This window comes from Thalassospira sp. HF15 (assembly GCF_011806525.1).
Taxonomy (GTDB): domain Bacteria; phylum Pseudomonadota; class Alphaproteobacteria; order Rhodospirillales; family Thalassospiraceae; genus Thalassospira.
Map to the genome: position 1 here is coordinate 461374 of NZ_JAAVKI010000001.1, position 115343 is coordinate 576716.

The 115343-nt window shown below is 53.4% G+C and carries 101 protein-coding genes, 4 tRNA genes, 2 pseudogenes and 1 riboswitch (2 of these 108 only partly in view); of the genes and pseudogenes, 45 read left to right on the top strand and 62 right to left on the bottom strand.

The window, feature by feature from the left end; translation table 11 throughout:
• From HED22_RS02115 to HED22_RS02135, 5 genes are all read right to left on the bottom strand, one after another.
• Nucleotides 1–1709: the 5' portion of a valine--tRNA ligase gene (locus HED22_RS02115; protein ID WP_167718383.1), read on the bottom strand. 958 nt of this gene lie to the left of the window's left edge; only the first 1709 of its 2667 coding nucleotides appear in the window; it begins with the start codon at nt 1707–1709; its stop codon lies beyond the left edge, outside the window.
• A gap of 90 nt (nt 1710–1799) precedes the next feature.
• A complete protein-coding gene (locus HED22_RS02120; RefSeq protein WP_167718385.1) occupies nt 1800–2426 on the bottom strand; it encodes a DUF2497 domain-containing protein in 627 nt (208 codons plus the stop codon).
• A 118-nt stretch (nt 2427–2544) separates the two neighbouring features.
• Nucleotides 2545–3897, bottom strand: a complete 1353-nt coding sequence (locus HED22_RS02125) for a TolC family outer membrane protein (protein ID WP_167718387.1) — start codon at nt 3895–3897, stop codon at nt 2545–2547.
• A 144-nt stretch (nt 3898–4041) separates the two neighbouring features.
• A complete protein-coding gene (locus HED22_RS02130; protein WP_167718389.1) occupies nt 4042–4365 on the bottom strand; it encodes a rhodanese-like domain-containing protein in 324 nt (107 codons plus the stop codon).
• A 39-nt stretch (nt 4366–4404) separates the two neighbouring features.
• The gene (locus HED22_RS02135) at nt 4405–5058 is read right to left on the bottom strand and encodes a protein-L-isoaspartate O-methyltransferase (RefSeq protein WP_167718391.1); all 654 of its coding nucleotides are present in this window, start codon (nt 5056–5058) and stop codon (nt 4405–4407) included.
• Nucleotides 5059–5444: 386 nt separating this feature from the next.
• Here HED22_RS02135 and HED22_RS02140 point away from each other — a divergent pair, with 386 nt between their 5' ends.
• From HED22_RS02140 to HED22_RS02165, 6 genes are all read left to right on the top strand, one after another.
• Complete coding sequence (locus HED22_RS02140) at nt 5445–7886, top strand: methyl-accepting chemotaxis protein (protein ID WP_167718393.1); 2442 nt, start codon at nt 5445–5447, stop codon at nt 7884–7886.
• A gap of 176 nt (nt 7887–8062) precedes the next feature.
• Nucleotides 8063–8136: transfer RNA gene (locus HED22_RS02145), tRNA-Cys, on the top strand.
• Nucleotides 8137–8140: 4 nt separating this feature from the next.
• A tRNA-Asn gene (locus tag HED22_RS02150) sits at nt 8141–8216 on the top strand.
• Between the two features lie 279 nt (nt 8217–8495).
• Nucleotides 8496–8571: transfer RNA gene (locus HED22_RS02155), tRNA-Asn, on the top strand.
• 72 nt (nt 8572–8643) lie between these two features.
• Nucleotides 8644–8961 (top strand): hypothetical protein, encoded by a 318-nt coding sequence (locus tag HED22_RS02160; RefSeq protein WP_167718395.1) that lies wholly within the window; start codon nt 8644–8646, stop codon nt 8959–8961.
• A 232-nt stretch (nt 8962–9193) separates the two neighbouring features.
• On the top strand, nt 9194–11884 hold the full coding sequence (locus HED22_RS02165; RefSeq protein WP_167718397.1) for a bifunctional acetate--CoA ligase family protein/GNAT family N-acetyltransferase: 2691 nt from the start codon (nt 9194–9196) through the stop codon (nt 11882–11884).
• A gap of 77 nt (nt 11885–11961) precedes the next feature.
• On the opposite strand, the gene HED22_RS02170 is transcribed toward HED22_RS02165, so the two are convergent.
• The 8 genes from HED22_RS02170 to HED22_RS02205 all read right to left on the bottom strand — a co-directional run bounded on the left by HED22_RS02170 (nt 11962) and on the right by HED22_RS02205 (nt 19213).
• The gene (locus HED22_RS02170; protein WP_167718399.1) at nt 11962–12399 is read right to left on the bottom strand and encodes a MerR family DNA-binding transcriptional regulator; all 438 of its coding nucleotides are present in this window, start codon (nt 12397–12399) and stop codon (nt 11962–11964) included.
• Between the two features lie 120 nt (nt 12400–12519).
• The gene (locus HED22_RS02175; protein ID WP_167718401.1) at nt 12520–14013 is read right to left on the bottom strand and encodes a hypothetical protein; all 1494 of its coding nucleotides are present in this window, start codon (nt 14011–14013) and stop codon (nt 12520–12522) included.
• Nucleotides 14014–14196: 183 nt separating this feature from the next.
• On the bottom strand, nt 14197–15612 hold the full coding sequence (locus HED22_RS02180) for an MFS transporter (protein WP_167718403.1): 1416 nt from the start codon (nt 15610–15612) through the stop codon (nt 14197–14199).
• 36 nt (nt 15613–15648) lie between these two features.
• Complete coding sequence (locus HED22_RS02185) at nt 15649–16356, bottom strand: energy-coupling factor ABC transporter ATP-binding protein (RefSeq protein WP_167718405.1); 708 nt, start codon at nt 16354–16356, stop codon at nt 15649–15651.
• The gene (gene cbiQ / locus HED22_RS02190) at nt 16340–17137 is read right to left on the bottom strand and encodes a cobalt ECF transporter T component CbiQ (RefSeq protein ID WP_167718407.1); all 798 of its coding nucleotides are present in this window, start codon (nt 17135–17137) and stop codon (nt 16340–16342) included. Before cbiQ ends, HED22_RS02185 begins: the two co-directional genes overlap by 17 nt.
• Nucleotides 17134–17733, bottom strand: coding sequence for a cobalt ABC transporter permease (locus HED22_RS02195; RefSeq protein ID WP_254869666.1), 600 nt, complete (start codon nt 17731–17733; stop codon nt 17134–17136). Before HED22_RS02195 ends, cbiQ begins: the two co-directional genes overlap by 4 nt.
• A complete protein-coding gene (gene cbiM, locus HED22_RS02200; RefSeq protein WP_167718409.1) occupies nt 17726–18400 on the bottom strand; it encodes a cobalt transporter CbiM in 675 nt (224 codons plus the stop codon). The genes HED22_RS02195 and cbiM overlap by 8 nt, the downstream gene beginning before the upstream one ends.
• Nucleotides 18401–18415: 15 nt before the next feature.
• A complete protein-coding gene (locus HED22_RS02205; RefSeq protein WP_167718411.1) occupies nt 18416–19213 on the bottom strand; it encodes a DUF4198 domain-containing protein in 798 nt (265 codons plus the stop codon).
• A gap of 167 nt (nt 19214–19380) precedes the next feature.
• Nucleotides 19381–19578, bottom strand: a riboswitch (cobalamin riboswitch).
• A gap of 151 nt (nt 19579–19729) precedes the next feature.
• Here HED22_RS02205 and HED22_RS02210 point away from each other — a divergent pair.
• Nucleotides 19730–20272 (top strand): DUF924 family protein, encoded by a 543-nt coding sequence (locus HED22_RS02210; protein ID WP_167718415.1) that lies wholly within the window; start codon nt 19730–19732, stop codon nt 20270–20272.
• A 58-nt stretch (nt 20273–20330) separates the two neighbouring features.
• Here HED22_RS02210 and HED22_RS02215 read toward each other — a convergent pair whose 3' ends face one another.
• Together HED22_RS02215 and yaaA are read right to left on the bottom strand one after the other, a co-directional pair.
• Nucleotides 20331–21395, bottom strand: coding sequence for a glycosyl transferase family protein (locus HED22_RS02215; RefSeq protein ID WP_167718417.1), 1065 nt, complete (start codon nt 21393–21395; stop codon nt 20331–20333).
• A 23-nt stretch (nt 21396–21418) separates the two neighbouring features.
• Complete coding sequence (gene yaaA / locus HED22_RS02220) at nt 21419–22195, bottom strand: peroxide stress protein YaaA (protein ID WP_167718419.1); 777 nt, start codon at nt 22193–22195, stop codon at nt 21419–21421.
• A 191-nt stretch (nt 22196–22386) separates the two neighbouring features.
• Here yaaA and HED22_RS02225 point away from each other — a divergent pair.
• Nucleotides 22387–22710, top strand: a pseudogene (locus tag HED22_RS02225) (peptidylprolyl isomerase); the annotation flags it as partial.
• A 76-nt stretch (nt 22711–22786) separates the two neighbouring features.
• Here HED22_RS02225 and HED22_RS02230 read toward each other — a convergent pair.
• The 3 genes from HED22_RS02230 to HED22_RS02240 all read right to left on the bottom strand — a co-directional run bounded on the left by HED22_RS02230 (nt 22787) and on the right by HED22_RS02240 (nt 24503).
• Complete coding sequence (locus tag HED22_RS02230) at nt 22787–23137, bottom strand: DUF1491 family protein (RefSeq protein WP_167718423.1); 351 nt, start codon at nt 23135–23137, stop codon at nt 22787–22789.
• Nucleotides 23138–23923 carry a peptidoglycan DD-metalloendopeptidase family protein gene (locus HED22_RS02235; RefSeq protein WP_175581108.1) on the bottom strand — a complete coding sequence of 262 codons (786 nt, stop codon included), beginning with the start codon at nt 23921–23923 and terminating at the stop codon, nt 23138–23140.
• Nucleotides 23924–24017: 94 nt separating this feature from the next.
• The gene (locus HED22_RS02240) at nt 24018–24503 is read right to left on the bottom strand and encodes a hypothetical protein (protein ID WP_167718427.1); all 486 of its coding nucleotides are present in this window, start codon (nt 24501–24503) and stop codon (nt 24018–24020) included.
• Nucleotides 24504–24687: 184 nt separating this feature from the next.
• Between HED22_RS02240 and HED22_RS02245 the strand changes: the two genes are divergently transcribed.
• A complete protein-coding gene (locus HED22_RS02245) occupies nt 24688–25377 on the top strand; it encodes a DUF599 domain-containing protein (RefSeq protein ID WP_167718429.1) in 690 nt (229 codons plus the stop codon).
• Between the two features lie 66 nt (nt 25378–25443).
• Here the strand turns inward: HED22_RS02245 and HED22_RS02250 are convergent, their stop codons facing one another.
• Nucleotides 25444–26631, bottom strand: coding sequence for an MFS transporter (locus tag HED22_RS02250; RefSeq protein WP_167718431.1), 1188 nt, complete (start codon nt 26629–26631; stop codon nt 25444–25446).
• A gap of 354 nt (nt 26632–26985) precedes the next feature.
• On the opposite strand from HED22_RS02250, the gene thrS reads away from it, so the two are divergent.
• Complete coding sequence (thrS, locus tag HED22_RS02255; protein WP_167718433.1) at nt 26986–28923, top strand: threonine--tRNA ligase; 1938 nt, start codon at nt 26986–26988, stop codon at nt 28921–28923.
• A 74-nt stretch (nt 28924–28997) separates the two neighbouring features.
• On the opposite strand, the gene HED22_RS02260 is transcribed toward thrS, so the two are convergent.
• On the bottom strand, nt 28998–29723 hold the full coding sequence (locus HED22_RS02260; RefSeq protein ID WP_167718436.1) for a DUF4126 domain-containing protein: 726 nt from the start codon (nt 29721–29723) through the stop codon (nt 28998–29000).
• 133 nt (nt 29724–29856) lie between these two features.
• On the opposite strand from HED22_RS02260, the gene HED22_RS02265 reads away from it, so the two are divergent.
• From HED22_RS02265 to HED22_RS02275, 3 genes are all read left to right on the top strand, one after another.
• Nucleotides 29857–30324 carry a lipopolysaccharide assembly protein LapB gene (locus tag HED22_RS02265; RefSeq protein ID WP_167718438.1) on the top strand — a complete coding sequence of 156 codons (468 nt, stop codon included), beginning with the start codon at nt 29857–29859 and terminating at the stop codon, nt 30322–30324.
• Nucleotides 30325–30432: 108 nt separating this feature from the next.
• Nucleotides 30433–30816 carry a hypothetical protein gene (locus HED22_RS02270; protein ID WP_167718440.1) on the top strand — a complete coding sequence of 128 codons (384 nt, stop codon included), beginning with the start codon at nt 30433–30435 and terminating at the stop codon, nt 30814–30816.
• Between the two features lie 249 nt (nt 30817–31065).
• Nucleotides 31066–32325: an SPOR domain-containing protein gene (locus tag HED22_RS02275; RefSeq protein ID WP_167718442.1), complete on the top strand. Its 1260-nt coding sequence runs from the start codon at nt 31066–31068 to the stop codon at nt 32323–32325.
• On the opposite strand, the gene HED22_RS02280 is transcribed toward HED22_RS02275, so the two are convergent.
• On the bottom strand, nt 32315–32617 hold the full coding sequence (locus tag HED22_RS02280; protein WP_368484465.1) for a hypothetical protein: 303 nt from the start codon (nt 32615–32617) through the stop codon (nt 32315–32317). The genes HED22_RS02275 and HED22_RS02280 overlap by 11 nt on opposite strands.
• Before the next feature lie 205 nt (nt 32618–32822).
• Between HED22_RS02280 and msrA the strand changes: the two genes are divergently transcribed.
• Nucleotides 32823–33467 (top strand): peptide-methionine (S)-S-oxide reductase MsrA, encoded by a 645-nt coding sequence (msrA, locus tag HED22_RS02285; protein ID WP_167718446.1) that lies wholly within the window; start codon nt 32823–32825, stop codon nt 33465–33467.
• Between the two features lie 12 nt (nt 33468–33479).
• On the opposite strand, the gene HED22_RS02290 is transcribed toward msrA, so the two are convergent.
• The 5 genes from HED22_RS02290 to moaB form a co-directional block, all read right to left on the bottom strand.
• Nucleotides 33480–34241, bottom strand: coding sequence for an IclR family transcriptional regulator (locus tag HED22_RS02290; protein WP_167718447.1), 762 nt, complete (start codon nt 34239–34241; stop codon nt 33480–33482).
• Nucleotides 34242–34313: 72 nt separating this feature from the next.
• Entirely contained in the window at nt 34314–35126 is an 813-nt protein-coding gene (locus tag HED22_RS02295; RefSeq protein ID WP_167718450.1) for a hypothetical protein, read from the bottom strand.
• A gap of 167 nt (nt 35127–35293) precedes the next feature.
• Nucleotides 35294–36322: a methyl-accepting chemotaxis protein gene (locus tag HED22_RS19735; RefSeq protein ID WP_167718452.1), complete on the bottom strand. Its 1029-nt coding sequence runs from the start codon at nt 36320–36322 to the stop codon at nt 35294–35296.
• A 228-nt stretch (nt 36323–36550) separates the two neighbouring features.
• Nucleotides 36551–37318 (bottom strand): sulfite exporter TauE/SafE family protein, encoded by a 768-nt coding sequence (locus tag HED22_RS02305; RefSeq protein WP_167718454.1) that lies wholly within the window; start codon nt 37316–37318, stop codon nt 36551–36553.
• A gap of 64 nt (nt 37319–37382) precedes the next feature.
• Nucleotides 37383–37913 carry a molybdenum cofactor biosynthesis protein B gene (moaB, locus tag HED22_RS02310; protein ID WP_167718456.1) on the bottom strand — a complete coding sequence of 177 codons (531 nt, stop codon included), beginning with the start codon at nt 37911–37913 and terminating at the stop codon, nt 37383–37385.
• A gap of 422 nt (nt 37914–38335) precedes the next feature.
• On the opposite strand from moaB, the gene HED22_RS02315 reads away from it, so the two are divergent.
• The 6 genes from HED22_RS02315 to HED22_RS02340 all read left to right on the top strand — a co-directional run bounded on the left by HED22_RS02315 (nt 38336) and on the right by HED22_RS02340 (nt 45982).
• Nucleotides 38336–40288, top strand: a complete 1953-nt coding sequence (locus HED22_RS02315; protein WP_167718458.1) for an acetoacetate--CoA ligase — start codon at nt 38336–38338, stop codon at nt 40286–40288.
• A 494-nt stretch (nt 40289–40782) separates the two neighbouring features.
• A complete protein-coding gene (locus HED22_RS02320; RefSeq protein WP_167718460.1) occupies nt 40783–41805 on the top strand; it encodes an amino acid ABC transporter substrate-binding protein in 1023 nt (340 codons plus the stop codon).
• Between the two features lie 117 nt (nt 41806–41922).
• Entirely contained in the window at nt 41923–43119 is a 1197-nt protein-coding gene (locus HED22_RS02325; protein ID WP_167718462.1) for an amino acid ABC transporter permease, read from the top strand.
• Between the two features lies 1 nt (nt 43120).
• A complete protein-coding gene (locus tag HED22_RS02330) occupies nt 43121–44224 on the top strand; it encodes an amino acid ABC transporter permease (RefSeq protein WP_167718464.1) in 1104 nt (367 codons plus the stop codon).
• 17 nt (nt 44225–44241) lie between these two features.
• Nucleotides 44242–45027, top strand: a complete 786-nt coding sequence (locus HED22_RS02335; protein WP_167718466.1) for an amino acid ABC transporter ATP-binding protein — start codon at nt 44242–44244, stop codon at nt 45025–45027.
• Between the two features lie 136 nt (nt 45028–45163).
• Nucleotides 45164–45982 (top strand): ABC transporter ATP-binding protein, encoded by an 819-nt coding sequence (locus tag HED22_RS02340; RefSeq protein ID WP_167718468.1) that lies wholly within the window; start codon nt 45164–45166, stop codon nt 45980–45982.
• A gap of 28 nt (nt 45983–46010) precedes the next feature.
• Here the strand turns inward: HED22_RS02340 and HED22_RS02345 are convergent, their stop codons facing one another.
• The 8 genes from HED22_RS02345 to HED22_RS02380 all read right to left on the bottom strand — a co-directional run bounded on the left by HED22_RS02345 (nt 46011) and on the right by HED22_RS02380 (nt 54456).
• Complete coding sequence (locus tag HED22_RS02345; protein WP_167718470.1) at nt 46011–46775, bottom strand: DeoR/GlpR family DNA-binding transcription regulator; 765 nt, start codon at nt 46773–46775, stop codon at nt 46011–46013.
• A 245-nt stretch (nt 46776–47020) separates the two neighbouring features.
• Complete coding sequence (gene deoA, locus HED22_RS02350) at nt 47021–48361, bottom strand: thymidine phosphorylase (RefSeq protein ID WP_167718472.1); 1341 nt, start codon at nt 48359–48361, stop codon at nt 47021–47023.
• A 59-nt stretch (nt 48362–48420) separates the two neighbouring features.
• Nucleotides 48421–49227: a purine-nucleoside phosphorylase gene (locus HED22_RS02355; protein ID WP_167718475.1), complete on the bottom strand. Its 807-nt coding sequence runs from the start codon at nt 49225–49227 to the stop codon at nt 48421–48423.
• The gene (locus HED22_RS02360; RefSeq protein WP_167718476.1) at nt 49224–49637 is read right to left on the bottom strand and encodes a cytidine deaminase; all 414 of its coding nucleotides are present in this window, start codon (nt 49635–49637) and stop codon (nt 49224–49226) included. The genes HED22_RS02355 and HED22_RS02360 overlap by 4 nt, the downstream gene beginning before the upstream one ends.
• Nucleotides 49638–49747: 110 nt before the next feature.
• A complete protein-coding gene (locus HED22_RS02365; protein ID WP_167718478.1) occupies nt 49748–50719 on the bottom strand; it encodes an ABC transporter permease in 972 nt (323 codons plus the stop codon).
• On the bottom strand, nt 50719–51837 hold the full coding sequence (locus tag HED22_RS02370) for an ABC transporter permease (RefSeq protein WP_167718480.1): 1119 nt from the start codon (nt 51835–51837) through the stop codon (nt 50719–50721). The genes HED22_RS02365 and HED22_RS02370 overlap by 1 nt, the downstream gene beginning before the upstream one ends.
• Entirely contained in the window at nt 51834–53417 is a 1584-nt protein-coding gene (locus HED22_RS02375) for an ABC transporter ATP-binding protein (protein WP_167719014.1), read from the bottom strand. Before HED22_RS02375 ends, HED22_RS02370 begins: the two co-directional genes overlap by 4 nt.
• Before the next feature lie 43 nt (nt 53418–53460).
• Nucleotides 53461–54456: a BMP family protein gene (locus tag HED22_RS02380; protein WP_167719017.1), complete on the bottom strand. Its 996-nt coding sequence runs from the start codon at nt 54454–54456 to the stop codon at nt 53461–53463.
• Nucleotides 54457–55077: 621 nt separating this feature from the next.
• Between HED22_RS02380 and HED22_RS02385 the strand changes: the two genes are divergently transcribed.
• The 3 genes from HED22_RS02385 to HED22_RS02395 all read left to right on the top strand — a co-directional run bounded on the left by HED22_RS02385 (nt 55078) and on the right by HED22_RS02395 (nt 58093).
• On the top strand, nt 55078–56670 hold the full coding sequence (locus HED22_RS02385) for a bifunctional UDP-sugar hydrolase/5'-nucleotidase (RefSeq protein ID WP_167718482.1): 1593 nt from the start codon (nt 55078–55080) through the stop codon (nt 56668–56670).
• 109 nt (nt 56671–56779) lie between these two features.
• Nucleotides 56780–57754 carry a PfkB family carbohydrate kinase gene (locus tag HED22_RS02390; RefSeq protein WP_254869674.1) on the top strand — a complete coding sequence of 325 codons (975 nt, stop codon included), beginning with the start codon at nt 56780–56782 and terminating at the stop codon, nt 57752–57754.
• A gap of 96 nt (nt 57755–57850) precedes the next feature.
• The gene (locus tag HED22_RS02395) at nt 57851–58093 is read left to right on the top strand and encodes an Lrp/AsnC ligand binding domain-containing protein (protein ID WP_167718484.1); all 243 of its coding nucleotides are present in this window, start codon (nt 57851–57853) and stop codon (nt 58091–58093) included.
• A gap of 88 nt (nt 58094–58181) precedes the next feature.
• Here HED22_RS02395 and HED22_RS02400 read toward each other — a convergent pair whose 3' ends face one another.
• Entirely contained in the window at nt 58182–58676 is a 495-nt protein-coding gene (locus HED22_RS02400) for a hypothetical protein (protein WP_167718486.1), read from the bottom strand.
• Between the two features lie 354 nt (nt 58677–59030).
• On the opposite strand from HED22_RS02400, the gene HED22_RS02405 reads away from it, so the two are divergent.
• Nucleotides 59031–59810, top strand: coding sequence for a GNAT family N-acetyltransferase (locus HED22_RS02405; protein ID WP_167718488.1), 780 nt, complete (start codon nt 59031–59033; stop codon nt 59808–59810).
• A 66-nt stretch (nt 59811–59876) separates the two neighbouring features.
• Complete coding sequence (locus tag HED22_RS02410) at nt 59877–60692, top strand: 1-acyl-sn-glycerol-3-phosphate acyltransferase (RefSeq protein WP_167718490.1); 816 nt, start codon at nt 59877–59879, stop codon at nt 60690–60692.
• A 12-nt stretch (nt 60693–60704) separates the two neighbouring features.
• On the opposite strand, the gene HED22_RS02415 is transcribed toward HED22_RS02410, so the two are convergent.
• Both HED22_RS02415 and HED22_RS02420 read right to left on the bottom strand, forming a co-directional pair.
• Nucleotides 60705–61565 (bottom strand): cupin-like domain-containing protein, encoded by an 861-nt coding sequence (locus HED22_RS02415; protein ID WP_167718492.1) that lies wholly within the window; start codon nt 61563–61565, stop codon nt 60705–60707.
• A 274-nt stretch (nt 61566–61839) separates the two neighbouring features.
• A tRNA-Ser gene (locus tag HED22_RS02420) sits at nt 61840–61932 on the bottom strand.
• 282 nt (nt 61933–62214) lie between these two features.
• Here HED22_RS02420 and HED22_RS02425 point away from each other — a divergent pair.
• Complete coding sequence (locus tag HED22_RS02425) at nt 62215–62436, top strand: hypothetical protein (protein WP_167718494.1); 222 nt, start codon at nt 62215–62217, stop codon at nt 62434–62436.
• A gap of 156 nt (nt 62437–62592) precedes the next feature.
• Here the strand turns inward: HED22_RS02425 and HED22_RS02430 are convergent, their stop codons facing one another.
• From HED22_RS02430 to HED22_RS02460, 7 genes are all read right to left on the bottom strand, one after another.
• Nucleotides 62593–63771, bottom strand: coding sequence for an MFS transporter (locus HED22_RS02430; protein ID WP_167718496.1), 1179 nt, complete (start codon nt 63769–63771; stop codon nt 62593–62595).
• Between the two features lie 50 nt (nt 63772–63821).
• Nucleotides 63822–64853, bottom strand: a complete 1032-nt coding sequence (locus tag HED22_RS02435) for a GlxA family transcriptional regulator (protein ID WP_167718498.1) — start codon at nt 64851–64853, stop codon at nt 63822–63824.
• A 132-nt stretch (nt 64854–64985) separates the two neighbouring features.
• Nucleotides 64986–66674, bottom strand: coding sequence for a hypothetical protein (locus tag HED22_RS02440; RefSeq protein WP_167718500.1), 1689 nt, complete (start codon nt 66672–66674; stop codon nt 64986–64988).
• A 257-nt stretch (nt 66675–66931) separates the two neighbouring features.
• The gene (locus HED22_RS02445; protein ID WP_167718502.1) at nt 66932–67525 is read right to left on the bottom strand and encodes a membrane integrity-associated transporter subunit PqiC; all 594 of its coding nucleotides are present in this window, start codon (nt 67523–67525) and stop codon (nt 66932–66934) included.
• Complete coding sequence (locus HED22_RS02450; RefSeq protein ID WP_167718504.1) at nt 67522–69201, bottom strand: intermembrane transport protein PqiB; 1680 nt, start codon at nt 69199–69201, stop codon at nt 67522–67524. Before HED22_RS02450 ends, HED22_RS02445 begins: the two co-directional genes overlap by 4 nt.
• The gene (locus tag HED22_RS02455; protein ID WP_167718506.1) at nt 69198–70517 is read right to left on the bottom strand and encodes a paraquat-inducible protein A; all 1320 of its coding nucleotides are present in this window, start codon (nt 70515–70517) and stop codon (nt 69198–69200) included. Before HED22_RS02455 ends, HED22_RS02450 begins: the two co-directional genes overlap by 4 nt.
• 126 nt (nt 70518–70643) lie before the next feature.
• Nucleotides 70644–71543: a LysR family transcriptional regulator ArgP gene (locus tag HED22_RS02460; protein ID WP_167718508.1), complete on the bottom strand. Its 900-nt coding sequence runs from the start codon at nt 71541–71543 to the stop codon at nt 70644–70646.
• 101 nt (nt 71544–71644) lie between these two features.
• Here HED22_RS02460 and HED22_RS02465 point away from each other — a divergent pair, with 101 nt between their 5' ends.
• On the top strand, nt 71645–72271 hold the full coding sequence (locus HED22_RS02465) for a LysE/ArgO family amino acid transporter (RefSeq protein WP_167718510.1): 627 nt from the start codon (nt 71645–71647) through the stop codon (nt 72269–72271).
• 24 nt (nt 72272–72295) lie between these two features.
• Here HED22_RS02465 and HED22_RS02470 read toward each other — a convergent pair whose 3' ends face one another.
• Nucleotides 72296–72874 (bottom strand): thymidine kinase, encoded by a 579-nt coding sequence (locus tag HED22_RS02470; protein WP_167718512.1) that lies wholly within the window; start codon nt 72872–72874, stop codon nt 72296–72298.
• A 167-nt stretch (nt 72875–73041) separates the two neighbouring features.
• Here HED22_RS02470 and HED22_RS02475 point away from each other — a divergent pair, with 167 nt between their 5' ends.
• The gene (locus tag HED22_RS02475) at nt 73042–73596 is read left to right on the top strand and encodes an NADPH-dependent FMN reductase (protein ID WP_167718514.1); all 555 of its coding nucleotides are present in this window, start codon (nt 73042–73044) and stop codon (nt 73594–73596) included.
• Between the two features lie 110 nt (nt 73597–73706).
• Here the strand turns inward: HED22_RS02475 and gatB are convergent, their stop codons facing one another.
• The 7 genes and pseudogenes from gatB to HED22_RS02510 form a co-directional block, all read right to left on the bottom strand.
• Nucleotides 73707–75161 (bottom strand): Asp-tRNA(Asn)/Glu-tRNA(Gln) amidotransferase subunit GatB, encoded by a 1455-nt coding sequence (gene gatB / locus HED22_RS02480; RefSeq protein WP_167718516.1) that lies wholly within the window; start codon nt 75159–75161, stop codon nt 73707–73709.
• 3 nt (nt 75162–75164) lie between these two features.
• Nucleotides 75165–76620, bottom strand: a pseudogene (gene gatA, locus HED22_RS02485) (Asp-tRNA(Asn)/Glu-tRNA(Gln) amidotransferase subunit GatA).
• The gene (gene gatC / locus HED22_RS02490) at nt 76620–76910 is read right to left on the bottom strand and encodes an Asp-tRNA(Asn)/Glu-tRNA(Gln) amidotransferase subunit GatC (RefSeq protein WP_008890773.1); all 291 of its coding nucleotides are present in this window, start codon (nt 76908–76910) and stop codon (nt 76620–76622) included. Before gatC ends, gatA begins: the two are co-directional and overlap by 1 nt.
• Nucleotides 76911–77202: 292 nt before the next feature.
• Nucleotides 77203–78384 carry an ABC transporter permease gene (locus tag HED22_RS02495; RefSeq protein WP_175581085.1) on the bottom strand — a complete coding sequence of 394 codons (1182 nt, stop codon included), beginning with the start codon at nt 78382–78384 and terminating at the stop codon, nt 77203–77205.
• Between the two features lie 43 nt (nt 78385–78427).
• Nucleotides 78428–80017: an ABC transporter permease gene (locus HED22_RS02500; RefSeq protein ID WP_217701845.1), complete on the bottom strand. Its 1590-nt coding sequence runs from the start codon at nt 80015–80017 to the stop codon at nt 78428–78430.
• A gap of 190 nt (nt 80018–80207) precedes the next feature.
• Nucleotides 80208–81323 (bottom strand): extracellular solute-binding protein, encoded by a 1116-nt coding sequence (locus tag HED22_RS02505; protein WP_167718522.1) that lies wholly within the window; start codon nt 81321–81323, stop codon nt 80208–80210.
• Between the two features lie 88 nt (nt 81324–81411).
• Nucleotides 81412–82515, bottom strand: a complete 1104-nt coding sequence (locus tag HED22_RS02510; protein WP_167718524.1) for an ABC transporter ATP-binding protein — start codon at nt 82513–82515, stop codon at nt 81412–81414.
• Nucleotides 82516–82961: 446 nt separating this feature from the next.
• Between HED22_RS02510 and ruvX the strand changes: the two genes are divergently transcribed.
• The gene (gene ruvX, locus HED22_RS02515) at nt 82962–83486 is read left to right on the top strand and encodes a Holliday junction resolvase RuvX (RefSeq protein WP_167718526.1); all 525 of its coding nucleotides are present in this window, start codon (nt 82962–82964) and stop codon (nt 83484–83486) included.
• Between the two features lie 59 nt (nt 83487–83545).
• On the opposite strand, the gene HED22_RS02520 is transcribed toward ruvX, so the two are convergent.
• Nucleotides 83546–84361 carry a VOC family protein gene (locus HED22_RS02520; protein WP_167718528.1) on the bottom strand — a complete coding sequence of 272 codons (816 nt, stop codon included), beginning with the start codon at nt 84359–84361 and terminating at the stop codon, nt 83546–83548.
• Nucleotides 84362–84611: 250 nt separating this feature from the next.
• Between HED22_RS02520 and HED22_RS02525 the strand changes: the two genes are divergently transcribed.
• From HED22_RS02525 to rnr, 7 genes are all read left to right on the top strand, one after another.
• Nucleotides 84612–85535 (top strand): AEC family transporter, encoded by a 924-nt coding sequence (locus HED22_RS02525; RefSeq protein ID WP_167719024.1) that lies wholly within the window; start codon nt 84612–84614, stop codon nt 85533–85535.
• Nucleotides 85536–85679: 144 nt separating this feature from the next.
• On the top strand, nt 85680–86639 hold the full coding sequence (locus HED22_RS02530) for an aspartate carbamoyltransferase catalytic subunit (protein ID WP_167719028.1): 960 nt from the start codon (nt 85680–85682) through the stop codon (nt 86637–86639).
• Nucleotides 86636–87958: a dihydroorotase family protein gene (locus tag HED22_RS02535; RefSeq protein ID WP_167718529.1), complete on the top strand. Its 1323-nt coding sequence runs from the start codon at nt 86636–86638 to the stop codon at nt 87956–87958. Before HED22_RS02530 ends, HED22_RS02535 begins: the two co-directional genes overlap by 4 nt.
• A gap of 1 nt (nt 87959) precedes the next feature.
• Nucleotides 87960–88610: a glycerol-3-phosphate 1-O-acyltransferase PlsY gene (plsY, locus tag HED22_RS02540; RefSeq protein WP_167718531.1), complete on the top strand. Its 651-nt coding sequence runs from the start codon at nt 87960–87962 to the stop codon at nt 88608–88610.
• A 63-nt stretch (nt 88611–88673) separates the two neighbouring features.
• The gene (dprA, locus tag HED22_RS02545) at nt 88674–89951 is read left to right on the top strand and encodes a DNA-processing protein DprA (protein ID WP_368484466.1); all 1278 of its coding nucleotides are present in this window, start codon (nt 88674–88676) and stop codon (nt 89949–89951) included.
• Between the two features lie 169 nt (nt 89952–90120).
• On the top strand, nt 90121–92766 hold the full coding sequence (topA, locus tag HED22_RS02550; RefSeq protein ID WP_167718535.1) for a type I DNA topoisomerase: 2646 nt from the start codon (nt 90121–90123) through the stop codon (nt 92764–92766).
• Nucleotides 92767–92815: 49 nt separating this feature from the next.
• Nucleotides 92816–95257, top strand: a complete 2442-nt coding sequence (gene rnr / locus HED22_RS02555) for a ribonuclease R (RefSeq protein ID WP_167718537.1) — start codon at nt 92816–92818, stop codon at nt 95255–95257.
• A gap of 81 nt (nt 95258–95338) precedes the next feature.
• Here rnr and HED22_RS02560 read toward each other — a convergent pair whose 3' ends face one another.
• Nucleotides 95339–96121, bottom strand: coding sequence for an Hpt domain-containing protein (locus tag HED22_RS02560; RefSeq protein ID WP_167718539.1), 783 nt, complete (start codon nt 96119–96121; stop codon nt 95339–95341).
• A 258-nt stretch (nt 96122–96379) separates the two neighbouring features.
• On the opposite strand from HED22_RS02560, the gene HED22_RS02565 reads away from it, so the two are divergent.
• The 3 genes from HED22_RS02565 to rpmG all read left to right on the top strand — a co-directional run bounded on the left by HED22_RS02565 (nt 96380) and on the right by rpmG (nt 98680).
• On the top strand, nt 96380–96715 hold the full coding sequence (locus HED22_RS02565) for a DUF983 domain-containing protein (RefSeq protein ID WP_254869682.1): 336 nt from the start codon (nt 96380–96382) through the stop codon (nt 96713–96715).
• Between the two features lie 158 nt (nt 96716–96873).
• Nucleotides 96874–98418: a S41 family peptidase gene (locus HED22_RS02570; RefSeq protein ID WP_167718543.1), complete on the top strand. Its 1545-nt coding sequence runs from the start codon at nt 96874–96876 to the stop codon at nt 98416–98418.
• A gap of 94 nt (nt 98419–98512) precedes the next feature.
• Entirely contained in the window at nt 98513–98680 is a 168-nt protein-coding gene (gene rpmG / locus HED22_RS02575) for a 50S ribosomal protein L33 (RefSeq protein ID WP_008890790.1), read from the top strand.
• A 114-nt stretch (nt 98681–98794) separates the two neighbouring features.
• On the opposite strand, the gene HED22_RS02580 is transcribed toward rpmG, so the two are convergent.
• Together HED22_RS02580 and HED22_RS02585 are read right to left on the bottom strand one after the other, a co-directional pair.
• Nucleotides 98795–99169 (bottom strand): DUF423 domain-containing protein, encoded by a 375-nt coding sequence (locus tag HED22_RS02580; protein WP_167718545.1) that lies wholly within the window; start codon nt 99167–99169, stop codon nt 98795–98797.
• A 238-nt stretch (nt 99170–99407) separates the two neighbouring features.
• Nucleotides 99408–100088 (bottom strand): Crp/Fnr family transcriptional regulator, encoded by a 681-nt coding sequence (locus tag HED22_RS02585; protein WP_167718547.1) that lies wholly within the window; start codon nt 100086–100088, stop codon nt 99408–99410.
• Between the two features lie 246 nt (nt 100089–100334).
• Here HED22_RS02585 and HED22_RS02590 point away from each other — a divergent pair, with 246 nt between their 5' ends.
• Nucleotides 100335–101171, top strand: coding sequence for an alpha/beta hydrolase (locus HED22_RS02590; protein ID WP_167718549.1), 837 nt, complete (start codon nt 100335–100337; stop codon nt 101169–101171).
• A gap of 284 nt (nt 101172–101455) precedes the next feature.
• Entirely contained in the window at nt 101456–103063 is a 1608-nt protein-coding gene (ggt, locus tag HED22_RS02595) for a gamma-glutamyltransferase (protein WP_254869683.1), read from the top strand.
• Nucleotides 103064–103143: 80 nt separating this feature from the next.
• Here the strand turns inward: ggt and HED22_RS02600 are convergent, their stop codons facing one another.
• Nucleotides 103144–103818, bottom strand: coding sequence for an HAD family phosphatase (locus tag HED22_RS02600; RefSeq protein WP_167718553.1), 675 nt, complete (start codon nt 103816–103818; stop codon nt 103144–103146).
• Nucleotides 103819–103829: 11 nt separating this feature from the next.
• The gene (locus HED22_RS02605; protein ID WP_167718555.1) at nt 103830–104183 is read right to left on the bottom strand and encodes an ArsC/Spx/MgsR family protein; all 354 of its coding nucleotides are present in this window, start codon (nt 104181–104183) and stop codon (nt 103830–103832) included.
• A gap of 143 nt (nt 104184–104326) precedes the next feature.
• Here HED22_RS02605 and dusA point away from each other — a divergent pair, with 143 nt between their 5' ends.
• The 4 genes from dusA to HED22_RS02625 all read left to right on the top strand — a co-directional run bounded on the left by dusA (nt 104327) and on the right by HED22_RS02625 (nt 109494).
• Nucleotides 104327–105322 carry a tRNA dihydrouridine(20/20a) synthase DusA gene (dusA, locus tag HED22_RS02610; RefSeq protein WP_167718557.1) on the top strand — a complete coding sequence of 332 codons (996 nt, stop codon included), beginning with the start codon at nt 104327–104329 and terminating at the stop codon, nt 105320–105322.
• Nucleotides 105319–107364: a bifunctional tRNA (5-methylaminomethyl-2-thiouridine)(34)-methyltransferase MnmD/FAD-dependent 5-carboxymethylaminomethyl-2-thiouridine(34) oxidoreductase MnmC gene (gene mnmC / locus HED22_RS02615; RefSeq protein WP_167718559.1), complete on the top strand. Its 2046-nt coding sequence runs from the start codon at nt 105319–105321 to the stop codon at nt 107362–107364. The genes dusA and mnmC overlap by 4 nt, the downstream gene beginning before the upstream one ends.
• Nucleotides 107361–108578, top strand: coding sequence for a 3-phenylpropionate MFS transporter (locus HED22_RS02620; RefSeq protein WP_167718561.1), 1218 nt, complete (start codon nt 107361–107363; stop codon nt 108576–108578). Before mnmC ends, HED22_RS02620 begins: the two co-directional genes overlap by 4 nt.
• 67 nt (nt 108579–108645) lie before the next feature.
• A complete protein-coding gene (locus HED22_RS02625; protein WP_254869684.1) occupies nt 108646–109494 on the top strand; it encodes a class I SAM-dependent methyltransferase in 849 nt (282 codons plus the stop codon).
• Nucleotides 109495–109561: 67 nt separating this feature from the next.
• Here the strand turns inward: HED22_RS02625 and HED22_RS02630 are convergent, their stop codons facing one another.
• The 4 genes from HED22_RS02630 to HED22_RS02645 all read right to left on the bottom strand — a co-directional run.
• Nucleotides 109562–110731, bottom strand: a complete 1170-nt coding sequence (locus tag HED22_RS02630; protein ID WP_167718564.1) for an ABC transporter permease — start codon at nt 110729–110731, stop codon at nt 109562–109564.
• Nucleotides 110728–111726: an ABC transporter permease gene (locus tag HED22_RS02635; RefSeq protein ID WP_167718566.1), complete on the bottom strand. Its 999-nt coding sequence runs from the start codon at nt 111724–111726 to the stop codon at nt 110728–110730. The genes HED22_RS02630 and HED22_RS02635 overlap by 4 nt, the downstream gene beginning before the upstream one ends.
• 76 nt (nt 111727–111802) lie before the next feature.
• Complete coding sequence (locus HED22_RS02640; RefSeq protein ID WP_167718568.1) at nt 111803–113734, bottom strand: ABC transporter substrate-binding protein; 1932 nt, start codon at nt 113732–113734, stop codon at nt 111803–111805.
• Nucleotides 113731–115343: the 3' portion of an ABC transporter ATP-binding protein gene (locus tag HED22_RS02645; protein WP_167718571.1), read on the bottom strand. 316 nt of this gene lie beyond the right edge of the window; the window shows 1613 of its 1929 coding nt (coding positions 317–1929); the start codon falls outside the window, past its right edge; it ends in the stop codon at nt 113731–113733. The genes HED22_RS02640 and HED22_RS02645 overlap by 4 nt, the downstream gene beginning before the upstream one ends.

The window sequence follows — 115343 nt, forward strand, 5'->3', positions numbered from 1 at the left end:
GCAGCAAGTTTGATGTCACGTCCCTGCGCAGCAAGAGCCGTCAGGGTGAAACGCAGGGCATCACAGCCATATACGTCAATGATTTCGAGCGGGTCGATCACGTTGCCCTTGGACTTGGACATTTTCTGACCGTGCTCGTCACGGACGAGTGCGTGAATATAGACATCCTTGAACGGTACTTTTCCGTCCATGAAATACATGCTCATCATGATCATCCGGGCAACCCAGAAGAAGATGATGTCAAAACCGGTGACGAGAACATCGCCCGGATAGTATTTGGCAAGCTCAGGCGTTTTGTCCGGCCAACCGAGCGTTGAATACGGCCAAAGACCAGACGAGAACCAGGTATCGAGCACATCGGTTTCCTGGGTCAGTTCGACGTCCTTGCCATAGTGGGCCTTGGCAGCTGCCATGGCCTCTTCTTCGGTTTCCTCAACGAAGAACTCGCCATCAGGTCCGAACCATGCCGGAATACGATGCCCCCACCAGAGCTGACGGGAAATACACCAGGGCTGGATGTTACGCATCCACTCAAAATAGGTATTTTCCCAGTTCTTCGGAACGAACTGGATACGGCCATCTTCGACCGCCTCGGTCGCAGGCTTGGCCAGAACTTCCGCGTTCACAAACCACTGGTCGGTCAGATATGGCTCGATGACCACGTTCGAACGGTCGCCATAAGGTACCATGTGAACGGTATCTTCGATTTTCTCAAGCAGGCCGAGCTCATCCATCTTGGCGACGATTTGCTTGCGGGCTTCAAAGCGATCCAGACCACGATATTCCTCGGGCGCCTCGTCATTGATACGCGCGTGGTCATCCATGATGTTGATTTTTTCAAGTCCGGCGCGCTTGCCGACCTCAAAGTCATTGAAATCATGGGCCGGGGTGATTTTCACAGCGCCCGAGCCCTTTTCCGGGTCGGCATATTCGTCCGCAACAATTTTAATGCGGCGCCCGACAATTGGCAGGATGCAATATTTGCCAACCAGATCCTTGTAACGTTCGTCTTCCGGATGAACGGCAATGCCCGTATCGCCCAGCATCGTCTCCGGGCGCGTGGTCGCAACCGTTACAAACTCGCCGTCGCGACCTTCAATCGGGTATTTGAAATGCCAATAGTGGCCTTTGACTTCTTTCTGAACGACCTCAAGGTCGGAAATCGCTGTCAGCAGCTTCGGGTCCCAGTTCACCAGACGCTTGTCGCGATAAATCAGGCCATCCTTGTGCAGCTTTACGAACACCTTGCGGACAGCTGCTGACAGCCCGTCATCCATGGTAAAGCGTTCGCGCGGCCAATCCGGCGACGCGCCAAGACGGCGCAACTGGTTGGTGATGGTCCCGCCGGACTTTTCTTTCCATTCCCAGACTTTTTCGACGAACTTTTCACGGCCAAGGTCATGGCGCGTGACGTTCTGTTCGCCAAGCTGGCGTTCGACCACCATCTGGGTCGCAATACCAGCATGGTCGGTACCGGGCTGCCAAAGAGTATCCTTGCCCTTCATCCGGTTATAACGGATCAGGATATCCTGAAGCGTAAATGTCAGTGCATGCCCCATGTGGAGACTGCCGGTCACGTTGGGCGGCGGCATCATGATGACATAGGGATCGGCGCTTGAGGCCACATCACAGGCAAAGGCACCTGCTTTTTCCCATTTATCGTAAAGTCTGCCTTCAACATCGGCCGGGTTGTAGGTCTTCTCCAACATGGTCTTTTGATCCGCTGCGGGTTTCATCATTTATACAAAGAAAAAGCGGCGCACCGTTGGCGCGCCGCTCAAATGTCAAAATCGGCTCGCCTACAGGTCTTCGGCGCGGTTTACAATCCGCTCGATTTCCTTTTTCACAAGGCGTTCGATCATATAGGGAAGGTTTTCGTCAAGCCATTCCTTAAGCAACGGGCGCAGCATATCGCGCACCAGATCCTCAAGGGTGGCATGCCCTGCATTAACGCCAAGAGCAACTGCGCGTTTCTTTGCAACAGCTTGCGCCAATTCAGAGATGGTTCCGGTCGCTGTCGATTCCGTCATATTGGAAATCAGCGGCTCGTCATCTTCTTCATCGTAAAGCGCTGGCATTGCCGGTTCGGGCTCTGGTTCCGGTTCCGGCTCTTCAAATTCTTCGTCCAGCGGGGTCTCATCGAAATCGAGCATATCGTCGAGTTCGAGTTCTTCGGCTTCTTCCGGTTCGTCGAGCTCTAGTTCTTCGGGTTCCTCGTCGAATTCAAGCTCTTCGGGCTCTTCATCAAGAACGAGTTCATCGATTTCTTCTTCAGGCTCGGGTTCTGGTTCCGGCTCGGGCTCGGGCTCAGGTTCCGGCTCGGGCTCAGGTTCCGGCGTCGGTTCAGGTTCAGGAGCAGCTTCCTGTTTTTCTTCATCCCCCTCATCGGCAAGAATCTTGCGGATGGACTGGAGGATATCCTCCATGGAAGGTTCTTGTTGCCCGTCACTCATAATTAAACTTCCGCACTAGTGTCATTTAACCAGACCGATCCGACCCAAGTCCTAAGGCAGGGTGTATCACCCTGCCCCGACCATCAACAAATCAATCCGTTCCCCACCACTGGTCCTTGACCTTATTATAGTTGGACTCAGTGTCATAAACTTCGACCGGCAGACCAAGGACCTGCGCATTCAGCGCCCCCATGGCGGCCTTTACCTGGAATTCTGCAACTGCGGCATCACGTCGCGAACCGACAAGGTCCACACGCGCTTGCAGCAGCTCCTGTTCCTGATCCAGAACATCAAGAACAGTACGTGATCCAACCGATGCTTCACGCTGAACGCCATCAAGCGCCACTTCGGCTGATGAAACCTGTGCTTGCTGCGATTCGATACTTGCACGTGCCGTCACAAGCGTTTCCCATGCGCTGGTCGCATTTTCGATGACCGCACGGCGTGCTTCATCGATCTGAATGCGCGCCTGCCCGGCAGTCTGCTTGGCTGAACGCACGTTCGAGAAAACCGCACCCTGCTGATACAACGGGATCGACACCGATGCGATGATATCGGCGGTATCGGATGTCAAATCCTCGGTCTGGGCTTCATGCGTACGTTCAACACCGGCAGAAAGACTGACCTCCGGATACAGCGAACCCTCGCTCAGACGAATATCAGACTGTGCTGCTTCTTCGGTATAAACCGCCTGAAGTACATCAGGGTGCTGCCCCTGTGCAATCGACAGAACGTCTGAAATGCTGGTCGGAAGTCCTGCCAGCGGATTGGGGATTTCAAGATTGCTCGGCGGATTGCCGACAAGGCGCTCATACTGGGCACCTGTATTGGCGAGGGCGCCTTGTGCTGAAATCAGATCCGCTTTTGCACCGGCAAGGCGGGCTTCGGCCTGCGAAACGTCGGTACGGGTCACTTCGCCAACTTCAAAACGATCACGCGTAGCTTCAAGCTGACGCTCAAGAACGCGAACGTTGTTCTGGTTAAGCTCAACCACAGCAGTGTCGCGCAAAACGTTGAAATAGGCCGTTGCGACCTGCAGCATCACATCCTGCTCGGTCGAGCGCAGAGACGCGCGCGCAGCCTTAATGCGGGACTCTGCACGATCAGTTTCTGCTGTGGTACGCCCACCACGATACAGCGGCTGGGTAACATCGAGACCAACCGTATAAGGTCTCAGGCTGTTATCGGTGGTGCTACCGTTCACTTCGGTTTCGTTGTCACGAACACCTGCACTGCCAGAAAGGCTTACACTCGGCCGCCAGTTGGACAGAGCCGAGGAAATTTCTTCGTCGGTCGAACGCAAAGACGCACGGCCAGCTTCGAGTGTCGGGTTGCTCTGGTACGCCTTGATAAGCGCGTCTTCCAGGCTTTCTGCAGAAGCACCGCCAGCCACAAGGCCGCCAGTCGCCAAAATACTGCAGGTCAGCAAGAACCGTTTGATCATTTATCTACCCTTGTAAAATCCTACACCAAGTCCCGACCCCGGCGCAGTTTCACGTATGGTAACGACGGAAGAAAAAATTTCCAAGAAAAGAGGCATTTGCATCAAAAAAAAGTAATGTGCCCCGTTTCTCCGTCATTGCCATTCTCAATCGTAGCGGCTCATATCACGCTCTATATCAAGCGCCCATGCATCTATACCGCCGCGAACATTAAAAACCTCTTTAAATCCACGGTCCTCAAGGAACCGGCCCGCATGACGACTGCGAACGCCATGATGACAAATGATCGCAAGCGGTTTCTCAGGCGCCAGTTCTCCCACCCTGCCCGACAGTTCGGAAAGTGGAATATGGTGCGCCTGACTGATCGCGCAGATTTCAAGTTCCCAGTCTTCCCGAACATCAAGCAAATCAAGCGGATGATCGCCTTCAAGCCTTATCGCAAGTTCAGAACAACTGATGTCTAGCACCATCAAATCCCTACCCGGCCGTAATCAGGCCGAAAAGCCAAATCAGAAGACAAAGCTTTCCGCAGGCTCAAACCCCGGCAGGTATGGGATGTTCGCATCAAACAGATCACGATGACCAATCACACCGTTTTCACGCTCATAAAGGCGCGCAACACCAACCTTGCCCGGTTGACGAACAACGGCAAGCAAACGCCCACCCTCAGAAACCTGTTCCAGAATACCGGCTGGCACTTCAGCAACAGCACCGTCGAAGACGATGACGTTGTATGGTGCCTGCTTGGCATATCCCGATGCAAGATCACCTTCGACAACAATGACATTGTCATAATTTTGCTTTTGGAAAGTGGCCTCGGCCGATGCCGCCATATCCTTGTCGCTTTCAACGGATACGACGGTTTCTGCCACGCGCGAAATAAGCGCGCTGGAATACCCGTAACCAGCACCAATCACCAACGCAACATCGGTTTCGGCGATTTGCGCGCTTTGCATGAGGCGTGCGATGACCATCGGCTCCATGGCGAACCGCCCACCTCCCACTGCGATATCTTCGTCAATATAGGCGACGCCACGCTTTCCTTCCGGCAGGAACAGTTCGCGCGGAACCCCTTCCATCGCTGCGATGACCAGCGGATCGGTAACCTTGTTGGTCCGAACTTGATTTTCCACCATGTTGTGGCGCGCGATTTGGTAATCCATGATTATCTGACCTGAAAATTCTCGCGAGAAACGGACCGCAGTCCCCTTTGTTGTCCCCAAAGACGGCCACGGCAATTGCCCTGTTTATAGTTGGCACTTAAGCAACTGACAACCACGGATCAAGCGCAACCACTTCTTTGGGCATGCATTTTCTACTCTTTTACCAACTTCCCTCATTTAATTTTCGCCCATTTGCAGCAGATCGACCATCAGGCTGAGCTCCCGGGACAAAAAAAATAGTGAAAGTACGCTAACCATCCCTATATGGGGATAATATACGCAAGTATATATTTATAATCTAACTGCAAGCATCACTTGCATAAAACAATGTCGTCAAACCTCTGCGCCACGATCTTGCAGCGGTTTATTCAAGGGGAACACCAACTATGCGTGATAATGGGCCGGTCACCAATCGCGAAATCGAAATGAAAGACGAGGAAATCCTCGTGTCCAAAACGGATACCGGAGGACGTATCCAGTTTTGCAACCAGGCTTTCATTGATATTAGCGGCTTTACAGATGACGAACTTGTGGGCTCTCCGCATAATCTGGTGCGCCATCCGGATATGCCCAAGGAGGCTTTTGCCAACCTTTGGCAAACCATCAAAAGTGGCTTTCCCTGGCAAGGTCTGGTTAAGAACCGAGCAAAGAACGGCGACCATTACTGGGTACGCGCCAACGTAACCCCTACGGTCGAGAATGGTGAGGTGACCGGATATGTCTCAATCCGTACAAAGCCGACCGAAGCAGAAAAGAAAAACGCAGAAGGTGTTTACGCAGACATTCGCAACGGTGACGCAAAAGACGTCGGGCTTGAATTTGGCGAAATCATAAACACAAGCCCGGCATCAAAGGCCAAGAGCTTCTTTTCGAGCATAAGGGGCGCTCTGCTCCTTGCGTTCGGAACAATGCTTCTGCTGATGCTTGTGATCGGTGGCTATGCAATATACAGCGAGTACCAAACCGAAAAACGCCTGGAAAGTGTATACGAGGACCGGGTCAAGCCCCTTAACCTGCTGAAGCAAGTATCTGATGATTATGCGGTGTTTGTCGTTGACGCGTCCCATAAGGTCCGGAACGGCAACTTTAGCTGGCAGGAAGGTATCGAAAGCATTGATCTTGCTGAAAAACGGATCAAGGAAAACCTCGATATCTACTTTGCGCGCAGTATTGATCCGGACGAAGCCCAGATCATTGCGCAGGTAAAAGACCTCATTCCGGCAGCAGACGAGTTGATCGGACGCCTTCGGACAATCTTTGAGCAGCAGGACACTGCCGCCCTGGATGCCTTGGTTAAAGATGATCTTTATCAAGTAATCGATCCGCTGACCGAGCAGATCGGCAATCTTTCGGTGGTTCAAAATGAAATCGTTGGGAGCCAGGTAGAAGACGCGCGTTCTGCCTTTACCATCGCTGTCATTGTAACACTTGGGTTGCTCGTGGTCGCAGCTGTGCTGACCTTCATCTATGCGGCGGCTTTGACTCGCATGTTCCGTCGTCCGCTTGAGGAAATGGGGCGCCACTTTGAAGCAATTGCGCGCAATGATTCTGCATATCTGATCCCGCTACCCAAAATGCCGGATTTCAAACCTGTCATCCAGCAGCTTCGCGCGTTGCATGCGAAACTGGCCTATAGCCGCCTGGAACGCGAGGAAAATGAAGCAAAGGCCAACACTCAACGTGTAGGCGCATTGCGTGGGCTGGCCGAAACGGTCGAGCAAGAATTGCACACTGTTGTTCAGTCGATCATCGACCAGACGCAGCGACTTAATTCTGCTGCTGGTGACATGGCCGGCTCCTCAGAGCGGGTTTCCCAGAACTCTGAAAGTGTCGCCGCTGCCGCCCATGAGGCACTGGCAAACGCGGAAACTGTGTCCGGTGCGTCCGAAGAACTTGCGGCTTCGATCCGGGAAATTACCCGCCAGATCGAAGAGGCTACGTCCCTTACTGCTGACGCCAATCAGGCGGGACAAAGTGCAGAAAGCACTGTGACATCCCTAAAAGATAGTGTTGATCGCATTGGAGAAGTTGCGGAGCTTATTGGTGATATTGCAGCCCAGACCAACCTTCTGGCTTTGAACGCCACCATCGAAGCCGCCCGTGCGGGTGATGCGGGCAAAGGCTTTGCCGTTGTCGCACAAGAAGTCAAAAACCTTGCCAACCAGACCGCCAAGTCGACGGAAGAAATCACGCGTCAGATCGGTGAGATTCAGAATGTGACTGGTTCAGTGGTTTCCACGGTGCAGCAGATGACCTCAAGCATCCGTCGTGTCGATGAAGTCGCCTCAAACGTCGCGACAAGCGTTCGCCAACAAGATGACGCGACCCAAGAGATTGCGCGCAATGTCGTGCAGACCGCGGAAGCATCGAACGAAGTGACCGAAAAAATCGGACACGTTGCCTCCGAAGCGCAGGACAACCTCACCCGCGCTGCTGATATGAACAAAATCGCAGAAGACGTCGATGCAAGCATCGCCGAGCTGCGCAACAGCCTTGTTCGAATCGTTCGTACCGCAACCCCGGAAGTAAACCGCCGAAAAGACCCGCGCTTTGAAGTAGAGCTCCCCATCACGCTGACAATTGGCGGCAAATCAATCTCTGGACAAACCATTGATATATCAACCGGTGGCACCAAGGTTTCGCTAAACGAAGAGATTGCACAGGGAGCGAAAGGCGAAATCACAATCAAGGGACCAGATACGACCATTCCTTTCGAGGTCGAGAATGCGGTTGATACCGTCGCCAACCTTGATTTTGCACCCAGCAAGGTCCGTGAAGAACGCCTCAAGCCATGGCTTGAAAAGCGGTTCGGCAAAGCGAATGGATAAGGTGATGCCTGCATTCACGTCAGACGCATAAACAATCTGTGAAAACCGCCCGAGATTAATTACGGGCGGTTTTTCTGATTTCACGAGGTTATTCATCATGTCTGCCGAAAAATGTAAAATTGGGTGCTTGACGGGTTGCGTTTGTTGAGGCTATACACCGCTCCAGCCAACGCGAAGGCGCGATGGCGGAGTGGTTACGCAGAGGACTGCAAATCCTTGCACGCCGGTTCGATTCCGGCTCGCGCCTCCACTGATCCGGCATAGCTCAGTTGGTAGAGCAAATGACTGTTAATCATTGGGTCGCAGGTTCGAGTCCTGCTGCCGGAGCCATAAACCCCTGGAACTCTGTTCCGGGGGTTTTTGTTTTCCAGGTCAATTTTTCCGGATCGTTTCAGGTGCTATGAGCGCCGGAATAGCGCGTATAACAACAGGCCATTTTCAACTCTCTTTCACCCTGCCCGTTATCCCTGCACGTATGACCCATCGCAGGATTTGATCGCCTTGAAAAAAGACGTGATTTTGGCCCGATTTTATCAAAAAAGGTCTTGCGGGCCTCGGACTGTTTGATTATACACCTGCCACGCGCATTGAAAGACGCGCAACGCCTGATCCGGCATAGCTCAGTTGGTAGAGCAAATGACTGTTAATCATTGGGTCGCAGGTTCGAGTCCTGCTGCCGGAGCCAATTAAAAAGGGACCGAACAATTTGTTCGGTCCCTTTTGCTTTTGCCCAACAGACATGATGGATGATCCAGTAATGAAGACCGTCAAAATTGACCTGCGTGAAGTAGAGCTAGCGACCCTTTCCGGATCGACACGCGGTTGGTTGATCATTGGGGATAACGGTATCATTCACGGGATGGTGCACCCGATTGACGGAGATCTTTTCACCATCTCGTCGAGCACTGATCCTCGCATTCAGGCCTTTGGTTGGTGCCCGATGTTTGACAGCCTTGCTCATGTACAGTCCGATCTGGAAATCGCTCTTGCCATGTCCTCGCAGGAAGAAGTCGAAACATGGCTGGAAGACTCCGAGCGATTTGATGATGACGGCCATCACGGACACGTCCACTAACGCCCTGGCGGATACGTGTTCACAAACCTGCCCGTTTCCGCTGCAATGCACTGCCACAAAAACTTCGTCTGCGCAGTGCTTTATTGATGCACAGCAAATCAATATAATTGGTATGCCTCTAAAATACCGCACTGCATCATTGATGGCGTGCTGACAATCTGGCATGCGCATCACCATATAGGGCAAATTGGTCGAAACCCGGCCCGCCCCCAGGACAAGGCGCAATTTGGCGATGAGTACAATCAACCTCGATCATCTGTTCAAACCCAAATCGGTTGCCGTGATTGGCGCGTCGAACCGGCCGCACTCCGTCGGCAGTGTGTTGATGAAGAACCTGCTTGCCGGGGGATTTGACGGACCGATCATGCCGGTTAATCCGCGCAGCCAGTCAATTGGCGGTGTTCTGGCCTACCCGGATGTCAACAGCTTGCCGGTTGTGCCCGAGCTCGCCGTGATTTGTGTTCCGCCCAAGGGTGTTGTTCCGGTCATGGAATGTCTGGCGGAAAAAGGTTGTCTTGCGGCCATCGTCCTGACAGCGGGTCTGAGCGCTGAGCAGTATGACGAAAAGCGTAACGTCAAACAGGCCATGCTCGAAATCGCGGCATCCAAAAAGATCCGCCTGCTTGGCCCGAACTGTCTTGGTCTGATGGTGCCGGGCATTGGCCTGAATGCCAGTTTCAGCCATCAAAGTATTGGCAGTGGCAAAATCGCCTTTGTTTCCCAATCCGGTGCCTTGTGTACCGCCGTTCTCGACTGGGCCGCGGCCCGTGGAATCGGCTTTTCTCACTTTATTTCGCTGGGTGAGTGCGATGACGTCGATTTTGGCGATGTCATCGACTATCTCGGGTCAGATCCCGATACCCGCGCGATCATGCTTTATATTGAGTCGATCCATGAACGCCGGAGCTTTATTTCCGCTGCCCGTGCTGCGTCACGCAACAAACCGATCCTTTGCATCAAGTCCGGCCGTTTTGCCGAAGGTGCGGCTGCGGCGGCATCACATACCGGCGCGCTGGCCGGGGCAGATGATGTCTTTGACGCTGCAATCAAACGTGCAGGTGTGTTGCGCGTTTACACGGTCAGTGAAATGTTCTCGGCGGCTGAAACGCTGTCGCGCATGCGACCGTTCCGTGGCGACAAGCTTGGTATTGTCACCAATGGTGGCGGTATCGGTGTTCTTGCCGTTGATGCCCTGATTGAACGTCAGGGGCATCTGGCCCATCTCGAAGATGACACCATCAAGGCACTAGACGAAGTCCTTCCGCCGACATGGTCACACGCCAATCCGGTCGATATTATCGGCGATGCGCCGGGTGAACGGTATGCCAAGACCATTGATGTGGTGTTGAAAGACAAGAACATCGACAGTTTGCTGGTGATGCATGCCCCGACAGCCATTACCGACCCGGTCGAGGTGGCTCAGGGCGTGATTGACACGATCAAGGGCAGCAAGAAGAACATTCTGACCAACTGGGTCGGCGAAGCGACCGTGGCCGAGGCGCGCAACATGTTCTATGCGGCGGGCATTCCCACCTACCGCACACCGGAAAACGCGGTCGCCGCTTTCCAGCACATGGTCAATTTCCGCAAGCTGCAAGACCTTCTGATGGAAACACCGCCGTCAGTACCGCATGATTTCACACCGGATATCGACAAGGCGCGCAGCATCATTCATTCCGCGATCCATGCGGGCCGCCATATGCTGACGGAACCCGAAGCGAAGTCGGTACTGGAGTGCTTTGGTATCAACACCGTCAAGACGTTTGCCGCCCTTGATGTCGAGGATGCGGTGAGCAAGGCTGAAAAGATCGGCCGACCAGTCGCGCTTAAGATTCTTTCTGACGACATCAGCCACAAATCAGATGTCGGCGGTGTCATCCTGAACCTTGAAAACGGCGAGGAAGTCCGCGCCGCTGCCGAGAAGATGAACCGCATCATCCGCGAAAAATTCCCGGAAGCGCGTCTGCGTGGCTTTACCGTTCAGGAAATGGTCAAGCGTGCCGGCGCACGTGAACTGATCGTTGGCATGACCACCGATCCGATCTTTGGTCCGGTCATCCTGTTCGGTCATGGTGGTGTCGAGGTCGAAGTTGTCCGCGACCGCGCCATGGCGCTGCCACCACTTAACATGAAGCTTGCCCGCGAACTGGTCGAAGGCACGCGCATTCACAAGCTGCTCCAAGGATACCGCGATGTACCGGCGGTCAACCTTGAAGAGCTTTATATGACACTGGTGCGCCTGTCTCAGCTGGTTGTCCAGCTTGGGGAGGTTGTCGAGCTTGATATGAACCCGCTTCTGGCCGACCGTGAAGGTGTGATTGCTCTGGATGCCCGTATCAAGGTCACGCCAAAGGTTCTGAGCGATGAAAACCGCTTGGCCATTCATCCCTACCCGCGTCATCTGAAAGAAAAAGTGGTAATGGATGATGGCACGACCTATTTGTTGCGCCCGATCAAGCCTGAAGATGAGCCGGCTCACTACGAGTTCATGTCGCGCCTGACGCCGGAAGACATTCACTTCCGCTTCTTTGGCTCTGTGCGGGAATTGCCGCACTCGGAAATGGCACGCCAGACCCAGCTTGATTACGACCGCGATATGGCTTTCCTTGCGATTCTGCTTGATGGCGACGAGGAAGTCGAATTCCACGGCATTGTTCAGGTCGTCATTGATCCGAGTAACGAAAAGGCTGAATACGCCATCATGGTGCGTTCTGACATCAAGGGGCGCGGCCTTGGCCGCATCCTGATGGAAAAGATGATCGAATTCTGCCGTCACAAAGGGACAGAAACCTTCATTGGTCAGGTTCTGCCAAACAACCGTCGGATGCTGACACTTTGTGAAAGCCTGGGCTTCACCCGTAAATTCATCCCCGATGAGGATGTGTTTGAGGTAACCCTGCCGCTGCAACGCGACCCGGAATAATGCCTGACCACTTCGTCAAACAAGAAAGCCCGGTGAAAATCACCGGGCTTTTCTTATGGCGAAACGGGTACTGAACGTCAGGGGGTTTCGGCGATCAGCTTGGCCTTGATATCGGCAACTGCCTTTTCCGGGTCGATCCCCTTATCGCGCAGCGTATCAATGGCTTCGTTTTCGATTGTACGAAGTTCCTGCAAGGTCGTCTGAACATCTTCAAGCTGTTGTTCAAGCTCTTCGATCCGGCGACGCCCGACCAGCATCAGGTGCGCAAGTTGCTCCGTGCGGCTGCGGTCGGCATCATAAAGATCGATATATTCCTTGATATCCTCAAGCGAGAAGCCAAGACGTTTGCCGCGCAAGACAAGCATCAATCGCGCACGGTCACGATAGTTGTAAACACGCGTCGCCCCTGCCCGCTGCGGCGCAAGCAGGTTTTTGGTTTCGTAAAACCGGATCGCACGCGGGGTGATATCGAATTCTTCGGCCAGCTCGGTAATGCTATAAAGCTTGTCGTTCATGGTTTTTCTTGTTTGTTGAATGCGGTACGCCACCATCGCAACATTCCGACAGGCCAGTCAACTGATTTACGCATACGTAAGGCCAAAACACTCCGTGTGGGGTCTTACGATCACGTCGCTTCAATCGTTGCAAACTGGCAAGGAACGTACGTAATCAAGGTCAACCGGAATGTAGTCCGGGCCCGCAAACACACGCCCGTTCGTCACTGCACCTGGCCAAAACCCGCTGTCGCACGACCATGAACTGCCATCGGGCATGGGAACACTCAAGGCTTCGCAGTAAGCCTCTTGATGCTGGACACGAAGCTCAAACCGTGCAGCAAGCCCATCCTCAAACAATGGGGTATCTGACGCGCGTGGTGCCGTAAGCACATCGTGGTATGGATCAAATACGGTCGGATAAGTCGGATGGTTTGCAAGATCACCTGTAAACTGGACCGGCAAGGGCCCGGTCGCAGAAAGATCAAGTTTGCCGGCCGGACCAAAGAAGGATTGATCAAGCGGCATCATATCTTCGGGTAGTTTGGTCGGCTCGGCGTGCTCGATCGCGTTGCGCGCATTGATCAGGCCCCTGGTCGTTCCCTTCTTGATGTATTTCTGGCGCAGGAAAAAGCTGTTGTGCAGGCAAACCGACACGTAGTCGGGCTGAGGAACAGATCCGCCCTTGCCCAGCTTGAGGACAGCGCCGCCATTATACTCATCGCCCTCCGGGCCCGGGCGGCTGTCAAACCAGCAGATGTTGCCGAAGTAGTACCAGAACCCGCCGCGCACACCATCCTGCGAGAACAACTTGTGGCAGTTATAGAACCGGTTGCGACCGACCCACCATCCAACCGCAGTGGCTTCGGGTTCGACCGGGTTGTCGCGGATGTATCTAAAACGGTTGTCCAATATCCGCACGTCACGGTTAAAGCTGCCGACAGGTGCATCAAGATTATGTCGGGAGACATCCATCCGAACGCCATTATAGCAATCACAGATATCGTTTCGGATGATTTCGACATCGCCGATGATGTCATCCGCACCGAAAAACGCGCCGTTAAGATAGCGGTATTCGACCTTTATAACATTGCCATCCTCATCCTTGCCGTCATGGATTTCATCCCAGCGGATCTGGCGCCAGATATTTGGATCCTGCACCCAACGGCAATCAGAGATCGAGATGCCGCGTGTTTGTTCACCATTGGCATAAAAGGCATAGGTCCCCTCGGTAATATCGAGATCACGAAACGCCAGATCGTGACTGTTTTCGATATAGACCGCACTCGGCCAGGCCCGCTTGATGGTAAAAAGCTCGATCCGGATATGGGATACTTCAATCAGCTGGAATACTGCAAAGCCCGCCTGACCGGGATTGCTTGCCGATATTGACCGGTCCGGAAGTTTTGCCGCGTCAATGATAGCATCCGGTTCGCCGCGAACAATGATTGGGTGTTCTGCTGTTCCACTGCGCGGAAACCGCAAAGGTTCGTCAAAGCAATAGTCGCCTGCAATCATCCGGATCATTTGTCCGGGCTGGCTCTGGGCAATGGCGTGGTCAAGTGTCAGGGTTGGACGTAACTTTGCGTCAATCCAATGTTCCCCGCCATCGTTTGAAACGTAAACAACTTCCATAACCACCCCTCCCTGACATCGATTGCAAAACCATAGCGTGAAACAACCGAAGGCGAAATACGTTGTTGTCGGCGTGCTTTGAGAGCACCCAAGTTTATTTCAACATACTTTTTGAAGTTTCACAGGTTACCGACAAAACAAGAAAGTGAGGGTTACTCACATTCAAGCATCTGGCACGCATGCCTAAACGCGATCACCGCTTTCCATTGGCCATCTGGTGTGATGGCTGTCGATCACAAAGCGATGTTTGTGTGTGACCGGCGGATGATAGTGCTTATGCCGGTGTTTTTCATGTCCGCTTGCATGATCGTGCACATGTGCATGATGCGGGTCGTTATGGTCATGCGGATGCTCATGCCAGAAACCGGGATGGCTGTGGCGTATTTCCAGCTTGTCTGCCCTGGGCCAGACAAGCTCCGCGACGACAACCGCCACAAGGGCCAAGCCGCCCGATGCCAGAAAGGCGACTGAAAGATCGACCAAACTGCCGAGCCACCCGACGATCCCATAGGCAAACAACCAACCGCCATGGGACAAGGCAAAGTTGGCTGCAAAAAAAGCCGAACGGTCGCCATCCCCTGCGGAACGCTGCACCAAACGTCCCCCCGGTGTTTGGGCAAATGTCGTACCAGCCCCGGCAATCACCCAGAGGGTTGCAAAAACAGGGACAGATGTGCCACCTGACAACATCACGATACCACCCAGCAACATCGCAACGCTTGCCACCACAATCCCGGACAGCATCAAGGGACGCTCGCCCATCCGGTCGATCAGACGCGGGATCATAAACGCCGCACTCATGGACCCGGCACCTGCGCAAGCCAGAAAGCCTGTGGTCAGCAATTCGGTGCCACCTAAAACACCACGAGTCAGCACGACTGTATTGACGATGATCATCGCGCCGACCGATGACACGGCAAAATATACTGCCAGAAGCCCCCGCAAGCGTGGTGTTTTCAAATAAGCCACAATGCCAAACACCGTATTGGCATAAATCCCGCCTGCCCGGTCCGTGGGCGCGGCTTGCGGTATCCGGGCGGTTACGATCAGCAGTCCGGACAACAAAAATGTCAGGCTATTGGCCATAAAAAGACTGTCGAATGACCAGATCACCAATAGCCCCGCTGCCAAAACCGGGCTTGCCAGATTTTCAACATCATAGGCCAACCGGGCATAGGACAGCCCTTTGGTATATGCCTTCTCGTCAGGAAGGATTTCCGGGATGATCGCCTGAAATACCGGGGTGAAGCTGGCAGACGCGGCGTTAACAACGAACACCAGAACGAAAATCTGCCAGACCTGATCCACAAATGGCAGACACAGGACAATACCCGCTCGTAACACATCCATCCCGACCAGCCACAGCCGGCGTGGCAACAGATGTGCCATCCCGCCAGCAATCGGCGCGATCACAAGATAGGCCACCATTTTCAGAACAAGGATAGAACCAAGTACCCGCCCCGCATGATCCCCGGCAAGGTCGTAGGCCAGCAGTGAAAGGGCCACTGTCGTTAACCCTGTTCCGATCAGGGACGTAATCTGGGCCGCAAACAAATGGCGAAAGACCGGTTGGGAAAACGGGGATATGGATGAAGTCATCACCGCCCTTTCAGGGTCTTGTAGAGGATATGATCCTCAGGATGCGTCCTCTGCCTGCTTGGCGCGTTCACCGGCCGTGCATTTCTTTTTCGGCAATTGGAGCACTTTGCCTGTTCGCAATTCAATGATTCGGGTGGCAAGTTTACGCCGGAAGTGCGGATCATGCGATACAAGGATCATGGCTTGCGGAAGACCAAGCAGGATTTCCTCAAGCCGGTGCATGTTTTCTTCGTCAAGTGCATTGGTCGGCTCATCAAGCAGCAACACGTCTGGCTTCATCGCCAGAACAGCCGCAACAGAGACCAGCCGCTTTTCCCCGCCAGAAAGTTCATGAGTAATGCGTTCCCGCAAGTGTGTCAGGTGCAGTTGTTCAAGAACCTCATCGACGATTGCCAAGGCTTCCTCGCGGCTGGCCCCCAAATTAAGCGGGCCAAATGCGATGTCTTCGATGACAGTCGGACAAAAAAGCTGATCATCGGGGTCTTGAACGATGAAGCCGACCCGGCAGCGCAAATCGTGAAATTCGGTGTCGGTGAACCGTGGTGTTCCAAAGGCGCGGATTTCACCAGCATGCGGCTTGATCAAGCCGACTACAATCCGCAAAAGCGTGCTTTTCCCTGCCCCGTTCGGTCCGGCAAGAAACAGTCGTTCACCCGGATCAAGGGTCAGACTGACATTATTCAGAACATTCTGGCCTGCCCGATAGCCGTATGAAATATCGTTTAATTCAATAAGCGAAGACATAAATTCGATCCAAAACGACAAGAGCAGCGATCAGGGCGAGGAAGAAAACGGCAAACACACCATCACGGCGCCGAAAGGCCATATCATCAATCATCGGGAAATGGCCACTAAAGCCGCGGCACTTCATAGCGTCAAGCACACGTTCGGCGCGTTCAAGGGAACGTACGACCAACATGCCAAACAGATCCCCTCCTGACCGGTAGGTGTGCGCATTATTGCGTGCCTTGAACCCACGCAGTTTCATTGCCATCCGAAGACGATGATACTCATCATGCAACACCGAAATGTACCGCACGGTAAACATCATGAGATGCACCAGTGCAGGCGGACATTTCAATCGATAAAGCGTGTGTCCCAACGCCACAGGCGTCATACCCGAAAGCAAGCTTAGCATCATCAGGACAACCGCGTTCGCCCGAATGCCGATAAGGACGGCATGCATCAACCCTTCCTTGCTGGCTTCGGCTCCTAGGACGGAGAACATCGTTGTACCGGGTGTCGTGAAAGGCAACATCACCAACATTACAATAATGAAGCCGTCCATGGCCGCCATGCGTTTCAATGTCACGCGCAATGGCAAGTCGGTCAGGCTCATGGTGACTGCGGCAAGCGCCACGGCCCCCAGCGCAAATTCGATCTGTTGCAAGACTACCACGACAATCGCGAAAACACAGGCGGCAATGACACGGACCCTCGGATCGAACGTCCCGACCAATGACGGAGCATCCCCGCCACCTGTCTGAACCTTCAAGGGTTGGTCATGTCCGAAAAGATGGCTCATGCGTTGGGTGCTTTTGCTCTTATCCGTCGCGCTGCGATGTAATAAATAATCCCGAAGGCACCGAATATATAACCAATCCCACCCAGAATCGATTGAAGATCATTCTTTTCCTTATAGGCGGTGATTTCACGTCGTAACGGGCGCAATTCGTCGCGCACGATGGTCGCGATAATCTCTTCCTGTGCATGGGTAATTGTGGAGCGGGTATCTGTGTCCGCCGCATCGGATGCAGTCGCGGTTTGCGATGACGCTGTTTGGGCCGGGCCAGCAAAACCAGACAAGTCATTTATCGCAAATTTCGCCTCTGCAACGTGACCCGCACCCAGATCGGCGCGAAAGCGCAAGTCAACCTGACGGCTTGGTGTGTAGGTAAAAAAACCATCCGCATCGGTTGTGACTTCGTCGATCTTGTTTCCCTCGGGATCAAAAATCTCAACAAGTGTGTTGGCGGCCATAATACCGTTGGAAAAACCGATCTCGCCTTCGATGTTCTCCCCACTGGGAAACACTGACGCAATTACCTTGTGCGCATTCGCGGGGGCTGTGGTCAGCGCAACAAAGCCCAACATGAAAAGCGTCGTGAGAACCTTAACCATTGGGGGCTTCCCCCGCCTGCTTTGCACGCAAAACCGCAGCCTGCAGCTGGAAGTCCGCAGCGGCATCGGCAGGCTGCAACAAAGCGGGTTTCACCTTGGCAATAAGATATACTGCTGCCGCCGACACCAGACCTTCAACCACCATGATCGGAATATGGGCAAAGAAGACAAGTTTGGCCGCCGGGATAAAGGCATCCCCGCTTAGGGCCAGCGAAATCGCGACAAACAGCGTCGTCAGCGCGATTGAAAACGCACCAGCGACCCCACCCAGAACCGCCGCGGTGACCGGGCTACTGCGAGAGACCATGCCCCTGAACAACAAGCCAGCAAGCACAGCAGGCAAGGCGATATTGACGGTATTGACGCCAAGCACCGTCAAACCACCAAAGCCAAAGAAAATAGCTTGCAGCAAAAGGCCAACAAAAAGCGCAGGGAACGCGGTCCAGCCAAGCACCAGCCCGGCCAGACCGCTCATGATAAGATGTACACTCGATGGTCCGACGGGCACGTGAATAAGCGAGGCAACAAAGAATGTCGCTGACAAAACCCCGGTTGCGGGAATTTTATCGATTGGCAGTTTGCGCAAACCAAGGCCAAGCCCGGCAACCGCAAGGACACCGCCACCAATCAGAACTTCCGGTGCCAGCGCACCATCGACAATATGCATCTATTTATCCCCCGCCTATTTCACATCATAGGCGCGAACCCACAGGACTGCATCCTGTGAAAGTTCTTTGCCCTGAAATTCTTTTTCAGGACCGCTGCCAAGTGCTGCAAATCCCCAAAAGCCCGCTTTGGGAACGCCAAAAGTGAAATACCCGTTTTCATCCGAAATGGCGACCACGGATCCGCCTGGCATTGGCGATGCCGTCGGTGCCTTGGGGGCATTGCGCGCCATATCTGGCTCCGCTGCCATATACTCAATTTCGATCTCTGCACCTGCCACCGGGCTTCCTTCGTTCAAGACACGACCGGTAAACGTTGAGCCGGCGACGATATTGGTCGGGCGGTTAAGTGGCAAAATTTCCGTCTTGAGACCTTGCGGTTCCATCCAGTCCGTCGGGATTTCGTTGCGATTCACATAGGATTTCGTGATCTGCTGGATGTAAATATCTTCGCTTTCCTCGAAATACGGTTCTGGGACAACAACCATGACATAATCACCACTCCGCTTGAGTGGCAGCGTGGCGTCATATGCCTTTGCTTCATTTTCAGTGCCGTGGAAAGTGATTGGGGAAAGCGTTGATTTCAGATCAACCTTCTCGCCGCGATGAACCGCATAGAATTCAATTGGTTCGGCCATGTCCATGACATGACCGTTTTCAAACGGGTGCCAGAAAATCAGCTTTACCGGCTGATCTCCGGCCTTTGTCGCATTTACTTCCGGCGTATAAGCCAACTGAAAATGGGCGCTGGCCGGCATGGTAACCGACAACACGCAGGAGCTTGCAACTGCAAGCCTACTAAGATTCTTCAACATATAATCGTCTCTTTCTCAAACGATGCATGCGGCAACAGCCCGACATGCAGGGTCAGGACAAAGAACGATAGGATGGCTGGAAGCAAGATTGCGGATCTTCAATAGACCGTTTGTACCCCTGCAACCTGACGCTCACCCCGGCGTCCAACAGTTTCATACCAAGCGTCAAGTGCTTGGCAGTCAAAGGCAGGTCTCCTGGCTCACGGTTTGAAAAACACTGCGCCTTCCCGGTTTTCACCAGTGGCATATGCAGTGCCTTGACCGCTTACAGTTGCGGGGGCAGCCGTGGCTTTGTCGTGCGTGACGCACCACGTTCCCTTTTAAGTTGATCCATTCAGATCAACACCAAAGACAGTGTCATAATCCACACGGGACAGATTGCTGTCAACTCTTTGTCCGGTTGCACAATCATAATCTTTTAGACGATGGCTTGACCTCATATGAACGCCGCGCAAAGATCATCGACACCTTTACCAACAGGCTGTGAATGCGGTCATCATCAAGGGCGGAAACATCATGACACCTGAAACAGTTCTTGTTTTCTGGTTCAAGGAACTTGAAGAAAAACAGTGGTTTATCAAGGACACTTCCCTTGATCGCCATATCACAGAACGGTTTTCGGATTTTCATGCCGCTGCCTGCGCGGGTGAACTTTTTACCTGGCGTAATACGCCCCACGGACGCTTAGCCGAGATCATTGTGCTTGATCAGTTTTCACGCAATATGTATCGCGATCAGCCGCAATCCTTTGCTTCTGATCCAATGTCACTGGTTTTGGCACAGGAAGCTGTTTCACTGGGGTTAGACCGAAAACTGGTCACACCGCAGGAACAGGCATTTCTGTACATGCCTTACATGCATTCCGAGTCCGAGATCATTCATGAAGTCGCTGTTGATCTGTTTTCTCAGCCTGGCCTTGAACACAATTACGAGTTCGAGCTGAAGCACAAAAAGATCATTGACCGGTTTGGCCGCTATCCACATCGCAATGAGATCCTCGGCCGCCCATCCACGCCCGAGGAACTAGCCTTTCTCGAGGAACCCGGATCGTCCTTCTGAGCATAAAAAGGGACGGTAATCCGTCCCTTTCATTCGTTCCGACTTAAACCGCGAAAAATCAACCGACATCCCGGTCGCGATTATCCCACCAGTCTTGGACAAGGCTTTCTGCTTCATCCATGTAGTCAGCTTTGCCCGCAAGGAATGCCGCCATCGCCGCACTGCCTTTAATCTTGGCTTCAGCGGGCATGTCGTCGACGTCACCGCGCCAGACAGCCAAAAAGTGCTTCAGCGATATCGGACTTTGATCTTCGAGAGCTTTTTCTGATTTCGACAACAAGGCTGGCCAGCGGACATCATTCAGTTCGCCATTATCAAGCATGCGCAAATCGACATGCTTGTAAGGCGTTCTTTCAGCCTCGCCGCCGCCGCCCTTGATCACGCCAATCCTCGGTAGTTCGAGGAGCTTGCCGGTTTCACGGTGAACATCAAGAAATGCAGGATGAAACACGCCAAGAAAAGCAGACCGTGCCTGCAAAGGGTTCAACAGTCGAAGCAGCGTATTGACCGGGCTGCGCAAGCCGAGCAATGGACGCAAGCCAATCAGTTCCTGCAGCTTGGGATGCATATGGCGCAACGGCAGGTAAGCAAACCCCTTTGACGCAATGTCGGACCGGGCTTCTTCGGCAGACATCGCGATCGGCAACTTCAGTGCCTTGATGGCGGCTTCCGCGCCGATGCCGTTCACCAGATGCGAATTATAGCCATGCATCAAGATCGGAACACCGTTCTGCGATAACAACAGGGCTGAGAGCACGAACCAGGGCAAACCACGGGTGCGACCGGCGGCATAAGACGGCCAGTCCAGTGCCGGGCGTTCAAGATCCTCGTTTTCGCCCTCTTCATCCGGCTCAAGACGGGCGGCCTTCCGGACAGCCTCGATCATGCCGGCGAGTTCTTCGGGGGTTTCTGCCCGGTAACGCAGCATCAACAGAAATGCACCAAGCTGGATCGGTTCGATCTCATCACGGAGGATCATGGAGAACGCCTCAAACGCCTCCTCACGGGTCAGGCTGCGCGAACGGCCCGGCCCACGGAAAAACGTGCGCAGATAGCCCGAAAACGGGTGCGCTTCAGGTAAAACGTTCTCTTCCTCGAGCTGTTCAAGATGCTCGTCGGTCATAGGATTTCACCGGATCGTTGTCATTACTGGTCGTGGATACGTGTAAAGACCCACTCTGTCTCGGATGACAGGTCATCCTGATAGCTGTAGCCATCAACGTTGAATTTCTTGAGCTCTTGCGGGTCTTCGAGGCGATTGTCAATCATATAGCGCGCCATCATGCCACGTGCACGCTTCGCCGAGAAACCGACAACCTTGGCCGCGCCACCCTTTACCTCTTTGAAAACAGGGGTAATAACCGGGCCATCAAGCACTTTGGTCTTGATTGATTTAAAATACTCGTTCGACGCCAGATTGATCAGGCTGCGGTCCTTGTGACCTTTGGTGATTTCATTGATTTCATTGGAAAGCTTGTCATCCCAGAACGCATACAGGTCCTTGCCGCGCGGATTGGAGAGACGCGTGCCCATTTCAAGACGGTATGGCTGCATCAAATCACGTGGTTTGAGCAAACCATAAAGGCCTGAGAGCATGCGAAAGTGATCTTCCGCCCAATCAATGTCGTCAGCCTTCATCGTATCGGCATCAAGGCCGACATAGGTATCACCGCGAAAAGCGAAGATCGCCGGTTTTGCATTGGTTCGATCAAACGGTCGGGAAAAATGCTGAAAACGCTGATAGTTCAGATCGGCAAGGTTTTCACTGATCCCCATGAGCTTCATAAGGTCGCTGCGGCTTTTTTTGCGCGCGACATCAACAAGTTCTTCGGTGTCGTCCAGAAATGCGGGCTGTGAAACAGACATTTCAGGGGCGTCTGTTTCAAAATCAAGCTTCTTGGCCGGGGACACAACAGCAAGCATCAATCTGCCTCTTCTCTTTCATCTCGGTTCAATTTGTCGTAACAAGCCACAAGGCATGGGCAATGTCTAGGGTCCAACCACATGTACTGCAATATACGGCTGTTCATGTATCTGGACCCTTGGTGTTAACCATAAACTTCTAATTTTGCAGATAATCCGTCTGGTGCAAGCTCTGGCGGAAGAAAGGACCCAATATGAGTGAACAAGTTCGCGCGTCGCACATTCTTTTGATGTATGCCGGTTCGGCCCGTTCGACCGCCACCCGCACCAAGGACGAAGCCCTGACCGAAATCAACTCCCTTAAAGACCAGATCGCATCGGGTGCGGATTTCGCGGAACTCGCAAAAGCAAACTCCGATTGCCCGTCTGGCCAGCAAGGCGGCGACCTTGGTTTCTTTGGTCGTGGTATGATGGTTCCGGAATTTGATGCCGCTGCGTTCAGCATGGACGTTGGTGCGACTTCTGACGTGGTTGAGACCGATTTCGGTTACCACCTTCTGCAGCGTACCGCCTAAGCAACCGCTTACGCACGGTGCAAAGAGTGAAGGCTGGCATTTGATTGCCAGCCTTTTTCTGTTTCTGTCACCGCAGTCAGAAATCAACTATCGGTGCATCAAGCTCATATTGCGACTTGTGATCTTCGATCTCCAGCACCCAGACATCGGGATCAAACCCAATTTGCTTGCGCCAGTATTCGTCACAGGCGAACTCCATTTCGCGCCCCCCATCCGGGCCACCAGCCACAAGCATCCAGCCCAGATCCCCATCAAGCGTTGTCACCCGCGAATAGACAAAGCACCCGGCATCAAACCGGTTAAGCTTCAAAAGCACTGCACCGGCATCTTCATTGCCCTTGTGGACCACCATCGCCGTGATCAGGTTTGACTGGCAAATCGCGATCTGCCCACGCACCCACAAACCGGCTTTCAGACGTGGTTGCATTTATACCCCTTCCCGTGAAGCGGTCACGTTTTCAGGCATTTGTAAAATCAGGTTCGCATTTGGACAGATACTTTCCCAGACATCCCACTCAGACGGCTTGGCGGCACCAAAGAAGTCCCCTTCCCGTCCAAGCATGTCGAAAATGATCTGGAAATGCAGGTGCGGTATCCAGTCCCCATTGATCGGGAAATCCCCGAAACGGCACAACAGATCATCGGCAGAGACTTCCTTGCCCTTATAAAGCCCATCAAGGGACTCGCGGCTGAGATGCCCGTAAAGCGTATAGAACTTAATGCCTGCAGCCGGTTCGTGCTGCAAGATGATGGTCGGACCATAATCCAGATGCAGGTTGTTATCGGCAAAGCTGTGCACGACACCATCAAGTGGTGCGAAAACCGGCGTGTATGCCGGTGCGAACAAGTCGATGCCAAGATGCTGGCTGCGGGCCTCACCATCGTTTTTGAACTGTTCGGATTGATAGCAAATCCGATCTTCACGATATCGCCCGATCCCGACCGGCGCATTGGCGTCCGCCAGTTGCTGCCACATGATTTCGGTTTGGCGCGCCGGGTCGCTTTCTCCGCCAATCACCACATCTCCGTTGGATGAAAAGTCATAAACGATCTTCGTACAGGTTTTGAGATCGCACTCCATCACCGACCGAAAACGATCACGGTTTGTATCGATCCAGGCACGCAGGGTTGCGGCTTCGGGCATTGGCTCCTGCCGTTGGGCAAGGCGATCCTGATAGGTTTGAAGACGTTGGGCTGCGGCGGTTGATCGCATGGCGGTCACGGTGGTGGCTCCGAAACAGAAAAAGGCAGGGAACGATGCCCTGCCTTTAGCTACATTAATATCTGCCGGGTCGGCAAGCATTGGCTTACCAGTTCGTCACTTCATATTCGCAAGACACGTCATCATCGTCTGTATCGGTCAGCGCAACCGTCAGACGGCGCATCTGCGGGTTGAAGCGTTTGATGAAGTTCAGAAGAAGCAGGGACTCTTCGGAAAGTTCGCCCGCGTCTTCGTCATCTTCGTCCAGTTCACACAGCTCGACCAGCTCAAGGAACAAGGCACCAAGCGCGCGTTTGACGTCTTCACCACCCTTAAGGCCGCCCGTCAGTTCGCCCAGCGGACCAAGATCGATTTCGAGTTTGCGCAAGTTTGCGCTCATCTGGTCGATGGCATCTTCATCAAGAACCATTTCGGCCGCAATCATGTGCGTGCCGACTTCGTTGATATTCATGAAACCAACGAATTCGAACAGATCGTCTTTGGTGCGACCGTCTTCCAGCAGCTTTTCGGTATGTGCTTCGAATTCTTCGAAGTCGATATCTTCGCCAAGATCGTTTTCAAGATCGCTCATGTCGCTCTCCAATCAAAATTTGCGCTGCTGATACTCTGGATTGCGGGAAAACTCAACCCGGACTGGTGATATGGACATCTGCTATGCGGCCATCACATTGCCTGAGACAAAGACCTTCAAAGAAGATTGCGAACGATACAGCATTATCTCTAGGATTAGAATAAATCTGATGGACAGGCTTTGAATGGAACCCGTTATGCCCGCCTTCACGCTTCTTGATGCTGTCGCAATTTGCTGGGCGTTTGCCTGGTGGGTTGGATACACGGTTTTTGCCGATGCCAGTTCACGCCGTCGCAACTCCATCTCTGCCCATATGGCACGCAATCGCCATCGCTGGATGGAACAGATGCTTAAACGCGATATCAGGATGGTTGATACATCCATTGCCAGCAATCTGATTACAGGCATCAGTTTCTTTTCTTCGACAACCATTCTGGTCCTGATCGGCCTGATGGCTCTGCTGGGTTATACCGACAAAGCCATTGAAACCGTCTCTGCCCTGCCCTTTGCGGCCGTTACCACGCCGGGTGTCTGGGAATGCAAGGTAGTGTTGCTTATCGTGATCTTCATTTATGCCTTCTTCAAGTTCACCTGGGCTTTCCGGCTGTCGAACTATTGCTCGATCCTGATCGGGGCAGCACCCGATGCCGATGAACCCGATGCTGCCCGGGCAGCGGCCCGCGCTTCGCGGATGAGCATGATGTCAGCGCATAACTTCAACCGCGGCATACGCGCCTATTTCTTCGCCCTATCGGCATTGGGATGGTTTTATCACCCCGTCGCCTTCATTATCTGCGCAACGTGGGTGACACTGGTTCTTTACAACCGGGAATTCCGGTCGCATGCACTTGATATCCTGAGCGGCCACCACTGATCGTAACAGCAACGAAAAAAGGGCCGCGATTGCGGCCCTTTTTTTTAATCTTCAGGCGTCTTACCTCTAAGCAGTTTGCGCTTTGCGACGGATGGCAAATGTTGCCACGACAAGCAATACAAGGCCAACCGGCAAGGCTGCACTGTAAAGCAAAGTCACCCAGCCTGATCCGGCATAGATCGTACCCGCCGACAGGGACGCAATGGCAACGGTCCCGAATACACAAAACTCATTGACCGCCTGTACACGAGCCTGTTCAGACGGACGATAATTTTCCGTCAGGAAGGTGGTTGCGCCTACAAACATGAAGTTCCAGCCAACGCCAAGCAGGACAAGTGACACCCAGAAATTGCCCATCAAATCCTGACCGGAAAGGCCAACCGCAAGACAGGCAAAATTAAGGATCGCGCCAGCCTGAATGACCTTAAGCGCCCCGAAGCGTCTAATCAGGTTGCCAGTAAAGAACCCGGGCGCATACATGCCCACTACATGCCATTGGATGATAAAGGCAGCATCACCAAACGCGTAATTGCAATCAAGGATCGCAAGTGGGGTGGCCGTCATGACAAAGCTCATCACGGCATAACCAAGGGCGCCGGCAATGATTGCCACGATGACCGCCGGTTGGCCTATCACGGTTGCCAATGGACGTGCCGGCTCCGGATGTTTGTGACCACGCATATCGGGCAGACGCAACTGACCAATCGCAATCATCAACAAGAACTGCAACCCGATCAGGGCGACAAAGGATCCAAGGAACGGAACGGTATCAAACCAATCGCGTGCAAAGCTTGCCAAGTTAGGACCGATAAAGGCCGAGGCCAACCCGCCCAGCATGGTGTAGGAAATTGCCCGCGCACGGAATTCTGCCGGTGCGGCTTCTGCGGCGGCAAAGCGATACTGCATGGCAACGGCATTACCCGCACCGATGCAGGCACAGGCCACGCAAAGCAGCCCAAAATTGCCATAGGTCACCGCCCCCATACCTGATATCGCCCCCGCCATGGCGATCCCAGCCCCCATCCAGAAGCCGAATCTGCGGCCCATCTTGGCCATCACAACAGCGGACGGTGCCGTCATCGCCATCATGGCAATCATCATGCAGGCGACAGGCAAGGTTGAAAGCGACTTGTCGCTGGCAAGCGAGAATCCGATCACGGCAGCGACGGTAAAAATCAATGACATCGCACTGGCTGACAGAGCGACACAGAGACTCAAAATCATGATGTTCCGGCGGACTTCCGGGCTCGACATGTGGGGCTCCCCTTCGGTGGCGGTGGTGGCGCCATTATGACGTTTTCGCAAAACAGGCCAAAGACCGCGGCTTCTATCTTGCTCTACAAGTTTGTCCTGTTATATTGGCTCTTCACCTTACGGGATAGTATCAATGTACGGCTTTGCCGACAAAAAGTTGAATACCGCTAAAATCACTGCTTGCTGCAATGGCAGCAGCGCGGTCCGTGCTGTCCCGAAAGTCGCTTTTTTCAAAGAGCGAACTTGACCTCATCCTGAAATTCCTTTTCTTGTGCATTTACCCCGCGTAAACATGCGGGCTCTATATGTGCATTACTGAATTATGCCCGCAGATAAAGCAGAGTTGAGCCAACCATGATTGCCCTGACCCTTCCCGATGGTGCCGTACGCGAATTTGACGGCCCGGTATCGGGGTTCGATGTCGCCAAAAGCATCAGTTCTTCGCTGGCAAAGAAGTCCTTTGCCATCATCGTCAACGGTGAAGTGCGCGACCTCGCGCGCGAGATTGACACTGACGCGACTATCGAAATCGTGACCAAGGGCCATGCGGAGGTTCTGCCGCTGATCCGTCACGATTGCGCCCACGTCATGGCCGAAGCCGTTCAGGAACTTTATCCCGATACGCAGGTCACGATTGGCCCGTCGATCGAAAACGGTTTCTATTACGACTTTGCCCGTGAAACGCCGTTCACGCCCGACGATCTGGTCAAGATCGAAAAACAGATGCACAAGATCATCGAGCGTAACGAACCGATCGTGCGTGAGGTCTGGGACCGCAACGAGGCGATCAAGTTCTTCCTTGATAAAGGCGAAAAATACAAAGCCGAGATCATTGAAGACCTGCCGGAAGATGAAACCATTACCTGCTATCGACAGGGTGATTTCATTGACCTGTGCCGTGGCCCGCATGCGCCGTCGACTGGCAAGATCGGCAAGGCCTTCAAACTGATGAAGGTTGCCGGCGCCTATTGGCGTGGCAATTCCGATAATGAAATGCTGCAGCGTATCTATGGTACCTGCTGGGAAAGCAAGGAAGACCTTGAAGCTTACCTGCACATGCTTGAAGAAGCAGAAAAGCGCGACCACCGTCGTCTTGGCCGTGAGATGGACCTCTTCCACATGCAGGAAGAAGCCCAAGGCTCTGTCTTCTGGCATGACAAGGGTCTGAAGCTTTATCGCAAGGTTGAAACCTATATCCGTGATCGCCTTGACGCGGCCGGGTATCAGGAAGTCCGGACGCCGCAGCTTGTCGACCGCGTGCTTTGGGAAAAATCCGGTCACTGGGAAAAGTTCCGCGAGAACATGTTCACCACTACGCCGGATGAAGATGATCCCGAACGTGTTCTGGCGCTTAAGCCGATGAACTGCCCGTGTCACGTGCAGATCTTCCGTCTTGGCAGCAAGTCCTATCGTGACCTGCCGCTGCGGATGGCGGAATTTGGCTGCTGTCACCGGAATGAGCCATCTGGTGGCCTGCACGGCATCATGCGCGTGCGTCAGTTCATTCAGGACGATGCCCACATCTTCTGCACCGAAGACCAGATTGTTTCGGAAACCAAGATCTTCTGTGACCTTCTGAAATCGGTCTACAAGGATTTCGGCTTTACCGATATCCTGGTGAAGTTCTCTGACCGCCCGGAAGTTCGTGCCGGGTCTGATGATATCTGGGACAAGGCCGAAGCTGCCCTGCGCGAAGCGGCACTGGAAGCTGGCCTGGCGCTCGAGGTCAATCCGGGCGAAGGCGCGTTCTATGGGCCGAAGCTTGAGTTTGTGCTGCGCGACGCGATTGGTCGTGACTGGCAGTGTGGTACCCTTCAGGCTGACTTCGTCCTGCCGGAACGCCTTGATGCGTCCTATATGGGTGAAGACGGCGAGAAGCACCGTCCGGTCATGCTGCACCGTGCGATCCTTGGATCACTTGAACGCTTCATCGGTATTCTGATCGAAAACTATGCCGGTCGCCTGCCGCTTTGGCTGTCACCGGTTCATGCGGTTGTCTGCACCATTACCAATGATGCCGATGACTATGCACGTGAAGTGAAGGCTGCGCTGGAAGCCAAGGGCCTAAATGTTGAACTCGATACCCGTAACGAGAAAATCAACTACAAGGTCCGCGAACACAGCCATGCCAAGGTTCCGATGATCCTGGCACTTGGTAAACGTGAAGCCGAAGAAAAAACCGCATCGGTTCGCCGTATTGGCTTCAAGCATCAGAAGACCTTTGGCATTGACGAACTTGGCGATGCGATGGCTGCAGAAATCCGTGATCGCGTGATTGAGGCCGAGTTCTGATCAAGCTCCAATAGACCACAAAAAAAGCCCGCAAGTCATATGCTTGCGGGCTTTTCTTTTGATAAAGAACGAGACTATTCTGGTGGAAGTTTCGGTTTATCCGATGGCGGTAACGCCCCACCACCCGCGCCAGAGAGATCAAGCTTGCCGCCCACTGCACCGGCATGCGCCCGTTGCGCACGCGTCTGGGCATAAGCCACGGACGGATGGCGTGCATTGCCAAACACCTGCCCGATAAATCGCCATATCTTTGGTACAAGCCAAACCAGAAGAAGCACAAAAACTGCGAGAAGCACAAAGAACACGACCGGATGGAATGCGACGGTGTAAAGCGCACCGAAAACCGCAACATCCTCGGCAACAGAAGCCAAACTGTTGCTAACCGGTTCGGGGGACGTATTGATCGCCGCCCGGCTGCCTGCCTTGGTAAAGTGGCTACCTGCTGCAACGGTGCCGCCGACCAGCAAGCCAATCGCAGTCTGGACACCATCACCCAACCCGAGGTCAAGGCCACCAAACGCGCCAGCGGCAAGCAACGCACCTGCCGGAATACGGATAAAGGTGTGGATGGCATCCCAGACGCTGTCGACAATTGGAATCTTGTCGGCAACGAACTCAATAAGATAGAGAAACATTGCCAAAGCCAGTACCCACCAGCTTCCCAGCACCTGCAGTTCAGGCGGCAAATCAAGCAGCCCGAAATTGTTCATGAACCCGAGAATAACCACAGTGCCATAAAGGTTTACACCGCTGGCCCAGGCCCCGCCCATTCCCAAAGCAAGAGTTTCAATTACCCCCAAAGAAAATGCCCTTTCAAAGCCATAATTCTCACCAACAAGTGAACAGGAAAAACTTTCAGTTGTGATAGATCACACATTCAGAGCGTCCCGGCACACGTATTAATGCCATACCAGTTTCAGGAAAGGTACGACGATGAACCGCGATGGTGAAACCCCAAAAATGATCAAGGCATATGCTTTGGTGATGATGCTTGTCACCCCGCTTTTGGCAGGCAACGCTTTTGCGATGGGCAGTTCGGATAGCTGGAGTTCGGAGGGAACGGACCTTTCAGCGGTAACCGAGCTTGTCGATACCGAGATGTATGAGATGGCAATCGACAAGATCAAGACCATGCTCGAAGAAGACTCGGAGAACGCGGACCTTTACAACTACCTCGCCTATAGCCAGCGTAAGATGGGTGACTTTGACAGCGCCGCTCAGAACTACGAACGGGCACTTATGATTGACCCGGAACATGTTGGCGCCCTTGAATATCAAGGCGAATTGTTCCTTCAGACGGGCAAGCCCGAGATGGCTCAGGAAAACCTGGCACGGCTTGAAGCAGTCTGCGGTATGGATTGTGAGGAATACAAAGTTCTGGCAAGCAAAATAACGAACTGACGTTTCCGAGTTCCATTAATGAATTCCTATTCGTCAGGATAGGTTTTCATGTTTGCGCAGGCACGCCATATCTCTGCCTAGGTTGGACACACGCATACGGAAAGAATCATGTCAGACGCAGTATTGCGCAAGAGCTATACAGTGGTTTGCCAGCGGACATCGGGGCAGAGCATGGAACTGGAGCCTGTTTCCAGTTATGGTGCCGCCCTGAGTTCAGCCAAGGAAGCCATCACCAACAAGCGAAATTCAGAAGTCCGTATTGTTGAAAACAAATATGACCAAGCGACAAGCAAAGACAAAAAGCAGGTCATAAAGATCCTGAAACCTGAAAGTGCCGGGGGATCTGGTGGAACCATGCACCGTGGCTCGGCACGACCGGTTGTAACGCGCGAAGTGGCCAACAAGGCGACCAAAGGCATCATCAATATTGTAATTGCGGTGACGGTTTTGATTCTGCTGGCCGGGATTATGGTTCCGCTGGCCATGAGATAATCTCTCGGCGCCACGAACAATCGATGGCCAGTTTATCTCCCTGATTTTCCTCAAGACCTGATCGCAGCTGGCTAGATTGCAACAGTTGTTTTTGCTGACAATGAAAGATATAACTTCCTTGATACAGCGATGATCAGGTGAAGCGTGAAAATCAGGTCTGCGACAACGAAAAACAACCCTCGCCGTCATTGGCGCTGGATTAATGCCGCAGCTCTCCTGCCGCTTCTCACGGCTTGCAGCACAGATGATTTGTCCGGCCTTTGGTTCGGTTCATCTTCGTCGCCGCAAGAAATCAGTTCGACATCTACCGGTCAGTCCTCCCCAGCGGAAAAAGCCGCCTTCGATCAGGCAGCGTGTGGACTGTTTTTTGGTCACGCAAATGCGCCGGAAACGTCTCGAACCGACGAAGGCTACAGCACAACCAATCTGATTTCGCTGGATGGCAGTCCGCAGGAAAATCTACTGCAGGCCATTTCCTATGACATGGACGGGAACTACGAAAACGCACGCAAGCTTTATGTCTGGCTGACGGCAACCCCACCTGACACCAAGGTTGATCTGGATTGCGGACAGGGCGTGCATCTTTCAGGCAGTATCAACAGCCTGGCCCAGAGACGCCTTGTCGCACTTGATGCCGCCTCCCCTGAATATGCACGTTCAGACGAGATCGACAAAGTCGTTGCGGCTGCCACGGTTGCACCTGGCCCCGAACTGCCTGATCCACCACAAGTCGAACGGGATCGTCGCTTCTATGAGACCGGCGGTGTTGTCGATGCCGAACCGGAAGCCCCGATCACGCCAGTGGAACGCATGGATATGAAAGTCAGCGCGAACACCGCCCAGCTGACACGCGTTGAACGACGTACCGTCTCGCTCACCCCGGATCCGTCGCCATCACCCGCTCCTCGTTCGACCACAGCGGCGGCACCATCTCCTGCGCCTGAAACAGTCGCAAAACTTGCACCGGTAGCCGCGCCTGATCCAGCAGCGTCGGTGCGCCCGGCGCCAGTCATTGAAGCACCAACGATTGCTGGTGACGCAGCATCAACCGAACATAGTGGCATTACTGTTTCATCAAACAGCCGCCCGGTCGAACAGGGCGAACTGGATATCGTGGACCGCCGACCCGAATCATCCATGATTGAACTGCCGATTACTACTGCGCAGGCCCCGCGTCAGGCTCCGGCTCCGGCTCCTGCCCCCACTCCGACACCACAACAAACGGCAGCACCATCTGCGGCGCAAGTAAACGCACCGTATTACGCAGTGCAGTTGGCCGCTTATCGATCACGCGGACGCGCTGAAACTGCGTGGTCAGATTTCCAGAACGCATCACATGGGATGCTTGCCGCAGCCGATCATGAAGTGGTCAGCACCTCGATCGAGGGCAAAGGTCTGTTTTTCCGTTTGTTGACGGGCATGTATGGCTCCTCATCGGAGGCCACCCGGGCGTGTAACGCCCTTAAATCGGCTGGTACCGATTGCCTGGTGCGCCGCGTCACCCCTTAAGCTTAGACCGTTGTTTGGTGGATGCCGCCATTCTATGCGACCGCATCAAGCCTTCGGGTCCGGTCCGTCGACCGTGCCTGCGAACGAACCCCGGCATTCTTTCCAATAGGTACTCGATCTTGGAATTGTGGCGGTAATAACGCCAACGCAGATGCTGGATAAACCGTCTTGCTCGTTTTGAACCCGCTGCCAGAAGCGGAATGCCAAGTACGATAAAGACCATGCCGAAAAATGGCGGCGGCAAAGGCAAAAACAGCACACCGATTAACAAGCAGACCAATCCCGTCAGCATCAAGCCAATTGATTGCAAATGCTTTAGCTTGCGCAAAGCCAACCCTATTGCACAGTTTCACCGACATTGAATGTGGATTATCCAGTGAATACTGATCATTGCCAAAAGAACGTTCAAAGACATTTGATCAAGAGGGGAATTGCTATTGTGCGCGTCTGGAGTACATTGCACCCATGAACGCAAAAAACTTTACGGGAAAAACGACATGTTCTCCGTGCTAAAAGCCGACAAGCCCAAAATGCCAACCGCAGATACAGCCCTTCCCGGCCGCGATGAGGCATTACCCGTCGCTGATGCCAACGTCGTCACGGGCAATCCGATGAAGGGACCGTTCCCCGAACATCTAGAAATCGCCATCTTCGGCATGGGTTGTTTCTGGGGTGCCGAACGGCTGTTCTGGAGAGAACAAGGGGTTTACAGCACGACTGTTGGCTATGCCGGCGGCTACACCAAAAACCCGACTTACCGCGAAGTCTGCAGTGGCATGACCGGCCACGCAGAAGTGGTGATGGTTGTCTTTGACCCGGCGGTTATATCCTATGCGGCGCTTTTGAAGTTGTTCTGGGAAAACCATGATCCGACCCAAGGCATGCGTCAGGGCAATGACGTCGGAACACAATACCGTTCCGTGATCTATGTTCGCACGCCTGATCAACACCAAGCTGCTGCAAAATCGCGCGAAGAGTATAATGCGGCGCTAAAAGCAGCCGGTCAAAGCGATGTGACAACCGAAATTACCGAGGCACCGGAATTCTTCTATGCCGAGGACTTTCACCAGCAATATCTTCACAAAAACCCGGACGGTTACTGCGGTCTTGGTGGAACCGGCGTTTCCTGCCCGGGCATGTGACAAAGATTACGATCAGACAGGCTTTCCGCCGTATTCCCGACTGAGATCCGCACAAACTCTGCGGATCTTAAGTCCCAATTGTTCGATATGATCATTTGGAATACGTGCAGCGGGTCCGGAAAGTGAAAGCGCTGCGATGGGGAGGCCTGTTTCATCACGGACGACCCCCGCAACACACCGCAAGCCGACCGCGTGCTCTTCGTCATCAAGCGCATAGCCGCGTTGTCTGGACTGCTCCAGATCCTGTTCAAGGGCCGCCTGCGTAACAAGGGTTCGTTCGGTAATCTTTGGTAAACCGTGCTGAGCGACAACCGAATGCAGTTCTTCTTCCGGCAAGAACGCCAGCAACGCCTTCCCCACGCCAGAACAATGCATCAATGCACGTCGGCCCGGTGTCACCAGAGCACGCATCATTTTGCGGCATTCAACCTGTGACAGGAAGATAACTTCCCCGCCATCTGCTACAGCAAGGTTAACGGTTTCACCACTTTCTTCCATCAGAGCCCGCATATAGGGCCGTGCGATCTGACTGAGGTTGCGGTTCTTGGTGAAAGAATTACCAACGCTAAATGCCTGCACCCCGACAAACCAGAGTGTGCGTTCCCCATCAAATGACACATAACGTTCGTGCTGCATGGTTGTCAGCAATCGATGGGCCGTTGAGGGCGGCAACTTAACCTGTTGCGCTATTTCGGTCAGAGTCATCCCGTCTTCGCTTTCGGCAAGCGCATTGAGGATGCTTAACGCCCTGACCAGTGACTGGACCTGCTGCATTCAGCGACTTCTCCCTGCAAGTGGACGATTTTTCCGACCATTATTATCATCTTGGTTCTGAATGTTAGGAGATCATCGAGCGGCTTGCACGGCTTTTTGACGCATCCAGACGAAAGTGGAGTAACTGACCAGATAAACAGTCGCGGCGCCAAAGGCACAAACTGTGCCCCAGCCAAGCCCAAGCACAGGATAACCAAGGGTCACTGCAAGGATGTAAACCCAAAGCGCGCCCATGCCGCGTGGGAAGTTCCGGATCACGGTATGAACCGGCTCAACCCCGTATGTGAAATGCACAATCAACATCATCGGATAAAGCGTCACCGGAAACCCCGATAGCAATCCGGCCCAGCGCGGACCGATCCATGCTGCCATGCCGCTAATCAGCAAAACAATAAGGGCGGCCAATGCCGCACGCAGCAAGACAACCCCCTTGGTCAGACGTACACGGTTAAGAATACGGACATTCTCGATCTTGCGAAACAGGATCAACGCGACAAAGATCGCAACCAACAGGATGACCGCCGCCTGAGGCAAGCTCATCGGTGCCAGCTGAAACAGCCACGAAACGCCAAAATAGGCGATAAACGCACCGACTGAACTCAGAAGAATTTGCGGGATAACCGGCAATTCCCCACATTTCCGGGACACCAGAAAATAGGCATAAAGAAATGTCAGGGTCGCGATCAGACCGGGCAAGGCATAGACCGCGCTTTCACTGGCAAAGGCGATGCCCTGCTCGACTGCAATGAAGTATAGAAGAATGGCTGTGCCCAAGGGATAACCGGACAAGACACCTGCCACACGTGGCCCTGCCCGCTCAGCTAGCACGGATAAACCCAGAACTGTTCCAATTGATACTGCGATCTTGGCAAGGATCAGTTCCAAAAGCTTTACCCTTCAATACGACAAACGATGACAACTTATCAATAAAGTGACAACATCGGTATCCGGTTTCGGGCAAGCTGGCAAGCGCAAACGCTTTTGACGGTGCAAATGAAAACGGGCACCAATTACGAGTGCCCGATTTTCCTGCCATATGTGGGGTATGCCGACTATGCGTTGGCGCTTTCCGATCTTGGTGCCTGAACAATGACACCGCGCCAGCCGAGCCCTTCATAGGTCTCATAGCCAGGTGTCAGGGCATAGGCCACCAACGATCCATCCTCTAACAGGTAGGCGCCACGTGCAGGGTCATCGACCCGTAGGTTGAAAGTCTCGCTCAACACCCCTTTGTCATCCGAGGCCGCCAATACCCGATTTCTGGCATCAATCAACATGACGCGCGTGCGTTCGCGTTCCTCGGGGTTGAAATTAAGTGCTTTGACAATCATTGGTGCCTGGTCTTCCCAATCAAAGAAAACCCCCATAACACCAATCACTTCACCATCAACAGCACCACCTTTACGAACCGCTGTCGCATAGGTCGGGGTTGCTGCATTGTTCAGTAAGGGGTTCTGTTCGACATCGGCAACCGCATAATGACCGCCATCGCGACAGAGCAATGCTTCGTTAAACCATGCTTGATCCGAGACATTTTGTCCCTTGAGGCGGTAAGTTTCCGGCCTTCCGTTGGCAAGGATATTGCCGTTTTTGTCTGCAACCCAAAGATCGAGATACACGGTGTAGGAATCAAGAATAACCCCCAGCCGTTGCGACGCACGTTGTGTAATGTCTTCATCCTGCGGGTTTTCGCAAACGTCGACCACAGCCGCATCGGTTGCCCACCAGCGGACATCGCAGGATCGCTCAAACAAGTTTCGGTCCATCAACTCAACCGCATAACGGGCCAAATCGGAAAAACGATCACCGCGGGCGGTTTGGGCTGTTTCCTGCAGATCAGCCGCCAGCTTCAAAAACATGTCTTCCAGTTCTTCGGTGATCACTGTCACCCGCTGGGAGATTTCCTTGACCTCGTTCGCAACCACGCCAAAACCGCGGCCAACTTCCCCGGCGCGCGCGGCTTCGATCAGTGCATTCAGTGCCAGTGTACGTGTTGCCCGGGTAACCGCTTTGATTTCAGTGATTTTTTCGTTGGCCTGCCCGGACATCGCCGTCGCAACCTGCAGAATTCTCTCTGGCATTTAAGTAAAACTCCATATGCGCATCAAGTTTCCTCCGGCTGCTGATCGCCTGCTTTTTCAGCTATCAATTCTGCTTATCATTGCAGCACAGTTCTCTCTTAAGTTACTTCTATCTGGAGGTAAACACAGGATTATACTTCTGTCGTCAAGATACGCCGATCTAGGGAAATACACCTGTACAATCGGCGTGCTCCGACCCTGCACGCACACAGTTCCTCGAAACACCTATCAGGCAGAAAACTCTAGGATCGAGTCCACAAGCAACTTGATCCCGGTGATAAACAAAAGGCCATAGCAAACCCGGTAGAACAAGGTGACACTGACCTTGTCATGCGCCCACAATCCCAGCCATGTCCCAAACAGCGCGACCGGCACAAACAAAAGTGATGTTCCAAGGTTTGACGCATCAAACTGCCCGAGCATCGCATACGGGATCAGTTTTACGTAGTTGACGATGATAAAGAACATCACCGTTGTGCCAACGAAGATCGATTTGTCCATTCTCTGGGGCAACAGATAGACCGCAACCGGTGGGCCGCCTGAATGGGCCACAAAACTTGTGAAACCGGCTAAAGCACCAAGGATAGCGCCCTTGCCAACCGTTGCAGACCCTGGAGGGCCGCTGGCGTTGCGACCTCGCAGCCAGTGATCAAGCGTAAAGATGATCGCAATCAAGGCGATGATCAGCTTGACCGCAGCTTCATTTAGATAGCTAAAGGAAAGCGTTCCCACCAGAATCCCGACCAACGCAGCAGGCACGAGGATCTTCATGCTCCTGCTATCCCAGCGCTTGCGATAGGCCCACACGTTGGCAACGTCCATCAGGCACAGGATGGGAAGCATGATGGCAGCTGCCGCCTGGGGCGATACAACCAAGGCCATCAAGGGCACAGCCACGACACCAAGTCCGCCGCCAAAACCACTTTTAGACACACCCGCAATCAAAACCGCCGGAACACCGACAACATAGAAAAACGGATCCGAGATAAACTCCATCGGACATCCTTGTTTTTATCGGAAAATTTCAGATTGCACAGGGAACACAAAGGCCCGAACGCGCCTACTCTTCAAGAAGTCTCGGCATCAGTTCAACAAAGTTGCATGGTCGGTGCCGAATATCGAGCTGGTAGGTCAGAATTTCATCCCAGGCGTCCTTGCAGGCGCCTGTCGAGCCCGGCAATGCAAACAGATAGGTCCCCATACACACACCGGCAGTTGCCCGTGACTGAACGGTTGAGGTGCCGATTTTCTGATAGGAAATCCACCGGAAAAGCTCCCCAAAGCCGGGTATTTCCTTTTCATACAATGCGCGATGTGCTTCGACCGTGACATCACGACCGGTAACACCGGTTCCACCCGTTGTGATGATCACATCGATATTGTGATTGGCGCACCAAGCACCCAGTTGTTTGCGCAATGCAGCCTGATCATCGGGAAGGATTTGGCGTTCATATACCCGATGCCCCTTTTCGATGATCCGTTCGCAAAGGACTTCGCCAGACGTATCATTATGGAGATCACGTGTATCGCTGACCGTCAAAACCGCGATGTTGATCGATACAAAAGGTTGGCTTTCATCAATACCCGCCACGGTCTTCTCCATATCTCATGAAATGTTGCACCAAACTAATATCCCCTGAACCGTGTGCAAGCGTTTTCGCGTGCAACGGAAGCATCAAGTGCAACCTTTCGAATCACGAAACAACAAAAACAGCACCCTATTTGACATTTTATTAGCTTTGCGTGCTTTCAAAGGGCCATTTTACCAAACGAATTTTTACAAAGCCTCCAATACATTTCTTCTCATTAAATCAATCACCTAAAACACAATCTGAACCAAGAACTTTATTAAATACCATCAAATTGGTAATACCACTTAGACACATCTACGTGACTTCGCTTGCCGGTGTGGAATTTTACGCTTAGAAAAGCGGTAAAGGACTACCAATTTGGCGCCCCGCAACGATGCGTCGAAAACAGCAAATATGTTCGGCAGGAAACAAAGGACCCATCATGAGCGACTTGCTTTGGCAACCAACGACAGAACGCGTTGAAAATGCAAATGTCACCCGCTTTCGCGGCTGGGTAAACGAAAAGTATGCGCTTCACCTTCAGAGTTTCACCGAACTTTATGACTGGTCCGTTTCCGAAATTGAACGTTTCTGGCCTGCTGTCATTGAGTATGCCGAGCTCAAGGCCGAAACTTGGGGCGAGCGTGTCCTGATTGATGGCAACAAAATGCCTGGCGCACAGTTCTTTCCTGATGCACGCCTGAACTTCGCCGAAAACCTTTTGGTCCGCGATGATGACCACGATGCGCTGGTTTTCTGGGGGGAGGACAAAGTCAAAACCCGCCTGTCCTGGGCAGAACTGAACATCGCCGTATCAAAGTTCTCGCAAGCACTGCGTGCCGAGGGGGTTCGCAAGGGTGACCGGGTGTGTGGTTACATGCCCAATATGTCTGAAACGGTTATCGCCATGTTGGCGACAGCGGCGATTGGCGCAACCTGGTCTTCGGCTTCGCCGGATTTCGGGGTTCAGGGGGTTGTTGACCGGTTTGGCCAGATCGAACCAACCGTCATGATCACCGTTGATGGCTATCATTATAATGGCAAGCAACATGACATTCGCGAAAAGGTTCGCGATGTTGTTGACCGTATTGACTGCCTGAAAAAGGTTGTGATCGTCCCTTATGCGTTCGACGGCACCAATACCACCGACATCCCCAATGCTGTCACCTATGACGACTTCATCGCCCCGTTCCCCACTGAGCGGATAGTATTTGAGCAGGTGGAATTCAATCACCCGCTTTATGTGATGTTCTCATCGGGCACGACCGGAAAGCCAAAATGCATTGTGCACGGTACGGGCGGCACACTGCTAAAACAGGTTTCCGAGCATATCTTGCACTGTGACGTAGCACCGGGCGACCGCGTCTTTTATTTCACCACCTGTGGCTGGATGATGTGGAACTGGTTGATGGCCGGGCTTGCTGCGGGTGCCACCCTTCTGCTTTATGACGGCTCGCCATTCTATCCGAGCGGCAATATCCTGTTTGATTTTGCCGACGCAGAAGGCATGACCCTTTTTGGTACGTCAGCGAAGTATATCGATGCGTTGGCCAAGGCCGAACTTAAACCGCGCGGGACTCATGACCTCTCGACCGTTCGCGCGATGACATCGACGGGTTCGCCGCTTGCACCGGAAAGCTTCGATTACGTCTATCGCGATATCAAGGAAGACATCCATCTGGCATCGATTTCTGGCGGGACCGATATTCTGGGGTGCTTCGTACTGGCGTCCCCTGTCCTGCCTGTCAAACGCGGTGTTATTCAGACCCGCGCGCTTGGCGTTGCGGTCGACGTATTTGATGATGATGGCAAACCGGTGCGCAATGAGAAAGGTGAGCTTGTTTGCACCAAACCGTTCCCGTCCATGCCGGTCGGCTTCTGGAATGACCCGGACGGTTCGCGATACCATGATGCGTATTTCGACCGGTTTGAGAATATCTGGTGCCATGGCGACTATGTTGAGCTTGATGACGATGGCGGGATGGTCATCTATGGTCGATCAGATGCTACGCTTAATCCTGGTGGCGTTCGGATCGGCACGGCCGAGATTTATCGACAGGTCGAAAAACTACCTGAAATTCAGGAATCGATTGTCATCGGTCAGGACTGGGACAATGACGTCCGAGTGATCTTGTTTGTTGTGCTGCGCGATAATTACGTGTTGGATACCGCGCTGATCGACAAGATCAAGAAGCAGATCCGAAGCAATTGCACTCCACGCCACGTGCCAGCCAAGGTGCTTGCTGTCGCTGATATTCCTCGCACGAAATCAGGCAAAATCACCGAACTTGCTGTTCGGGATGTTGTCCACGGCAGACCGGTTAAAAATCAGGAAGCCTTGGCAAACCCGACGGCATTGGAACTATTTTCCAATTTGTCCGAACTGAAAACCTGATCTTCCAGAGCCCCGCTATTTAAAGCGGGGCTTTTTCGTATCTCCGCCTTTATCATGCTGCTACGCGCTTCCCGTACTCCCCATAGCGCGCCGATTCCGCACTGCAGTGATGCATGTTTTTTAAACAGCGTACACTCATGCACTTTTTTTGATCAACAACCTGCATTTGCTGAAAAAAAGTTCGTGCAATTCCCAACACTGCCCGGCATCCCGGACAAATTTGTACTAGAACGTTGAATACATGAAGAAAACCGAATTTTGTATACATTATCTAAGTGAAAGTACGCAGAATATAACTGCAGAAAAAGTCTCAATTTTCCGCCGAATTCATGCCCCCGGAACGTGCCCCAAATTTTTCACACTTGACACAAGGCGGCCTAAAATTTCTTAATTTGGCGGTCCGATCTTCATTCGGACGGATGGATATGCGGCTGTGCATATCCAGGGTGGCACAAAAGCTAAAAACAATGCTTTGCTAACAAGGGAGCTATCTTATGAAAATTCAAACGATCCTTGCCGCTGGCGCAATGACCGTTGCAGCCGTTGCCGCGCAGAACGCACAGGCAGGTGCTGTTCTTGACGGCATCAAGGACAAAGGTTTCGTTCAGTGCGGCGTGAACACCGGTCTTCCGGGTTTCTCCGCTGCCAATGCTGAAGGTAAATGGGAAGGTATCGACGTTGACGTCTGCCGTGCAGCAGCTGCTGCACTGCTTGGTGACGCGAACGCCGTTCAGTACACCCCGCTGACCGCAGCACAGCGCTTCACGGCTCTGCAGTCCGGTGAAATCGACGTTCTGTCGCGTAACACCACTGCAACCACCACCCGTGATGCAAAACTCGGTCTGACGTTTGTTGGCATCAACTACTATGACGGTCAGGGCTTCCTGATCCCGAAAGCTCTTGGCGTTTCCAGCGCAACCGAGCTTGACGGTGCAACCGTCTGCGTTGAGCCGGGCACCACGACCGAGCTGAACCTTGCTGATTACTTCCGCGCCAAAGGCATGTCCTTCGAGCCGGTCGTTATCGAAAACATCAACGAAGCAACTGCTGCCTTCTTCTCTGGCCGTTGCGACGTTTACACCACGGATGCTTCGGGTCTTGCTTCCATCCGTACCCAGATGGCAGAAAACCCGGATGACTATGTCATTCTTCCGGAAATCATTTCCAAAGAGCCGCTCGGCCCGGTTGTCGCCCAGGGTGACGAACAGTGGTCGGACGTTGTTCGTTGGGCCTTCACCGCGATGGTTGAAGCTGAAGAGTATGGCGTCACCATGGAAAATGTTGACGACATGAAAGCCAACAGCACCAACCCGGGCATCCAGCGTCTGCTGGGCGTAACCCCGGGCATGGGTGAAGCTCTTGGTCTTGACGAAGCTTGGGCATACAACATCATCAAGCAGGTTGGTAACTATGGCGAAAGCTATGAGAAAAACGTTACCGCCAAGCTGGGCCTCGAGCGTGGTCTGAACGCTCTGTGGACCGATGGTGGCCTGCAGTATGCATGGCCGGTTCGCTAATCTTTAGCAAACCGACTATCTGAACCTACGAAGCTCCGCCCCACTGCCTGAACGCATGGGCGGAGCTTTTCGTTAGGTGCTTGCTGATTTTGGATACAATCTACACCTGAGGGTCATATGAGTAAGCCTCAAAATGCCCCGGGGGATGTTCGTTCCAAGGGTCTCGTCGACTATCTCAATGACGAAAACGTTCGTGCGGTGCTCTATCAGATTATCGCAATCGGACTGATCGTTCTTGCTGGCTGGTACCTGGTGTCCAACACCTTGTACAACCTTGAACAACAAAACATCTCTACCGGTTACGGGTTCCTCGATCTTGAAGCGTCCTTCGAGATCAGTGAAACCATGATCGATTACAGCGCTCAAAGCAGTTATGCCACGGCGCTGATGGTTGGTCTTCTTAACACTGTGAAGGTGTCGCTGCTCGGTATCATCTTGTGCACGATCATCGGGACAATCTTTGGCGTCGCACGCCTGTCCTCGAACTGGATCGTTCGCAAACTTGCAACCGTTTATGTCGAAACGTTCAGAAACATCCCTGTTCTGTTGCAGTTGTTCTTCTGGTACGCACTGATCCCGGGCGCATTCCCGCACCCGCGTGATGCGCTGGAACCTATTCCCGGCGTCTTGCTGACGTCGCGCGGCATGTATATGCCGGTTCCCGAACCGGACAATGCCTATACGCTGATGGCCATCGCTGCGGTCATTGCCTGCGTTGCGATCTATTTCATCAAGAAATGGGCCAAAAAACGTCAGGATGCGACCGGTCAGCCCTTCCCGATGTTCCTTGCAGGTCTTGGTATCTTCGTTGGTCTCGTTCTTCTGGCCTATCTGGCTGGTGGTGCACCGACCGATATGAGCATGCCGGCCCTTAAGGGCTTCAACATCCAGGGTGGTTACAACATTTCACCGGAATTCATGGCGGTTCTGATCGGGCTTACGGTTTACACCTCGACCTATGTTGCCGAGGTTGTCCGTTCCGGTATTCAGGCCGTTCCGAATGGCCAGTGGGAAGCTGCAGACAGTCTTGGCATTCGCCGTTCTGTTGCACTTCGCAAGGTTATCCTGCCGCAATCCATGCGCGTTGCGATCCCGCCTCTGACCAACCAGTATCTTAACCTGACCAAAAACAGCTCGCTTGCTGTGGCAGTCGGGTACCCGGATCTGGTTTCTGTATCCAACACGACCATGAACCAGACAGGACAAGCGATCGAGGCCATCTCGATTTTCATGTCGATCTATCTTGGTTTGTCCTTGTTGACCTCGCTCTTTATGAACTGGTTCAACAAGAAAATGGCACTGGTGGAGAGGTAAAATGTCAGAAAACGCAAAACTACCTCCTCTTCCGACGGGCACCTTTGCAACGCGTGCCATAACATGGTCCAAGAAGAACCTGTTTGACGGCTGGTTTAACACCATCCTGACTCTTGGTTCGATCGCGTTCCTGATGTGGCTGATCCCGCCGATTGTTGAATGGGCTATTGTCAATGCGACATTGTCCCCGACGATCGAAGGCTGCGCAGAAGCCACCGGCGCTTGCTGGGGCTTTGTGAATGCCAACTTGCGACTGATCCTGTTCGGGACCTACCCGTTTGATGAACAGTGGCGCCCGCTACTGGCCATGATCCTTCTGATGGGCATCATTTGTGGTAGCCTCGGTGCCGTTAAGTATCCGAGCTTCCGTAAAGCCATCATCCCGATGTGGGTGATCGGGGTGCCGATTATTGCCATTCTGATGTGGGGCGGCGTCTTTGGTCTTACCTATGTCCAGAACAGCTATTGGGGCGGTCTTCCGCTGACCCTGATCCTGTCCTCGATCGGTGTGATCTTTGCTTTCCCGTTCGGTTTGCTGCTGGCCCTTGGCCGTCAATCGCACATGCCAGCGATCAAAACCGTTTCTGTGGTTTACATCGAAGTTATTCGTGGTGTGCCACTGATTACGGTTCTGTTCATGGCGTCGGTCATGTTCCCGCTGTTCTTGCCTGATGGGGTGACCATCGACAAGCTTCTGCGTGCACAGATCGGTATCATCCTGTTTACTGCCGCCTACCTCGCAGAGGTATTCCGTGGTGGTTTGCAGGCTGTTCCTCGCGGGCAGTTTGAAGCAGGTGACAGCCTTGCACTGTCTTACTGGCAGTCAATGCGTCTGATCATTTTGCCGCAGGCACTGCGTCTGGTGATCCCGCCGACTGTGAACAGCTTCATCTCGATGTTCAAGGATACAACGCTGGTCGTGATTATCGGCCTGTTTGACTTCCTTGGCACCGTGAAGCTGGCACTTCGCAGTGACCCGGCCTGGACCAAATACTACGTCGAAGGCTATGCCTTCGCTGCGGCAATATTCTTCCTGATCTGTTTCTCGATGGCGAAATATTCCGCCTATCTTGAAAAGGAACTTCGCAAAGGCGAACGCAGGTAAGGAGTGAGGAAAAAACAATGACTGTAGCAACTGAAACCACTACCGGCGCTGTGCCTCCTCCGTCCAAAGAGGATGTCATCGTCGTCAACAAGATGAACAAATGGTACGGCAATTTCCATGTTCTTCAGGATATTGACCTGTCCGTTCGCAAAGGTGAGCGTATCGTTGTCTGTGGCCCGTCGGGGTCTGGCAAATCGACGCTGATCCGCACTATGAACCGCCTTGAGACCTATCAGAGCGGTGAAATCTACGTCGATGGCATTTTGCTTGGCGACGACGTCAAAAACATCGAGGCCGTGCGCCGCGAAGTTTGCATGGTGTTCCAGCACTTCAACCTTTTCCCGCACATGACCGTGCTGGAAAACCTTACGCTGGCTCCGATCTGGGTTCGCAAGATGCCCAAGAAAGAAGCCACGGAACTCGCCATGCATTACCTTGAGCGTGTCCGGATTGCAGAGCAGGCCCTTAAATATCCGGGTCAGCTTTCCGGTGGTCAGCAGCAGCGTGTGGCAATTGCCCGTTCGCTTTGCATGCAGCCGAAAATCATGCTGTTTGATGAGCCGACCTCGGCACTTGACCCGGAAATGGTCAAGGAAGTTCTCGACGTGATGGTCGAGCTTGCCAAGGAAGGTATGACCATGCTTTGCGTGACCCACGAAATGGGCTTCGCCAAAGAGGTCGCTGACCGTGTGATTTTCATGGATGCCGGCCAAATCGTTGAAATGGCCGGTCCGCACGAGTTCTTTGATAACCCGAAAAGCGATCGTACGAAGCTGTTCCTCAGCCAGATTCTGTCGCACTAATCGGTTATCGAACTATATCATTTTTGCAAAACGGCCCCTTTAATAGGGGCCGTTTTCATTTTTGTAAAAATGATCCTTGCCCATACCTGCGCAATTGCCGAAACTCGCCCCACCCCGTTCATTATCCGGAATTCTGATGACCACGCCCGAAACCAGTTCCGCCACACAATCGGCCTTTATCGCTGTTGAACATCTCAGCAAACGATTTGGCAGCAAGCATGCCCTTGATAATGTCAGCCTGCACCTGCCCAAAGGTGGGACAATGGCGATCATTGGCCCATCTGCCGCTGGCAAAAGTGTTCTGATGAAATGTCTGGTCGGGATTTACGGCGCGGATGACGGCAAGATCATCCTTGATGGCGATGATGTCAGCCAGACCAATGCACCCAAACGGGCCGAATGGGCGGAACGCATTGGTATGCTTTTTCAACAAAACGCCCTGTTTGACAGCCTGAAGGTCTGGGAAAATATTTGTTTCCGCCAGATTGAGCTTGGCACACTCAGCCGCAAGGATGCCAAGGAACATGCCGTTCATCTGCTTGGGCTTGTCGGGCTTGCTGCTGAAAGTGCAGACCTTACCCCCGGTGACCTGTCAGGCGGGATGCAGAAACGCGTTGGCGTTGCCCGGGCCATTTCAACAGACCCGGCTATTTTGCTGCTCGACAACCCCACTGCCGGTCTTGACCCGGTTCTGTCGAACCATATCGAACGCATGATTGGCAAGATCGCCGAGCAACGCGGCACCACGGTGATTTCAATCACCAACGATATGCAGATTGCGCGAACCCGTTACCAGAACCTGATGATGATGCATGAAGGCAAAGTGTATTGGTCGGGCAAGACCGATGATATCGACGATGCCCACAATGAACATCTAACGCAGATGTTAAATGGGTCATCCCAAGGCCCGATTACCATGCGCACCGGCAAACGCGAAGACCATGTCTATAGCTAAAGAGCGCCATTGACGGTGCAGCGAACACCTAATTTGCCGTGTAGACCGAAACATCGGCCTCGCGGATAACATCCGACCAGACCGGCCCCGGATGACGATCGGTGAACAGCGCATCAATCTCTGAAAGGTGTCCAAGACGCACCATGGCGCGACGACCGAACTTGGAGGCATCCGTGCACAGGAACGTCTGACGCGCATTGGAGATGATCGCGCGCGCTACGCGGACTTCACGATAATCGAAATCCATCAGACTGCCGTCTTCGTCCACACCGGAAATCCCGACAATTGCGTAATCGACTTTGAACTGGTTAATGAAGTCGATGGTCGCCTCTCCGATCACCCCGAAATCGCGCTGTCGCACAACACCACCGGCAATAATCACTTCAAAGCCTTGGTTCGCGGCACAGATTTCCGCAACATGCAGGTTGTTGGTGATGATTTTCAGGCTCTTGTGCCCAAGGAGCGCATGGGCGACTTCCTCGTTGGTTGTCCCGATATTGATGAACAAAGACGCGCCTTCGGGAATGTGTTCTGCAACCAGCTTCGCAATTTCGCGTTTGCTGCCAAGGTTTAGGACCTGACGGTCGGTATAGGCAGTATTCTCGGTGGTCGAAACGCTGGCCGCGCCCCCGTGATAACGGGCAATCAGGCCTTCTTCGGCCATTTCATTGATATCGCGTCGGATGGTTTGTGGTGTGACAGAAAAGTGTTCGGCAAGGGTATCTATGGTCATAAAGCTGTTGGAGGCAACCAGCTCCAAAATCTCTCTACGACGTCGATCCAGTTTCCCCATGCCTCTCTCCTTCTGTCTTCAATTTTCGTCTTTATTGTAAAATTTTCATTCCTGATCAAAATGCTTTCTCTTGGTCCATTTGGCAAGCCTTGTCCGCTTATGAGCATCAGAACCGTCACTAAACCACCCGGCTATAGAAACTGCCAGATTACGGATGAGCGCGATTTGACTGCTCAAAGATGCAGTGAAAGCATATGAAAAAGCCGGGCGTTAACCCGGCTTTCGTTTACTTCTTTGTTTGAGCATCAGGCCTGTTTGCGCGCAACGATACGTTCACGCACTGCTGGTTCGCTGCCCGTCGGATCAACATCGCCCTCCCCGATCAAAATTGCTTCACGCAGCAAGGCGGTTGCTTCTTCAAGCTGCGCCTGATCGCGGGTGTGGGCAATGCAGATCGGCGTTTCTGCCGAAACTGGTTGCCCAACCTTGATGAAATCGGTGAAGCCGACGGCAAAATCGATCTTCTGATCGGCACGCGTCCGTCCGCCCTTAAGCGAAACCAGCGCAAGTCCGACCTTTCTGGCATCCATGGAAAGGACACGTCCGGTCTTGGCCGCCGTGATCGTGTTCTTCATCGGAGCCGGTTCAAGGTATTTCGCGGTGTTATCAACAAAGTCCGCCGGACCACCCAAACTTGAGACCATCTTGCCAAAGGTCTCGGCAGCCTTTCCGCTATCAAGCGCCTCTGTTGCCATTTGCAGCCCATCGGAGACATCAACGGCCACACCACTAACAGCAAGCATTTCTGCCGCCAGAGCCATCGTAACGTCGTAGACACGCTGCTCCTGATGTTTGCCGGTCAGAAAATCAATCGCTTCCTGCATTTCAAGTGCATTACCAACTGCGTCACCAAGAACCTGTTCCATGTCCGTTAGCAGTGCGACCGTCGGAACACCATTACGGGTCGCAACTTCGGTAATGCTTTCCGCAAGTTCCCGGGCACGCTCATACTCTGCCATAAAGGCGCCAGAACCGAATTTCACGTCCATCACAAGGCTATCAAGCCCGGCTGCCAGTTTTTTTGACAAAATGGACGCCGTAATCAACGGGATGCTCTCGACCGTCGCAGTGACATCGCGAATGCCATAAAACCGCTTGTCTGCAGGGGCAAGATCGGATGTCTGCCCAATAATCGCACAGCCCACTTCCCGGGTGACCTTGGCGAACTCTTCGAGTGTCGGTGTTGTGCGATAGCCAGGAATGGAATCAAACTTGTCCAAGGTCCCGCCGGTATGACCAAGACCACGGCCGGAAATCATCGGCACAAAGGCGCCACAGGCTCCGACAATCGGGCCCAGCATCAGGCTTACCTTGTCACCAACGCCACCGGTCGAATGCTTGTCTACGACAGGACCATCCAAACCAAGCGCCTTCCAGTCCAGAACCGTACCGCTATCGCGCATATTGCGCGTCAGGGCAGCGCGTTCGTCCATGGTCATCCCGTTAAAGAACACAGCCATTGCCAAGGCAGCAACCTGCCCCTCGCTGATGCTGTTGTCAGTGATACCCTTGACGAAGAAGGCGATTTCGGCGTCGGTCAGAACTTCGCCTTCGCGTTTACGGCGAATGATTTCCTGGGGCAGCATATGCTGTCTCCTGCGCACTTTTAGTTGAATCAAATCAGCAGTTTTGAAGTCAGAATTGCTTACACATCACTTGAAAAATACTGCAGCAATATCTTGATAAGATTGGCAGAACCATCTTTTGACATTTCAAGTGTCTGGTCGTGGCTAAGTGGGGTCGCACTCATGCCTGCAGCCAGATTGGTGATGTTCGAAACAGCAGCCACCTTAAAGCCAAGTCGGCGACCAAGAATATTTTCCGGCACAGTCGACATGCCAACCGCATCCGCACCTAACACCTTGAGCGCACGGATTTCAGCAGGCGTTTCAAAGCTCGGCCCGGTGCACCAGCAATAGGTACCCTCGAACAGCTTGATGCCAAGCTTTGCCGCCGCATCATGAAGTCCGGAACCGATTTCCGGATCATACGGCACATCCATACCGACAAACCGGTCATTGCCGTGATAGCCGATCAACGGGTTCGGTCCGAACAGGCTGATATGATCGGTGATCAGCATCAAACTTCCTGGCACGGCGTCGGGAAGCAATGAACCGGCGGCATTGGTCAAAAGCAAGCGCCCTGCCCCCAACTCGCGCAGGGTCTCAAGCGGCTCTGCCATCAGATCCGATCGGCCATGCTCGTAATAATGCGCCCGCCCTTGCATGACCGCCACAGCCACCCCGCCAATACGGCCGAGAACAAGTTTTCCGCCGTGTCCAACCACGGTTGGTCGCGGGAATCCCGGCAGGTCTTCATAAGCAATAATGATCGCATCGCTCACAGCGTCAACGACACCGCCAAGGCCGCTTCCCAAAACCAATGCGACTTCTGCCTTGAAATCCGGTGCCTTGCTGGCAATCACGTCAAGTGCAGCTTTTACGTTGCTCATTTGAGGTTCTCCGGCCCGAAGGAATGGGGAATAAGTTCTTCACGGCTGAGCGTCAGCAGCGTTTCACCCGCATCATTGATGATAAAGATGGTGGCGTCCGCACCGGTGAACTCGCGAATTTTCTGACGGCACCCACCACACGGGGTGCAGGCGATATCGCCAAGCCCGACTACGACGATCTCATCAAACCGTGTTTCGCCAGAAAGCACCATGGCAGAAATCGCCCCGGCTTCGGCACAGACACCTTCCGGGTATGCGGCGTTTTCAACATTACAGCCCGAGATGACTTTGCCCTCTAGCGTCCGCAATGCTGCGCCAACAAAGAAGTTGGAATAAGGCGCATAAGCCTTGTCACGAGCAGCAAGTGCCGCGTCAATCAGATCGCGCGGAGCCTGTTTCTGAGCAACCATTTTATGATCCTGTTCTGATTACCTATCGCGCCTGACCAAAGCGGACAATATCGTGAAATTGTGGTTTGGCTCTGTGTTTATAATATGAGCAGAACCAAACCACGAAAAGCTTAGCGTTCCTTGACATAGGCGCGGCCAAGCGCCTTTGGCGGAATGGCCCGACCAATGAACCCGGCCAGAAGAATAACCGTCAGAACATATGGCAATGCCTGCACCAACTGGACCGGAACTTCACCGATACCTGGCAAGACAACGCCCTGCAAACGGGTTGCCGCAGCATCAAGAAAACCGAACAACAGGCAAGCCGCCAATGCCGGGAACGGACGCCACTTGCCAAATACCATTGCTGCCAGCGCGATATAGCCCTTGCCTGCTGTCATGTCCTGCAGGAAGGATGCACCTTGCGCCGTTGAAAGGTACGCGCCAGACATGCCGACAAGGACACCACTGCAAATCACGGCGCGATAGCGCATGGCGACAACACCGATACCAGCAGTATCCACTGCCCCGGGGTTCTCACCAACAGCCCGCAAACGCAAGCCAAACCGCGTACGATACATGACCCACCAAGCTGCCGGCACAGCAATAAAGGCGACATAGACCAATATGTTGTGACCACTTAGCAATTCCGAATAGATCGGACCAAGAACCGGCACATCGCGAAACGCTTCGGCACCGGGGAACGTAATCGGCTGAAAACGCGATGCCTTGTCAAGTGCGGGGGTTTTACCGCCTTGAGCAAACAACGCAATGCCGACAAGGGCTGTCAAACCGGACATCAGAATATTGATAGCCATACCCGACACAACCTGGTTGCCCTTATGCGTGATGCAGGCAAAACCATGTAGCAGTGACAACCCAATGGTGGTGGCAATCGCAGCCAACAAGCCAACCCACGGGCTTCCGACATAAAAGGCAACCGCAGCGGCCGAAAACGCCCCGCCAAGCATCATGCCTTCGAGCGCAAGGTTAATCGTCCCGGACCGCTCGGAAAACATTCCTGCAAGGGCTGCGAGAATAAGTGGTGTCGAGGTCCGCAGCGTTGCGTCAAGCAACAGGATAATAAGCTGATAGGTATCCATTATGCGGCCTCCCCGGCATCCTGGCGCAGGCGCCAGGCCGTATAGATCTTTGTCACACGCGGTCGGAACATGTGCTCCATCGCACCGGTAAACAGGATCACAAGACCCTGAATAACCACAACCATGTCATTGGAAATGGTCGGAATTTCAAAAGAAAGCTCCGCCCCACCCTGATAGAGCATCCCGAATAGCAAAGCTGCAAGGAAGATACCAAACGGATGGTTACGTCCCATCAGAGCAACAGCAATGCCGACAAAGCCATAACCGGCTGTGAAATCAATCAGCAAACGGTGCTGAACGCCCATGACCTCGTTAAGCGCCATAAAGGACGACAAGGCCCCTGAAATCATCATGGCAATGATGATGAACCGGCCCGGTTCCAATCCGGCATAGGTCGCCGCCACAGCGTTGGCACCGACCGTGCGGATGGCATATCCCCAGCGGGTATGCCAGATGAACAGCCAAACCATAACGCTAATGACAATCGCATAGACAAAGGACAGGTTCAGCGGGCTTGATGCCATTTCAATGCCAAGGGCCCCGGCAATGTCATGAATGAACGGCAGCCTCAGATGTTCAGCGATCTGTTCACTTTCCGGTGTCATGGATCCTTCTGGACGAAGGACATTCACCAGCAGATAAACCATCAGAGACGATGCAATGAAGTTGAACATGATCGTCGTGATCACGACGTGCGAGCCACGACGCGCCTGCAGGTAAGCTGGAATATACGACCACGCCGCGCCAAAAATCATCGCAGCCAGCATCGACACCACCAGCATGATCGGAAATGGCAAGAAGTCGAGGTAAAGGGCCGCCAGCGTCACGCCAAGGCCACCGACATAAGCCTGCCCTTCGGCACCAATGTTGAACAGCCCACAATGGAACGCCACGGCAAATGCCAAACCGGTGAAAATGAAGTTGGTGGTGTAATACAGCGTATACCCCCAAGCTTCTTCATATCCGAATGCGCCATAAAGCAGGATCTCGACAACTTCGACCGGGTTTTCGCCAATCGCAACAACCAACAGCCCAGAAACGATAAGAGCAAGCAACAGGTTCAAAAAAGGCAATACGCCGACATCGATCCAGCGCGGCAGTTCGACAGTCTTGCTCATGCCTGACCCTCCGCGGCCTTGGCCTCGTTCGGATCAACGCCGGCCATCATCAGGCCAAGCACACGTTCATTTGCCTCGGATGCGGCGACTTCACCGATGATGGCACCATCGCACATCACCAGAATGCGGTCGGCAAGCGACATGATTTCGTCAAGCTCCACGGACACCAAAAGGACGGCTTTACCCGCGTCCCGCATGGCGACAATACGTTTGTGAATGAATTCAATGGCCCCAATATCAACACCACGGGTCGGCTGACCAACCAGAAGCAGTTCCGGGTCACGCATGATTTCGCGCGCCAGAACCAGCTTTTGCTGGTTACCACCCGAGAAATTGGCGGCCTTCAAATCCGGATTATTTGGACGCACATCAAATTCCGACATCATATTGGCTGTGGCTTCGGAAATGGCATGCCAATCAAGAAGCACACCCTTCTGATAGGCTGGGTCATCTTCATAGCCGAGAATTGCCGCCTCCTTGGCGGAGAATGCCGTAACCATCGCCATGCGATGACGATCTTCGGGCACATGTGCAACACCACGACGCCGCAACTCGGCAGCATCAACACCTTTACCAGGTGTGATATCCTGCCCGTTCAGTTCCACCATGCCTTCGCTGGCAGATCTGATCCCGCCAAGCGCTTCAAGCAATTCGCTTTGACCGTTACCGGAAACCCCGGCGATGCCAACGATTTCGCCGGCGCGCACATTGAAGGTGGCATTTTTGACCTTGCGCACACCTTGAGCGTTATCAACACACAGATTATCAACATTAAGCACGGTATCGGCTGGGTTTGCCTCGCCTTTTTCAAGACGTAACAGCACCTTGCGGCCGACCATTAGTTCGGAAAGTTCTTCCGGGCTGGTTTCGGCCGTCTTGCGATGAGCCACCATTTCGCCCTGGCGCATGACGGAAACATTGTCCGTTGCAGCCATGATTTCGCGCAATTTATGGGTAATCAGAACAACCGTCTTGCCCTGCTCCTTGAGCGTATCCAAAATTCGGAAAAGATGATCCGCCTCTTGGGGGGTCAGAACGCCGGTCGGTTCATCAAGAATAAGAATTTCAGCCCCGCGATACAGGGCCTTGAGAATTTCCACGCGTTGCTGAAGACCGACCGAAAGGTCGCCCACCTTAGCATCCGGGTCGATATTGAGCGAATATTCACGCTCCAGACGTTTTAGCTCCTCGCGCGCCTTTTCGACCCCATCGCGCAGAACAGCACCGCCTTCGACACCCAGAATGACGTTTTCGAGAACGGAAAATGTCTCCACCAGCATGAAATGCTGATGAACCATGCCGATCCCCACGGCAATCGCGTCTTCTGATCCATTGATTTCACAGAGCTTGCCATCAACATGAATGGTCCCTGCATCGGCCTGATAAAAGCCATACAGAATACTCATCAGGGTCGATTTACCAGCCCCATTCTCCCCCACGATCCCGTGGATTGTTCCTTTGTCGACCTTAAGGTCGATTTCTTTATTGGCATGTACCGCACCGAACCGCTTGTCTATTCCACGCAGTTCAATAGCGGGTTGCACGGCACCGGTTTCCCCGGCGCCGTGCATTTGATGCATCGTATCCGACACGACAAATCCCCGATTTGCTTTGACGGCTGCCTTACATTGGGCAGGCGCTATCGCTCATGTAATCGTGTACTTCAAGGTCACCGGAAATGATTTCTTCCTTGGCCTTGGCAACGGCTGCTTTCATGTCTTCGGTGATCAGGCTTTCGTTATTTTCATCAAGCGCCCAATCTACACCGCCTTCAGCAAGACCAAGAATGGTCAGGCCCGGCTCCCAAGTATCATTGGCTGCGGCATCAAAAGATTCGTAAACGGCAACATCAACACGTTTCAGCATCGAAGTCAGGACCGACCCCGGGTGCATGCCATTCTGGTTGGAATCGACGCCAATACCAAGTTTACCCGCGTCTGCCGCAGCCTGCAAAACGCCAACACCTGTTCCGCCAGCGGCATGGTAGACAACATCCGCGCCACGGTCGAACTGTGATTTCGCCAGCTCACCGCCCTTCACCGGGTCATTCCAAGCGGAAGGCGTTGTACCAGTCATGTTCTGGAAAACTTCTGCGTCAGCATTTGCGTGTTTAACACCTTGAACGTATCCGCAAGAAAACTTCCGAATGAGCGGAATATCCATGCCACCAATAAATCCAACTTTACCGGTTTCAGATGCCATTGCAGCCAGAACCCCCACAAGGAAAGAACCTTCATGTTCCTTGAAAACGATTGACTGAACGTTTGGCAAATCGACTACCATATCAATGATAGCGAACTTGGTGTCCGGGAACTCTTTGGCCACTTTTTCCAGCGCGGATGCTTGGTTAAACCCAATAGCAACAATCGGGTTCATGCCGCGGCGCGCAAAATTGCGCATTGCCTGCTCGCGCTGAGAATCGTTCTGGATTTCAAAGTCGCGATACTCAACGCCTTTGTCTTCCTTGTACTTCTCGGCACCTGTGTATGCTGCCTGGTTGAATGAGCGGTCAAAGCGACCACCCATGTCATAAATTACCGCAGGCTCAATTTCTGCAGCCGAAGCAACACCTGCATAGCAAGCGACAGCCGCGACCACCGAGGTCAGAAGCTTTTTCATTCCGATGCCCTTCTTTGTTTGAATTCTGATTATTCTTTCCGCCAATGCCCTGTTGATTGGCGGAACTCCCTCATCGAAAACACATGTCTCGCAGCGTGAAAATACGGCTCTGGTAAACAACCAATGCAACGCTGGTGATCATGCTGCGGACGCTCATGGTAACTACAAAATATAGTGCCCTGTAAATAGCCGAACACGCAAGCCGTCGACAAAACCTGGCCGGTTGGTCAAAGTCGACCCGCCACAACCGTAACAGCATAACGCGTATCTGCGGGGTTTCCCTTAGTTTTCGGCTAAAAGGCCCGAAATCCGAACCCTGATCACTTATATTGCATTTTCTGGTTTTCGATACGCGCCAAAGGCGCAAAATCGTCGCGATTGAGCCCCACTTGGTTGAAATTGCTCCGCACCCGATTCTTCCGCAGCAATCATCTATCGGACAAAACCGCCATTCCAGAGGAAGTGTAATTTTCACCACAGCGTCACCAACCGGTCATACCGTCTCAGAAAAATTGGTGCTAGCATCCGTGCGGGGCAAAGATTTTCCGACCCATAGATGTGCATTTTGAAATATCCCGCCCCTCGGGGACAGGACGGTTTGATTGTTGTTGGAGAACAGGAATGAAAAGAACAATTGCAGGGCTGCTGTCGGCCTGCACCATGCTGACCTTTGGTGCCGGAAGCGCATTGGCCGATTACGATTTGCGTCTGATCCATACCAATGATGTTCACGACCGCATTGAGTCGGTCACGAGATATAACAATACCTGCAGTGCTGAAGATGACGCCGAGGGCAAGTGCTTTGGCGGTTATGGCCGCCTTGCAACAGCCATTCGCGACGCCCGTGCAGCGGGCGGAAATGTTCTGGTTGTCGATGCGGGCGATCAGTTCCAGGGGTCATTGTTCTATTCGACCTACAAGGGGTCACTTACCGCCGAACTGATGAACCTTGTCGACTATGACGCCATGGCTGTCGGCAACCATGAATTTGATGATGGTCCCGACGTTCTGGCGCGCTTTATCAAGAAAAGCCTGACCCCGGTTCTTTCTGCCAATATCGAGGCAACGGTTAACGACCTCAATGAACTGATCAAGCCCGAAACCATCATCACGGTTGGCGGCGAACGCATCGGCATCATTGGTCTGACAACCCCGGAAACGGCCGATATTTCAAGTGCCGGTCCAAACGTGAAATTTAACGATCTTGCGCAATCACTACAAAGTGCCGTCGATCGACTGACGGCACAGGGTATCAACAAGATTGTGGTACTGAGCCATTCGGGCTCTTACGCCGATTTTGAGTATGTCGACGACGTCACCGGTGTTGATGTGATTGTCGGTGGACATGATCATCTTCTGTTCTCGAACACCGATGACAAGGCATCCCATCCCTACCCGGTCGTCAAAAATGGTGCGGATGGAAAACCTGTTCTGATCGTTCAGGCCTATGCCTATAGCCGTTATCTCGGCGACCTGAACGTCACCTTTGATGATGCTGGTGTTGCAACGGCATGGTCCGGTGATCCAATTGCCCTTGATGCCAGCATCAAACCGGCTGCGGATGTTCTTGCCGTTATCGACAAAGCCAGCGGTCAGGTTGATGCCGTTCGCACCCTTGAAGTCGGTAGCTTCACCGCCCCCGCAGATGGATCACGTGAGATTTGCCGTCAGATGGAATGTTCCATGGGGTCATTGGTGGCCGATGCCATGCTTTGGAAAGCCGGCGATGGCTATCAGATCGCTATTCAGAACGGTGGTGGTGTCCGTGCCAGTATCGATGAAGGCACCGTTACCATGGGTGAAGTCCTGACGGTCCTGCCGTTCCAGAACGCATTGGCGACCTTCAAGCTTTCAGGTGCCGATATTGTCGCTTCGCTTGAACATGGCGTTTCAAAGGTCGATGAAGGCAAGGGTCAATTCCCGCAGGTTGCGGGCTTGAAATTTGATCTCGATCTTTCCCAACCTGTCGGATCACGCGTTTCCAATGTGATGGTTGCCGACGGAAATGACTTCGTGCCGATCGAGGCTGGCAAGATGTATGGCGTCGTCTCCAACGACTTCATGCGCAGTGGCGGTGATGGCTACGCACTGTTCCGAGATAAAGCCACCGATGTCTATGACTTCGGCCCGAACCTTGAACAGGCTGTGGCGGATTATATCGGGCTTAAGTCACCGATGACCCCGGCAACCAAAGGCCGCATCAATCTGAAATAACGGGTTTGCCGTTTGGTCGAACGAAGGAAAGGCAGTCCATGAAGGGCTGCCTTTTTTGTTTTTCTTGCCTTGATGCGCGTTTGAGGCTTATCAACGGCGCTTATAGTACATGCACGACAAAGAGCACCCGTTCTCGATGACACCTGATCCCAACATTCTTTGCTTTGGCGCTGCCCATTTTGACCGCACATTGCAATGCACCGAGACTTTCGTTCCGGCTGCGTCAAACCCGGTTCGAACATTGCATCGCAAGCCTGGTGGTGTTAGCCGCAACATTGCTGTGCATCTGCGACTTCTTGGCAACAATGTCGCAATGTTGGGCGCTGTCGGAGATGATGGTGACGGCGATCAGGTTTCTGAGGCCCTGTCGACCATAGGGATTGATACTGGTCTTCTCATGAAGATCGATGGCATGGCGACCGCAGGCTACACCGCACTTCTTGATGAAACCGGCGAGCTGGCCCTTGGTATGATGAATGCCGAGGTCTATGATTTACTGACCATTGATCGCCTTGAACCGCATTTGACAGACCTTCAGGCGCGGCCGTGGTGGTTGGTTGATGCCAATCTCCCGACAGAAAGCATCACATGGCTTGCCAAAAACAAAGGGCCGACGAAACTTTGTGCTGCCACAGTTTCGCCCAGTAAGGCTGCGCGCTTCAAACCGGTGCTTGGTGAACTTGATCTGCTGATAGCCAATCGCGCGGAGGCGCGCGTTCTGACTGGCATCGAGATCAAAGAACTTGCAGAGGCCAAGGTGGCTGTTGAACTTTTGCGTGGCAAGGGCATCACGGATGTCGTGATCACGCTTGGCGCGCAAGGAGTTGTGTCCTCTTCCTCATCGGGAACCGCATTCTGGCAGCCGCTGCCGACCAGGGTCAAGGATGTCAATGGCGCGGGGGACGCATTGTATTCGGGATTTCTGTCCGCCTACTCCAAACCGGATGCAAGTTTCGAAGCCGCCATGGCATCTGGCCTTGCGATGGCGAGCCTGACAGCAGAAACCGAAGGTACGACAGTCTGGGACCTGACACTGGATGCCGTCAAAGAACGCGCATCAAAAGCTGAAAGCAAAACCCTTTAACCTGATATGCTGTGGGGCGGCCCTGCTTGATGATTGCATGGATCATGCAACGCAGGTAGCTTGTCCTGAATTCAACATCAAACCGGAGCCGATCCGATGCATCCATTTTTCATCTTTGTGAAATGTGAACTTGGCAAAGCCTACGACGTCGCAGCAGCGCTTGTTGAAGAAGTCGAAGGCGTTTCCGAAGTCTATTCCATCTCCGGCCCGTTTGAATTGTTGGTCAAGGTATATGTTGAAGACGAGCAGGACATCGGCCGCTATGTGAATGAACAGATTCACAAGCTGGATCATATCAAGGATACCCAGACGATCATTACGTTCAATGCGTTTACCTGACGACAAAACGGCTGAAAACGAACGTGCACAAGCAAAAGCGGCGCCGATTTGGCGCCGCTTTCTTTCTGTCAGTTTCAGATCACTCGATTTAGTTCCGGGCAACGTCCCGGATGACATCAAGAATGATCTCGGTGCCCTTTTCGATCAGAACAACATCATCCCCGACAATCTGACGTAGCGCGCCGTCAGTACGCGCGGGAAGTCTCGAGATCAGATTATCAGGCAGATCACGCTTGGCAATGCCAGGCGGCAAAGTGCCGCCGCGCTCAAGCTTCATGGCAATTCCGGGCGGCAAGCCCTTGTTGCCTTTGCCCTTATTGCCCTTATTGCCCTTACCATTCTTGGCCTTGCTGTTTTTATCCTTATCACTTTCCGACTGCCCGGTCGCAACATCAAGCACATCGCGAATAATGCGTCGCTCTTCCTCGCTGAAAATGCCGCCGCCTTGAGCAAGCTCAACGATGTTATGTTCATGCTCCTGATCAGACGGATGAGACTGCGCAGGCAGCGTCTGTACAAAACTGATACCGACAAGAACAAAACCGGTCGTGATTGCTTTGGCCCAATTGGTAGTGAACGGCATAGCGACCTCTGTCATCGTGAAAACGTCTAAATTCATGTGGGCATTACGTACAAAATTACGACAAGCCCAGTGGTAACAACGTTTCATGATCGATGTTTATGCCAGGCTGCGGAAAATATTTTTCTGCATTGGTCGCAAGTCACAAGGCAGACATGGCAAATGGCGCATCGCTTCTCGGCATCAATACGGGTTGGCGGTTTGCAATCAGTGGTGATAAGCAACTACGAAAACACTGGTCGTTTGACTGCTATCATATTGTTTTTATAGACAGTTCATTATGTGATACAAATCACACTGTTTTCGCGAAACCTGCGGAAACACAGTTTGATTAGCACAACAGAATTAAAGTTTATCATGGCCACCGGTAGATTTTCTGTTCACCTTGCCGAGACACAGCAAGACCTGAAAGCGGCCCAAAAACTTCGCTTTGAGGTTTTCTTCGGCGAATTTCACGCCAAAGCAATGACCGAGCAACACTCGGCCGGTCTTGATAGCGATAAATTCGATGATGTCTGCGAACACCTTCTTGTTGTTGATAACCATAATGACAAGAAAGTCATCGCAACAACGCGCTTGCTGCTTTCCCAAAACAAACCAGCAGATCTTTCATACATTGCGCAGGAGGAGTTCTCCATCCCCCTGCTCGATGCCGTGAAGGACAACTGCATGGAAGTCGGTCGCTCCTGCGTTCACAAGGATTATCGTGACGGCAAGGCCATTCAGCTTCTGTGGCGCGGGATCACGAAACTGATCTTCAATCATGACATTCGCTACTTGTTTGGCTGTGCAAGCTTCCACGCGACAGATATTGATGATATCGCCTATGAACTGTCCTACCTGCATCATTACCAACTGGATGATACGCCTCATGTCGCGCGGGCACTCGATTATCTGTCAATGGACCGGATGCCCAAAGAGGATATCGATCCAGATGCGGCCCTTGCCCAACTGCCGCCTCTGATCAAGGCCTATTTGTCGCTGGGGGGAGTTGTTGGTGATGGGGCAGCGCTGGATTCCGATTTCAAGACGCTTGATGTCCTGATCACAGTCGATGTCGCCAAGGTTCCCGATCAATACTACAGATTCTATAAAAAGCAGGCGGACCGCCTTGATCTGACGCCGTTGAACGCGTAAATACGCGCACAATTCCGGCAAGCCCCACTTTGGGCCGCATGCATAGAGTAAGGATTTTTAAGCGCTTTGGACCAGACGGTATCCCCCACAGTCACCACACCGATTACAGCGGCACAGCACCTAAAAGCTGGAGTCAAATTTACGGTATTGATGATCTGGCTGTTTGTGCTGCTGATCCCGTTCCTGATCCTCGAGGCCCTTAAAGTCCGTGCAAGTGCACAGATCGTGCGCCTTTGGCATATCGGTGCACGCAAGATCACCGGCATTAAGGTCAAGGTTACTGGGACACCATGCAAGACCCTGCCCTTGCTGTTGCTTTGCAATCATACATCCTATCTCGACATACCGGTGATCAACGCCCTGTTCACCGTCAATTTCATTGCCAAATCCGAAGTCCGCAGCTGGCCGGGAATCGGGTTCCTTGCGCGCTGCTGCCAGACAATTTTCGTTGAACGGCGGGCAATCAAGTCCCACGAACAGATCAAGGTCCTGCGCGATAAAATTCTGCCCGACCGAAGACTGGTTCTCTTTGCCGAGGGCACAAGTACCGATGGCGGAGTTGTCCTGCCGTTTAAATCGTCACTGATGGAGTTCGTCTTTGACGAAAATATTGCCGAAGTCTGCCACGCACAACCGATGACGGTCCTTTGCCTGAAAGACACGCCAGATGGAGCGCAACCCGAGCCAGAGCGGGTTCTGTACCCGTGGTTTGACGACACCACACTTGCCTTCCATTTTTGGCGGTTCTTGGCAACTTCGGGCTGCACGGTAAAAGTCCATTTCAGTCCGAGCCGCCCGGTTTCCGAATTCGAAAACCGCAAGGAACTGACCCAGTGGGCCCATGCAGGGGTTCAAAACGGCTATGACATCATCCTGAAATAGGCGTAAGCAAAATCACGCCTTGCGCGCCCGGGCATGCGCCCAATCTTCCTTGATCTGATACCACTTTTTCTCGCCAATCATTTTGCCGAGATATTGGTCAATCACCTTAAGCTTGATGATACTGGCAAGGCCTGCTGCGCGCGCAGGCCAGGTTTCGGGCAAGGCACGCAATGTCAGACTGATCCCGGCTGTGCTGTATTCAATAAAATGCCACCAGCGGCTTGGGATAAAGATAGTATCGCCGGGTTCAAGGATGCACTCATAGCCGTGAATATCCTTAAGCCTTGGGTAACGTTCCAGATCCGGATTGCGAAAATCAATATTGCACGAAACGGTCAGCGGATGCTGATACAGCTGCCGCCCGTTTTCACTGCCATACAAGATCACGCGTTTGGTGCCTGCCATCTGGGTCAAGAAGACATGGCTGTGATCCAGGTCGTAATGGATATCAACATAGGCATCCTGTCCGCCAACAAACAGGAACGGATGATTTTTCAGGAAGGTAACGCCAAGGTCCGGATATGAAAAATCCTCGCGTAGCTGCGGCATATGCTTGAACACATTAAACAGGAACATGCGAAGCGGTGTTGGCCCTGCCTGAATAAGGTCAAGATACTCGCCAAACGGCATACTTTGGGTTGAGTCGAGATAGTCATTATCCGAATTTGCAAATGCCTCACTATAAAGTGGCACCTCAACATCGCCACAGCCCTGCTTCAGATACTCATAAGTCCATTTTTGTGATGCAGGCCAGTTTGCGGCAAAGCTGCGCATGATAACAGGACGTTTGGGCTTAAGGTATTGATCGATAAAATCTTCCCGAGTTAATTCATCCCGACGATCAATGCTCAGATAGCTCAACTGGCTCGTCATATAGGCCCCGAATGTTTTCTTGTTTTCAAGCGCACCAGAATGCCAAGGCTTTCGTCTTACCTATTTCGCCTCAAGCGTCTCAGATAGATCATAGGAAACAGTCGAAATCAAGCTAGCCGCAGCATCAGCGAGATCTACTAAGGAGCTGTTATTATTGCGATGTCGTCGCTTGGAATGATTGCCCCGTAATCAAGCAAATAAATTGCAATGCACGGTAATCTATACGCTTCGCCCTGAAACGAAAAAAGCACCCCGTCTTGGGGTGCTTTTTCACTGGCGGGCAAGGAGGGATTCGAACCCTCGATAGGGCTTGTCACCCTATACTCCCTTAGCAGGGGAGCGCCTTCAGCCACTCGGCCACTTGCCCTCTATGTCCTTGGTGTTCCCTGCGGAACGACGCCTTTCTTAAACATCGCCATGGCGCATGTCAATGCCCGAAACCGGCGTTAAGGACGTTTTCTTTTTAACAGTACTGCCAAATAAAACCCACAGCTTTTTCACCACTCTTGCCACTGCATTTCGCGGTTGAAGATCAAAAGAGTCTTCAAACCATCACACAGCTGTCACCGATTGGCAAAAAACACCTGTCATAAAGCCATTGTCGATTGGTTTTTCACCGTCATATGACGTAAATGCTGGTTGGAGAAAGATGCGTACGATCTATCAAAGCACGGATGACTTTGGTCATACCCTCCGCGCCCTGAAAATGACCAAGGAAGGTCACAACGACCCGGTTTATATGGGTCTTGTCATTCAGGACCGCGAAGTTCTGTTTCGCACCCGTGAAAACAGCTCACGTGATTTCGTTTTGCAAAAGATCAAGGAATTCGTCGCAGGTAACGCGACGTCACTGGCATCCCAACCGGCCTGATGGCCGGTTTTTTTTATTGCCACAACACAGGAACCCGCATGCAGGTTTCTGTTATCTGCAGAAGCGATACTGGCAATTTCAGTCGCGCCAGGGCGACACTCCCCGTTCGCCCTGCAACTTCACCGCCGGTCTACCGACCGGCGGTTTCTTTTGATTTCAGGCCTGAGCAGCTGATCGCGTTGCGACATATCCCCGCCACAACAAGAACAACGCCACGACCAGAACCGGAAGAACACCATAATTAACCGGGGCCCATCCCACACCAATGATCAATGCCCCACTGGCAAGCGATCCGATGGTAGCTGTGGTACTGATGCCAAGTTCCATAACGCTTTGCGCATGGCCACGCTCGGCATCATCATGTGCTTCACCCAGCATTGTTGTCCCCGCCAACAACATCATATTCCAGCCAATACCAAGCAGAAATGAGCTGATCAGGAAGGCGGAAACCGAATTATCCGACACAGCAAATGCGACGCTTATAACGAGGACAAACGCCCCGAGTGACGCTATTCGGCGCGGGCCAAACCGGTCGATCATCGGCCCGGCGAAGAAGGCAGGCAAAAACATGCCAATCAAGTGCCAACGGATAACATTGGCCGAAACATCGACGCCAAACCCGCAATATTTCATCGCAAGTGGGGTTGCCGTCATCACCAGCACCATAATCCCCTGCCCGGCAGCACTGATGGCAACCGCGCCACGAATGACAGGGCGACGCAGTAAGTTCATCATCATCGCACCACTTGACCCGACACGTTGCGGAATGCCACCGTCTGGTAGCATGATCATCAGGGATGCCCCCAAGGCCGCCAAACCGGCCAGTGCGATATAGGCACCAGCAAACGGGACCGGCAACATGTCGCGGCTGGCAACAGCGATTTCAGGGGCCACCAATGCGGCCAAAATGCCCCCACCAAGGACAAGTGCTGCGGCACGTCCTTTTTGCACTGGGGTAACGGCTTCCAACGCAGCGTAGCGGTAATAGCTGGCTGATGCCTGATAGGTGCCAATAAGTACGGGGGCAATGGCGATCAGCCAGAAAGACCCGATATAAATTCCAAACGCCATCAGCATGCCACCGACAACACCAAACAGCGCACCGACAAATAACCCCGCCCGGCGCCCCCTGGTCTGCATCATCATTGCAAGCGGATGGACAGATAGCAGGTTGCCAACCATAAGCATGCCAAGCGGAAGCGTTGCCAAAGTCGGCACCGGCGCCAACGATACCCCGACAATCGACGTCAGCGTAATCCCGATCAATGAACAGGACCAATAAAGCGCCTGGGCCAAGAAAAGCAGACGCACTGGTCCATTGGTCAGCAACAACATGTTCCCAACTCCTAAAAAATCAAACTGTGATGAAGGCCTTCAGAACCTTGTCAGGTCACCGCAATCAACGACTTCCGGGCAAAGCGTTCTGCATATTCCTGAGGGCTTACAGAAAGGTGACGTTGAAATGCCCGCCGCAATGTTTCCGGATGGCGAAAACCGCAAAGCTCAGCCACCTCTCCAATTGCAAGCGCCGCATCCTGCAACAAAGCCCGCGCGGCTTCGACACGGACGCGTTCCACGTAGCGCGCCGGGCTCATGCCCAGATCCCTGGTAAAGACACGTGAAAACGTTCGGGGTGTCATGCCCGCACGTTCTGCCAATTTCTCAAGCGACAAATCTTCGGCAATATTAGCCGGCAGCCACTCCAGCAAGCTCGTCAGTCGCGCTGTGGCCCCGGCCTCAGGAATAAGATAGGCACTGAACTGCGCCTGTCCGCCAGGCCGTTTGAGAAACATCACCAGCCTGCGCGCCACCGACAGGGCCAGGTTCCGGCCAAAATCCGCCTCGACGATCGCCAGTGCCAGATCAATACCCGCCGTGACACCAGCGGAGGTAAAGACATGCGGGTCACCATCCAATCCGGCCGGGTCATAGCTGTGAAGACGGTCCCCCATCATCTGAATGGCTGGATATTCTCGGGCCATTTGGTCACAGCGCGACCAATGCGTGGTTGCCATCTTGCCGTCCAAGACACCGGCCTCTGCCAAAATAAGTGCCCCCGAACAAATCGACCCCAGTCGCGGCACAATCGTATCCGCGACCCGCACCCAGTGAAGGATGTCTGCGTTATCACGGATCGACCAAACACCAGTCCCACCAGCAACGAAAAGTGTGTCGACACCCTTGAGGTCAAGATCCCGCCAACTGATATCGGCATACATCCGAATGCCACAGGATGTACGTACGGGCCCGCTTTCCTCAGCAACGACGAGCCCTTGGTATCCCTGCGATCGCCCAAGGGATGCCAGCTCATCATTGGCCGAGCCAAACACCTGTAGCGGCCCTATGACATCAAGACTCATGACATCATCAAAGGCATAGCAGGCGATTGTTCTGGGGGCATGGGATGTTTCCGACATCGCAGTATCTCCTTGTCATAGACACAAGATGCCGGATATCGGATTTGGCAACAATGACAAACACCCCACGAATCTTGCCAACCGGCATTCGCGGGGTGTTCAGGTTAGTCAGTGCCAAGGACGGTTTTCTTGTCAGAAACCGCTTCGCTGCAACAATGCATAGAAGTCACGAATCGTGCCTTCCTTGGTCGTCATGTCCTTGATGTCATCGACCAGCTTGTCCGTGAAGTTGGGCTGTTTGAGGTACCCAACCACCCTTTTTCGGGCCATGGCGGCAGATTTGCCTTCGATCAGGACACCACTGGAACAGAATTGCACCAGCATATAGGCGCGCTTGCGCAGATGCAGAGACGGGTTGTCAATGCGTTCGATAACCTTTTCGCGGACCAGATATTCGGCAAGGCCATCATCAAGTTTGCCCGCAATTTCAGCCTTCTGTTCGTCAGGAACGCTTGATGCGGCAAGCACATCATTCATGTGTGTGACCGTTGCCATCTTGTCACGCGGTTTCGAGTCCGGATCACAGAACGCGCGCAGAGCCCGCATGTCATTTACAGAATCGCGCATCATGTCATAGAGCTCATCGGCGAACTCTTCGACGATACCGCTGTTGGCAACCGCTATCAGCCAGGTCAGTTTGCGGAAGTTCGGGACCAGACGGCCATTGATTTCTGCAACGCCCTCGATAAGTGACCTCGGACCGCCCACGTTGCGCAGGCGCGCACCGCGTTCCGCAATCGCTTCGACCATCGGGGTGCCATAAACCACACCCTGTTCGGTGATCAGGCGATCCAGAATCCCTTCCAGCGGGTCCGGATCACTTTCGTGACGCTGCAGGTTATTTGCGCTTTTGAGCTCACGCACGATGTAATCAAACATGGCTTCCTGGCTGTTGGCCAGAAGGCCCGAACCAAACAGCGGGTTCAGAAGCTCAAGAATATCATCGGCAGCACCGCGATTGCCTTTGGCCCGACCAAGCGCAAGGTCGATATGCAAGGTCACCGCTTCGCCAAAGCTGCGCGAACTGCCCAGCAATTCCTTAAGCGCGACAGGAGAGCCAAGGATATCGGCAATCACGTCGTCAATCATCTTGCGCGCGGCTTCGTCTTTTTCATCACCCTTGACCTTAAGCGCCAGATCAAGCTTGCCAACCCAGTTACGCGTCGATGACAGCACGCGTGTCAACGCAACCATGGTCAGGAAATCGGTATCTTCGGCAAGGTTCAGGCGACGGATTTCATCGCGAACTTCGGTGATGGTGGCGTCTTCGAATGCCGGAAGGTCAACTTTCTCAACTTCGCGGGCGCGCGCAGAAAGCTGCTCAATCGCGCCATGGAGGTTGTTCATTGCCTCGATATGATCGCCCTCGGTCGCCTTGGCATGCAGCCCGGCAACCTTGTCGACCGCAGTCGGCATCAAAGTATCATGGAACATCAGCTTGCGGAGGTTCTGGTAATTATACATTACCTCGCAAGGGGTCAGAATTTCCTGTTCGAAATACTTGCGCAGCAACCGGTTGATGGTCGCGCGGCTTTCTTTCTGCAAAAGGTCGTTGTCGGTCTCGCACAAAGGGGCTTCTTCGATGGATGACACACGTACGTCATCATCCTGATCCTCGCCTGCACCTTCTTTTTCGAGAAGTACCTTTTCGATATGACGACCGTCGCCGCGTTCCCAGTTACGAATAACGCGGACGGCAGAGATCTTGGTTTTCACAAGCTTTTCAGCTTCTGTAACCGCGTCCTTTTCGACATCGAATGTCGAATGGATTATCCAGCGATCCCCACGCTGGACCATAACTTCAAATGTCGTATCCGACATAACGCGCTCTGGCTCCCTAACTTCCTGTTTGGGCGGCATGTGTTTGCCGTTTAACTAGTCAGGCGCGTGTCCCAATTTTTTATATTTATTCTTCTTTATAAAGCAAATCGGGGTATTAAAACAACAGTTGGATGACCCCGCTTCATATACTTCCGTCGATTTCTTTAGATTTTTCTGAAATTCCCAAGCCTTTTGGCCGGAAAACCCGTTCAGTATCAACCGTAAAGCTCACCTGAAAATTTCGGCGCGCCCACAGGTCATGGGATTTGCCCTGCGATTTCGGAACTCAGATCAGCCAAAAGACTGCTCATGGCGATGACGGTGCCTTCGATCGTCGCTTCATTTGGTGTGCTTGTCTTGTTGTACTTGGCTGCACGAACGATGCCGCCCCGCTCGAAATCGACCAGCTTCCAGCGCGCGGTCAACATGACCTTGCCATCGGCCTGGCGTTCAAACCGGTCAATATCAACGACAACCTGCCATTTGACCTGATCACGGGAATTCCATGGAAAGACTTCCAATCGCGAAGCCACACCCACCCTGTCCAGATTATCCATCACAACACGGTTGATGTTCTCGCCAAGCGGCTCCGCCCAACGATACCCGGAATTAACCTCGGGCCGGTTGGCTGCACTGCGTGTGATGATGGTTGATCGGTCGAGATAACTCGGAATGGTCACCGGCCCGACCCCGATAACGGATGCGCTCGCTGAAGCCGGAACGGGCTGCACCAAAGGAGACAGCAGATAGTACTGATCCGGAACCGATGGCGATGCGCACGCCGCCAAGATCGGTGCGACAAGCAGCAACATGTATCTGGACATTATTTTTTGAACTGTCTGTCGCATCATTCATCCTCTTCCGGTCTGCTTTTGCCAAGGATCAGCGCACTCGGGTTCTGTTCCAGGAAATCGGTAAGTTCACGTAAAGAGCGCGCGGTCGCTCCAAGCTCTTTAAGCGCCTGTTCAAGGTTGTAACGCACCGGAGATGTCGGCGCGGTAACGTCGCGCACGCCACCCAAGGCTTCACGCGCGGCATCAAGTGCCGTTTGGGTTGCGGGCAACACACTGGCATCAAGATTGGTAACCAACGTACTGATCCCTGCTGCGGCCTGCTGGAGGCTGACCATGCCGTTATTCAGCGCTGGCGAAGTCACGATATTTTCCATCCCCTCAACAGTCCCAAGCAAACGGATGCCAATCTCTTCAATCGGGAAGGTTTCAACCTTTTCCAGAAGACTGGTGAGCGAATTGGCGATCTCGTCGAGCTTCTGCGGCAATGTCGGCAGTTCCGGCAGCTTGCCCTGCTCATTCCCAAGGTAGCGTGCCGGAGAGACCGGATGCATCGACAGATCAACAAACAATTGACCAGTGATAAAACTACCTGTCTTCAGACGGCCGCGCAGACCATTGTCAATCAGGGTTTCAATGGTTTCCTGCGGATCAACATCGCCCAGTCGGCCACCGACAATACTGACACGCTCAGGTTCAAGTGTTACTTCAACAGGAACCCGGAAAGACCTTTGATTTACGACATATTCCAGGTCAACACTTTCGACTGTACCGACACGGATGCCGTTGAACTCCACCGGTGCGCCGCGCGATAAACCGCGCACAGATGAATCGAAATAAAGCATGTATCGCTGGCTATATCCTTCGGCTAGCAGCTCGGCCTTTTCAAGGCTTTCATGCAGCCGGAATACCGTATCTGCCGCGGCCATTTCGTCACTTTCATGCCCCGCTGGCGTATAGAAATTGATGCCACCTGCCAAGACAGAGCGCACTGATTGCGCCCGAACTGAAAAACCTTCTGCGTTCAGGTCAAGCGCAATACCGCTTGAATCCCAAAACCGCGTCTGACGCTTGACGAGCGCATCGAACGGTTTGCGCACAAATACCGGAATGGAAACACCGTCAGCATTGGCATCAAGCTCGGTATCAAGAACTTCGCCCACTTCAACCCCGCGCAACAGAACCGGCGTTCCCTCCCCCAGAGATCCAAGCTCTTCGGCTTCGAGGACGAAACGTGTGCCGTCTTCCTCGTTTGGAACGAATTGGGGTTCTTCCTCCCCAACAAAGTTGCGGGCCTTCTCGCCGGTTTTGTCTGGAACAACTTCGATGTAGGCCCCTGACACAATGGTTTCGAGGCCGGTGATACCCCGCGCGCTTACCCGGGGGCGCACGACCCAGAACCGTGTCTTGTCCGTCAGATAATCTCTGAAGTCGGCATTCATGCGGATCGTCAGAACGACATGTTCCAGATCATCGGCAAGATTGATCGCCGTTACCTGACCGACATCAACATCGCGGTAGCGTACAGCGGTCTTGCCAGCCGACAGCCCTTCTGCCGCCTCAAAACTGACTGTAATTTCAGGGCCCTTTGACGCAATGTCACGCCAAAGCAGCCATCCCCCGACAATCAAGGCCACCAACGGCACCAGCCAGATGATCGAAAACCGTCCCCAACCCTTTCTGACGTCCGGCTTTTCCGGTGTTTGGTCCGTTTCAGAACCATTCACGTCATTCATGATGGAACCCCCTGTTTGTCCCCGCGGCCTTGATCATTCCCATCAGGCCCAGCCTGTTTTGCATTTTTCATTCCGGCACGATCCCACATCAGGCGTGGATCAAATGCCATAGCCGACAACATGGTCAAAATGACCACCCCGCAAAACGCAACAGCCCCAAATCCGGGCTGTACCGAGGCAATGTTACCAAGTTTTACCAGTGCCGCCAAAATGGACACCATAAACACATCAACCATCGACCAGCGTCCGACAAGTTCGGTGATACGATAAATAAGTGTGCGCTCCTTAAGCGGACCGGCCAAACCAATGGCCGTCGCCAGATAAACCCAACCCAACAAGATGATTTTTATGATGGGCACCAAAATGCTTGCCGTAAAGACAACAATGGCAATCGGCCATTCCCCGGCACCGACCAGTTCACTGACGCCTGATAAAATCGTGTCGGCTTCGGTTCGGCCAAGATATGTCACCGTCATGATGGGAAAGACATTGGCGGGTATATACAAAATGACGGCCGCAACAAGTAACGCCCAAGCCCGGGACAGACTTCTTGGCTTGCGATGATGCACCATATCTCCGCAACGCGGACAACGGGCGTGTTCCTTGTCCCTGCTGTCGACGACCATTGCACAGGTATGGCAGGTCAAAAGCGTCCTGGTGCTCTGATCCGCACTGTTTTGGGTCTTGATATCCGTGGCTTCCGGATAAGACAGACCGGTCGGTGCCAAACGCCGCCAGACATAGCGTGGATCAAGTGTGATATTCATCAACAAAACCGTCGGGATCAGACAACAGATGGCAAAAAAGGCGGGACCGGCAATGACTTCGGCGTAGTCGGTTAGTTTGGTCAGTGCGACAAGCAACCCGATCAGAAAAACATCCAGCATCGACCATGGCCGTATCATCGCAAGAATCCGCCAAAGCTGCTGCATGCCGGGCATTCGCCTGTTGAATGTGATCGGCAACAAGACATAGATGTGTGCAAGGATCAAAAACAACGGAGCGATCATGGATGTCACCGCAACCATGATGGCAAGAAACGGAAACCCTTCCCGCCAAAACGTCAAAACACCACTGCCCAGTGTGTTGGTTTCAACCCGCCCTTCCATGGCAAAGGTCAACAGAGGATAACTGTTGGCAATCAGGAACAACAGAAAGGCGGTCACCGCCAACGCCAACGGTTTGTCAAAGCGTGCCTGCGCTGCACTGTACAGGGGTGATCCGCATCGTCGGCAATAGGCAACGCTGCCCGCCGGGATATCCTCCTCGACATGGAGATAGTCGCAATGTTCACAGGCGATCAGTCGATGAGACATTGTTTTCCTGTTTTTACAATCCGTTATACGGACTGGCTGGCAAATCAAAGTAAGCGCCAATTTCGCCAGCAAGTCAAATCACGGTCCAGTCGAAACCGGGCAAAGCAATGTCATCGTGCTTTGCCGTTACGCCGTTATTTCCGGCAGATGACGACGCGCCTCCGCCAGAACGATCTCGTTTACCTGGTCGAGCAATCGGCTGTTGATGGTTTTGTGATGCCAGTAGAGTGGACGATCAATCTCGTACGGACAGGGTCGGATCAACTTTCCACTCTTAAGGGCCTCTTCGGCCTGATGTTGTTCAACCACGGCATAGGCCACGCCCTGCTCTGCCAGTGTGACAAACCCTTGTGAGCTTGGCACCGTATGGGCCGGGAATTCACCGGGATTAAGCCCGAAATACTGATGAAGAAACTGATTTTGCAGTTCGTCATGTTCGGAAAAATTCACCGCTGGACAGGCCTTCAAGGCATCCGCCGTAACGCCATTTCTGAAATAGCGTTCGTTAAACGCGGGCGAAACCACCATCACATAGCGCATAAGTCCCAATGACCGTACACGACATCCTTGAATGGGCGTATCGCGCAGGCTTACTGCCCCCAAGACATTGCCTTCCTGAAGCGACTGGTGATTAAGCGACTCATCCTCGACAACCAGATGCACAAGAAGTCCAAGCTTTTCAAACAGGACTTTCGGCACATTAGCAAACCAGGTCGCCAAACTATCGGCATTCACAGCAAGAGTTACCTCACCAAAGCCGCCCTCGGCCTGCAGATCAGGAAGTTCGTCACCAAGATCCTGTTCGAGTAACCGGACACTTTGATAATGCGCAAGCAGCCTTTGCCCAGCAGCCGTCGCCGCAATCGGCTTGGAACGCACAATAAGCGGTTGACCAAAACGTTCTTCCAGCAATTTGACCCGCTGGGAAACCGCCGACTGGGTCAATCCCAGAGCACGCGCAGCTTTTTCAAAGCTGCCAAACCGGATGACCTCAGCGCAGGCTTGAATGAGCTTGTAATCCAGCATGATCAATCATAATTTTTTCTAATCCAGCTTAAGTATAATTCGATTTTCTTAAATCTGAAAGCTGCTATCAACGACGAACCATCACACAGGAACGTCACGGAATGCTTTTAACATTTGTCACCGGATTTGGCCTTGGCGGCGGGCTAATCATTGCGATTGGCGCGCAAAACGCGTTTGTTCTCGGTCAGGGATTGCGACGAAATCATCCGGTGATGGTGGCTTTGGTCTGTGCACTGTGTGATGCCGTTCTGATTGCAGCCGGTGTTGCAGGGCTTGGAACTCTGATTGCCGCCTACCCGCTTCTGACCAAGATTGCAGCCTGGGGCGGCGGTGCCTTTCTGATTTGGTATGGCTTGGCGGCCCTCAAACGGCTGTTTGAAACCGAAACACTTTCTGAAGAAGCAATCTCGAAAACCGGTTGGAAAGCAGTTCTTGGCACCACCTTGGCGGTCACGCTGTTAAATCCGCATGTGTATCTTGATACCGTCGTCATGCTCGGCGGTATTGGCGGGCAATACCCGGCCGATGCAAGACTTGGCTTTGCACTTGGTGCGATGAGTGCCAGTTTTGTGTGGTTCTTTGCTATCGCTCTGGGGGCTGCATGGCTCGCGCCCTATGTCGCACGTCCAATCACCTGGAAGATTGTTGATGGCATTACATGCGGCGTGATGTGGCTGGTGGCCTATAGCCTGCTAGCGCCGGAAATACGTGCTCTTATGGCTGGTTAGCGCCAATCGGTCCAGATATGGCGCCTATTCGCCCATTGCTTCCTTGAAATGACGTCGGCAGACCGGGACATAGCGGTCATTTCCGCCGATTTCGACCTGGGCGCCTTCAAGAACAGGTTTGCCATCCTCATCCACCCGCAAAACCATGCCAGCTTTGCGTCCACAATGGCAGATGGTTTTCAGCTCATTGAGCTTATCTGCCCATGCCAAAAGCCATTTGGAACCTTCAAACAGCTCCCCCTGAAAATCGGTCCGGATGCCATAGCACAATACAGGGATACCATGGATGTCTGCGATATCAGAAAGTTGCCAGACCTGTTCCTTTGACAGGAATTGCGCCTCGTCGATCAGCACACAATCAACCTTGCCTTTTTCGACCTGTTCAAGGATCAGTGCACACATATCTGTTTCACCGTCAAACAGCAGTGCCGGGGCTTCCAAACCAATACGAGAAGCGATTTTTCCTTCACCAAACCGATCATCGAACGCCACCGTCATCAGCAACGTTTCCATGCCCCGTTCACGGTAATTGAAGCTTGCCTGAAGCAGCGTGGTCGATTTACCCGCATTCATCGACGAGTAATAGAAAAACAGATTGGCCATGAATCCCCCTGAACATCGTCAAAGGGACATAGCCGATCAATCGACAATGATCAATATGGCTGTTTGATGCGACAAACACCCAGACGCCAATGATGATGTCGGTCCCTTGTTTACCTATGCGCCCCGGCTGTGGCACCATCGGCCTCAAATCAACACAGGCATGGGTCATGACGGTTAAAATCATCGCACTTTGTGGCAGCCTGCGTGCCGCCTCCATCAACAAAACCCTGTTGCAAGCAGCCTGTAAAGTGGCACCAAAGCATGGTGCGGAGCTCAGCCTGTTTGATGGTCTTGGTCGTCTGCCGATTTTCAACCCGGATAACGAGGACACCCCAAACAACGCTGTGTCGGATTTTCGCAACGCGTTGCAGGGTGCAGATGCCATCCTGATCGCCAGCCCCGAATATGCCCATGGCGTAACCGGGGCGATCAAGAACGCCCTTGATTGGGTGGTTGCCAGTGGCGAGTTCATGCAAAAGCCTGTTGCTGCCTTGAACGCATCCGGGCGGGCAACGATTGCACAGGCTGCCCTGATCGAAACCATCCGAACCATGGATGCCCGTATTATTGATCGCGCATGCGCAACCATCCCATTGAACGGCAAGAACTTCGGGGTTGATGACATTCTGCACGATCCAGAAAGCCGCACAAAACTTGACGATGCGCTTGGCTTTCTGGTCGCAGCCACCACCAAAGATGCTTCATCGGCATACACTGACTAAACCGGATCACTGGTGGCTTTGGTGATGGGGCCATAATCAAGACTTGCTAATCCTCACACAAAAAAAAGCCGCCCAAACGGGCGGCTTTTTCTTTGGTCTGATGATTACAATCAGCCGAGGATTTTGTCGCGCAGCAGCTTGTTAACCATGCCCGGGTTGGCCTTACCACCCGTGGCTTTCATGACCTGCCCGACAAACCAGCCAAGCATCTTTTCCTTGCCACCTTTGATCTCCTCGACCTTGTCGGGGTTGGCGGCGATAACTTCGTCAATCGCGGTTTCAATCGCACCGGTATCGGTGATCTGCTTCAGACCTTTTTCCTCGACGATCTTTTCCGGATCGCCGCCAGTTTCGATCATGATTTCAAAGACATCCTTGGCAATACGGCCAGAAATGGTGTCATCAGAAATCAGATCGATCAGCTTGCCAAGGTTTTCAGCCGTAACCGGGCTGTCGGCAATACCGACTTCTGCCTTGTTCAGCGCACCGAACAGGTTGGTGATCACCCAGTTCGCAGCAAGCTTGCCATCACGGCCCTTGGCAACGACTTCGTAGTAATCAGCCTTTTCCTTCTCGGCGACAAGAACACCGGCATCATATGCCGACAGGCCGTTTTCACGCATGAAGCGGGCCTTTTTCTCATCCGGCAATTCCGGCAGTTCTTTTTCGATTTCCGACACGAACGCATCATCGAACACCAGCGGCAGCAGGTCAGGATCCGGGAAATAGCGATAATCATGTGCCATTTCCTTGGAACGCATCGAACGGGTTTCACCCAGACGCTGATCATACAGGCGGGTTTCCTGATCGATGGTGCCACCACCTTCGATGACTTCGATCTGACGTTTTGCCTCGATCTCGATCGCCTGCATCACGAAACGGATGGAGTTGACGTTCTTGATCTCGCAACGGGTGCCAAAGCCCTCGCCCGGACGACGGACAGAAACGTTGGCATCACAACGCATGGAGCCTTCGTTCATGTTGCCATCGCACGTCCCGAGATAGCGCACAATCGCACGCAGCTTGGTCAGATACGCACCGGCTTCTTCTGGCGAACGGATATCAGGCATGGAAACGATTTCCATCAGCGCCACACCAGAACGGTTCAGGTCGATATGCGAATATTTCGGGTCCTGGTCATGCATCGACTTACCGGCATCCTGTTCAAGGTGCAGGCGCTCGATACCAACCGATTTGGTCGAACCATCGGGCATATCGAGAATGATCGTGCCTTCACCGACAATCGGCTTGTCGAACTGCGAAATCTGATAGCCCTGCGGCAGATCGGCATAGAAATAGTTTTTGCGGGCAAAAACGCTTTCCTTGTTGATCTTGGCCTTAAGACCCAGACCGGTTTTCACCGCCTGACGCACGCATTCTGCGTTCACGACCGGAAGCATGCCCGGCATGGCCGCATCAACGAGGCTGACGTTCGAGTTCGGTTCATTACCAAACTTGGTCGATGCACCGGAAAACAGCTTGGAATTGGAAATTACCTGACAGTGAACCTCCAGACCGACAACAATTTCCCACGGGCCGGTTGAACCTTCAAGAATATAGGTCATGGATCAGCCCTCCTGCCCGGCAGGTTTTGCAGTAAAGTTGGCCGCGCTTTCCAGCACGCCCCCAACACGCAGAACGGTTTCTTCATCAAACGGCTTGCCGATCAGCTGTAGACCCAGCGGCAGTCCTTCGGCTGAGAGGCCGGTCGGCAAGGCTTGCCGGAACGGTAAAGACGTCATTGAGATACATCTTGACCGGATCGCCTTCGTTTTCACCAATGGCAAAGGCCGCAGATGGCGCGGTCGGCGTCAGGATCGCATCAACCTGACCAAATGCACCTTCAAAGTCCTGATAAATACGACGGCGAACCTTGAGCGCCTTGTTGTAATAGGCGTCATAGTAACCAGCCGACAGCACATAGGTACCGATCATGATACGGCGCTGGACTTCCTTGCCAAAGCCAGCAGCACGCGACTTCATGTACATGTCATCAAGGCTGTCGCCCTCGTCCATGACACGCTGGCCATAACGCAGGCCGTCGTATCGTGCGAGGTTCGAGGATGCCTCTGCCGGGGCAACGATGTAATAGGTTCCAAGCGCGTATTTGGTGTGCGGCAAGGTCACATCGACCACCTCAGCACCGGCATCACGCAGCATGGCGACACCTTCGTCCCACAGCTTGCTGATTTCTTCGGGCATGCCATCGACACGGTATTCTTTGGGAATACCGATCTTCATACCACGAATGTCGCCGCTAAGTGCGGCTTCGAAATCCGGAACGGCGATCGGGGCAGACGTGCTGTCCTTGGCATCATGACCGGCCATCGAACCCAGCATGATCGCTGCGTCGCGCACGGTTTTGGTCATCGGGCCAGCCTGATCAAGTGAGCTTGCAAAGGCAACAATGCCCCAGCGCGAGCAACGGCCATAGGTCGGTTTCATGCCGACGATACCACAATAGGACGCCGGCTGACGGATCGAACCGCCGGTATCAGTACCGGTGGCGGCAAGCGCCATGTCCGCAGCAACAGCCGCCGCAGAACCACCCGACGAACCACCCGGAACCAGATCCTTGCCGGATTTGTCTTTCCACGGGTTAACCACGTTACCGTAATAGGACGAGGTGTTCGACGAACCCATGGCGAACTCATCAAGGTTCGCCTTGCCCAGCATCACAGCACCATTGCCAAACAGATTGCTGGTAACGGTGGATTCATATTCCGGCTTGAAACCTTCGAGGATGTGCGAGGCCGCCGTGGTCTGCACGCCTTCGGTGCAGAACAGGTCTTTGACGGCAATCGGCAGGCCTTCCATCTTGCCCGCATCGCCCTTGGCGCGCTTGGCATCGGATGCCTTGGCCATTTCCATGGCCTTTTCTGGGGTTTCGGTGATGTACGCATTCAGATTGCGATGTGCGTCCATCGATTTCAGGTGTGCTTCGGTCAGCTCGACCGAGGTATAATCACCCTTTGCAAGCCCGTCGCGGGCTTCTGCAAGTGTCAGCTTTGTCAGATCAGTCATTATTCAACCACCTTGGGCACAACAAAACAGCCAGCATCGGTCATCGGTGCGTTTGACAGCACTTTTTGCTGGATATTGCCATCGGTGACTTCGTCCTTGCGCAGCGGCAGGGTCAGATCGGCAACAGATGTCAGCGGCTCGCAGCCTTCAACATCGACTTCTTGCAGTTCCTCGACAAAATCGAGGATACGGGTCAGATCTCCCGCCAGTTCGGAAAGGCCTTCTTCCGACACGTTGATACGTGACAGATAGGCAATACGGCGAACTGTTTCCTTATCCAAAGACGACATGGATGAAAGCCTCTCTTAAGGAATGACAAAAACCCGGCAGACAGAACTCTGCCGGAACGTGAATTACAGCGCGGAAACTAGCACCCCGCCGCCCCTGCCGCAAGGGTTGGAAGCAATGAACAGCGCCAGTTTCACAGCAGCTTTGCAGATAACCTTCCGCGCTTCTGATATCTCGCCTTGCCGCCACAGTATCAGGGACTGAAAAAACAAACAGGCCGACAACATTGATGCTGCCGGCCTGTATTGGTGTTTCTGATCAGTCCGAACACTCGAAACTGATTTCCGTGTTGGCTTAGCCCGGGCTCATACCACGCAGTCGTTCGGAACGACGACGCAGCAGCTCGACCGTCAGCAGCAGCAGGATCGAGACCGACACAAGGATCGTCGCGGCTGCCAGAATGGTCGGTGAGATCTGCTCGCGCAGGCCGGTATACATCTGCCACGGCAGGGTCTGCTGGCGGGCGGAGCCGACAAACAGCACCACAACCACTTCGTCAAACGAGGTGATAAAGGCAAAAAGGCCACCCGAAATCACACCCGGCAGGATCAGAGGCATCTGAACCCGGAAGAAGGTGGTAACCGGGTTTGCACCCATGTTGGCCGCAGCACGGGTCAAAGACTTGTCAAAGCCGACCAATGTTGCCGTCACCGTGATAATGACGAATGGAATACCAAGCACCGCATGGGCCAGGATCACCTTCACGTAGCCCACGAACGCCTGATTGAGCCCAAGCTGAAGCTCAAGCCAGTTACCAAGCGGCGCATAGAAGAAGAACATACCCGTTGCCGAAATGATCAGCGGAACAATCATCGGTGAAATCAGAACCGCCATCATCGCCTGGCGGCCTGGTACGTGCGACTGGCTAAGACCAATCGCAGCAAGCGTACCGAGGGAAACTGAAATCAGGGTCGCAATCGGCGCAATGATCAACGAGTTCTTCAGCGGCACCATCCATTCATCGGTACCAAGGAAGTCGCGATAATGCTTCAGGCTATACCCCTCTGCCTTGAAACTCAGCATTTCCGGCGTGAAGGTAAAGAAGTTCTCGGCATTGAAGCTCAGCCAGATCACCGGAAGCAACGGTGCAATCAGGAAGAAGAACACAAACGCACAGATAAACATGAACGTGTTGTGCCAAAGAACCTGACCCGGCGTGTAATAGATCGGAACACCAGCACGGTATTTACCGCTACCAACCCAATTGGCAAACCAGCCCATCGAGATCCCGACAAGGAAGCCACCAAACAGGCCGCCAAGGCCACCGAAAATCATGCCAACACCACCGAAAAGCACGCCAGTTGCCAGCGTTTTCTGTTTGCTTTTCATCTTGATGATTTTCGAGAAAACAAAGGCCAGAGCCGCACCGACGGCAGCACCGATGACGAACCCGATCCACGGGCTGCCAAAGATGTTGCCGGTGATGAAGCCGAACATTGCGCCCAACACAGCCACGATTGGCATCGTAAACGTCATCAAATCGGGCCGTCTTACGTATGAGATTACTTCATTCATGTTCTTAGCCCCCCAACTTCACGTTATCGATGCCCACAATCTTGTCATAGCACCAGTACAGGCCAAGAACCACGACGAGAAGGATAGACCCGAGTGCGGCCGCAAGGCCCCAGTTGAGAGAACTTGAAATGTGGTAGGCAATTCGGTTGGAGATAAAGACACCATCCGTACCACCAACAATTTCCGGCGTGATGTAGTAACCAATCGCAAGAATGAACACGAGGATCGAACCCGCACCAATACCCGGAACCGACTGCGGGAAATAGACGCGCCAGAAGGCGGTCCAGTTCGTCGCCCCAAGAGACTTGGCCGCGCGCTGATAGCTTGGCGGGATGGTCTTCATCACTGAATAAAGCGGCAAGATCATGAATGGTAGCAGGATGTGGGTCATCGCAATGACCGTACCTGTTGCGTTGTTCATCAAAATCAGACGATCCGCATCATTGACAAAACCAAGCCAGACAAGGATTTCGTTGATCACACCTTGCTGCTGCAAAAGAACCTTCCAAGCTGATGTACGCACCAGAAGTGAGGTCCAGAACGGCAGAAGCACGAGGATCATCAAAATGCTTGCTGTGCGCATCGGCAGGTTGGCCAGAAGCCAAGCAACCGGATAGCCAAGAAGAATACAGCTGGCCGTAATGATCAGCGCCATGATCAGCGTACGCGTAAACAGCGTGGTATAAATCTGCTGATTGTCGGGCTTCATCTCGATCCCGTCAGGCGTCAGCGTCATATCCACAGAATTCAGGAAGTAGCCCGGCGTCATGCTCGGAGAATAGAGCTTGATGGTCGCCCAAACTTTCGCCGAACCCCAGTCTTTGTCTTCTTCGGTGAAGGCCTCGCGGAACCCGAATTGCGGCAGTTGATCGAGATTTGCTGCAGCGGCCTGCAAGGCACTTGCGCCTGCACCACTGTAACTGTTGATCGCCGAAACCGTATCAGGATTGGTCAAATCCATCCCGAGCGCGCCATAGACGGACTCCCATGGATCTTCCTCGGCAACGGTGTCGCCATCACGGATCGCCGCCCAAAGCGCAAAGTCGGTATAGGCACGCGCCGTCCATGGCAGCATTTCAATGATTTTCATGGATGGCACAAAACCAACATCGCCAGTCATGTCTTCATCAGACATGGTTGCGATCAGTTCGCGGCGTGTTTCAAGAAAATCTTCGCCGCCGGTCCCCGACATCATTTCGAACCAGAAGGAACCTTCTTCGAAGTTCGGATCGATATCTTCAAGCGGGTCCTGCCAGAGTTCACCGATGTCATCAAGCGACCTGCCAGTAGTCCGGAACAAAGACGAGAGTCCGGTTTGTTCATAGTTCAAGCGGGTACCAAGACGCGTATGCTGCTTGGCTTCCTCGGCCTTGAACAAATCGATGTATAGATTGCGATAAACGTTTTCCTGCGGCGGTTCCCCGGTTGAACCATCCCACTGTGAGAGCGCAATCACGGTGCCCGGAATAGTATTGGGCACGATGTCGTTTTCCACCGACCGGAAAAGCATCGAGAGGATCGGTACGATAAAGGTCACGACCACAAAGATCAAAAGCGGTGCAACCAGCATGAGCGCGCGCATCTTCTGGCGCATCAATGCTCTTCGTAGACTTTGTTTTAGTGGTCTGCCATCAGCAGCTAACACTACTTCTTGTGATGTATCACCCATTACGCCCCCGTAAGCCTGCCCCGGTGTTTTCGATCTGTTTTATCGACTGGCAATTTATTTTGTAGCGATTTTGGTCGGTAAAGGGGGCCGCGAACGGCCCCCCTTCCCTTAGCTCTTATTGAGCGAGCCAAGCCTGGAACTTGGCATCGATGTCGTCACGGTAATCAGCCCAGAACTCGTAGTTGTAGAGGAAGGTGTTCTTGGCATTTTCCGGATCGGTCGGCATGTGCGGAGCCATGTCGATACCGAGGTCTGCGTGCTTACCAACGAGCGGAGCCGATGAGAAGCGAGCCGGGCCATACGAGATATATTTGGCCTGGTCAGCAAGACGCTGGGTGTCGGTTGCGAACTTAACAAAGTCCAGAACGCGGTTCAGGCGATCTTCCGGAAGACCTGCCGGAATGATCCAGCCGTCAAGGTCGAAGACCTGCGCGTCCCAAAGCATGGAGATCGGCTGACCCTGTTCAACGATTGCGGAGAACAGACGACCGTTGTAGGTCGAGCCCATGAAGACTTCGCCGTCAGCCAGAAGCTGCGGGGTATCTGCACCAGCACTCCACCAGATGACGCTGTCTTTGATGGTTGCCAGTTTGTCGAGCGCCTGCTGCTGGCCTTCCGGGGTTTCAAGAACGCTGTAAACTTCGTCCTTGGCAACACCATCGCAGAGCAGTGCCCATTCCATGTTGTTGATCGGGCGTTTCTCAAGCGCACGCATGCCCGGATAGGTTTCGGTGTCGAACAGAGCACAGATATCGGTCGGTGCCGGAGCTCCGTCCGGAACCATGTCGTTACGATAACCGAAGGTGGTCGAGTAAACGATCTGCGGAATGAAGCAATCGCTTACGAGGAGATCACCGAAGTCATCTTCTGCAGAGGTGCCATCCGGCGCTGCTGCGAGAACTTCGTTCGGGTCGATTTCCATTGCGAGACCTTCATCGCAAAGGCGCATTGCATCAGCAGCAACAACGTCAACCAGATCCCAGGTTACGTTGTTGGCTTCGTTCATTGCACGCAGCTTTGCAACGGCTTCGTTCGAGCTTTCATCCCAGGTGATGCTCACCTCAGGATGGTTCTCCATGTAAGGCTCTGCATAGGCCTTAGTCTGGCTGCTCTGGTATGCACCACCCCAGCTGACAAGGGTCATGTCATTTGCCATATCCTGGGCGAATGACGCACCACTTGCCACAACGAGCAAAGCTGTTGATGCAGTAAGGGTTTTAATGAGTTGCATTAATAGACTCCCTGATTGTTTCCCGGACTATTCGTTGAGGACCGGCACCCGGGCGTACCGGTCCTGTATCTGCCTGACTTTCAGCTGATTACGTCGCGTCAAGCGCGCGGCAATCCTCTGCAAGCCAGCCGATCTCTATCTCCGTACCCGGTGTCAGGCGAACCTGATCCGGCGCGTTCCTGGTCTTGATGATGAACTCATCATTGCCAGCCACACGCAAACGTGTACGGAAGATGTCACCCATATAGATGAATTCCAGCACCTCGGCCTTGAGCGTATGTGCATCTTCATGCAAACGGTCACGATTGTATTCAACACGTTCAGGACGGATCGAAACACGCGTACGCTCGCCGACTTCGCTCACATTGACCGGAACCGCATCAATGACTTCGCCACCATCAAGCTGGACAACACAGGTGTTCCCCTTGATTTCCTTGACGACGCCTTCGAGCGTGTTGTTTTCACCAATAAACTGGGCAACAAAGCTGTTCTCTGGTGCTTCGTAAAGCTTATCTGGCGGCGCAAGCTGCTGAATACGCCCATCATCAAACACAGCGACGCGGTCCGACATGGTCAGCGCCTCGGTCTGGTCATGAGTCACGTAAACCGTCGTAATGCCAAGCTGATGTGCAAGGTGCGTGATTTCAAACTGCATCTTTTCGCGAAGCTGCTTGTCAAGTGCGCCGAGCGGCTCATCCATCAGAACCAGCTCCGGCTCAAACACCAGTGCACGCGCCAAAGCAACACGCTGCTGCTGACCACCGGAAAGCTGCGCAGGACGACGCCCGCCAAAGCTGCCCATCTCAACCATGTCGAGCGCGCGCTTTACCTTTTCTTCCTGTTCCGCTTTGCCCAATTTGCGGACTTCAAGCGGGAAAGCCAGGTTTTCGGCAATCGTCATGTGCGGGAAGAGTGCGTAGTTCTGGAAGACCATGCCGATACCACGCTTGTGCGGCGGGATATCGTTGATCGAAACGCCACCGAGACGAATATCGCCGTGAGTCGCGGTTTCAAAACCGGCAAGCATCATAAGGCAAGTCGTCTTGCCCGACCCTGACGGCCCAAGCATCGTCAGGAACTCGCCCTTTGGCATGGTTAGGTTGAGATCTTTAACGACGAGGGACTCGCCGTCATAACTTTTCTGTACACGTTCAAACTCAACGAACGCTTCATTCGATGCACCGTCGGCCAAACCCTATACCCCCTGATATGTCATTGTTTGTTCAGCGTTTTCGCTCTTGGTGATTATTCTGTGCGGAAATCCACTGGAACCTGTCAAGAATGACGATTCCCGAACTCCAAGGATAGAAGCATTGCGACACTACCAAGTAACAGGTGCGCAGCGTCTGCCTGTTTTATCTCTCTCGATATGACCGTCATATGTGGTCAGTATGCCTCGCCCTGCTTATTTTCGATTTCGATTAATTTCGGCAGTGCGACATTAAAACAAACCTACTGGGGCACTTCAACCCCCCATAATCCATAAAGATTTTTCCGCTAGGAAATCCGCCATTCTTCACCGTGTTTAGAATAAAATGCGCCAATGTGGTCAAATCGATATCTTTTCTTCCATAAATCGGAAAACGATAGACTTGCTTTGCACTGGAAATTCACCGCAAACACACCTATAAGGTCGCCATGATTTGTAATGATACTCAGGAAATGCTGCGGTTCTTGCCACCGGCAGCACGTGTGTTGGGCCTTGACCTTGGTACCAAGACAATTGGCGTTGCCCTGTCAGATGTCGGGCTTCAAATTGCTTCACCTTACGAGCTGATCTCGCGCAAAAAATTCACGCGCGACATCGCCCAACTGTCTTCGATTATCGATAAACAGAATGTTGGCGGCATCATTATTGGCTTCCCGCGCGAACTTGACGGTTCGATCGGCAAGGCATGCCATCGCGTTTATGCCTTTATTGATGAAATGGAAAAGTATATCGATCTGCCGGTTTTGATGTGGGACGAACGCCTGTCGACCAATGCTGTCGAGCGCGTCCTTATCGAAGAAGTCGACATGTCGCGCAAACGCCGGGCGGAAGTCGTCGACAAGACAGCAGCGGCTTACATCCTGCAAGGGGCGCTGGATCATCTAAACCGTCACACTGACCCGGGCGAAAACCCCGAAGCAGATGATGACGAAATCGAGGACGATGAAGCCTGATCGCAGTCGGATTTCCCGATCAGCCATGTCAAAGCTGCCTGTTTACCCGGGCAGCTTTTTTATTTGGTTCTGATCACCATCATCACGCCAAAGAATCGTGAGGGCGGAAGAACAAGGGTGCCGCCCTGCTCTATCGCGCCCATAGCCATCGCCGCTTCGGAAATTTTCGCAACATCGTCAACAATCAATTCGAACCCGGCAAAACCATCTGTTGGAAATGCAGGGTCTTCAATCCCATAGCGCGCGACCAATTCGTCTCCATGAAGGGCGTCGACAATCCCATCGACCCCGATTTCCGCATAAAAATCACGTACGGCGTCTGCAGCCCAATGATCTATGATCACCTTGCCAATCCCGAGCGCCCCGTTTGAATGGGTCTGATAGGCTGGGAAATAGAAGTTCTGAACCGGGTGACGATGCTGGCACACAAATGTCACAGCATGGCGGAGCAAAGGGTGGTTGGCATAGGCCAGTGAAAAGGCAACGCCGACAGTATTGCCATCCGGGGTCTTTGCATCGCGCTCAAAATGAAAGACTGGTGGAACGGCGGCCCCAGCTGCGATGAATTTTTCACGATCATCCTCGGCATCATCTGATTGCAGGGCGAGCATCGACATGCCTTCGCGATGACGCAGATAATCGCGATTATAGATCGGGAATGAGAACGGTTCGGCAAGATCGGTTTCCGCAATTTTATCCGGAACAACAACGGAAAGAAGTTCGATATATGCCCCATCCAGCTGCACAAGAGCATTGCCGGTACCAAAGGGATGAACTGCACGCGGGGTCACTGTGAATCCAAGACGAGAATAGGCCGAAATCGCGGCATCAAGATCATTCACACATAGAACAATGTGATCAATCGCGCGTGTCATAGCGTCCCTTTCCTTGCATAAACAGCGACCTGGACGACTTTAAAGTGCAAGCACTATATAGACGCCAAAACATGTTGGCTGTGCGAACTATCACATCAAAAATCGACGGGCAAAGGACAACTGCGATTCAAATGAATTTTGGTCATCTGTGCCGATTACAGGTAGCGAGTGTATTTGACCCTGCGCACATTGGTGGTAACACTACGATGTTGATGACCTTTTCTCTGCACATGGTGCTGAAAGCCGCTTGATGATTGCCATCCTGTCCGCCTTGCTGCCGACCTTTGCCCTGATTGTGCTGGGCTATGTGCTGCGTGAACGGAAGTTCCTGCCAGACAGCTTTTGGCCGGGTGCGGAAAAGCTGACCTATTTTGTTACCTTTCCTGCCCTTTTGTTTTCCAATACTGCAAAGGCCGACCTTGGCAGCCTGCCGCTTCTCGGGATCGCAACTGCGATGCTTGGCACCATTGCTATTTGTACAATCCTGATCCTTGCAGTTCGGCCGGTGCTTAAAGTCTCAGCCCCGACCTTTTCATCTTTGGTTCAGGGTGCTATTCGCCCAAACACCTATATCGGGCTTGCCGTTGCCGCCGCGTTGCTTGGAACCCATGGCTTGACCGTTACGGCCCTGTGTGTGGCCCTGGTTGTGCCCACAGTGAATGTCATTTCGGTTCTGGCTTGTGCGCATCTGGGCGACAATGACGGAAAACCGGGCGTGTTATCGCTGCTTCGCGATGTGGCGAAGAACCCGCTTTTGATGGCCTGCGTTTTGGGCAGCGCATTTAACTTTATCGGGATCGGATTACCACCAATCGTGGGGCCATTCCTTGAAGTGCTCGGCCGTGCAGCGCTACCAATTGGCTTGCTGGCGGTTGGCGCTGGCCTTGATCTGAGCGCAGCCCGGCGGGCCGGGTTCCCGGTCGGCGTTTCAACCCTCGGGAAATTGGCAGTTAGCCCGGCAATAGCGGCAGGCCTTTGTATGCTACTTGGACTGCCGGCCACCGAGTTGGCCGCTGTCGTGCTTTATGCCGCGCTGCCCTGCTCCGCCAGCGCATATGTCCTTGCCCGCCTGATGGGGGGTGATGCGCAGATGATGGCCAGCATCATCACCGTTCATACCCTTGCCGCCATTGCCACCATGCCGGTTATTGCCATTCTGGTTCAGGTCGCTTGAAACACACAGGACCTGACCATCCGGTCAGGAAAATCCAAACAATTGGCGGGAATATTTACCTTTTCGTGACTGGGCCAATTCGTTATGCTCCGCGCGAAATTCTTGCAAGACCATCCAAGGGAAATGTGCAACGCCATGAGCGTCATGGGACCAGCGGCGGATCATTATCCGCACCCACACCTCCTCGGCATCGAGGGTCTCACCCCCGGGGAAATCACCCTTATTCTTGATCGCGCACAGCACTATGCGGAAAAAAACCGCTCCGCTGACAAGACCAGCAATATTCTGGCCGGCGCGACAGTTGTTAATCTGTTTTATGAAAATTCCACCCGGACGCTGACATCGTTCGAACTTGCCGCCAAGCGCCTTGGTGCGGATGTCATCAACATGACGGTGGGCACCAGTTCGGTCAAAAAGGGTGAAACCCTGATTGATACGGCGATGACTCTAAACGCCATGAACCCGGATGCCCTGGTTGTTCGCCATGGCGACAGTGGCGCGGTCAAGCTTTTGAGCGAAAAGGTCAATTGCGCAGTTCTGAATGCTGGCGATGGGCGCCACGAACATCCAACACAAGCACTTCTGGATGCCCTGACCATCCGTCGTCACAAGGGGCGTTTGCATCGCCTGAATGTTGCGATCTGCGGGGATATTGCCCATTCACGCGTTGCCCGATCAAACATCCTGCTTTTGAACACAATGGGATCGCGGGTGCGGCTTGTTGCACCGCCAACGCTGATCCCGTCCAAGATCGACCGAATGGGGGTCGAGATCTTCCATGACATGGAACAAGGCCTGAAAGACTGCGACATCGTCATGATGCTGCGTCTGCAGCTTGAACGGATGGAAGGCAGCTTTATCCCCTCGGTTCGTGAGTACTTCCATTTCCACGGACTGGATCGTGCCAAACTGGCCAACGCCAAACCCGATGCCCTGATCATGCACCCCGGCCCAATGAACCGTGGTGTTGAGATCGACAGTGAAGTCGCCGATGACGTTGAACGTTCCGTTATCCGTGAACAGGTCGAAATGGGCGTTGCCGTGCGCATGGCAGCACTTGAATTGCTCGTGCAGAACCACAGAAAGATCGGAGGTCAGGCATGAGCCCCGCAATCCGCGCCAAAGGTGCAGGCAAAAAAGCCTTCATCAACGCCCGCCTGCTGGATCCTGTCAAAAAGACTGATGAAGCCGGCGGCCTTCTGATCGAAGACGACACCATTCTTAAAAGCGGTCCGGACATCACCGAAAGCACGGTTTCCGAAGGATTTGAGGTGTTTGACCTTGGGGGTGCTTGCCTCGCCCCCGGTCTGGTTGACATGCGCGCCCAGCTACGTGAACCGGGCTTTGAGCATCAGGAAACCATCGAAACAGCGGGAAAATCCGCGGCCATCGGTGGGGTCACCACCATCATTGCCCTGCCCAACACCGACCCGGTGATTGATGATGTTGCAGGCGTTGAATTCATTGCCCGACGGGCCCGCAAGGTCGGCCTTGCCAAGGTGTTTGTCTATGGCGCGGTTTCCAAGGGCATTGCCGGTCAGGAAATTACAGAGATGGGCCTGCTGCATCAGGCAGGCGCGGTTGCCTTCTGTGACGGAATCAAGACGATTGCCAGCGCCCGCCTGCTGCGCCAGGCCCTGTCCTATTCCACATTCTTTGACGGCATGATTGTCCAGCACCCCGAAGAGCCTGAGCTTTCAAAGGGTGCTGCCATGAATAGTGGCGAACTGGCGACACGTCTTGGCCTTTCGGGTGTATCGCCGCTGGCAGAAGTCATCCAGATCGAACGCGACCTGCGGCTTGCTGAAATGACAGGCGGGCGCCTGCATTTCGCCCATATTTCAACCGGAGAATCGGTTGAGGTCATCCGCAAGGCCAAGAAGCGTGGTTTGAAAGTCACATGCGATACAGCACCGCCCTATTTCGCGCTGAATGAAAATGCGGTTTCGGATTATCGCACCTTTGCCAAGCTCTCGCCGCCACTGCGATCCGAGGACGACCGGCAGGCGATTGTTGCAGGCCTTGCCGATGGCACGATTGACGCCATCGCATCGGACCACAACCCGCAGGATGCGGATTCCAAGCGCCTGCCCTTTGCGCAGGCTGCTGCCGGTGCTGTCGGGTTTGAAACACTTCTGCCAATGGCGTTGGAGCTTTATCACAACGAACACATGTCGCTTCTTGATGTGATTACCAAACTGACCCGGACGCCAGCCGAACTGGTTCGCATCAAAGGTGCAGGAACACTTGAAGAAGGAACGGCAGCCGATCTTGTGATCTTTGATCCAGATCGCCCGTGGAAAATTGACCCTTACCAGTTCCATTCGAAATCGAAAAATTCACCCTTTGACGGCCGTTTGACGCAGGGACGTGTTTTACGCACCCTGATTGATGGCCGCGAAGTCTTCTCGGAAGGTGCCTGAAATGGAACTTGATGCCGCTTACAAGGCAATGTTGATGTCGCTCCAGGTCGCCACTGCATGCGGTTACCTGCTGGGCTCAATCCCGTTTGGTCTGGTTCTGACCCGCTTGGCGGGTCTTGGCGATATCCGCCAAATCGGTTCAGGCAATATCGGTGCGACAAATGTCCTGCGCACGGGCCGCAAGGGCCTAGCCTTTCTGACATTGATAGGCGATGCGGGCAAAGGTGCCTTTGCCGCACTGCTGTTCACATACCTGTACGGGGCCGAGCAAGGAATTTTTGCCGGCGGCGCGGCCGTTATTGGCCACATGTTCCCGATCTGGCTACGGTTCAAAGGTGGCAAAGGTGTTGCAACCACGCTTGGCACGCTGGCAGCTGTTAACTGGATTATGGGGCTTTGCGCAGCCCTTACGTGGTTGATTATGGCGCTGATTTTCAGGATTTCGTCGCTTTCGGCCCTTATCGCCATGATTGCAGCTCCTCTGGCCGCGTTCTTCATTGCAGATGACGCCGGTGCTGGTTGGCTTGGTGTATTTCTGGCCGTAATCGTCTGGCTTGCTCATCATGCCAATATCGGACGTCTGCTGCGCGGTGAAGAGCCCAAGATCGGCGAAAAGAAAAAGCAGGCCGAAGAAGAAACGTCCGTGTCCTAGTCACATACCGTCCCTTCGAATAGCTTGACGAAAGAACGCCCGGATGACCACAATCCGGGCGTTATGCATTTTCCCGACCAACAACCGCAGCGATTAACACAATCAGAACGTCTCGCACGTATGCGACTGGCGCGCAGTAGCAATGTTGGTCCGGTTACCTTTCGCAAAATGCTGGAACAATTTGGCTCTGGCCGCAACGCGATTGAGGCCCTGCCTGACCTGATTGCGCGTGCCAAAGGCCCGAGAACAATCAAACTTGCCAGCCGGGATGATACGGTTGCAGAAATAGAGACGGCAAAAGCTTGCAAGGCCAAACCTATCATTCTCGGCGATCCCGAGTATCCCGCCCTCCTGGCACGAATTGATGATGCCCCACCCTATTTTTACGCCATAGGCCGGATCGAGCTGCTTGGCAAAACCGCGATTGGCATTGTCGGGGCACGTAATGCATCGGCAACCGGACGCGGCTTCGCCCGGAAAATCAGCCATGAACTGGCAAACGCCGGATATGTCGTTGCATCGGGTATGGCGCGCGGCATTGATGGCGCAGCACATGAGGCAGCGCTGCAGTGCACCGGAGATCGTTCTGGCGGAACGATCGCGGTTCTCGGTGGTGGCGTGGATGTCGTGTATCCCCGAGAACATCAGGAATTATATGAACAGCTTTGCGATCAGGGCTGCGTCATATCAGAAATGCCTCCCGGCCTGAAACCACAGGCAAGACACTTTCCCCGTCGCAACCGGATCATATCTGGTTTGTCATATGGCGTTGTTGTCGTGGAGGCCGGCCGCAATTCGGGGTCTTTGATTACGTCACGTTTTGCCGCCGAACAGGGACGTGACGTGTTTGCGGTTCCGGGTTCACCGACCGACCCACGTGCTGCCGGGCCAAACAGTCTGATCCGTGATGGCGCGATCCTGTCCGACTCTGCTGACGTAATTCTGGATGCTGTCCGTCAAGCAGAGCATAACAGTCATCTGTTTGAAGAACTTCACACCTTCAACACAGAAACCCGCGCAGCAACCGCAACTCCGTCCCCGACAACATACGCCGACATCTTTGCATCCCTTGAACGCGATGCCGTTACTTTTGACGACAAAAATGAAGCTCAACCAATTGAAATAAATGAGTTTATACCCACCCCGAACATCTCTGATGAAACTGTCGAGAACACGGAAAAACTGTTTGATTTGCTCTCGTCATCTCCCCTTCTTGTAGATGAACTCATCCGTACGTCGGACTTGCCCGCCGAGCAGGTTTCAACAATTTTGATTGAACTCGAACTTGCAGGAAGGGTTGAACGTCACCCCGGAAATAGGGTATCGCGTATCGCCAAATGAGAGTCGCGTCGAAGTCGGATGTGACAAATATTGTTGTGATTTGCCGCAATTTGCGCAATTTGATCTGAAAAACACCCACACACTATAATATATGTGTGCAGACCTTCAGATTATGGACCACACAGCATAATGAACGCCTTCGGGCCAAGAACCGGACACGAAAAACGTAATGAATCTTGTCATCGTCGAATCCCCGGCCAAAGCCAAGACGATCAACAAATATCTCGGTGACGACTATAAGGTGTTGGCCTCATTTGGTCATATCCGCGATCTGCCGTCCAAGGATGGCTCAGTCGATACCGACAACGACTTTTCGATGGTCTGGGAAACAGATGGTCGGTCGGAAAAGCAGATTCGCGAAATTGCATCGGCAGCGCGCGATTCCGACACCATCTACCTCGCGACTGACCCGGATCGCGAAGGAGAAGCCATTTCCTGGCACATTCTTGAAGTTCTCGAGCAGAAAAAACTGCTCCGCGGTCGCGATGTCCATCGCGTCGTGTTCCACGAGATTACCAAGAAGGCCGTCACCGAAGCGATTGCCAATCCGCGCGAACTTAATCAGGAACTGGTGGATGCCTATCTGGCACGCCGAGCCCTTGATTATCTGGTCGGGTTCAACCTATCCCCGGTTCTGTGGCGCAAACTGCCCGGTTCACGCTCTGCCGGTCGCGTACAGTCGGTGGCACTGCGCCTGATCTGCGAACGCGAAATTGAGATTGAGGCCTTCAAACCTGACGAATACTGGTCACTTGAAGCCGGGTTTGCCGTGCCGGAAGGGAAATTTTCGGCACGCCTAACCCATCTCAATGGCGAAAAGCTTGATAAGCTTGCGCTTGGCGATGAAGACGCCGCCAAAGTCGCCAAGGAAAAGGTCGAAAGCCGTAGTTACACCGTTTCAAAGGTTGAGCGCAAAGACGTCAAACGTCGTCCGCAGCCGCCTTTCACGACGTCCACTCTGCAACAGGAAGCATCGCGTAAGCTTGGCTTTGGGGCGAAACGCACGATGCAGCTGGCCCAGCGTCTGTATGAAGGTGTCGATATCGGTGGCGAAACGGTTGGTCTGATCACTTATATGCGTACCGATGCCGTGGTTCTGTCGCAGGAAGCACTGGCGGCCGCGCGCCGTTTGATTGGCAAGGATTATGGGGACGAGTACCTTCCGGCCAACGCGCGCAGCTTTGCCAACAAGGCAAAGAATGCACAGGAAGCCCACGAAGCCGTCCGTCCGACCGACCTCTTCCGTCGCCCGGATCAGGTTTCGCGTCATCTCGACAAGGATCAGCTGGCGCTTTACACCCTGATCTGGAAGCGAACTGTCGCCTGTCAGATGGAAGACGCCCGCTTTGATCAGGTGGCTGTCGATCTGTCATCGAATGACAATCATGTGGTTCTGCGTGCCAATGGCTCTGTTGTGAAATTTGACGGCTTTCTGAAACTCTATCAGGAAGGCAAGGATGACGATTCTGATGATGAAAAGGATCGTCGTCTGCCGCCCCTGAAGGAAGGCCAGAAGCCTGATCTTGGCAAAGTCAGCATTGACCAGCACTTCACCCAGCCCCCGCCCCGCTATACCGAGGCGAGCCTGGTCAAGAAGATGGAAGAGCTTGGCATTGGCCGCCCATCGACCTACGCATCAATCATTTCGGTCCTGCAGGATCGAAACTATGTGCTTTTGGAACGACGCCGTTTCGTTGCACAGGACCGTGGACGTCTGGTCACGGCCTTCCTGTCGAAGTTCTTTGAACGTTACGTTCAGTACAACTTCACAGCTGACCTGGAAAACCAGCTTGATGAAATCTCGATGGGCAAACTGGCCTGGAAAGAGGTTCTCAAGGATTTCTGGAAATCGTTCAAGGGCAATGTCGACGAAGCCAAGGAACTGAAAATCACCGATGTGCTCGATGCACTTCAGGTGATGCTGGAAAACTATCTGTTCCCGACGCGCGAAGACGGCACTGACCCGCACAAATGTCCGAAATGCGATGACGGACAGCTTAGCCTCAAACTGGGCAAGTTTGGCGCATTCCTTGGCTGTTCGAACTATCCGGAATGCAACTACACCCGTCCGCTCGTCGCCAATGAAAACGGATCGGATTCCGAACTCGATGCCGGACCGAAGGTTTTGGGTATCGATAAGGAAACCGGCAAGGAAATCACCCTTCGCAAAGGACCTTACGGCGTTTATGTCCAGCTTGGCGAGGAAGAGGAAGTCGAAGGCAAGAACGGCAAGCCCAAAAAGGTAAAGCCGAAGCGCACGTCACTTCCCAAAGGCCTCGAACCGTCTGTTGTCGACCTGAGCAAAGCCGAAGAGCTTCTGACCTTGCCGCGCGTTGTCGGGGTTTACCCGGAAACCGGCGAGGAAATGAAAGCCAATATTGGCCGCTTTGGCCCCTATGTTCAGGCGGGCAGCATCTTTGCATCGCTCAAAGCAGACGATGATGTTCTGACCATTGGTGAAAACCGTGCCATTACCCTGATTGCCGACAAGCGCGAAAAGGCTGGCAAGGAAATCGGCAAACATCCTGATGACAACGAGCCTATCTTTGTCGCCGTCGGTCGTTGGGGTCCGTTCGTCAAACACAAGAAAACGATTGCCAATATTCGCGATGTCGAACGTGACGACATAACGCTTGAGATGGCCATCAAGGCGATCAAGGAAAAGGAAGCCAAGTCGGGCAAAACATCCAAAGCCACGACAAAGAAAACGGCAACCAAGAAGACAGCGGCGAAAAAGGCCCCCGCAAAGAAGAAACCGGCGGCAAAGAAAACCGCAGCGAAAAAAACAACAACCAAAAAGGCGGCGGCGAATTAATCGCCGCCTTCCTTTTTCGGTCGAATACCCATGAAAGGACGCCGCAACGTTGGCGAACGACACAGAAGACAAAAAACACTTCCCCACCAAGGAAGAGATTATCGAATTCATCGATATGAGCCCGACACCGGTCGGCAAGCGTGAAATTGCGCGCGCCTTTAACATCAAGGGCGCAGCCAAGATCGAGCTTAAAAAGACCCTGAAAGAGCTGAAAATTGGCGGCGATGTCGTCAAGGGCAACCGCCGGCGTTTTGACAAGCCCGACCGCCTGCCTCCGGTTGAAGTTCTGGAAATCACCGGCATTGATGATGACGGCGAAGTTCTGGCCAAGCCGAACGTCTGGAAGCACGACTATGACCCGCCACTGATTGTGGTGAAATCAATTCGCCGCGGCGGCCCGAGTGCGCCGGGCATTGGTGACAAGATTCTCGCCAAACTGCGCTACACAGGCAAGCACACCTACGAAGCCAGCATCATGCGCGTCCTTGGCAGCGGTCCACAGCGCGTCTTGGGGCTTTATCGCCCCAACGAACGCGAAGGTCGCGTTGTGCCCACAGATCGCAAGGATAGCGGCGAGATCGCAGTACCTCTTGATGACCATCCTGATCTTGAAAGTGGCGCGCTGGTTCTGACCGAAATTCTGCCGGGCAAACATTTCGGGCTGCGCAAGGGCCGGATTACCGAAGTTCTTGGCAATATCAACGAACCGAAATCCATCAGCCTTGTCTCAATCCACGCACGTGGCATTCCATTTGAATTCCCGCCGGAAGTTGAACTTCAGGCCCGTGAATCAAAGGCAACACCGCTTGGCAAGCGCACCGATCTGCGCGACATCCCGCTGGTGACGATCGATGGCGCGGATGCGCGTGACTTTGACGATGCTGTTTGGGCCGAAGCCGACCCTGACCCGGCCAACGAGGGCGGCTGGCACATCATGGTCGCGATTGCCGACGTGTCCTGGTATGTGCGCCCCGGCGACGCATTGGACCGCGAAGCCGTTAAACGCGGCAACAGCTGTTATTTTCCGGATCGCGTGGTGCCAATGTTGCCGTTTGAGCTTTCGAACGGCTGGTGTTCGCTTGTCCCGCATGAAGATCGCGGCTGCATGGCGGTTGAGATGTGGCTCGACAAGCATGGTCACAAACTGCGTCATAAGTTCTGCCGCGGGATGATGAAGTCTGCTGCCCGCCTGACCTATGATCAGGTTCAGCGCGCAATGGACGGCCAGCCAGACGACACCACCGGTCCGCTGGTAGACACCATCATCAAGCCGCTTTACGGCGCCTTTCATGCATTCCTTGAAGCACGCAAGAAACGTGGTGTCCTTGAACTTGATGTGCCCGAACGCAAGATCGAGCTTAATGATCAGGGGCAGATCATTGCCATTGCACCGCGTGCCCGCTTTGACAGCCACAAGCTGATCGAAGAATTCATGATTGCGGCCAATGTGTGCGCCGCCGAGGAACTTGAACGCATCAAGCAGCCCTGCATGTATCGTATTCACGATGCACCGAGCGAGGAAAAGCTGGAAGCTTTGCACGAATTCCTTGAAGGCGCTGGCTACAAGCTAAACAAGGCATCGGTCCTGAAACCGCGTGATTTCAACCGTATCCTTGAACTCGCCAAGGACACGCCGGAAGCCGAACTGATCAACACGGTCGTCTTACGCAGCCAGTCACAGGCAATGTACAGCCCTGACAATATTGGGCACTTTGGCTTGGCACTTAAGAAATATGCTCATTTCACCTCTCCGATCCGACGGTATGCCGACCTTCTGGTTCATCGCGCTCTGATCGCAGGCCTCAAGCTTGGTGAAGGCGGCCTCACGCCCGAAGAAGGCGAACGGTTCGAACAGATTGGCGAGGACATATCAGGCACCGAACGCCGCGCGGCCATGGCCGAACGCGATGCGGTCGACCGTTATGTTGCCGCCTATATGTCTGACAAGGTCGGGGCCGAATTCCCCGGCAAGATTTCCGGGGTTACGCATTTCGGTCTGTTCATATCACTGAACGAAACCGGTGCGGACGGTCTGGTGCCTATTTCCACCCTGCCCGATGATTATTACGTTCACGACCCCGCAAGCCATGCGCTTGTTGGTCAGAACCGTGGCAAAAAGTTCCAATTGGGTGATTCGGTTGTCGTTCGGATCGCTGATGCCGATGCTGCCACGGGTTCGTTGGCCCTGCGTCTGGCAGAACATGCCGATATTACCGAACGCGACCTGATTGAACGTCCACGCGGGCGTCGTGGGTCCGGCAAACGGCGTGGCAGTCCCGGGGATCGCAGTCACCGTCATGGTAACAAGCCAGGCTTCCGATCCAGTTCGCGCGATGGCACCGGTCCCGGTGGTAGTTCTGCCACCAAATCGAAGGGCAAAGGTGCCAAAGCCGGTGGCAAGAAAAAGACCACACCGAAAAAGCAACGCAAGCTGGTGGCATCGAACCGGGCATCGCGCAATGCGGCCAAGAACGGTTCCAAACCGGAATAATCCGGCTCATAGCGAAAACAAAAAAAGGCGGTCCGTTTTGGACCGCCTTTTTTGTTTGCGCCTTTGGGAGCTCACTGAAACTCAAAGCATGGTTTCAACAAACTTCGAAAGTTGCTCTGAGGTCTGTTTACCACGGTTGCTGATAATGGCGACGTTTGCCGGCAACCCTTCCAGATCGGGGTGAGAGGCCTCGAAACTTGTCAACAGGCCAAGTTTCTTATCCGCCAACGTCTTCATCGCCGCCAATGCCCGGATCAGCTCAATACCGCTCAACCCGTCCAGGACCGCAGCGGTAATGACGGCATCGGGACGCGACTGTACGACTGTCTGAAAGGCCTCAACAGCTGATCTGGCGGTGATGGTGCGAAAACCTTTCTCGCGCAGCTCCCGCTGCAGGAAATGGCCCTGAACGGCTGTTGCCGTGACGAGAAGAACTTCCTTGTCCTGTGCGACCGCTACATCAGACTTTGCGTCTTTTTCGTCGGCTTTGGCGCTACGAGTTGGCAAGGAACGCAGGATGCGGGTTTCTTCCTCTGCCTGCGGGTTGGTGCCACTTTCGATGATCTCGCGAATCCAGCTGGTGAAATCAACCAGTGATGCGGCTTCAAGATCATCAATCTTGGTCAGATCGGCGATATAGTCCTCAAGCCTGTGCGCAATCGCCCCGACCAATGGAAACCCGAACGATCCAGCCAAGCCTTTCACGGTATGGGCTTCGCGCCGAAGTTCGGCAATGCCGGGTTCAGCTTCGTCCATCCCCCCGGCAACGCGATCAATTGTTGTCTCAATACGATCAATACGTTCCAGTGTGTCCTCAATGAAATCCTGTTTCAGACCGGCAACGACTGCGTCCGCATTTCCCATTGGGCACTCCTTTGGCAACTGGCCGATCAAGCAAACGTGACCTTTAACGCGCCCTAAAGGCGAATAAGGCAGGTCGATTTTACTTGCTTGCGCGATCGAACATCATGATGATGGCTTACCGTCTCAATGCCCGTTTTCGTCACCTGGATCAAGTGCGCGCTGAGATGTGACAGGAGTTAAGTTTTGACCATGAATGCCCCACACGATCTATCCCCCGAAACAAATGATGCCACTCAAAATCAAAGTGGCAGCCGTATTATGACCGGTCTTCGCCGCGGTTTTCGTCGCAAATGTCCAAATTGCGGACATGGTTTTGCCTTTGGGGGCTATCTGAAACTTCGTCCGGAATGTGAGGTCTGCAGCCACCCGATCGGGGAATATCGCTGCGATGATGCCCCGCCTTATTTCACGATCTTTCTGGTCGGACACATTGTGGTGCCGGGCGCGCTTGCCATGGAACAGAATTTCAGTCCGTCGCTGGCCTTGCAGCTTTCAATCTGGCTTCCGGCTACTGTCGCATTATGTCTTGGATTCCTGCCCTTTATCAAAGGGGCCGTACTGGGCACACAATGGGCCATGCGGATCAAAGGATAGACATTGGCCAAACGCCAATTTTTCCATTAGAATGCGTGGGTTACCCAACCTGAATTAAACGGATTGTTTAGTTGGCCACACCGGAAACTTCACAGAACAAACATGACATCAACGACAGCGGAACGCAGCGTTTGAAACGCATCTGTGCGGCAGTCGGAATGTCTGTTTTACTTACGGCCTGTGAAAGTTCGAAACATGTTGGTGTAAGCTCCCCCGACGACCCGCGGACCCACGAGTTGATTTCCCAAACCATCGAACTGGTTGCAACACGTTATATCGACCCGATCAGCCGCGAACAGATTTTGGTCAACACACTTGATGGCCTTTCCACGGTCGATGATGCCATCCGTGTGGACATCACGCCATCTGATCTCGTCCTGCAATATGATGGGCGCACGGTAGATCGCATTGCCTTGCCCGCCATGTCTGGCGATGCAAATGAGCACGAAAACCTGCAGGTATGGGCAGAAATCACGCTTCATGGCTTGGCAAGCTACCGGATGCATTCGTCCGAACTGCGCAGCGCGTCGACAAAGGACATCGAGTCCGCACTTATCAGTGGCGCGATCCGTAATCTGGACCGCTACAGCCGTTATGAAGGTCCGGAACGCGCCGAGAATGCGCGCAACCGCCGCGATGGCTATATCGGCATCGGGGTCAGGGTGGTTGGCGGCACCGGATATCCCATCGTCAAACTTGTTCATGCCGAAAGCCCGGCCGCCCGCGCGGGCCTTAACCCAGGCGATCAGATTTTGACCATCAATGGCCAGGACATGTATGGCAAAGCCAGCCGATACACTGCCGACCTCCTGCATGGTGAAGAAGGAAGTTCTGTCCTGATCGAGGTGAACTCGGCAAACAGCGCAGCCATTACTCCGATGGAAATCCTGCGTGAACGCGTTATTGACCGGACCGTCTTTGCCGAAATTCGCGATAACATTTTGATCGCACGACTTAGCAGCTTCAACTCTGCGACCGCCTCGACCCTTGCTGATAACATCATGAAGGCCAAACTTTATGACGGTGGCCTTAACGGGGTCATTCTTGATCTTCGAGGAAACCGTGGCGGCCTCTTGCAACAAGGTGTTGCCGTTGCCGACCTGTTTCTGGAAGACGGCCCGATTGGCAAGACGTTCTCGCGCGTGACAGCAGCACGGCATATCTTCAAGGCCGAAACCGGCGACCTGACAGCCGGAGCACCGCTTGTCGTCCTGATTGACGGGCGCACAGCATCGTCTGCCGAACTGGTTGCCGCAGCCCTTCAGGACCGCCATCGTGCTGTTCTGATCGGCTCTACAAGCTTTGGCAAAGGATCGGTTCAGGCGATCAACGATCTGCCCAATCATGGCACTCTAACATTTACCTGGTCACGCATGACCGCCCCTTCGGGCTACACGTTTGATAGAATCGGTCTTTTCCCGGCCATCTGCACGCAGACTGATGCGGGCAACACCGCAATACATCAGGTTGCCCACGCCCTTTCACAACGCGATAAAATCGCCTCGGTGATGATGAAGTGGCGCAATCTTGATTATCAGGATGAAAAATCCCGTCGCGAGCTTCGGAATGTCTGCCCGGCCAGCACGAACGGCGAAGCATTCGACGTCGACGTGGCCTTGGAATTGCTGAAAAATCGCCGTGAATACAAGAATCTGGCCTATGCCGGGCAAGAGGAAATCGCCGATACATTTCCCAGCCAATAAATTTGCATTCTTTTTTGCCAAAATGGCTTGACACTCTGCCGATAACCTTTATGTTCCGCCGCCTGAGATACACCTGAACACAGGATGCAGAGACATGGCGAAGCCCGCTTCGATCCTCGTAAAGTTGGTAAGCACCGCAGACACCGGTTACTTCTATGTTGTTAAGAAGAACCCGCGGAATACCACCGAGAAATTCCAGTTTCGCAAGTACGACCCGGTCGTGCGTAAGCACGTCGTGTTCAAAGAAGCGAAAATGAAGTAATCCAGTTCTTCGGAACTGCTTACAAAGATCAAAAAAAGACGTGTCTTTCGGGACACGTCTTTTTTTGTTTCTGCCAAACTCTGGCTGCCCCCGAAATCCGGGTGACGTCAGGTATTAGCCAAAGCGACGATATCCGGCCGCTGCCAACAGCAACCATCCACCGATGAAAGCAAACCCGCCGATCGGTGCAACCGCCCCTAGCGCGGAAATACCGCTAAAGGCTATGGCATACAAAGACCCGCAGAAGAACAGGATGCCGACAAGCATCGCATAGGCTGCCATACGCAAAAACTTCTCGTCCGGCACATGATGGACCAAAGCAGCTATAGCGGCCAAGGCAACAGCATGGACCAATTGGTAATGGGCACCTTTTTCAACGAGGCTGCGCGCGTAGTCCATATCGCTGCCCGACATGCCATGGGCAGCAAATGCACCCAATGCGACGGCCATTGCGCCATTCAGTCCGGCCATAACAACAGATATGCGCATCATTGGTTCCCTGTTTTGAAACGAAGCAATTGTTTCAAGTACCTTAGACAGCCAATGGATGGTGCGCCATGCGAAAACGCAAAAAAATGGCCGTACAATAAATGTACGGCCAGTAACTCTCTTGGGGGAGATGTGCCGGATCATCGAAATGTCCGCCACACACATATCTTTACCTTCCGATCGCTTCTACCTCTGTGACAGCCATCACATTAAAGTAAAAAAATCATACAATTACGTCCTAGTGGATTGACTCACTGAGGAACTCCTCAAGTCTGCGCACATCGGGAACGAACAGGCCGCTATCGACCTTCGTTACCAACTGGCGCCGTCCCAACGTGCTCATGACACGGGCCACAGTCTCACGCGACGTACTGACCCGCCCGGCGACTTCGGAGTGAACAGGAACGGGTGACAAAAGCGCTGCACCGTTATCATCACAAACATTTCTTGCGCGGCGCAAGACCTCTGCGACGACCCGCTCGTTTGCGCCCAGCGTGCTGACATCGACGATGCGTCGGGTAGAGTTCCGCACGATCCGGGCGAGTTCCCCAATCACGTTCCAGGCCACCGACGGGTGGTTTTTGACAACTTTTTCGAAGTTTGCAGGGCTTAGAATACCGACATTCGTATCATCGACCGCAATTACACAGGCAGAACGGGGTTCTCCGTCAATTGCGGATAGTTGCCCGACACATCCGCCGGCCCCGATTTCTTCCAGCGTGATCTCACGCCCGGAAAGCGAATAATTGACGATCCGAACACGGCCTGAGAGAATCAGATAAACGTCTGAACTGTCAGATTCCGGTTCAATAATTTGCGCCCCGGCCGAAAATGTCTTTCGGTTAACGTGGCGTTCGACATCTGCAATCGCGCTCTCACTGAGATCCGCGAAAATGCCGACCACTGATAATTTAACCATATCCCCCAAGCTTTTCACTACCGTGTTGTTCTTGTCCGAACGCGGAATTTTATGCGTCCCCGAACATCTTTTTACTGTCCCTATCGCAATCATAAGCAAACAACTTCGGACTGACAATCATTGCCGGTCCAAAGTATTATTCCCACTTGTGAATAGACAGAATTATGCTGCATATGCGAACATGAGTGAAACCTGTTCGATCAAGGCGACTATTTGCATTTATCCCGCATCGCGAGGAGCCAAGCCATGAGTACCGAATTGGAGATTTTCCGTCGTAGCCCGACCTGCAAGCCCAAAAGTAAACACCCACTTGTTTTCGTCCACGGTGCCTATACCGGGGCGTGGTGCTGGAACGAGCACTTTCTGGCCTGGTTTGCCGATCGCGGCTTTGAAGCCGTTGCATTCTCATTGCGCGGGCATGGCGGAAGTGGTGGCCGTGAACTGCGCAGCCTCGCCTCGATTGACGATTACGTCGAGGATCTTGAGGACGTTGTCGAAACTCTTGGCAAGAAGCCCGTTCTGATTGGTCATTCCATGGGGGGCTATATCGTTCAGAAATATCTTGAACATCACAGTGCAGAAGCCGCCATATTGATGGCGTCGGTACCGCCTGAAGGCCTGATTGCCAGCAACGCCATGATGGCGATGGCCCAACCTGATCTTTTTTTCCAGATGTGCTGGCTTCAGGCCATCGGACCGCACACCATGCTCCGTGAACGACTTGGACGCGCGATGCTATCCCCCGATATCGCCGAAGACGAAGGCATGATCTATTTCGGACGCCTTGAAACAGAAAGCCAGCGTGCAATCGCTGACATGATGGGGGCAAACCCGATTTTCCTGACCAAGGATGAAGTGCCGTCGATGCTGGTCATGGGCGGGCGTTATGATGAGATCATTCAAAGCGAGCTGATCCACCACACCGCCAAGCGCTATGGCGCGGATTACGCGCTGATCGAAGACATCCATCACGCCATGATGCTTGATAAAAACTGGGAACAGGTCGCGGAGACCATACTGGAATGGCTGCAGGTCAAGCTTGTCAGCCAGCAACGCAGCAAGGGAAACAAGACCGCTGCCTGAGTAACCGAACAATAGATTTTTGCTGCACATTTGCACCCGCATCTGCCACGATGCGGGTGTTCTCTTTTACGCAACCCGACAAGCAAAGCAGAAAGGTCTGGAACATGCCCCACAATGCTCCCGTCTTTGGTGGAGTCCTCAAAGCCGTTGTCGCAGCAGGACTCTTTTCTACCGTTCTTATCCAAGGATCTTCTGCTCAGCAAACAACTGATGCCATTGCGCCTGAGGCAAGTACTGCCAGTTCATCTGACAAAACGCATGGTTCACTTATCGCAAACGACTGGATGGTCAGTGCTGCCAACCCGCTTGCGGTCCAGGCCGGTGCCAATATCCTGCGTTCCGGTGGCAATGCCATTGATGCCATGGTCGCCATTCAAACCATGCTCGGTCTCGTTGAGCCACAATCATCCGGTCTTGGGGGTGGCGCCTTTCTGGTTTACTTCAACGCAACCACCGGAAAACTGACCACCCTAGATGGCCGCGAAACGGCGCCACTGAACGCAACACCAACACTGTTTCAAGATGAAAACGGTGAACCGCTTAAATTCTATGATGCTGTTGTCGGCGGCAGATCGGTCGGAACGCCGGGCACCCCTGCCCTGATGAAGGATGCTCACGAAAAATGGGGGCAGCTTCCATGGAAGGCGCTGTTTGATCCAGCAATTGATGTCGCCAAAACCGGCTTTAAAGTTTCACCGCGTCTTGCTGCACTCATCGCCAATGATCAGGAGAAACTGTCGCGCGACCCCGAGGCCAGGGAATATTTCTTTGACAAGGATGGCGCGCCATTAACCGCGGGTACCGTCCTTAAGAACCCGAAATATGCCAAAACCCTGCAAGATCTGGCGACCAACGGGATTGTGAATTTCTATCAGGGTCCAATCGCCGAAGATATTGTTGCCAAGGTCAAAGGTGCCAGTTGGAACCCCGGGGTTCTGTCCCTTGCTGATTTCGCCAATTATCAAGTCAAGGAACGACCAACCGTTTGCGTGGAGTATCGCGAACATGATGTGTGTGGCATGGGGCCACCGTCTTCGGGTGCACTTACTGTTGGGCAGATACTCGGCCTGCTGGAACCCTATGATATTGCTGAAATGGGGCCCAGTGCGGCGCAAAGCTGGCGTTTGATTGGCGATGCATCGCGTTTGGCATTTGCCGATCGTGGGCGTTATATGGCCGATATTGATTTTGTCCCGATGCCATTGAACGGACTGCTCGACAAGACCTATCTGGCGGAACGATCCAAGCTGCTTGACCGGGACACGGCCCTTGAAAAAGTCGAACCGGGCACGCCAAGCTTTAGCCACGCCATGAAATTGGCCGATGACGAAGCAATCGAGCTCCCAAGCACCAGCCATTTCTCGATTGTTGATATCTATGGCAATGCCGTTTCCATGACCACCACCATCGAAAACGGCTTCGGTTCTCGCCTGATGGTGAATGGCTTTATGCTCAATAACGAGCTGACCGATTTTTCGTTCCGCACCCATTCCGATGGCGTACCCATCGCCAATGCCTTGGCGCCGGGCAAACGTCCGCGCTCATCCATGGCGCCAACCATCGTGATGAAAAACGACAAACCCGTAATTGTTACCGGCTCACCGGGTGGTTCGAGGATCATCGGCTATGTTGCCCAATCGCTTATCGGCATGATCGACTGGAACATGTCTCCGCAAGAAGCCGCTAATATGCCGCATCTGGTCAATCGATTTGGCACGTTTGACCTTGAGGCCGGAACAGATGCCGAAAACCTTGCCACGGCGCTTGAAGCAATGGGCTTCAATGTCAGCATTCGCGACCTTAATTCCGGCATTCACACTATCATGGTGACCGAAGACAGCTTGATTGGTGCTGCAGATCGCCGCCGCGAAGGCATCGTCGTCGGGCAATAAGAATCAAAAGCAGCAACTCAAAACGGGCAGCCCCATCACGGAGCTGCCCGTTTGCATTACCTAACCTGCCCCACCTGCTTTTATGCAGCAGGCACCCAATCTGCCAACAGGCGATAGAGTTCCTTGTGGTCTGATGCAATATGATGTGCGCCTGCGTTTCGGAGGTAACTTGCGGGCGTAATATCAACAAGACCAATGGTCGTTGCCCCTGATGCTACGCCGGCCCGAACGCCATTCTGACTGTCATCAACCACGATGCAGTCAGCAATATCGACACCCATTCTTTCGGCTGCCAGCAGATAGACGTCCGGGTGTGGCTTGGCATTTGCAACGTCATGGGCCGAACAAATGCGGCCTTCAAAGCGATGTTTTAGACCGACCTTGCCCAAGGAAACATCCATCTTGTCATGCGGACCATTACTGCCGATCGCCATAGGGATATTATTCTGATCAAGAAAATCAAGAATAGCCGGAACACCTTCGAACGGCTTCAAATCTCGGCGAAATGCCTCAAACGTCCGGTTATAGCACTCTTCGACCCAATCCGGAGGAAGTGTAACACCAAACCTCTCTGCCATCGCGGGCCCGACTGCAGCAAGAGTTCCCCCCAAGAAGAAATCGTGTGTTTTTTTTACATCCATTGCACAACCGTAATCGCACAACAAATCGGTCAGCACTTCGTTTGCAAGTGTCTCGGTATCGACCAAGACACCATCACAATCAAAGATAACGCCACGCACAACTGGCTTTGACATACGTTTAATCCTTACAGGCCAGCCAATTCGGTCCAGCGCGCTTCATCATAGGCAACCGTGCGGGTCGCACCGAAATCAACCACTGGACGTTTGATGACGGTCGGGTTGGCCGCAAGAATGGCAGCTGCGGCAGCACCGCCCTGCTCCAATGTCGCCTTGTCGTCATCGCTCAGATTGCGATAGCTCGGACCGCGCTTGTTAATCAAAACATTGCCCCCGACTTCATCAAGCCAGCCTTCAATGGTTTTGGCATCAATACCGTCGGCACGAAAATCATGGAGCTTGTTTTCGATGCCCTTTGCATCGAACCATTTAAGCGACTTGCGGACGGTGTCGCAGTTCTTGATGCCGTAAATCGTAACCATATCAAATCCTGTTGTTTAATATCTTCGGGATGCTGCCATGCATTGCGCAATCGGTTTTGACCCTAAATCCTGTAACCTATATAAAGACGGCGCTTGGAATACAGCAACCCTCTTCACCCGGCTTTGACAAAAACGGTAGGCAAATGACTGTTAATCGGCGTATTTCCGTCGCCCCGATGATGGATTGGACGGATCGGCATGATCGCTATTTCCTGCGGCAGATCAGTCGTCATACGTTGCTCTATACCGAAATGGTCACCACGGGCGCGATTCTTCACGGCGGTGTCGAACGGCATCTGCGCTATAACGATGCTGAACACCCGGTAGCCCTTCAGCTTGGCGGCAGCGACGCGGATGATCTGGCGCGCGCCTGCGAGATCGCCAATGACTATGCCTATGATGAAATCAATCTGAATTGCGGGTGCCCGTCTGATCGCGTGCAGAACGGCGCGTTTGGCGCCTGTCTGATGGCGACCCCTGACGTCGTTGCCAATTGCGTGAAATCGATGATTTCGGCTAGTGACGCCCCGGTTACGGTCAAGAACCGTATCGGCATTGACGATCAGGAAGATTACCCGTCGCTGAAACGCTTTACCGAAACCGTTGCCGAAGCGGGTTGCAAAACCTTTATCGTCCATGCTCGCAAGGCCTGGCTCAAAGGCCTGTCACCCAAGGAAAACCGCGAAGTTCCGCCTTTAAAATACGAGCTTGTTTATCAACTCAAACAGGAATTCCCGGAACTTGAAATCCTGATCAATGGTGGCATCAAGACACTTGATGAAACCGAAGAACATCTGAAACATGTCGATGGTGTCATGATCGGGCGCGAAGCTTATCAGAACCCCTATGTTCTGGCCGATGTGGACCGGCGTTTTTATGGCGATGACGCCAAAGCAAAAACCCGCCATCAGGTGGTTGAGGCCATGCTGCCCTATATCGAGGAACACCTGAAAGAAGAACATGGCACCATCGGCCATGTAACCCGCCATATGCTGGGCCTGTTTCAGCAGATGCGCGGCGCAAAGCAATGGCGCCGGTATCTCAGCGAAAACGCCCATCGCAAAGGCGCTGGCACCGACGTCGTGCGCGAAGCCCTGGCACTTGTTCCCGAACAGGATGACGAGGTCCTGTCTGCATGACGGCCAAGGATGTCACCGAGCCAGTGGCGGGTAATGCCCTACAGCCTGCTGGTGAAATAACCTGGCAGGATGGCGATGTGCCATTCTCCCCGTATTTTGGTGACATCTATTTCAACCCCAAGGATGGGCTTGCCGAAACGCGCTATGTGTTCCTTGAAGGCAACAACCTGCCCAACGCTTGGCAGGAACATGAAAACTTTGCCATTGGCGAAACCGGCTTTGGTACAGGGCTGAACTTCCTTGCAGCATGGCAATGCTGGGACAGTGATCCGAAGCATTCAAAACGGCTGCACTTCGTCTCTGTTGAAAAATACCCGCTGTCGCGAGATGACATGATCCGCGCACATCGAAGTTGGTCGGAGCTTGCCCACTATTCCCAACAACTTGCCGACATCTGGCCCCATGAAAGCATGTTGCCAGGTGTGCACCGTTTTTCGCTTGCCGATGGCGATGTCAACCTGACGCTATTGATCGGCGATGCGATTGAAAGCTGGGCCGGGTATGAGGGAAATATTGATTGCTGGTTTCTCGATGGCTTTGCGCCATCGCGCAATCCCGATATGTGGAATCCGGATCTTTTTGCGGCCCTTGCCAACGCGTCGAACCCGCGTGGCGTAAGCCTTGCGACCTTCACTGCAGCACGCATCGTGCGTGATGGTCTTGAAAGTGCCGGATTTGAAATCAGCAAGCGCAAAGGGTTTGGCTACAAGCGCGATATGATCACCGCGACACTTTCCAAACCTGATAACACCACTGAAACGCCGCATCTGTTCGAGATCGCAGACGATCCCTGGTTTAACCTGCCCCGCCCATCCAAAGCCAAATCGGTGGCCGTCATTGGGGGTGGTCTTGCCGGTGCAGCATGCGCAGAGGCCCTAAAAACACGCGGCGTTGCCGTGACACTTTTTGAAAAGGCCGAGCAACTGGCCAACGCCGCGTCTGGAAACCCGACTGGCATGCTGGAGCCCTATCTGACCGCTGATGACGCCATCATGGGGCGGTTTTATGAGGCCGGGTATCGTTTCAGCCATCACAAGATCAAGAAGCTTGCCGATCAAGGATTGGTCGAAGCCGATTTCTGTGGCGTGATTGATCTCGCCACCAGTGCACGCAAACGCGAACGGCTTGCTGGCCTGATTAAACGCCTTGCCGATAAAACCGGCCTAGTGGAAACGCTTGACCGAGACCAGGCGTCAGAAAGATTTGGCCTGCCATTGCAGCATGACGGCGTCTTTTACCCTTCTGCTGGCTGGGTCAACCCGCCGTCATTGGTGCGGGCCTTTTCATTTGGGATTGATGTGCGCCTTTCAACGACCATCACTGCGATCGGTGAATCTGAACAAGGCAAAGTCCTGACGGACGAAAATGGTGCGTCCTATGGTCCGTTTGATGCCGTGATCATTGCCGGCGCGCTTGAAACGCAAATGCTGCATCAGACGCGCTGGCTTACAGATCAACTTAATCCCGTCCGCGGACAGATCAGCTTTTTACCCGAAGAAGTCGTGCCAAAACCTGGCAATGGCGCAGCAATTAAATGCGTTCTGAGCCACAAGGGTTACATCACACCGGCACGTAACGGAATGCATGTGTTCGGGGCTACTTTTGGTCGTGACGACACCGCCACAGACCTGCGCCAAGACGATCATGCCTTTAACATTGCCCAACTTGGCAAAGTCCTGCCTGAAGTTGCGGCGAAGCTTTCACCTGAAATGCTGGATGGCCGGGCATCTTTGCGCACTACGACAACTGATCATCTGCCGCTGATCGGGCCCGCCCCGGATTTTGACGCCTATCTCGCGTCCTATGGCGATATCGACAAAGGCAAAAAAGGCGCGCGATATATCGATGCACCCTACCACAAAGGCGTGTATATCTGTTCCGGCTTTGGGGCGCGCGGACTGATCGGTGCCCCGCTTGCCGCAGAGATTCTTGCCAGCGAGATTTGCGATATGCCCCTGCCTCTGGAAAAAGCGCTGATGCATGCCATTCATCCAGCACGGTTCATTGTTCGTGGTTTGAAACGGCGGCAGATCACAGCATGAACCAGACAAGCCCCACGGCGACACCAGTGCCCCCCTCACCGGCAAAAGATCCGGATCGCATGAAAACTGCGACGACGTTGGCGCTGTTCTTTTCCGGTCTGTTTCTCATTCAGGGTGTTTTTCTGCCCTATTGGCCGGTTTGGTTGAAATCACAAGGGCTATCGGCGGCCGAAATCGGCATCCTGCTTTCGTTGCCCAACTGGGTGCGTGTCTTTGCCGATCCATTGATTGCCCAACGTGCTGATCGCACTGGCAACCGCAAGACGCCGATGCTTTGGCTTGCCGGGATCTATGTTATTTCCATTTTGGCCTTCCCGCTCTCAAGCGACTTTTGGTGGCTTGCGGCACTTTCAGTCGTCATCGGCTTTACGTTCTCGCCGCTCCTTCCGCTTGGCACGACCATCACGGTCCATGAATGCAAGGCGCGTGAACTTGACTACGGACGGGTCCGGCTGTGGGGTTCCCTAGCCTTTATTCTGGCATCTTATGGTGCGGGCTGGGTTCTGGACGGCACATCGACGGAATGGATTGTCTGGATGCTTTTCGTTGCCGGTATCGTAAATTTCGCCATCACCACCCGCATGCCCGACCCGCAGACTGATCGGCCGCTAAGATCCGGTTCATCACTGGTCTATCTGCTGCGCAAGCCCGTTTTCCTGATCTATCTTGGCTGCATCGGTTTTGCCCAAGGCGCGCATGGCACCTATTACGCCTTCGCCTCTGTCCACTGGGAATCGGTCGGCTTTTCGCATGAAATGATCGGTGTTTTCTGGTCAATCGGCGTGATCGCAGAGATCGTTCTGTTTGCCGTCGCTGGACGCTTTGTGCGTGGTCGCCACCCAGGCATCTTGTTTGCACTCGGGGCTGGATCAGGGGCATTGCGATGGATTGTACTGGGCACAACCGACAATCTATGGTTGATTATTCTGGTTCAACCGCTTCATGCCATGACATTCGGGATCACCCATTTGGCGGCTGTCAGTTTTATCGCCCGTGCCATACCACAACAACTTGCTACGTCGGCGCAAAGTTTGATGGCCACCTTATCGATGGGGGTCTTTTTGGGCAGCAGCATCTGGATATCGGGGCCGCTGTATGATGCATTCGGGTCACAGGCCTACTACCTGATGGCGATCTTCTCGGCAATTGCGTTTGGCTTTGCCATCTGGCTGATGCGGATCTGGCGCGGAGAGGATCAGACCTTTTGCGACTGATACACCAAACCTGCATGAAACGACCGACTGCACAATTGAATTCAAAGGGCGCCTTGATATGACCTCCATGCCGTTTTCTCGCAGAATGCGCCGTTGGAAACTCGGTTTAAAAACCCTGTTTGGCAACGAACCGGCCGGCTACTTCATTCCGTACCGCTATGCCAGCGAAACAGCAAAGGCCGTCGGACGCCCAACCTACCCGGCAATTGAAACCATGATGGATGCCGCAGCGCCGACCATGAAGGCCTGGTTGACCAAGGCCGCACAGTATCAGGAAGCATTCGCCAGTTTTGGCAACGCCACCCCGCCCGAACCCCGTTGGCAGCAAAGCTGGTTTCCAAGGCTTGATGGCATGATGGCCTATGTCTTTACCCGTGAATTCCGCCCTGATCGCATCATCGAGATCGGATCAGGTCATTCAACGCGGTTTTATTACCGTGCGATCAAGGACGGTGACCTTGAAACGGCTTTTCACGCCATTGATCCAGCCCCGCGTGCTGATATCGCGAAGCTCCCGATCACCATTGAACGCACCATCGTTCAGAAGGCTGATCCATCGGCTTTCGCGGCATTGACGGGTGCGGACTTCCTGTCGATCGATTCAAGCCACATCCTGATGCCCGGTACGGATGTTGATCTGCTTTTTTCGTCGGTGATCCCGACCCTGCCAAGCGGTTCAATCATTCACATCCATGACATCACCCTGCCCGATGACTACCCGGAAATCTGGCAATGGCGCGGATACAATGAACAACAAGGCGTTGCGGCCCTGCTGGCCGGTGGCGGCTTTGAAATCATGTGGTCAAGCGCCTATGCGACCAGCCGCATACGTGATGAAATTGATCAGTCCATCGCCAATGGCATTCACCTGCCCGACGGTGCACATGAAACAAGTCTGTGGTTGCGAAAGCGTTAGAGCAAGCACACTAAAAACAAAGGGCAGCCCAATGAGGCTGCCCTTTTTCGTTTGATGATAAGACGCATCAGTTTTTGTAAGGATCCGCCGCATCGCGCAGGCCATCGCCAAGGAAGTTAAAGGCCAGAACCACGATCACCACGGGTACAACCGGCAACATCAGCCATGGATAAACCGCCACTGCATTAATGTTCTGTGCCTCATTGAGCAAAACACCCCAACTGGTCACCGGCGCACGCAAGCCAAGACCAAGGAAGCTGAGCGCTGTTTCCCCAAGGATCATGTTGGGGATCGACAGCGTCACCGAAGCAATCAGATGGCTGGCAAAGTTTGGCAGCAGATGACGCCCGATGATCCGTTTGGGCTTCGCCCCCATTAGTCGTGCGGCCAGTGCATAGTCCTCTTCACGCAGGGCGAGAAGCTTGGATCGCACCGCACGGGCCAGTCCCGTCCAGTCAATCAGCCCCAGAATAATCGTGATGCCGAAATAGATCAGAATCGGGCTCCAGGTCACTGGCAAGGCCGCTGAAAGCGCCATCCAAAGCGGAATTTCGGGCAAAGAGCGGATGACTTCAATGGTGCGCTGCGCCGTTGAATCGACCCAGCCGCCATAGTATCCAGCTGCGCCACCGATCAGGATGCCGAGCAGGAAACTGACCGAAATACCCACCAGTCCGATGGTCAGCGAAACCCGCGCACCATAGATGATGCGCGAAAACATATCTCGCCCAAGTCTGTCTGTGCCAAAGACAAACAACGTTCCGTTTTCTGATGGACAGACGAAATGGAAATCCATATCGACCATACCCCAGAATTCATAATCATCCCCCGAACAGAAAAAGCGCAGTGGCTCAACCCGATCCGGGTTTACCGTATAAGTCGGCTTGAGCGTTTCCATATCGACAGAGAAATCGGTGCCATAGGTAAATGGTCCGACGAATTCCCCGTCATGGAACAGATGCACTCCCTGCGGCGGGTGATGAATGTACTCGGAATTGCGCGTTTCCTGCGCATAGGGCGCGATGAATTCAACGATAAAGACCGACGCATACATGATCGCAAGAATGATCAGGGAAAAATACGCCAGACGGTGACGTTTAAGCCGCCACCACATCAATTGCCATTGCGAAGCCAGGAAGTACTTTTCCTGTTCGGGCGTCAGCTCCTCGCGCTCCCAAGGAGTAAATGGCGCGGAATCAACAAAATGCTCGTTGCGTTTTTCGGTTTCCTTGCTCATTTGCCGACCCCTCCCTGCAGACGGATACGGGGATCAAGCCAGGCCAGCAAAACATCGGAAACAAACATCCCGACAACCGTCAGAAGCGCCAGAAACATCAGGAACGACCCGGCCAGATACATATCCTGACTTTGCAGCGCAGTAAGGAGCATCGGGCCAGTTGTCGGCAATGACATCACAACTGATACCAAAACAGATCCCGATACCACCTGCGGCAGGATATTACCGATATCGGCAATGAAGGGGTTCAGGGCCATGCGCAGCGGGTATTTGAACAACACCTTGGTTGGTGAAAGCCCCTTGGCGTGAGCGGTGACGACATACTGTTTGCCCAACTCATCAAGAAGGTTCGCACGCAGGCGCCGGATCATCGATGCTGTGCCCGATGTCCCGATCACAACGACAGGTGCCCAAAGATGTTCAACGACCGACATCATCTTGGCCAAAGACCAACCCTGATTGATGTATTCCGGATCCATCAGACCCCCGATGGATGTGCCGAAAACAACGTTCGCGTAATAAAGAAGGATTAGCGCGAACAGGAAGTTGGGCATGGCAAGCCCCAGGAAACCCAACAAGGTAAAGCCATAGTCACCCCAGCTATATTGCCGTGTTGCGGAATAGATCCCGATCGGGAAGCTGACAATATAAATGAAGATGACGGTGCTGAAATTCAGCACCAATGACAGCCAAAGCCGGTCACCGACCACCTCTGTCACCGGCAGGTTGTATTCAAATGAAAATCCAAGATCGCCCTGTAACAGTCCCCACGCCCATTCGGCGTATTGAATGTAGATCGGCTGATCAAGACCATATTGTCGTTTGAGAAACTCGATCTTGGCAGGGTCAACGGCTTCGCCCTGCGCCTGAAGTTCATTGAGATAGGTTGTCAGAAAGTCGCCGGGGGGAAGCTGAATAATCACGAATACCAGCACGCTGATCATAAACAGCGTGGGTATCATCACAAAAAGCCGTCTTGCCAGATAAGTCAGCATCGGCGCTGTCGCTCCCCCGAGGTTGTTTCACACCATTCCCTCAACAGCATGAAACAACACGTTTTTAGTTAAAAGATTATCTGTCCCACCAGAAGGTATCAGGTCGATAAATCCCAAAGAACGCACCTGGTTCCCAGCTATGTATGCCTTTTTCCGGGACGTTACGCAGATCCTTGTCGACGACAACCGGCTGCGGCACATTGCCGATCAGACCGATTGAAAACATGTTTTCAGAATTGATGTCCAGAATGGCCTGCCATGCTTCTTTTTGCCCGGCTTCATTGCTGGTTTGCCATTTGCGATACAGTTCCATCAATTCCTTGGCGGCTGGCATATCCGGCGCTTCGCCCGCCTCGCCGTCGGTTTGATAATACTGTCCCCATTTCGGCCATTGCAGGCTGTCTTGCAGAACGGGGACGAATTCGTCCGGGGCGATATTTGGCGTAGCCAAGCCATTATCGACACCGTTAAAGATCGACATGATCGTCTCGCCACTATAGGCGCGGCTGCGCATGACTTCACGCTGCAAACCTTTGACGAACATCTTGATACCGACCTGGCGCCAGCTGTCCCCGATCAGTTCGAGCATATCGTCATGTTCCGGGTTTTCGCCAGATGTCTCGACAATGATTTCCATCGGACGACCATCAGGCAACAAGCGGATGCCTTCGCCGTTACGTTCGTCCAACCCCATCTTATCAAGCAGCGTGTTCGCTGCCTTGATATCGAAATCGGTATAGGCTTCGCGGTATTCCGGTTTAAACAACGGGCTTCTGGGCAGAACCGTATTGTTGGTCGGTTGCGCCAAGCCAAAGAACATTACACGGTTAATTTCGGTACGGTTGATCGCCAAGGACAGCGCCCGGCGGAACCTTACGTCCCGCAATACTTTTCGCCAGACCGGGTCGCTGCATGTCAGATTGGGATACAATGCCGCATATGCCCCTGCCCCGACGTCCCAAAGGCGCACATCGTAGTTCTGATTGGCTTCGGATTGCTTAAGGAACGTATAGTCCTTCAGCGACAAAATCCTGCTTTGCAGATCAACTTCACCCGCACCAACTTTCGCAGGGACCAGCTTTGCATTAGAAATGTTGAAAATCATCCGGTCGATATAAGGAAGTTGATTACCTTCCGGATCTACACGGTGATAGTAAGGGTTGCGCACGTAAACGAACCGGTCTGACGGTTCTTCGGTCGTGATCAACCACGGCTCAAGCGACGGGCGATGAATGTTCGATAGTTTGTAGGGACGGTCCATATCCGTATGCAAAACCGCCCAGCTGCGAAGCCCGCGCTCTTCAACGATGGCTTCAAGCTCGCCGGCATCGCGATAGTTCTCGTGGAACTGCTTTAGGTAGTGCGCCGGACGATAGATGAAGGGCGGACGGGTTCCGGCCAGTTCGCTGAGGAAGAACGGGTTTGGCTGTGACCAGCTATACCGAACCGTATATTCATCAAGTATTTCAAAGGTCGCCGGTTCATCACCGACAAACAGGAAACGCGGCGGCCCGACCGGGAATAGTTCATCATTATTGACGATATCTTCCCAGTAATAGCGGAAATCCTCGGCCGTAAACGGTTCGCCGTCTGACCATTTGTGCCCTTTGCGGATATGCAAAGTGAAAGCGTTGCCTTCCTCGTTCACATCAAGGGCTTCGAGGATATCGGCCTCGAGATTAAGGTTCTGATCATAGCCAACCAGTCGCGCATAATCGTAAACAACCGCCATACGGATGTCTTTTGACCGTCCCATAATGGTGACGAATTCTCCGCCATACTTACCGATTTCCTTGCCCTCGGCACCAAAATCAATAACGTGCGGGTGTTCGGGCAGACGGTCATTCATTGCCGGTAAGGAACCACTTGCGACCGCATCTTCGAAATAGGGAATTTCCGCGCGCGCGGATGTCGCAAGGACACCTGCCCCCAGAATACCTGCTGTCATCACCAACCCAGTCACAGCACGATGAATTCTGGACGTCGACTGGTTCGAAAGACTGATCATATGGCGATCTCCGTAAAGTCGGCACGTTCGGCGCGAACAAAGTGATCTTCGGCGACCTGCATCATCTTGGGTTCGCTGCCCTGGTTAATTGTGAACGGCGCAGGCCATCGGGCCGGATCAGATGCCTTGCCATCCACGATCTTGTCGAAATCAAGCAGATGATCCAGATCTGCAAACGGCACAGCATGCAGCAGCGCCTGCGTATAAGGGTGAACCGGGTTCTTGAACAGCAACTCGCGCGGTGCCGATTCAACAATACGTCCGGCACACATCACAGCAATCCTGTCTGCAACGTAATCCACAACCGCAAGATTGTGCGATATAAACAGATACGTCAAATTAAGATCACGCTGCAAATCTTTCAAAAGATTAAGTATTTGCGCCTGAACCGACACATCAAGTGCTGATGTCGGCTCATCAAAAATCAACAAATCGGGTTTAAGCCCAAGCGCACGTGCAATACCGATACGTTGACGCTGCCCACCGGAAAAACTGTGCGGATAACGGTTCAAGAAACGTGGATCAAGTCCGACCAGATCCATCAATTCCAGTACCATCTTCTGTCGATAATCACTGTTCCCGACACCGTGAATAAGCATCGGCTCGGTAATGATATCTTGCACCGTCATCCTTGGGTTAAGCGACCCGAAGGGATCCTGAAAAACAAATTGTATCCGTTTTCGGTATGGATTTAGCTGATCTTCATCAAGCCCCGTCAATTCGGTCATTTGACCGCTTTCACCCCGGAACATGATAGAACCTTCATCCGGGCTCATCGCACGCATGATAAGTTTGGAAAGGGTTGTTTTTCCACAGCCACTCTCGCCCACGAGCCCAACGCATTCGCCGCGATTAACCGTGATTGAAACGTCTGACACGGCGGGGATAAGACGCTCTTCTGATTTGATCCAGTTGCCCTTGCGGGTGGTAAAGCTTTTGCTGAGGTGACGCACGGCCAACACGGGTTCGCTAGCCATGGTCGGGTGCAAGGCCAAGGATGCCGGAACGTCTGATGTATTTTGCTCGGCTTGCCTGTCGCTTGCATCAGAGAGCAAACTACCGGTTTTCGGCTTGATCTCGCGCAAGGGGCGCAGGCGTTCATCAGGGCCCATGTCAAAGTGCGGAACCGCCGCCAGGAGCGATCGCGTATAAGCGTGTCCCGGATTGATGAAGATATCTTCGGTTCTGCCCGCCTCAACAACACGACCGTCATAGATAACGACCATCCTGTCTGCCATGTTGGCCACCACGCCAAGGTCGTGCGTGATCAACAATACAGACATTTGCAGTTCGCCCTGCACTTCCTTGATCAGGCGCAGGATTTGCGCCTGGATCGTCACATCCAGCGCGGTGGTCGGTTCATCGGCGATCAACAGGGCCGGCCGACACACCAGCGCCATGGCAATCATGGCACGCTGTCGCAGACCACCGGAAAGCTCAAACGGATAGGTTTTCAGCGCTCTCTTGGGCTGTGGGAAGCCAACCAGCGTAAGCATTTCAACAGCAAGCTCGCGGGCCTCTGCTGCGCCAACTTTGCGATGAAGCTTTACCGCCTCGCAGATCTGGTCGCCGATGGTATGCAGCGGTGAGAGGGAACTCATCGGTTCCT

What these genes read in the sequence shown, in the direction of transcription:
- HED22_RS02205 (WP_167718411.1), bottom strand. Translation starts at nt 19,213, where the DNA reads ATGTTGAAGAATCTTAGTAGGCTTGCAGTTGCAAGCTCCTGCGTGTTG.
- HED22_RS02270 (WP_167718440.1), top strand. Translation starts at nt 30,433, where the DNA reads ATGTCAGACGCAGTATTGCGCAAGAGCTATACAGTGGTTTGCCAGCGG.
- HED22_RS02380 (WP_167719017.1), bottom strand. Translation starts at nt 54,456, where the DNA reads ATGAAAAAGCTTCTGACCTCGGTGGTCGCGGCTGTCGCTTGCTATGCA.
- cbiQ (WP_167718407.1), bottom strand. Translation starts at nt 17,137, where the DNA reads ATGAGCCATCTTTTCGGACATGACCAACCCTTGAAGGTTCAGACAGGT.
- HED22_RS02160 (WP_167718395.1), top strand. Translation starts at nt 8,644, where the DNA reads ATGAAGACCGTCAAAATTGACCTGCGTGAAGTAGAGCTAGCGACCCTT.
- mnmC (WP_167718559.1), top strand. Translation starts at nt 105,319, where the DNA reads ATGACGGCCAAGGATGTCACCGAGCCAGTGGCGGGTAATGCCCTACAG.
- HED22_RS02165 (WP_167718397.1), top strand. Translation starts at nt 9,194, where the DNA reads ATGAGTACAATCAACCTCGATCATCTGTTCAAACCCAAATCGGTTGCC.
- HED22_RS02520 (WP_167718528.1), bottom strand. Translation starts at nt 84,361, where the DNA reads ATGACACGCGCGATTGATCACATTGTTCTATGTGTGAATGATCTTGAT.
- HED22_RS02345 (WP_167718470.1), bottom strand. Translation starts at nt 46,775, where the DNA reads ATGGGGAAACTGGATCGACGTCGTAGAGAGATTTTGGAGCTGGTTGCC.
- HED22_RS02415 (WP_167718492.1), bottom strand. Translation starts at nt 61,565, where the DNA reads ATGACGAGCCAGTTGAGCTATCTGAGCATTGATCGTCGGGATGAATTA.
- HED22_RS02325 (WP_167718462.1), top strand. Translation starts at nt 41,923, where the DNA reads ATGAGTAAGCCTCAAAATGCCCCGGGGGATGTTCGTTCCAAGGGTCTC.
- HED22_RS02500 (WP_217701845.1), bottom strand. Translation starts at nt 80,017, where the DNA reads ATGCGCCAGAAGATGCGCGCGCTCATGCTGGTTGCACCGCTTTTGATC.
- HED22_RS02250 (WP_167718431.1), bottom strand. Translation starts at nt 26,631, where the DNA reads ATGTCGAGCCCGGAAGTCCGCCGGAACATCATGATTTTGAGTCTCTGT.
- HED22_RS02140 (WP_167718393.1), top strand. Translation starts at nt 5,445, where the DNA reads ATGCGTGATAATGGGCCGGTCACCAATCGCGAAATCGAAATGAAAGAC.
- HED22_RS02505 (WP_167718522.1), bottom strand. Translation starts at nt 81,323, where the DNA reads ATGCAACTCATTAAAACCCTTACTGCATCAACAGCTTTGCTCGTTGTG.
- ruvX (WP_167718526.1), top strand. Translation starts at nt 82,962, where the DNA reads ATGATTTGTAATGATACTCAGGAAATGCTGCGGTTCTTGCCACCGGCA.
- HED22_RS02290 (WP_167718447.1), bottom strand. Translation starts at nt 34,241, where the DNA reads ATGCAGCAGGTCCAGTCACTGGTCAGGGCGTTAAGCATCCTCAATGCG.
- HED22_RS02135 (WP_167718391.1), bottom strand. Translation starts at nt 5,058, where the DNA reads ATGGATTACCAAATCGCGCGCCACAACATGGTGGAAAATCAAGTTCGG.
- HED22_RS02240 (WP_167718427.1), bottom strand. Translation starts at nt 24,503, where the DNA reads ATGAGCGATCTTGAAAACGATCTTGGCGAAGATATCGACTTCGAAGAA.
- cbiM (WP_167718409.1), bottom strand. Translation starts at nt 18,400, where the DNA reads ATGCATATTGTCGATGGTGCGCTGGCACCGGAAGTTCTGATTGGTGGC.
- HED22_RS02340 (WP_167718468.1), top strand. Translation starts at nt 45,164, where the DNA reads ATGACCACGCCCGAAACCAGTTCCGCCACACAATCGGCCTTTATCGCT.
- thrS (WP_167718433.1), top strand. Translation starts at nt 26,986, where the DNA reads ATGATTGCCCTGACCCTTCCCGATGGTGCCGTACGCGAATTTGACGGC.
- HED22_RS02600 (WP_167718553.1), bottom strand. Translation starts at nt 103,818, where the DNA reads ATGTCAAAGCCAGTTGTGCGTGGCGTTATCTTTGATTGTGATGGTGTC.
- HED22_RS02400 (WP_167718486.1), bottom strand. Translation starts at nt 58,676, where the DNA reads ATGCCGTTCACTACCAATTGGGCCAAAGCAATCACGACCGGTTTTGTT.
- HED22_RS02125 (WP_167718387.1), bottom strand. Translation starts at nt 3,897, where the DNA reads ATGATCAAACGGTTCTTGCTGACCTGCAGTATTTTGGCGACTGGCGGC.
- HED22_RS02430 (WP_167718496.1), bottom strand. Translation starts at nt 63,771, where the DNA reads ATGTTGTTGCTGACCAATGGACCAGTGCGTCTGCTTTTCTTGGCCCAG.
- HED22_RS02495 (WP_175581085.1), bottom strand. Translation starts at nt 78,384, where the DNA reads ATGACGTTTACGATGCCAATCGTGGCTGTGTTGGGCGCAATGTTCGGC.
- plsY (WP_167718531.1), top strand. Translation starts at nt 87,960, where the DNA reads ATGGAACTTGATGCCGCTTACAAGGCAATGTTGATGTCGCTCCAGGTC.
- HED22_RS02440 (WP_167718500.1), bottom strand. Translation starts at nt 66,674, where the DNA reads ATGTCGGATACGACATTTGAAGTTATGGTCCAGCGTGGGGATCGCTGG.
- HED22_RS02405 (WP_167718488.1), top strand. Translation starts at nt 59,031, where the DNA reads ATGGCCACCGGTAGATTTTCTGTTCACCTTGCCGAGACACAGCAAGAC.
- HED22_RS02175 (WP_167718401.1), bottom strand. Translation starts at nt 14,013, where the DNA reads ATGGAAGTTGTTTACGTTTCAAACGATGGCGGGGAACATTGGATTGAC.
- HED22_RS02195 (WP_254869666.1), bottom strand. Translation starts at nt 17,733, where the DNA reads ATGGTTAAGGTTCTCACGACGCTTTTCATGTTGGGCTTTGTTGCGCTG.
- HED22_RS02280 (WP_368484465.1), bottom strand. Translation starts at nt 32,617, where the DNA reads ATGCTGACGGGATTGGTCTGCTTGTTAATCGGTGTGCTGTTTTTGCCT.
- gatB (WP_167718516.1), bottom strand. Translation starts at nt 75,161, where the DNA reads ATGACCTATATTCTTGAAGGTTCAACCGGCCCGTGGGAAATTGTTGTC.
- HED22_RS02235 (WP_175581108.1), bottom strand. Translation starts at nt 23,923, where the DNA reads ATGCGATCAACCGCCGCAGCCCAACGTCTTCAAACCTATCAGGATCGC.
- HED22_RS02450 (WP_167718504.1), bottom strand. Translation starts at nt 69,201, where the DNA reads ATGAATGACGTGAATGGTTCTGAAACGGACCAAACACCGGAAAAGCCG.
- HED22_RS02535 (WP_167718529.1), top strand. Translation starts at nt 86,636, where the DNA reads ATGAGCCCCGCAATCCGCGCCAAAGGTGCAGGCAAAAAAGCCTTCATC.
- HED22_RS02475 (WP_167718514.1), top strand. Translation starts at nt 73,042, where the DNA reads ATGACGGTTAAAATCATCGCACTTTGTGGCAGCCTGCGTGCCGCCTCC.
- HED22_RS19735 (WP_167718452.1), bottom strand. Translation starts at nt 36,322, where the DNA reads ATGCCAGAGAGAATTCTGCAGGTTGCGACGGCGATGTCCGGGCAGGCC.
- msrA (WP_167718446.1), top strand. Translation starts at nt 32,823, where the DNA reads ATGTTCTCCGTGCTAAAAGCCGACAAGCCCAAAATGCCAACCGCAGAT.
- HED22_RS02525 (WP_167719024.1), top strand. Translation starts at nt 84,612, where the DNA reads ATGATTGCCATCCTGTCCGCCTTGCTGCCGACCTTTGCCCTGATTGTG.
- HED22_RS02360 (WP_167718476.1), bottom strand. Translation starts at nt 49,637, where the DNA reads ATGGTTGCTCAGAAACAGGCTCCGCGCGATCTGATTGACGCGGCACTT.
- HED22_RS02640 (WP_167718568.1), bottom strand. Translation starts at nt 113,734, where the DNA reads ATGATCAGTCTTTCGAACCAGTCGACGTCCAGAATTCATCGTGCTGTG.
- HED22_RS02470 (WP_167718512.1), bottom strand. Translation starts at nt 72,874, where the DNA reads ATGGCCAATCTGTTTTTCTATTACTCGTCGATGAATGCGGGTAAATCG.
- HED22_RS02375 (WP_167719014.1), bottom strand. Translation starts at nt 53,417, where the DNA reads ATGCATCAAATGCACGGCGCCGGGGAAACCGGTGCCGTGCAACCCGCT.
- HED22_RS02120 (WP_167718385.1), bottom strand. Translation starts at nt 2,426, where the DNA reads ATGGAGGATATCCTCCAGTCCATCCGCAAGATTCTTGCCGATGAGGGG.
- HED22_RS02245 (WP_167718429.1), top strand. Translation starts at nt 24,688, where the DNA reads ATGGAACCCGTTATGCCCGCCTTCACGCTTCTTGATGCTGTCGCAATT.
- HED22_RS02460 (WP_167718508.1), bottom strand. Translation starts at nt 71,543, where the DNA reads ATGCTGGATTACAAGCTCATTCAAGCCTGCGCTGAGGTCATCCGGTTT.
- HED22_RS02530 (WP_167719028.1), top strand. Translation starts at nt 85,680, where the DNA reads ATGGGACCAGCGGCGGATCATTATCCGCACCCACACCTCCTCGGCATC.
- HED22_RS02130 (WP_167718389.1), bottom strand. Translation starts at nt 4,365, where the DNA reads ATGGTGCTAGACATCAGTTGTTCTGAACTTGCGATAAGGCTTGAAGGC.
- rpmG (WP_008890790.1), top strand. Translation starts at nt 98,513, where the DNA reads ATGGCGAAGCCCGCTTCGATCCTCGTAAAGTTGGTAAGCACCGCAGAC.
- HED22_RS02620 (WP_167718561.1), top strand. Translation starts at nt 107,361, where the DNA reads ATGAACCAGACAAGCCCCACGGCGACACCAGTGCCCCCCTCACCGGCA.
- HED22_RS02465 (WP_167718510.1), top strand. Translation starts at nt 71,645, where the DNA reads ATGCTTTTAACATTTGTCACCGGATTTGGCCTTGGCGGCGGGCTAATC.
- HED22_RS02570 (WP_167718543.1), top strand. Translation starts at nt 96,874, where the DNA reads ATGTCTGTTTTACTTACGGCCTGTGAAAGTTCGAAACATGTTGGTGTA.
- HED22_RS02230 (WP_167718423.1), bottom strand. Translation starts at nt 23,137, where the DNA reads ATGCAACCACGTCTGAAAGCCGGTTTGTGGGTGCGTGGGCAGATCGCG.
- HED22_RS02215 (WP_167718417.1), bottom strand. Translation starts at nt 21,395, where the DNA reads ATGACCGACGAGCATCTTGAACAGCTCGAGGAAGAGAACGTTTTACCT.
- HED22_RS02330 (WP_167718464.1), top strand. Translation starts at nt 43,121, where the DNA reads ATGTCAGAAAACGCAAAACTACCTCCTCTTCCGACGGGCACCTTTGCA.
- HED22_RS02395 (WP_167718484.1), top strand. Translation starts at nt 57,851, where the DNA reads ATGCATCCATTTTTCATCTTTGTGAAATGTGAACTTGGCAAAGCCTAC.
- HED22_RS02635 (WP_167718566.1), bottom strand. Translation starts at nt 111,726, where the DNA reads ATGCTGACTTATCTGGCAAGACGGCTTTTTGTGATGATACCCACGCTG.
- HED22_RS02605 (WP_167718555.1), bottom strand. Translation starts at nt 104,183, where the DNA reads ATGGTTACGATTTACGGCATCAAGAACTGCGACACCGTCCGCAAGTCG.
- HED22_RS02590 (WP_167718549.1), top strand. Translation starts at nt 100,335, where the DNA reads ATGAGTACCGAATTGGAGATTTTCCGTCGTAGCCCGACCTGCAAGCCC.
- HED22_RS02315 (WP_167718458.1), top strand. Translation starts at nt 38,336, where the DNA reads ATGAGCGACTTGCTTTGGCAACCAACGACAGAACGCGTTGAAAATGCA.
- HED22_RS02455 (WP_167718506.1), bottom strand. Translation starts at nt 70,517, where the DNA reads ATGTCTCATCGACTGATCGCCTGTGAACATTGCGACTATCTCCATGTC.
- HED22_RS02425 (WP_167718494.1), top strand. Translation starts at nt 62,215, where the DNA reads ATGCGTACGATCTATCAAAGCACGGATGACTTTGGTCATACCCTCCGC.
- yaaA (WP_167718419.1), bottom strand. Translation starts at nt 22,195, where the DNA reads ATGCTTGCTGTTGTGTCCCCGGCCAAGAAGCTTGATTTTGAAACAGAC.
- HED22_RS02365 (WP_167718478.1), bottom strand. Translation starts at nt 50,719, where the DNA reads ATGGATACCTATCAGCTTATTATCCTGTTGCTTGACGCAACGCTGCGG.
- HED22_RS02390 (WP_254869674.1), top strand. Translation starts at nt 56,780, where the DNA reads ATGCACGACAAAGAGCACCCGTTCTCGATGACACCTGATCCCAACATT.
- HED22_RS02180 (WP_167718403.1), bottom strand. Translation starts at nt 15,612, where the DNA reads ATGACTTCATCCATATCCCCGTTTTCCCAACCGGTCTTTCGCCATTTG.
- HED22_RS02385 (WP_167718482.1), top strand. Translation starts at nt 55,078, where the DNA reads ATGAAAAGAACAATTGCAGGGCTGCTGTCGGCCTGCACCATGCTGACC.
- ggt (WP_254869683.1), top strand. Translation starts at nt 101,456, where the DNA reads ATGGTCAGTGCTGCCAACCCGCTTGCGGTCCAGGCCGGTGCCAATATC.
- HED22_RS02370 (WP_167718480.1), bottom strand. Translation starts at nt 51,837, where the DNA reads ATGAGCAAGACTGTCGAACTGCCGCGCTGGATCGATGTCGGCGTATTG.
- HED22_RS02210 (WP_167718415.1), top strand. Translation starts at nt 19,730, where the DNA reads ATGACACCTGAAACAGTTCTTGTTTTCTGGTTCAAGGAACTTGAAGAA.
- HED22_RS02565 (WP_254869682.1), top strand. Translation starts at nt 96,380, where the DNA reads ATGACCGGTCTTCGCCGCGGTTTTCGTCGCAAATGTCCAAATTGCGGA.
- HED22_RS02305 (WP_167718454.1), bottom strand. Translation starts at nt 37,318, where the DNA reads ATGGAGTTTATCTCGGATCCGTTTTTCTATGTTGTCGGTGTTCCGGCG.
- gatC (WP_008890773.1), bottom strand. Translation starts at nt 76,910, where the DNA reads ATGTCGTCTTTGGATAAGGAAACAGTTCGCCGTATTGCCTATCTGTCA.
- HED22_RS02435 (WP_167718498.1), bottom strand. Translation starts at nt 64,853, where the DNA reads ATGTCGGAAACATCCCATGCCCCCAGAACAATCGCCTGCTATGCCTTT.
- HED22_RS02625 (WP_254869684.1), top strand. Translation starts at nt 108,646, where the DNA reads ATGCCGTTTTCTCGCAGAATGCGCCGTTGGAAACTCGGTTTAAAAACC.
- HED22_RS02185 (WP_167718405.1), bottom strand. Translation starts at nt 16,356, where the DNA reads ATGTCTTCGCTTATTGAATTAAACGATATTTCATACGGCTATCGGGCA.
- dusA (WP_167718557.1), top strand. Translation starts at nt 104,327, where the DNA reads ATGACTGTTAATCGGCGTATTTCCGTCGCCCCGATGATGGATTGGACG.
- HED22_RS02335 (WP_167718466.1), top strand. Translation starts at nt 44,242, where the DNA reads ATGACTGTAGCAACTGAAACCACTACCGGCGCTGTGCCTCCTCCGTCC.
- deoA (WP_167718472.1), bottom strand. Translation starts at nt 48,361, where the DNA reads ATGCTGCCCCAGGAAATCATTCGCCGTAAACGCGAAGGCGAAGTTCTG.
- HED22_RS02560 (WP_167718539.1), bottom strand. Translation starts at nt 96,121, where the DNA reads ATGGGAAATGCGGACGCAGTCGTTGCCGGTCTGAAACAGGATTTCATT.
- HED22_RS02265 (WP_167718438.1), top strand. Translation starts at nt 29,857, where the DNA reads ATGAACCGCGATGGTGAAACCCCAAAAATGATCAAGGCATATGCTTTG.
- HED22_RS02630 (WP_167718564.1), bottom strand. Translation starts at nt 110,731, where the DNA reads ATGAGCAAGGAAACCGAAAAACGCAACGAGCATTTTGTTGATTCCGCG.
- HED22_RS02320 (WP_167718460.1), top strand. Translation starts at nt 40,783, where the DNA reads ATGAAAATTCAAACGATCCTTGCCGCTGGCGCAATGACCGTTGCAGCC.
- topA (WP_167718535.1), top strand. Translation starts at nt 90,121, where the DNA reads ATGAATCTTGTCATCGTCGAATCCCCGGCCAAAGCCAAGACGATCAAC.
- HED22_RS02445 (WP_167718502.1), bottom strand. Translation starts at nt 67,525, where the DNA reads ATGATGCGACAGACAGTTCAAAAAATAATGTCCAGATACATGTTGCTG.
- HED22_RS02355 (WP_167718475.1), bottom strand. Translation starts at nt 49,227, where the DNA reads ATGAGCAACGTAAAAGCTGCACTTGACGTGATTGCCAGCAAGGCACCG.
- HED22_RS02170 (WP_167718399.1), bottom strand. Translation starts at nt 12,399, where the DNA reads ATGAACGACAAGCTTTATAGCATTACCGAGCTGGCCGAAGAATTCGAT.
- HED22_RS02585 (WP_167718547.1), bottom strand. Translation starts at nt 100,088, where the DNA reads ATGGTTAAATTATCAGTGGTCGGCATTTTCGCGGATCTCAGTGAGAGC.
- HED22_RS02580 (WP_167718545.1), bottom strand. Translation starts at nt 99,169, where the DNA reads ATGCGCATATCTGTTGTTATGGCCGGACTGAATGGCGCAATGGCCGTC.
- dprA (WP_368484466.1), top strand. Translation starts at nt 88,674, where the DNA reads ATGCATTTTCCCGACCAACAACCGCAGCGATTAACACAATCAGAACGT.